General features: G+C 33.0%; 112 protein-coding genes and 1 tRNA gene (1 of these 113 running past the window's edge). 57 read left to right on the forward strand and 56 right to left on the reverse strand.

The genetic code is table 11. The annotated features are described in order from the left end of the window. Nucleotides 1-787 precede the first annotated feature (787 nt). The gene (rpiB, locus tag PQ462_RS00005; RefSeq protein ID WP_274251896.1) at nucleotides 788-1,219 is read left to right on the forward strand and encodes a ribose 5-phosphate isomerase B; all 432 of its coding nucleotides are present in this window, start codon (nucleotides 788-790) and stop codon (nucleotides 1,217-1,219) included. A gap of 154 nt (nucleotides 1,220-1,373) precedes the next feature. Here rpiB and PQ462_RS00010 read toward each other — a convergent pair whose 3' ends face one another. Then, the gene (locus PQ462_RS00010) at nucleotides 1,374-1,643 is read right to left on the reverse strand and encodes a DUF1294 domain-containing protein (protein ID WP_274251897.1); all 270 of its coding nucleotides are present in this window, start codon (nucleotides 1,641-1,643) and stop codon (nucleotides 1,374-1,376) included. A gap of 116 nt (nucleotides 1,644-1,759) precedes the next feature. Here PQ462_RS00010 and PQ462_RS00015 point away from each other — a divergent pair, with 116 nt between their 5' ends. Then, on the forward strand, nucleotides 1,760-3,883 hold the full coding sequence (locus PQ462_RS00015) for a Tex family protein (RefSeq protein WP_274251898.1): 2,124 nt from the start codon (nucleotides 1,760-1,762) through the stop codon (nucleotides 3,881-3,883). Between the two features lie 71 nt (nucleotides 3,884-3,954). Here PQ462_RS00015 and PQ462_RS00020 read toward each other — a convergent pair whose 3' ends face one another. Both PQ462_RS00020 and PQ462_RS00025 read right to left on the reverse strand, forming a co-directional pair. Further along, nucleotides 3,955-5,352, reverse strand: coding sequence for a glycosyl hydrolase family 8 (locus PQ462_RS00020; RefSeq protein ID WP_274251899.1), 1,398 nt, complete (start codon nucleotides 5,350-5,352; stop codon nucleotides 3,955-3,957). A gap of 116 nt (nucleotides 5,353-5,468) precedes the next feature. Next, nucleotides 5,469-5,648: a Sec-independent protein translocase subunit TatA/TatB gene (locus PQ462_RS00025; protein ID WP_274251900.1), complete on the reverse strand. Its 180-nt coding sequence runs from the start codon at nucleotides 5,646-5,648 to the stop codon at nucleotides 5,469-5,471. 211 nt (nucleotides 5,649-5,859) lie between these two features. On the opposite strand from PQ462_RS00025, the gene PQ462_RS00030 reads away from it, so the two are divergent. From PQ462_RS00030 to PQ462_RS00095, 14 genes are all read left to right on the forward strand, one after another. Further along, entirely contained in the window at nucleotides 5,860-6,363 is a 504-nt protein-coding gene (locus tag PQ462_RS00030; RefSeq protein ID WP_274251901.1) for a peptidase, read from the forward strand. Between the two features lie 11 nt (nucleotides 6,364-6,374). Next, nucleotides 6,375-7,871, forward strand: a complete 1,497-nt coding sequence (locus PQ462_RS00035) for a GH3 auxin-responsive promoter family protein (RefSeq protein WP_274251902.1) — start codon at nucleotides 6,375-6,377, stop codon at nucleotides 7,869-7,871. 63 nt (nucleotides 7,872-7,934) lie between these two features. Continuing rightward, a complete protein-coding gene (locus tag PQ462_RS00040; protein ID WP_274251903.1) occupies nucleotides 7,935-8,228 on the forward strand; it encodes a hypothetical protein in 294 nt (97 codons plus the stop codon). Continuing rightward, nucleotides 8,228-8,611, forward strand: coding sequence for a hypothetical protein (locus tag PQ462_RS00045; protein WP_274251904.1), 384 nt, complete (start codon nucleotides 8,228-8,230; stop codon nucleotides 8,609-8,611). The genes PQ462_RS00040 and PQ462_RS00045 overlap by 1 nt, the downstream gene beginning before the upstream one ends. Nucleotides 8,612-8,735: 124 nt before the next feature. Continuing rightward, nucleotides 8,736-10,415, forward strand: a complete 1,680-nt coding sequence (locus PQ462_RS00050; RefSeq protein ID WP_274251905.1) for a DUF6909 family protein — start codon at nucleotides 8,736-8,738, stop codon at nucleotides 10,413-10,415. Between the two features lie 9 nt (nucleotides 10,416-10,424). Next, nucleotides 10,425-11,420, forward strand: a complete 996-nt coding sequence (locus PQ462_RS00055; protein WP_274251906.1) for a hypothetical protein — start codon at nucleotides 10,425-10,427, stop codon at nucleotides 11,418-11,420. Then, nucleotides 11,413-12,705, forward strand: coding sequence for an oligosaccharide flippase family protein (locus tag PQ462_RS00060; protein ID WP_274251907.1), 1,293 nt, complete (start codon nucleotides 11,413-11,415; stop codon nucleotides 12,703-12,705). The genes PQ462_RS00055 and PQ462_RS00060 overlap by 8 nt, the downstream gene beginning before the upstream one ends. Further along, entirely contained in the window at nucleotides 12,689-13,222 is a 534-nt protein-coding gene (locus PQ462_RS00065; RefSeq protein ID WP_274251908.1) for a class I SAM-dependent methyltransferase, read from the forward strand. Before PQ462_RS00060 ends, PQ462_RS00065 begins: the two co-directional genes overlap by 17 nt. Nucleotides 13,223-13,783: 561 nt before the next feature. Further along, on the forward strand, nucleotides 13,784-14,497 hold the full coding sequence (locus PQ462_RS00070) for an O-antigen ligase family protein (protein WP_274253739.1): 714 nt from the start codon (nucleotides 13,784-13,786) through the stop codon (nucleotides 14,495-14,497). Next, nucleotides 14,481-15,557, forward strand: a complete 1,077-nt coding sequence (locus PQ462_RS00075; protein WP_274251910.1) for a glycosyltransferase family 4 protein — start codon at nucleotides 14,481-14,483, stop codon at nucleotides 15,555-15,557. Before PQ462_RS00070 ends, PQ462_RS00075 begins: the two co-directional genes overlap by 17 nt. Before the next feature lie 2 nt (nucleotides 15,558-15,559). After that, nucleotides 15,560-16,831, forward strand: coding sequence for an O-antigen ligase family protein (locus PQ462_RS00080; RefSeq protein ID WP_274251911.1), 1,272 nt, complete (start codon nucleotides 15,560-15,562; stop codon nucleotides 16,829-16,831). Beyond that, complete coding sequence (locus PQ462_RS00085) at nucleotides 16,812-17,948, forward strand: glycosyltransferase (RefSeq protein ID WP_274251912.1); 1,137 nt, start codon at nucleotides 16,812-16,814, stop codon at nucleotides 17,946-17,948. Before PQ462_RS00080 ends, PQ462_RS00085 begins: the two co-directional genes overlap by 20 nt. Nucleotides 17,949-17,999: 51 nt before the next feature. After that, on the forward strand, nucleotides 18,000-18,983 hold the full coding sequence (locus PQ462_RS00090) for a UDP-glucuronic acid decarboxylase family protein (RefSeq protein WP_012023123.1): 984 nt from the start codon (nucleotides 18,000-18,002) through the stop codon (nucleotides 18,981-18,983). Between the two features lie 71 nt (nucleotides 18,984-19,054). Further along, on the forward strand, nucleotides 19,055-19,822 hold the full coding sequence (locus tag PQ462_RS00095) for a glycosyltransferase family 2 protein (RefSeq protein ID WP_274251913.1): 768 nt from the start codon (nucleotides 19,055-19,057) through the stop codon (nucleotides 19,820-19,822). 18 nt (nucleotides 19,823-19,840) lie between these two features. Here PQ462_RS00095 and PQ462_RS00100 read toward each other — a convergent pair whose 3' ends face one another. Further along, nucleotides 19,841-21,151 (reverse strand): phenylacetate--CoA ligase family protein, encoded by a 1,311-nt coding sequence (locus PQ462_RS00100; RefSeq protein ID WP_274251914.1) that lies wholly within the window; start codon nucleotides 21,149-21,151, stop codon nucleotides 19,841-19,843. A gap of 134 nt (nucleotides 21,152-21,285) precedes the next feature. On the opposite strand from PQ462_RS00100, the gene purD reads away from it, so the two are divergent. Beyond that, nucleotides 21,286-22,560, forward strand: coding sequence for a phosphoribosylamine--glycine ligase (purD, locus tag PQ462_RS00105; protein ID WP_274251915.1), 1,275 nt, complete (start codon nucleotides 21,286-21,288; stop codon nucleotides 22,558-22,560). A gap of 39 nt (nucleotides 22,561-22,599) precedes the next feature. Here the strand turns inward: purD and PQ462_RS00110 are convergent, their stop codons facing one another. Further along, nucleotides 22,600-22,830, reverse strand: coding sequence for a DUF6341 family protein (locus PQ462_RS00110; RefSeq protein WP_012023128.1), 231 nt, complete (start codon nucleotides 22,828-22,830; stop codon nucleotides 22,600-22,602). 136 nt (nucleotides 22,831-22,966) lie between these two features. Between PQ462_RS00110 and PQ462_RS00115 the strand changes: the two genes are divergently transcribed. After that, nucleotides 22,967-23,896, forward strand: coding sequence for a DUF6427 family protein (locus tag PQ462_RS00115; protein ID WP_274251916.1), 930 nt, complete (start codon nucleotides 22,967-22,969; stop codon nucleotides 23,894-23,896). On the opposite strand, the gene upp is transcribed toward PQ462_RS00115, so the two are convergent. Continuing rightward, nucleotides 23,891-24,544, reverse strand: a complete 654-nt coding sequence (gene upp / locus PQ462_RS00120) for a uracil phosphoribosyltransferase (protein WP_274251917.1) — start codon at nucleotides 24,542-24,544, stop codon at nucleotides 23,891-23,893. The two genes, PQ462_RS00115 and upp, sit on opposite strands and share 6 nt — an antisense overlap. Nucleotides 24,545-24,655: 111 nt before the next feature. On the opposite strand from upp, the gene PQ462_RS00125 reads away from it, so the two are divergent. Further along, on the forward strand, nucleotides 24,656-25,261 hold the full coding sequence (locus PQ462_RS00125) for a DUF4254 domain-containing protein (RefSeq protein ID WP_274251918.1): 606 nt from the start codon (nucleotides 24,656-24,658) through the stop codon (nucleotides 25,259-25,261). 42 nt (nucleotides 25,262-25,303) lie between these two features. Next, on the forward strand, nucleotides 25,304-26,311 hold the full coding sequence (locus PQ462_RS00130) for a glycosyltransferase family 9 protein (protein WP_274251919.1): 1,008 nt from the start codon (nucleotides 25,304-25,306) through the stop codon (nucleotides 26,309-26,311). Between the two features lie 193 nt (nucleotides 26,312-26,504). Here the strand turns inward: PQ462_RS00130 and PQ462_RS00135 are convergent, their stop codons facing one another. Next, entirely contained in the window at nucleotides 26,505-26,939 is a 435-nt protein-coding gene (locus tag PQ462_RS00135) for a hypothetical protein (protein WP_012023133.1), read from the reverse strand. A 276-nt stretch (nucleotides 26,940-27,215) separates the two neighbouring features. Next, nucleotides 27,216-28,268 carry a ferredoxin--NADP reductase gene (locus PQ462_RS00140; protein WP_274251920.1) on the reverse strand — a complete coding sequence of 351 codons (1,053 nt, stop codon included), beginning with the start codon at nucleotides 28,266-28,268 and terminating at the stop codon, nucleotides 27,216-27,218. A gap of 128 nt (nucleotides 28,269-28,396) precedes the next feature. Between PQ462_RS00140 and PQ462_RS00145 the strand changes: the two genes are divergently transcribed. The 19 genes from PQ462_RS00145 to PQ462_RS00235 all read left to right on the forward strand — a co-directional run bounded on the left by PQ462_RS00145 (nucleotide 28,397) and on the right by PQ462_RS00235 (nucleotide 47,230). Beyond that, entirely contained in the window at nucleotides 28,397-29,866 is a 1,470-nt protein-coding gene (locus PQ462_RS00145) for a DUF5687 family protein (protein WP_274251921.1), read from the forward strand. 33 nt (nucleotides 29,867-29,899) lie between these two features. Further along, a complete protein-coding gene (locus tag PQ462_RS00150; RefSeq protein ID WP_274251922.1) occupies nucleotides 29,900-30,595 on the forward strand; it encodes an ABC transporter ATP-binding protein in 696 nt (231 codons plus the stop codon). 87 nt (nucleotides 30,596-30,682) lie between these two features. Further along, the gene (gene porW / locus PQ462_RS00155) at nucleotides 30,683-33,295 is read left to right on the forward strand and encodes a type IX secretion system periplasmic lipoprotein PorW/SprE (protein ID WP_274251923.1); all 2,613 of its coding nucleotides are present in this window, start codon (nucleotides 30,683-30,685) and stop codon (nucleotides 33,293-33,295) included. Between the two features lie 4 nt (nucleotides 33,296-33,299). Further along, nucleotides 33,300-33,695 (forward strand): bactofilin family protein, encoded by a 396-nt coding sequence (locus PQ462_RS00160; RefSeq protein WP_274251924.1) that lies wholly within the window; start codon nucleotides 33,300-33,302, stop codon nucleotides 33,693-33,695. Then, nucleotides 33,676-33,903, forward strand: a complete 228-nt coding sequence (locus PQ462_RS00165; RefSeq protein ID WP_071635780.1) for an AtpZ/AtpI family protein — start codon at nucleotides 33,676-33,678, stop codon at nucleotides 33,901-33,903. Before PQ462_RS00160 ends, PQ462_RS00165 begins: the two co-directional genes overlap by 20 nt. Before the next feature lie 58 nt (nucleotides 33,904-33,961). Next, nucleotides 33,962-34,354, forward strand: coding sequence for a hypothetical protein (locus PQ462_RS00170; protein WP_274251926.1), 393 nt, complete (start codon nucleotides 33,962-33,964; stop codon nucleotides 34,352-34,354). 118 nt (nucleotides 34,355-34,472) lie between these two features. Beyond that, on the forward strand, nucleotides 34,473-35,648 hold the full coding sequence (atpB, locus tag PQ462_RS00175; protein ID WP_012023141.1) for a F0F1 ATP synthase subunit A: 1,176 nt from the start codon (nucleotides 34,473-34,475) through the stop codon (nucleotides 35,646-35,648). A gap of 33 nt (nucleotides 35,649-35,681) precedes the next feature. Further along, nucleotides 35,682-35,879 carry an ATP synthase F0 subunit C gene (gene atpE / locus PQ462_RS00180; protein WP_008465835.1) on the forward strand — a complete coding sequence of 66 codons (198 nt, stop codon included), beginning with the start codon at nucleotides 35,682-35,684 and terminating at the stop codon, nucleotides 35,877-35,879. Nucleotides 35,880-35,968: 89 nt separating this feature from the next. Beyond that, nucleotides 35,969-36,469, forward strand: a complete 501-nt coding sequence (locus PQ462_RS00185; RefSeq protein WP_274251927.1) for a F0F1 ATP synthase subunit B — start codon at nucleotides 35,969-35,971, stop codon at nucleotides 36,467-36,469. Nucleotides 36,470-36,473: 4 nt separating this feature from the next. After that, nucleotides 36,474-37,007 carry an ATP synthase F1 subunit delta gene (gene atpH / locus PQ462_RS00190; RefSeq protein WP_274251928.1) on the forward strand — a complete coding sequence of 178 codons (534 nt, stop codon included), beginning with the start codon at nucleotides 36,474-36,476 and terminating at the stop codon, nucleotides 37,005-37,007. Between the two features lie 37 nt (nucleotides 37,008-37,044). Continuing rightward, nucleotides 37,045-38,622, forward strand: a complete 1,578-nt coding sequence (atpA, locus tag PQ462_RS00195) for a F0F1 ATP synthase subunit alpha (RefSeq protein WP_121362704.1) — start codon at nucleotides 37,045-37,047, stop codon at nucleotides 38,620-38,622. Between the two features lie 83 nt (nucleotides 38,623-38,705). Next, a complete protein-coding gene (gene atpG / locus PQ462_RS00200; RefSeq protein WP_121362703.1) occupies nucleotides 38,706-39,566 on the forward strand; it encodes an ATP synthase F1 subunit gamma in 861 nt (286 codons plus the stop codon). 591 nt (nucleotides 39,567-40,157) lie between these two features. Further along, nucleotides 40,158-40,604, forward strand: coding sequence for a GNAT family N-acetyltransferase (locus tag PQ462_RS00205; RefSeq protein WP_274251929.1), 447 nt, complete (start codon nucleotides 40,158-40,160; stop codon nucleotides 40,602-40,604). Nucleotides 40,605-40,698: 94 nt separating this feature from the next. After that, the gene (locus PQ462_RS00210; RefSeq protein WP_044047533.1) at nucleotides 40,699-42,159 is read left to right on the forward strand and encodes a lipopolysaccharide biosynthesis protein; all 1,461 of its coding nucleotides are present in this window, start codon (nucleotides 40,699-40,701) and stop codon (nucleotides 42,157-42,159) included. A gap of 29 nt (nucleotides 42,160-42,188) precedes the next feature. Continuing rightward, on the forward strand, nucleotides 42,189-42,623 hold the full coding sequence (gene dut / locus PQ462_RS00215) for a dUTP diphosphatase (protein ID WP_073408286.1): 435 nt from the start codon (nucleotides 42,189-42,191) through the stop codon (nucleotides 42,621-42,623). 131 nt (nucleotides 42,624-42,754) lie between these two features. Continuing rightward, nucleotides 42,755-43,771: a sugar phosphate nucleotidyltransferase gene (locus PQ462_RS00220; protein ID WP_274251930.1), complete on the forward strand. Its 1,017-nt coding sequence runs from the start codon at nucleotides 42,755-42,757 to the stop codon at nucleotides 43,769-43,771. Nucleotides 43,772-43,810: 39 nt separating this feature from the next. Further along, a complete protein-coding gene (locus PQ462_RS00225) occupies nucleotides 43,811-45,160 on the forward strand; it encodes a tetratricopeptide repeat protein (protein ID WP_274251931.1) in 1,350 nt (449 codons plus the stop codon). A gap of 12 nt (nucleotides 45,161-45,172) precedes the next feature. Continuing rightward, nucleotides 45,173-45,952 carry a DUF4292 domain-containing protein gene (locus tag PQ462_RS00230; protein ID WP_274251932.1) on the forward strand — a complete coding sequence of 260 codons (780 nt, stop codon included), beginning with the start codon at nucleotides 45,173-45,175 and terminating at the stop codon, nucleotides 45,950-45,952. Nucleotides 45,953-45,976: 24 nt separating this feature from the next. Then, nucleotides 45,977-47,230 (forward strand): murein hydrolase activator EnvC family protein, encoded by a 1,254-nt coding sequence (locus PQ462_RS00235; RefSeq protein ID WP_274251933.1) that lies wholly within the window; start codon nucleotides 45,977-45,979, stop codon nucleotides 47,228-47,230. 30 nt (nucleotides 47,231-47,260) lie between these two features. Here PQ462_RS00235 and PQ462_RS00240 read toward each other — a convergent pair whose 3' ends face one another. Next, nucleotides 47,261-47,680, reverse strand: a complete 420-nt coding sequence (locus tag PQ462_RS00240) for a CBS domain-containing protein (protein WP_274251934.1) — start codon at nucleotides 47,678-47,680, stop codon at nucleotides 47,261-47,263. A 172-nt stretch (nucleotides 47,681-47,852) separates the two neighbouring features. Between PQ462_RS00240 and rbfA the strand changes: the two genes are divergently transcribed. The 4 genes from rbfA (at nucleotide 47,853) to PQ462_RS00260 (ending at nucleotide 51,706) form a co-directional block, all read left to right on the forward strand. After that, nucleotides 47,853-48,245, forward strand: a complete 393-nt coding sequence (gene rbfA / locus PQ462_RS00245; RefSeq protein ID WP_012023154.1) for a 30S ribosome-binding factor RbfA — start codon at nucleotides 47,853-47,855, stop codon at nucleotides 48,243-48,245. Nucleotide 48,246: 1 nt separating this feature from the next. Further along, nucleotides 48,247-49,446 carry an ABC transporter permease gene (locus tag PQ462_RS00250; protein WP_274251936.1) on the forward strand — a complete coding sequence of 400 codons (1,200 nt, stop codon included), beginning with the start codon at nucleotides 48,247-48,249 and terminating at the stop codon, nucleotides 49,444-49,446. 170 nt (nucleotides 49,447-49,616) lie between these two features. After that, entirely contained in the window at nucleotides 49,617-51,044 is a 1,428-nt protein-coding gene (locus PQ462_RS00255) for an MATE family efflux transporter (RefSeq protein ID WP_274251937.1), read from the forward strand. 62 nt (nucleotides 51,045-51,106) lie between these two features. Then, on the forward strand, nucleotides 51,107-51,706 hold the full coding sequence (locus PQ462_RS00260; RefSeq protein WP_274251938.1) for an N-acetylmuramoyl-L-alanine amidase family protein: 600 nt from the start codon (nucleotides 51,107-51,109) through the stop codon (nucleotides 51,704-51,706). Nucleotides 51,707-51,759: 53 nt separating this feature from the next. On the opposite strand, the gene dusB is transcribed toward PQ462_RS00260, so the two are convergent. After that, nucleotides 51,760-52,752: a tRNA dihydrouridine synthase DusB gene (dusB, locus tag PQ462_RS00265; protein WP_274251939.1), complete on the reverse strand. Its 993-nt coding sequence runs from the start codon at nucleotides 52,750-52,752 to the stop codon at nucleotides 51,760-51,762. Nucleotides 52,753-52,947: 195 nt separating this feature from the next. Here dusB and PQ462_RS00270 point away from each other — a divergent pair, with 195 nt between their 5' ends. Continuing rightward, complete coding sequence (locus PQ462_RS00270; RefSeq protein ID WP_274251940.1) at nucleotides 52,948-54,075, forward strand: hypothetical protein; 1,128 nt, start codon at nucleotides 52,948-52,950, stop codon at nucleotides 54,073-54,075. 44 nt (nucleotides 54,076-54,119) lie between these two features. On the opposite strand, the gene PQ462_RS00275 is transcribed toward PQ462_RS00270, so the two are convergent. The 34 genes from PQ462_RS00275 to PQ462_RS00440 all read right to left on the reverse strand — a co-directional run bounded on the left by PQ462_RS00275 (nucleotide 54,120) and on the right by PQ462_RS00440 (nucleotide 86,942). Next, a complete protein-coding gene (locus tag PQ462_RS00275; RefSeq protein WP_274251941.1) occupies nucleotides 54,120-55,418 on the reverse strand; it encodes a phenylacetate--CoA ligase family protein in 1,299 nt (432 codons plus the stop codon). Beyond that, the gene (locus PQ462_RS00280; protein ID WP_274251942.1) at nucleotides 55,415-57,082 is read right to left on the reverse strand and encodes a C45 family autoproteolytic acyltransferase/hydolase; all 1,668 of its coding nucleotides are present in this window, start codon (nucleotides 57,080-57,082) and stop codon (nucleotides 55,415-55,417) included. The genes PQ462_RS00275 and PQ462_RS00280 overlap by 4 nt, the downstream gene beginning before the upstream one ends. 6 nt (nucleotides 57,083-57,088) lie before the next feature. After that, a complete protein-coding gene (locus tag PQ462_RS00285) occupies nucleotides 57,089-58,606 on the reverse strand; it encodes a phytoene desaturase family protein (RefSeq protein WP_274251943.1) in 1,518 nt (505 codons plus the stop codon). Beyond that, complete coding sequence (locus PQ462_RS00290; protein ID WP_274251944.1) at nucleotides 58,607-62,287, reverse strand: 1-acyl-sn-glycerol-3-phosphate acyltransferase; 3,681 nt, start codon at nucleotides 62,285-62,287, stop codon at nucleotides 58,607-58,609. A gap of 154 nt (nucleotides 62,288-62,441) precedes the next feature. Next, nucleotides 62,442-63,629, reverse strand: a complete 1,188-nt coding sequence (locus PQ462_RS00295) for a DUF2062 domain-containing protein (protein WP_274251945.1) — start codon at nucleotides 63,627-63,629, stop codon at nucleotides 62,442-62,444. Between the two features lie 18 nt (nucleotides 63,630-63,647). After that, complete coding sequence (locus PQ462_RS00300; protein WP_012023165.1) at nucleotides 63,648-64,133, reverse strand: hypothetical protein; 486 nt, start codon at nucleotides 64,131-64,133, stop codon at nucleotides 63,648-63,650. 2 nt (nucleotides 64,134-64,135) lie between these two features. After that, entirely contained in the window at nucleotides 64,136-64,507 is a 372-nt protein-coding gene (locus PQ462_RS00305) for a 3-hydroxyacyl-ACP dehydratase (protein WP_012023166.1), read from the reverse strand. A gap of 12 nt (nucleotides 64,508-64,519) precedes the next feature. Further along, nucleotides 64,520-65,137, reverse strand: coding sequence for an outer membrane beta-barrel protein (locus PQ462_RS00310; protein WP_274251946.1), 618 nt, complete (start codon nucleotides 65,135-65,137; stop codon nucleotides 64,520-64,522). Beyond that, nucleotides 65,137-65,739, reverse strand: coding sequence for a porin family protein (locus PQ462_RS00315; protein WP_274251947.1), 603 nt, complete (start codon nucleotides 65,737-65,739; stop codon nucleotides 65,137-65,139). The genes PQ462_RS00310 and PQ462_RS00315 overlap by 1 nt, the downstream gene beginning before the upstream one ends. 37 nt (nucleotides 65,740-65,776) lie before the next feature. Further along, entirely contained in the window at nucleotides 65,777-66,412 is a 636-nt protein-coding gene (locus PQ462_RS00320) for a hypothetical protein (protein WP_274251948.1), read from the reverse strand. Then, a complete protein-coding gene (locus PQ462_RS00325) occupies nucleotides 66,378-67,004 on the reverse strand; it encodes an outer membrane lipoprotein carrier protein LolA (RefSeq protein WP_073408343.1) in 627 nt (208 codons plus the stop codon). Before PQ462_RS00325 ends, PQ462_RS00320 begins: the two co-directional genes overlap by 35 nt. Before the next feature lie 102 nt (nucleotides 67,005-67,106). Then, nucleotides 67,107-67,796 (reverse strand): polysaccharide deacetylase family protein, encoded by a 690-nt coding sequence (locus tag PQ462_RS00330; RefSeq protein ID WP_274251949.1) that lies wholly within the window; start codon nucleotides 67,794-67,796, stop codon nucleotides 67,107-67,109. 92 nt (nucleotides 67,797-67,888) lie between these two features. Continuing rightward, nucleotides 67,889-68,950 carry a beta-ketoacyl synthase N-terminal-like domain-containing protein gene (locus PQ462_RS00335; RefSeq protein WP_274251950.1) on the reverse strand — a complete coding sequence of 354 codons (1,062 nt, stop codon included), beginning with the start codon at nucleotides 68,948-68,950 and terminating at the stop codon, nucleotides 67,889-67,891. A gap of 1 nt (nucleotide 68,951) precedes the next feature. Further along, entirely contained in the window at nucleotides 68,952-70,151 is a 1,200-nt protein-coding gene (locus tag PQ462_RS00340; protein WP_274251951.1) for a beta-ketoacyl-[acyl-carrier-protein] synthase family protein, read from the reverse strand. Nucleotides 70,152-70,274: 123 nt separating this feature from the next. Beyond that, the gene (locus PQ462_RS00345) at nucleotides 70,275-70,532 is read right to left on the reverse strand and encodes a phosphopantetheine-binding protein (protein ID WP_012023174.1); all 258 of its coding nucleotides are present in this window, start codon (nucleotides 70,530-70,532) and stop codon (nucleotides 70,275-70,277) included. Nucleotides 70,533-70,534: 2 nt separating this feature from the next. Continuing rightward, complete coding sequence (locus PQ462_RS00350) at nucleotides 70,535-71,152, reverse strand: 3-oxoacyl-ACP synthase (protein ID WP_274251952.1); 618 nt, start codon at nucleotides 71,150-71,152, stop codon at nucleotides 70,535-70,537. Nucleotides 71,153-71,178: 26 nt separating this feature from the next. Continuing rightward, nucleotides 71,179-72,177: a virulence RhuM family protein gene (locus PQ462_RS00355; protein WP_274251953.1), complete on the reverse strand. Its 999-nt coding sequence runs from the start codon at nucleotides 72,175-72,177 to the stop codon at nucleotides 71,179-71,181. A 1-nt stretch (nucleotide 72,178) separates the two neighbouring features. Then, nucleotides 72,179-73,318, reverse strand: coding sequence for a beta-ketoacyl synthase N-terminal-like domain-containing protein (locus tag PQ462_RS00360; protein ID WP_274251954.1), 1,140 nt, complete (start codon nucleotides 73,316-73,318; stop codon nucleotides 72,179-72,181). Between the two features lie 109 nt (nucleotides 73,319-73,427). After that, on the reverse strand, nucleotides 73,428-73,877 hold the full coding sequence (locus tag PQ462_RS00365) for an acyl-CoA thioesterase (protein WP_274251955.1): 450 nt from the start codon (nucleotides 73,875-73,877) through the stop codon (nucleotides 73,428-73,430). Next, a complete protein-coding gene (locus PQ462_RS00370; RefSeq protein WP_274251956.1) occupies nucleotides 73,852-75,135 on the reverse strand; it encodes an ABC transporter permease in 1,284 nt (427 codons plus the stop codon). The genes PQ462_RS00365 and PQ462_RS00370 overlap by 26 nt, the downstream gene beginning before the upstream one ends. Then, the gene (locus tag PQ462_RS00375; RefSeq protein WP_121362688.1) at nucleotides 75,125-75,877 is read right to left on the reverse strand and encodes an ABC transporter ATP-binding protein; all 753 of its coding nucleotides are present in this window, start codon (nucleotides 75,875-75,877) and stop codon (nucleotides 75,125-75,127) included. Before PQ462_RS00375 ends, PQ462_RS00370 begins: the two co-directional genes overlap by 11 nt. Before the next feature lie 7 nt (nucleotides 75,878-75,884). Further along, on the reverse strand, nucleotides 75,885-76,883 hold the full coding sequence (locus PQ462_RS00380; protein ID WP_274251957.1) for a BtrH N-terminal domain-containing protein: 999 nt from the start codon (nucleotides 76,881-76,883) through the stop codon (nucleotides 75,885-75,887). After that, nucleotides 76,884-77,288 (reverse strand): hypothetical protein, encoded by a 405-nt coding sequence (locus PQ462_RS00385; RefSeq protein ID WP_121362687.1) that lies wholly within the window; start codon nucleotides 77,286-77,288, stop codon nucleotides 76,884-76,886. Between the two features lie 9 nt (nucleotides 77,289-77,297). Next, nucleotides 77,298-77,618, reverse strand: coding sequence for a hypothetical protein (locus tag PQ462_RS00390; RefSeq protein ID WP_012023184.1), 321 nt, complete (start codon nucleotides 77,616-77,618; stop codon nucleotides 77,298-77,300). After that, nucleotides 77,611-78,018 carry a hypothetical protein gene (locus PQ462_RS00395; RefSeq protein WP_012023185.1) on the reverse strand — a complete coding sequence of 136 codons (408 nt, stop codon included), beginning with the start codon at nucleotides 78,016-78,018 and terminating at the stop codon, nucleotides 77,611-77,613. The genes PQ462_RS00390 and PQ462_RS00395 overlap by 8 nt, the downstream gene beginning before the upstream one ends. Before the next feature lie 63 nt (nucleotides 78,019-78,081). Next, nucleotides 78,082-78,513 carry a hypothetical protein gene (locus PQ462_RS00400; protein ID WP_274251958.1) on the reverse strand — a complete coding sequence of 144 codons (432 nt, stop codon included), beginning with the start codon at nucleotides 78,511-78,513 and terminating at the stop codon, nucleotides 78,082-78,084. Then, on the reverse strand, nucleotides 78,513-79,646 hold the full coding sequence (locus tag PQ462_RS00405; RefSeq protein WP_274251959.1) for a beta-ketoacyl-ACP synthase III: 1,134 nt from the start codon (nucleotides 79,644-79,646) through the stop codon (nucleotides 78,513-78,515). Before PQ462_RS00405 ends, PQ462_RS00400 begins: the two co-directional genes overlap by 1 nt. Nucleotides 79,647-79,663: 17 nt before the next feature. Further along, on the reverse strand, nucleotides 79,664-80,566 hold the full coding sequence (locus PQ462_RS00410) for a dialkylrecorsinol condensing enzyme DarA (RefSeq protein ID WP_274251960.1): 903 nt from the start codon (nucleotides 80,564-80,566) through the stop codon (nucleotides 79,664-79,666). A 287-nt stretch (nucleotides 80,567-80,853) separates the two neighbouring features. After that, the gene (locus tag PQ462_RS00415) at nucleotides 80,854-81,732 is read right to left on the reverse strand and encodes an LpxL/LpxP family acyltransferase (RefSeq protein WP_274251961.1); all 879 of its coding nucleotides are present in this window, start codon (nucleotides 81,730-81,732) and stop codon (nucleotides 80,854-80,856) included. Beyond that, nucleotides 81,732-81,986: an acyl carrier protein gene (locus tag PQ462_RS00420; protein ID WP_012023190.1), complete on the reverse strand. Its 255-nt coding sequence runs from the start codon at nucleotides 81,984-81,986 to the stop codon at nucleotides 81,732-81,734. Before PQ462_RS00420 ends, PQ462_RS00415 begins: the two co-directional genes overlap by 1 nt. After that, entirely contained in the window at nucleotides 81,979-83,214 is a 1,236-nt protein-coding gene (locus PQ462_RS00425; RefSeq protein ID WP_073408262.1) for a beta-ketoacyl-[acyl-carrier-protein] synthase family protein, read from the reverse strand. The genes PQ462_RS00420 and PQ462_RS00425 overlap by 8 nt, the downstream gene beginning before the upstream one ends. Before the next feature lie 168 nt (nucleotides 83,215-83,382). After that, nucleotides 83,383-84,114 (reverse strand): 3-oxoacyl-ACP reductase FabG, encoded by a 732-nt coding sequence (gene fabG / locus PQ462_RS00430; RefSeq protein ID WP_012023192.1) that lies wholly within the window; start codon nucleotides 84,112-84,114, stop codon nucleotides 83,383-83,385. 9 nt (nucleotides 84,115-84,123) lie between these two features. Next, nucleotides 84,124-85,353: a WG repeat-containing protein gene (locus PQ462_RS00435; RefSeq protein WP_012023193.1), complete on the reverse strand. Its 1,230-nt coding sequence runs from the start codon at nucleotides 85,351-85,353 to the stop codon at nucleotides 84,124-84,126. Nucleotides 85,354-85,421: 68 nt separating this feature from the next. After that, nucleotides 85,422-86,942, reverse strand: coding sequence for an HAL/PAL/TAL family ammonia-lyase (locus tag PQ462_RS00440; protein WP_073408260.1), 1,521 nt, complete (start codon nucleotides 86,940-86,942; stop codon nucleotides 85,422-85,424). A gap of 101 nt (nucleotides 86,943-87,043) precedes the next feature. Between PQ462_RS00440 and PQ462_RS00445 the strand changes: the two genes are divergently transcribed. Continuing rightward, on the forward strand, nucleotides 87,044-88,294 hold the full coding sequence (locus tag PQ462_RS00445; protein ID WP_149205820.1) for an NAD(P)/FAD-dependent oxidoreductase: 1,251 nt from the start codon (nucleotides 87,044-87,046) through the stop codon (nucleotides 88,292-88,294). A gap of 228 nt (nucleotides 88,295-88,522) precedes the next feature. Here PQ462_RS00445 and PQ462_RS00450 read toward each other — a convergent pair whose 3' ends face one another. The 5 genes from PQ462_RS00450 to PQ462_RS00470 form a co-directional block, all read right to left on the reverse strand. Then, nucleotides 88,523-89,128, reverse strand: a complete 606-nt coding sequence (locus PQ462_RS00450; RefSeq protein WP_274251962.1) for a hypothetical protein — start codon at nucleotides 89,126-89,128, stop codon at nucleotides 88,523-88,525. 134 nt (nucleotides 89,129-89,262) lie between these two features. After that, nucleotides 89,263-90,948, reverse strand: a complete 1,686-nt coding sequence (locus tag PQ462_RS00455) for a sodium/sugar symporter (RefSeq protein WP_121362682.1) — start codon at nucleotides 90,946-90,948, stop codon at nucleotides 89,263-89,265. Nucleotides 90,949-91,195: 247 nt separating this feature from the next. Then, nucleotides 91,196-92,257, reverse strand: coding sequence for a UDP-glucose--hexose-1-phosphate uridylyltransferase (locus PQ462_RS00460; protein WP_274251963.1), 1,062 nt, complete (start codon nucleotides 92,255-92,257; stop codon nucleotides 91,196-91,198). Between the two features lie 13 nt (nucleotides 92,258-92,270). After that, nucleotides 92,271-93,431, reverse strand: a complete 1,161-nt coding sequence (gene galK, locus PQ462_RS00465) for a galactokinase (protein WP_274251964.1) — start codon at nucleotides 93,429-93,431, stop codon at nucleotides 92,271-92,273. A gap of 22 nt (nucleotides 93,432-93,453) precedes the next feature. Then, a complete protein-coding gene (locus PQ462_RS00470) occupies nucleotides 93,454-94,509 on the reverse strand; it encodes an aldose epimerase family protein (protein WP_274251965.1) in 1,056 nt (351 codons plus the stop codon). 102 nt (nucleotides 94,510-94,611) lie between these two features. Here PQ462_RS00470 and PQ462_RS00475 point away from each other — a divergent pair, with 102 nt between their 5' ends. Next, on the forward strand, nucleotides 94,612-95,610 hold the full coding sequence (locus PQ462_RS00475; protein WP_274251966.1) for a GntR family transcriptional regulator: 999 nt from the start codon (nucleotides 94,612-94,614) through the stop codon (nucleotides 95,608-95,610). Nucleotides 95,611-95,904: 294 nt separating this feature from the next. On the opposite strand, the gene PQ462_RS00480 is transcribed toward PQ462_RS00475, so the two are convergent. Beyond that, nucleotides 95,905-96,594 (reverse strand): NUDIX hydrolase, encoded by a 690-nt coding sequence (locus tag PQ462_RS00480; protein ID WP_073408252.1) that lies wholly within the window; start codon nucleotides 96,592-96,594, stop codon nucleotides 95,905-95,907. Between the two features lie 562 nt (nucleotides 96,595-97,156). On the opposite strand from PQ462_RS00480, the gene PQ462_RS00485 reads away from it, so the two are divergent. The 6 genes from PQ462_RS00485 (at nucleotide 97,157) to PQ462_RS00510 (ending at nucleotide 104,966) form a co-directional block, all read left to right on the forward strand. Continuing rightward, a complete protein-coding gene (locus tag PQ462_RS00485) occupies nucleotides 97,157-98,701 on the forward strand; it encodes an alpha-N-arabinofuranosidase (RefSeq protein ID WP_274251967.1) in 1,545 nt (514 codons plus the stop codon). A 249-nt stretch (nucleotides 98,702-98,950) separates the two neighbouring features. Beyond that, the gene (locus PQ462_RS00490) at nucleotides 98,951-100,642 is read left to right on the forward strand and encodes a ribulokinase (RefSeq protein WP_274251968.1); all 1,692 of its coding nucleotides are present in this window, start codon (nucleotides 98,951-98,953) and stop codon (nucleotides 100,640-100,642) included. Next, nucleotides 100,626-101,327, forward strand: a complete 702-nt coding sequence (locus PQ462_RS00495) for an L-ribulose-5-phosphate 4-epimerase (RefSeq protein WP_012023205.1) — start codon at nucleotides 100,626-100,628, stop codon at nucleotides 101,325-101,327. The genes PQ462_RS00490 and PQ462_RS00495 overlap by 17 nt, the downstream gene beginning before the upstream one ends. A gap of 185 nt (nucleotides 101,328-101,512) precedes the next feature. After that, the gene (gene araA, locus PQ462_RS00500) at nucleotides 101,513-103,021 is read left to right on the forward strand and encodes an L-arabinose isomerase (RefSeq protein WP_274251969.1); all 1,509 of its coding nucleotides are present in this window, start codon (nucleotides 101,513-101,515) and stop codon (nucleotides 103,019-103,021) included. A 107-nt stretch (nucleotides 103,022-103,128) separates the two neighbouring features. Then, nucleotides 103,129-104,307 carry an aldose epimerase family protein gene (locus tag PQ462_RS00505; protein ID WP_274251970.1) on the forward strand — a complete coding sequence of 393 codons (1,179 nt, stop codon included), beginning with the start codon at nucleotides 103,129-103,131 and terminating at the stop codon, nucleotides 104,305-104,307. Between the two features lie 200 nt (nucleotides 104,308-104,507). Further along, the gene (locus PQ462_RS00510) at nucleotides 104,508-104,966 is read left to right on the forward strand and encodes an OsmC family protein (protein WP_274251971.1); all 459 of its coding nucleotides are present in this window, start codon (nucleotides 104,508-104,510) and stop codon (nucleotides 104,964-104,966) included. A gap of 64 nt (nucleotides 104,967-105,030) precedes the next feature. On the opposite strand, the gene PQ462_RS00515 is transcribed toward PQ462_RS00510, so the two are convergent. Further along, entirely contained in the window at nucleotides 105,031-105,804 is a 774-nt protein-coding gene (locus tag PQ462_RS00515; RefSeq protein ID WP_274251972.1) for a hypothetical protein, read from the reverse strand. Between the two features lie 334 nt (nucleotides 105,805-106,138). Further along, nucleotides 106,139-106,218: transfer RNA gene (locus tag PQ462_RS00520), tRNA-Leu, on the reverse strand. Between the two features lie 288 nt (nucleotides 106,219-106,506). Here PQ462_RS00520 and PQ462_RS00525 point away from each other — a divergent pair. The 4 genes from PQ462_RS00525 to PQ462_RS00540 all read left to right on the forward strand — a co-directional run bounded on the left by PQ462_RS00525 (nucleotide 106,507) and on the right by PQ462_RS00540 (nucleotide 110,206). Continuing rightward, complete coding sequence (locus tag PQ462_RS00525; RefSeq protein ID WP_012023211.1) at nucleotides 106,507-107,448, forward strand: ribose-phosphate pyrophosphokinase; 942 nt, start codon at nucleotides 106,507-106,509, stop codon at nucleotides 107,446-107,448. Between the two features lie 127 nt (nucleotides 107,449-107,575). Then, nucleotides 107,576-108,187, forward strand: a complete 612-nt coding sequence (locus PQ462_RS00530) for a 50S ribosomal protein L25/general stress protein Ctc (protein WP_274251973.1) — start codon at nucleotides 107,576-107,578, stop codon at nucleotides 108,185-108,187. Nucleotides 108,188-108,824: 637 nt separating this feature from the next. After that, nucleotides 108,825-109,454: an aminoacyl-tRNA hydrolase gene (gene pth / locus PQ462_RS00535; RefSeq protein WP_274251975.1), complete on the forward strand. Its 630-nt coding sequence runs from the start codon at nucleotides 108,825-108,827 to the stop codon at nucleotides 109,452-109,454. Nucleotides 109,455-109,594: 140 nt separating this feature from the next. Further along, nucleotides 109,595-110,206, forward strand: coding sequence for a superoxide dismutase (locus PQ462_RS00540; protein ID WP_012023214.1), 612 nt, complete (start codon nucleotides 109,595-109,597; stop codon nucleotides 110,204-110,206). Nucleotides 110,207-110,870: 664 nt separating this feature from the next. On the opposite strand, the gene PQ462_RS00545 is transcribed toward PQ462_RS00540, so the two are convergent. From PQ462_RS00545 to PQ462_RS00560, 4 genes are all read right to left on the reverse strand, one after another. Continuing rightward, the gene (locus PQ462_RS00545) at nucleotides 110,871-112,769 is read right to left on the reverse strand and encodes an amidophosphoribosyltransferase (protein WP_274251977.1); all 1,899 of its coding nucleotides are present in this window, start codon (nucleotides 112,767-112,769) and stop codon (nucleotides 110,871-110,873) included. Nucleotides 112,770-112,851: 82 nt separating this feature from the next. Continuing rightward, nucleotides 112,852-113,775 carry a PfkB family carbohydrate kinase gene (locus PQ462_RS00550; RefSeq protein WP_149205804.1) on the reverse strand — a complete coding sequence of 308 codons (924 nt, stop codon included), beginning with the start codon at nucleotides 113,773-113,775 and terminating at the stop codon, nucleotides 112,852-112,854. Between the two features lie 220 nt (nucleotides 113,776-113,995). Beyond that, nucleotides 113,996-114,400 carry a hypothetical protein gene (locus PQ462_RS00555; RefSeq protein WP_274251978.1) on the reverse strand — a complete coding sequence of 135 codons (405 nt, stop codon included), beginning with the start codon at nucleotides 114,398-114,400 and terminating at the stop codon, nucleotides 113,996-113,998. Then, nucleotides 114,384-114,971 (reverse strand): RNA polymerase sigma factor, encoded by a 588-nt coding sequence (locus tag PQ462_RS00560; protein WP_274251979.1) that lies wholly within the window; start codon nucleotides 114,969-114,971, stop codon nucleotides 114,384-114,386. The genes PQ462_RS00555 and PQ462_RS00560 overlap by 17 nt, the downstream gene beginning before the upstream one ends. Before the next feature lie 305 nt (nucleotides 114,972-115,276). Here PQ462_RS00560 and PQ462_RS00565 point away from each other — a divergent pair, with 305 nt between their 5' ends. Next, nucleotides 115,277-115,343: the 5' end (the start) of a DUF6249 domain-containing protein gene (locus PQ462_RS00565; protein WP_121362668.1), read on the forward strand. 281 nt of this gene lie beyond the right edge of the window; 67 of the gene's 348 nt are visible here — the first part of the coding sequence; its start codon is at nucleotides 115,277-115,279; the stop codon falls past the right edge of the window.

Below are 115,343 nucleotides of genomic sequence, written 5' to 3' on the forward strand. Positions count from 1 at the left end.
GAAGTAAAATTCAAACTCAAAAAAATTTTTTTCCTTTTTAACTTTTTTAGTTTTCAACATATATTAAATACAACAAAAAAGATTTTTAAAAATTTTAAAAAAATTTATGGTTATTATAGCTTGTTAATATGTCGAATAATTTTTTTTTTGAAGTCATTGAAATCTCGTTTTACTTATTTATTCTGAGTTATCAACATAGTTATTTTTAGTTAAATTACTTATTTAGAAGACTTTTTGTATTTTAATTAACAACGGTTGACAACCAAAATTGAATTCATTTTGTAGATAAGTTGATATGTTGATTTCTGTTGAAAATGGTATTTTTGATATTGATAACTTTTCCAAAAATTCACGAAACTTTTCTTGCATATTTAATTCCAGTTTTGGATTAGGTATTTTTTTGAAACAACCAAAAAAAACTTCTAATTTTCTTTTCGAACTTATTAACATTTTCTGTTAACTTAAAGTTAATTGAATATCAAGCAATTACAAACTCCTATTAACACCTCAAAATTTTAACAAATTTCATGCTTATTATTTATTGATTATGAGATACTTATGAAGTTATTAAAATTGTTGATAACTGATAAGGTTTTGACAGTAAGATAGTTGTAAAATAAAGTGTTTTGCTATTCCAGATAAGTATCTGGATCACGAATGTAAACGAATTTATAATGTGTGTTTATATCCTATTTAAAAGAAAATAATTTGTGAAAATTGGTGCAATTCGTAGCAACCATTTATTAATTAAGTAAATTTGCATAACACAACTTAATAGTATAGAAAAATGAAAATTTCGATAGGAAACGACCACGCAGGACCAGAATATAAAAAAGCAATTGTAGCTATGCTTGAAGCAAGAGGATATGAAGTGACTAATTATGGAACAGATACAGATGCTTCTGTTGATTATCCTGATTTTGGACATCCGGTTGCAAATGATGTATCTGAAGGAAAAGCTGATTTTGGAATCGTAATCTGCGGAAGCGGAAACGGTATTGCCATGACGGTTAATAAACACCCAAAAGTTAGAGCTGGTTTATGCTGGACTAAAGAAATTGCTTATTTAACACGTTTACATAACGATGCTAATATTGTGAGTATTCCAGCGAGATTTACATCAATTCATCAGGCTGTTGAAATCGTTGAAACTTTCCTTGATACGACTTTTGAAGGCGGAAGACATCAAAACCGAGTTAATAAGATTGCTTGTTCGTAAAAAGTCAAAAAAAATCGGTGCTTCGCACCAATATAGATAAAACACACCGGGCGGATTTTTTAAATTCATCCGGTTTTTTATTTAAAATATTTAAAATCAGATAATTAATTTGTTTTAAAATGACACTTTTTGAGGTTATTAACAATGTTAATATCTATATTCTGCCCGTTAGTTTTAAATAAACAAATGCAGCCTGGACCAAGAGAATTAATATGAATTTGACAATAAATGAAGTTTTCCTCGTTTTATGTCTAAACAAAAACATAGCTGTTAATAAACCAGGTGTTCCGCCAATTAGTTGTAGAAAGAACAGCGTATTTTCGGGAATTCTTCGTTTATTTTTCCGAGCCAGATTTTTATCATAACCGGCAAGAATAAAAACGAGTATGTTAACAACTAAAAAATAAAGTAAAAAAATTTTCATTGGCGTAAAATTAAAAACAAAGATATTATTTTAGCCAAATGTTTGATTAATTTACCAATTCATTTTAACAAGTAAATTATATCAACTTATAATTAAGAATTTATTTCATTAAAAGTATGACTAATATTCAATTCATTGCCAAGTCTGTTCAGGCACCGGCAGTCAGTATTCAAAACACAGTAAAATTACTAGAGGAAGATTGTACGATTCCGTTTATTTCCCGATACCGAAAAGACGCTACCGGAAATCTTGATGAAACTGTAATTGAGCAGATTGCGAAACTTCAAAAAGATTATGATACCCTTATAAAACGTAAAGAAGCCGTTTTAAAATCAATTGAAGAGCAAAAAGCACTTACTCCAGAATTGAAGAAAAAAATTGAAGAAAGTTTTGATTTACAAGAAATCGAAGATTTTTACCTTCCTTACAAAAAGAAGAAAAAAACAAAAGCCGATGTTGCCCGCGAATTTGGTTTAGAACCTTTGGCAAAATTGATTATATCTGAAAGTGATGCTGATATTGACTTTATTTCAACACAGTACATTAATGAAAATGTTATTAACGAAGAGGCAGCTATTCAGGGTGCAAGAGATATTGTAGCCGAATGGATCAATGAGAATATCTATGTTCGTAAACAGCTTCGTAGATTATTTCAACGAAAAGCTACGATTACTACAAAAGTTGTTAAAAAGAAAGCGGAAGAAGAAGGAGCACAGAAATTCAACCAATATTTTGATTGGGAAGAACCTTTAACAAAAGCGCCGGCACACCGTTTATTAGCAATGTTACGCGCAGAAAATGAAGGTTTTATTAAAATGAAAATCGATGTTGATATTGACGATGCCTACGATGTTATTGACGAAATCATCATTAAAAAACAAAATAATTCAACAGCTCATTTGCAATTAGCAATTGAAGATAGTTATAAACGTTTATTGAATCCGGCAATTGGAAACGAAACGCTGCAGGAAGCAAAAGCAAAAGCTGATGCGAACTCAATTCAGGTTTTTGCTAACAATTTAGGACAGTTATTATTGGCGCCGCCTTTGGGAGAAAAACGTATTTTGGCAATCGATCCAGGATTTAGAAGCGGTTGTAAAGTGGTTTGTCTGGATGAAAAAGGTGATTTGTTATACAACGAAACGATTTATCCGCACGCGCCTCAAAACGAGGAATCAATGGCGATCAAGAAAATCCGTTCGATGGTAAATGCGTATCAAATCGATGCCATTTCTATCGGGAACGGAACGGCTTCGAGAGAAACTGAATTTTTTATTAAAAAAATCGCGTTTGATAAACCAGTTCAGGTATTTATAGTTTCTGAGGCTGGAGCTTCAGTATATTCGGCTTCAAAAATTGCGAGAGAAGAATTTCCAAATTACGATGTAACGGTGCGTGGATCGGTTTCTATTGGACGACGACTTTCAGATCCGTTGGCCGAATTGGTAAAAATCGACCCGAAAGCAATTGGAGTAGGACAGTATCAGCACGATGTTGACCAGACAAAACTAAAAGAAGAATTAGACAGTACGGTAATTCGCTGCGTAAACTCGGTTGGAATTAACATTAACACAGCAAGTAAACATTTGTTGAGTTATGTGAGCGGAATAGGTGAGAAGCTGGCAGAAAACATTGTACAATACCGTTCTGAAAACGGACCTTTTGAAGACAGAAAGCAACTGAAAAAAGTACCTCGTTTAGGAGATAAAGCTTATCAGCAGGGAGCAGCGTTTATTAGAATTACAAATGCTAAAAATCCGCTGGATAATTCGGCGGTGCACCCAGAAGCATATCCGGTTGTTGAAAAGATGGCAAAGGATTTGAATATTTCTTTAAACGACTTAATTGCTAATAAAGAAAAAACAGCGCTTATTAAGCCCGAAAAGTATGTAACACCTGAAATTGGTTTACTTACGCTGAAAGATATCATAAAAGAGCTTGAAAAGCCCGGATTAGACCCAAGAAAGTCTGCTAAGGTTTTTGAATTTGATGCAAACGTAAAATCGATTAAAGATGTAAAAACAGGAATGATTCTTCCGGGAATTGTTAATAACATAACCAACTTCGGCTGTTTTGTTGACATCGGAATCAAAGAAAGCGGATTAGTGCATATTTCGCAGTTAAAAGCCGGCTTTGTAAGCGACGTAAACGAAGTGGTTAAATTACATCAGCATGTTGATGTTAAGGTTACTGAAGTTGATGAAGATAGAAAGAGAATTCAATTGACAATGATTTTATAAAAATTCCAAAACTGGAACAATAAAAAAACTCCCAAATTATGAATGTAATTTGGGAGTTTCTATTTTTAGGATTATTTCAAAATCACTTTTTTGGTTATGCTTTTAAAATCATCATTGGATATTTTTACAAAATAAATTCCAGACGATTGAGAACCCAGGTTTATTTCGGTATTTTCAGATGTTGTTTTCTTTTGATAAATCACACTGCCTGAAGGCGAAATTACTGAAATAGTTGATTGCTGAGGTGCGTTAACTGTGATTCGATCAGGACTCGGATTTGGGTAAAGCGTAACTGTAGATTTTTCAATATCAAAAGTATCATTAGACAAATTGGCGTTTAGCGGTAAATAAAAATTACCTGTTAGTAAAAAGGAGTATAGTGTTTTTAGTGTATGATTAAAATAGCTGTTAGGCTCGTTAAGGTTTTTTAAATCGGTATAAGAAGCATCTAAATGGTTTTGATTTTCACCCGCCATCGCTGCACAGGCAAATGCCCCTACAAAAGTAGCATTGTGCCATTGTCCGCTTACGCTTCCGTTTTGATTGTAACCGTCTTTAATGTTAGAAGATCCGCCAAGATTGACACGAACAAAATCTGATGATTTTTTTGCATAAGCTTTCGCATCAGCATTTCCGTGCCATAAATAATCGACAGCGATTCTCCAGGGAGTTCTTGCCGCATCATAAGTATACATTTTACCGCCATTAGCATAACCTCCGGCTTGAGAAGAATAAGCGCCGGAAGCTTCGCACCAGTCAGAAACCAAACCGCCTACAGCATTATTTTGCGTTAAATTATTGTTGATAATAGTATACGATTTCGCAGCAACCTGATTCCAGAAAGCGGTATCATTTGTAAAAGTTCCAAAAACTCTATAATAGGCAGGCGAGAAGTAAGACGGATTTGTAATCTGGCTTCCGCCGAATTGATCTCCGGGTTTTAAAACATAAGTATTTGCTTCAACTTCATGATTTTTTATGGCAGAAATTAGAGCTGTGGCGTCATTTTTATAATTAATAGTTCCGGCACTTGCCCATTGATAATCGGCAACGATAAGAGCAAAAGCAGCATCAAGTTCAGCATCAGTTGCTCCGTTTTGACCAATAGTTCCAGAACAGCCGTTAATTTTCCAATTCATTACTTTGTTACTGTTTACATTGTCTTTGTAATAAAGCCAAAGCCCATCAAAAAGAGTTTTATCGGCCATGTAAACGCTAAGCAGCATTCCATATCCAATTCCCTCAGAAACGGTTTCCCAGGAAGAATCAAATTTTACCCGATAGCGTCCATTAGAACAGCCTTCTACAAAATTCTTTTTCCAGGTATCATAATTGTTTTGAGCATCCTGACTGTTTTTGGCAGAAGGCATTAGGCCATTGTTAAAAACAACATTGGCCGGAAACGGCTGCTTTTGTGCATTACTTTCGAGAAACAAAAAAGCAACAGTAATCAGAAGTAGGTTTTTCATAATTATTGTTTAATTAAGTTTGGGACTCTAAAAGTAAGATTTTTTAGATATAAAAAAAATCCCAGACTACAATTCTATAAATTGCAGTCTGGGACTTAATAATAAGTTGAAGGTTACTATTTTTGTTCTTCCTCTTGTTTTTTAGAAGGAGCAGGTTGATCGTCTTTAGCAGCGTTTTTAAATTCCTTAATTCCACTTCCTAAACCTTTCATTAATTCTGGAATTTTTTTACCTCCAAAAAGTAATATCACAATACCTACGATAACAAGGATTTCTGTAAGACCTAATCTTCCCATGACTATTATATTTAATGCCGAAGCAAATTGATTTAAAATTTCACCGCAAAGGTATATAGAATATACGAACCATAAGTGTTTTTGGATTAAAATATTTGTTTTTTACTGCGTTAAATATTTTATAAAATCATTAAATTAATAATTTTAGACCTTTTTTTCAGTTATTAGCAAGACTATTAATTGCTATATTTGCTCGTATAAACTACCATAAATGGCTAAGAAAAAGAAAAGAAACCTTAGAAAGAAATTATTCATCAAAAACCGACTGGTAATTTTGAATGAAGATACTTTTGAAGAGATTTTTTCATTCAGACTTACTTTAATGAACGTGTTTGTAACGTTTACTTTAGGCGGTATATTTTTAATTTTAGTTACTACTTTTATTATTGCATTTACACCGCTCCGAGAATTTATTCCGGGTTACTCTTCTTCTGAATTGAAAAAAAATGCAACTAAGCTGGCGATAAAATCAGACTCACTAGAAACAGCGCTCAAAAAAAACGAAGCCTATATAAAAGGAGTTCAAAAAGTTTTGAAAGGGGAACTAGAATATGCAAAATTCAATAAAGATTCTATTTTGGCTGAGGCCGATGTACCAACAGACCTTAATATGAAAGCCTCTGAAGAAGAAATAAAATTGAGAGAAGATGTTGCCAAAACAGAGAAGGAGTCGGGTGAAAGTAAGACAAAGAAAAACAAGGGTGACAAAAAATAATACCACAAAAAATGTCAATTAAATCGATAGCAGCAAAGATATTTGCCCGCAAAATATACAATCAAACTCAAGCCTGGTCTGCTAAACCGGTAGAAACACAATTTGAAGTTTTTAAAAGTTTGATTCAAAATGCCAAAGAAACCCAATTTGGAAAAGACCATCATTTTGAAACTATAAAGACATTTGAAGATTTTCAGAAAAACGTTCCTGTTAGAGATTACGAAGACTTAAAAGATTATATCGAAAAAGTAAAACTTGGCGAAGAAAATATTCTATGGAAAGGAAAACCGCTTTATTTTGCTAAAACATCGGGAACAACTTCGGGAGCTAAGTATATTCCGCTTACCAAAGAATCAATGCCTACCCACGTAAATGCTGCACGAAACGCAATTCTTCATTATATAAACGAAACTGGAAATGCTGATTTTGTTGATGGAAAAATGATTTTTTTGCAGGGAAGTCCAATTTTGACTGAAAAACACGGAATTAAATTTGGAAGACTTTCGGGTATTGTAGCACATTTTGTTCCGAAATATTTACAAAAAAACCGAATGCCTTCATGGGAAACCAATTGTATTGAAGACTGGGATACAAAAGTAAATGCGATTGTTGGCGAAACAATAAAAGAAAACATGTCTGTTATTTCTGGAATACCGTCTTGGGTACAAATGTATTTTGAGCGTTTACAGGAAAAAAGCGGCGGAAAAAAGATAGGAGAGATTTTTAAAAATTTCAATTTGTTTATTTACGGTGGTGTTAATTACGAACCCTACCGCGCTAAGTTTGAACAAATGATTGGTAAAAAAGTTGACAGCATTGAGTTGTTTCCTGCTTCTGAAGGTTTCTTTGCCTATCAGGATTCACAAAAAGAAAAAGGAATGCTGCTGCTTTTAAATTCGGGGATTTTCTATGAATTTATTAAAGCCGATGAGTTTTTTACCGATCCCGATGGTTCGGGACCAAAACGATACACGATTGGCGAAGTTGAGATTGGCGTAAATTATGCATTAATTGTTTCTACAAATGCAGGACTTTGGGGATATAATATTGGAGATACAATTCAGTTTACTTCTTTAAAACCATATCGCGTCATAGTTTCAGGACGTATAAAACATTATATTTCGGCTTTTGGTGAACACGTTATCGCTAACGAAGTCGAAAATGCAATGAAAGAAGCAACAGGGGGTACCAACATTGTAATAAATGAATTTACTGTTGCTCCGCAAATTACACCGACAAATGGACTGCCATACCACGAATGGTTTATTGAGTTTGAAAAAGAGCCCGACAATATACAGGCTTTCGCCGAAGCTATAGACGATTCGATGCGAAAACAAAACATTTATTACGACGATTTAATTACCGGAAATGTGCTGCAAAAAGTTGTAATAACCAAAGTTTCAAAAAACGGATTTCAGGAATATATGAAATCGCAGGGAAAATTAGGCGGACAGAACAAAATTCCGAGATTGTCGAATGACAGAAAGATTGCTGATAATTTGAAGTAGAAATGATGCTTTTTGCTCATGAAATATAAATATCATTTAAGGCCCGGATATAAATCTCAGAATTTGTTAATTGAAATATTTAGTGGAGCAGAAGACGAATATTTTCTAACGGATTTATTAGGTGCAATGGCATCAATAAACCCAAAAATTGATGAAATTAATGATCTTTGGATGAACGATGAAATTTTAATGGAAGTCAGTTCAGACATTGGTTTATTTTCCATTTCAAAAGACATTTGGGATTTTGCTTTTATAATGGCAGATAATAATCAGGAATGTATCATTAAAATAGATTTACTTTTAGATACAAATGAACACTTTCAAAAAGTTGAGGTTGATTTTGAAAAATATAAATAATGGATGTTCATATACCTTACGAACAAATTAAAAATCGAGAATGTGATTTTATAGTTACCTATAGATTTTTTACACCAGATGAAGGAGGTCGAAAAACAGGAAATCCAATACAAGGATATCGTTCTGATTTTATGTATTCTGAAGATGAAGAAGCAAAAAAAATATGGATGATCTGGCCTGAATTTTTAGATAATGACGATAATATTATTTTAGATAAATCATTACGAGTTTCGACTTCTGGAAAAGCGAAAATGTGGATTATAAACGAAGCAAATCAAGTTTTTCATAAAGAACGAATTAAAATTGGTTTAAAAGGGTTTTTTATGGAAGGACCTCACAAGTCAGCAGAATGTGAAGTTATTGAAGTTGTAAATCCTAATTAAAATAAATGTTATAATTAAAACACATTTCTAGTTTTCAACAAAAATAATATTAATATTTCCTACTTTCGTTTATCGAAAAGATAGAATGGTCTTCACTATTATGAAGATTTTAAATACATATAGAATGAAAGAAACTAAACATATATCAAGATCAAGAGCTCAGGAATCATCTGCAGCGATTGAAAAAATGTACATTACAATGCGCCATTTATTCAACCGTGGTTTTTATAAACCAATGGGAGTGTCTGGCGACAGCTTACGCGAATCATTATTAGCATTACGTCCTGAAATTTACGGAAATATTGCCGAAGAAAAAGTAGAACTAAACGGGCTTTTATACGTTATAGAGCGTCTTCCAATAGGAATTGAACAATGCCGATTTATCAATTTAACTTCTGATGAAGGATATTCTAAATCACATTTTCAGCCAATTGTTCCTCCAAAAAGAAGAAGAAACTGTTACAGAATCGACGAAGAACAAATGAATGTCGAAATCACGCGCGGACGTTCAGATATTTATGATATCCTAACGCATTTGACTTTTATTTTCATCGAATCACACAAAATAAAAAACAGAGTTTTAATTGACGATGGTGGAGAAGTTTCGCGTGATTGGTTAAAATTAGAACAAGCTGTAACGCAAACCAAAAAGCTGACACAGATTGAAAAAGAAAAAGCAATTTCGCACGCAGCAAATATTTTAGCCAGAACTTTTGAAGAGGTTTTGGATATCTACGATGCTTTTGGTTCAGAAAGTGCACCAGATCGTTTTCTGCATGTAATTTATTGGTTAGGAAAATTAGCGATCGAAGAAATTGTTGAAAACAACAAACGTACAATCACTTTTAGTCCCGTTCTACGTGAACGTTTAGGACACCATATCCACGGAGAAATCTGGGCTACTAACATCAAGGAAGTTTTAAAGGCAAACAGCCTTTTAAAACGTCCAATTCATGTAATAAGTGCAAACATGCACAGTGTAATGAACTCAATTTTTGCGACACCTTTATTAACATCAAAATTTAAAGGTAAAACAGATTTCTTTATTTATGAGGAATTGAGCAATTCAGGTTCCAAAGAAATAAGATCTCAGGTCGAAGAACTAGCCTTGAAAAACGGAATGATTTCTCTTCCTGACACATCAGGAACTAATATCGATGTTCAGATTTTTGATACAGCCAAAATTGACTGGGCAAAAACAGCATTTTCTCATGCCAATGTAGGCGAAGAAAAACCGGTTATTATTGTAATGGATTATGCTTTTGGTGAGCAGGCTTATGAAACCATAGATGAGCTTTTAAAACCTTATAAAAAAGAAACCTTACTAAATGTAAAATCGGTTTCTATAATGGGTAAAGCCGGAATTCTGGAAGGCGGAAAAGGAGATATCATGATTCCATCGGCACATATAAACGAAGGAACTGCAGATAATTATTTCTTTGAAAACGAACTTACAGGCGCTATGTTCGAAGGAAATGATATTGACATTTATGAAGGTGCAATGGTAACGGTTTTAGGAACATCATTACAAAACAGAGATTTGTTGAAATTTTTCCACGAGTCAACTTGGGGTGTAATTGGTCTTGAAATGGAAGGATCTTATTACCAAAAAGCAATTCAATCAGCATCAAAAATTAGAAAAAGCGTACCGCACGATATTAAAGTTCGTTATGCTTATTATGCTTCAGATAATCCATTAGAAACCGGAAGTACATTGGCTTCAGGCGGATTAGGAACAACTGGTGTAAAACCAACGTATTTAATTACGATTAAGATTTTAGAACAGATTTTCAACATCAAATAAAAATTGTAAATGAGTACAAAAGTACCGCAGGATAATTCAAATGATGAAATTAATGTTTTTGATATTTCTAAAAGTATCAATACATTTTTTGATAAAATGAATATTTATATTTTTCGTTTTATTCATTTTTTTGTTCGAAACTGGATTTTGGTTTTAGTTTTAATTGCAGTTGGTTTTAGTTTTGGATGGTATTTAGATACCAGCAAAAAATCATATAATAATGAAATTATAGTAACTCCAAATTTTGGAAGTGTAGATTATTTATACTCGAAAATTGATCTGATTGAATCTAAAATTATTTCGGGAGATACTGTATTTTTGAAAGAAACCGTTGGGATTTCGAAACCCAAAATATTAAAGAAAATAGAGATTAAGCCTATTTCTGACGCTTTTAAATTTGTTGAAGATAAAGAGCAGAATTTTGAACTTATAAAATTAATGGCCGAAGACGGAGATATTAACAAAGTTCTTGTCGATAATGTAACGAGTAAAAACTATACTTTTCATACTATAACTTTAGTATCAAAAGAATTAGTTGATGAGAAAAAGTTTGTTGAACCGCTGTTAAAATATCTGAATGATTCTAAATATTACAATTCAGTACAAAAAGTAGGATTTCAAAATCTTGAACAACAAATCAGGCAAAATGACAGCATAATTGCTCAGATTAATAATGTAGTGAATCATTTTTCAAACAAATCAAAGTCTTCTAACAATGATAAACTGGTGTATTACAATGAAAACACCCAGTTAAATGAGATGATTAAAACAAAGCAGTACTTAGTTAACGAACAAGGTAAAAATAGATTAAAGATGCTAAGTTTTGATCAGACAATTAAAGAGGTTAGTTCTACATTAAATATTAAGAATACACAGTCTTTAAATGGCAAATTGAAATATATCTTACCAATCTTATTTATTTTTGGATTTGCTTTCATTTATCTTTTTAAAGGATTTTATAGAAAACAACTTCAAAAAAATTTAATTATCAAAAAAAATGTTTAAAAACAATTTGATTAAAATTGTTACAGCAAATAAAAGGCATATCAATTCTTCCTTTTTTTTGTTTTGCATTAATTTTATCAATTTTGTCTATCCGCTTTTAATTTCACCTTTTATTATAAAGAAATGTGGTTTAGAAGGTTTTGGCTTAGTTATTTTGTTTCAATCAATTTCTATTTTTATTGCTTCGATAACAGATTATGGATTTAATATTAATGGAACCCGTGAAATTACTTTTAATCAAGACAATAATACATTTGTAAACCGTCATTTTTTTGTTGTAAGTTATACCAAATGTATTTTACTGATTGGAGCGATTTTACTTTCATTGCTTATTTATATTTTTTTTTCTAAAGCAAGCGAATACTCTTTTTTATATTTTTCATCATTATTAATTTTAATTGGAAGAGCATTCAATCCTTTATGGATTTTGAGATCATTACATAAAATAAAATACTTTTTTTACTTTTTTATTCTATTTAAAGTTATTGCTTTTGTAACTATTTATATTTTTTTAAAAGATCAGAGTAGTTTGTTTTTAGTGAATATGACAATTGGATTATCAGATTTTTTAACCTGTTTATTTTCAATTATTGTATTGTTTTTTAGTTTAAAATGGGAATTTTTTAGACCAGATTTTGTTGCCGTAAAAAATGAAATACTAACAGGGTTTAGCATTTTTATTCAGGTCGTGTCAATTAATGCAAATGCTTATTTGAATCCTATGATTTTAGGTTTTTTTGTAAACGAATATTCATTAGGAATCTATTGTGTAGTAGAAAAGATTATTTTGATGGTTAAGTTTTGCGGTTCTTTTATTATCCAAAGTATTTTTCCAAAAGCATGTGAACTTGCCGCGAAAAACCTTTCCAGTTATAAAATATTTGCTAGAAATCTATTTTTATTTTTAGTTTTTTCAATGCTTGCTGCTGGTTTTGTTTTAACTGGTTTTTCAGATTTAATAGTTTCATTTTTTTTAAAAAACAATCGATCAGCCTGTCAGGAATTATTAATCTACAGTGCTTGGATTCCACTAGTGGTAGGATTAAATATGGTTCCTTACATGACATTTATGGTTTTTAATAAGCAGAATAAAACAACATCAGTTTTAATTATATCAGTTTTACTGAATATTATTATTGCCGGAATACTTTCAAAAAACTTTGGTATTTACGGCATGACAGCAGGAATTTACAGTATAGAATTATTTATTTCAATATCTTTATGGGCAATTTTAACCGTTAAATTCCCATTTCTCAATTTTATAAACAATGATAAAAAAGCTTAATATAGGTTGTGGAAATGATATTAAGGCAGGATTTATAAATTTAGACATTATTCAGCTGCCTGGAGTAGATGTTGTTTGTGACATTGATAATGAAGCGCTGCCGTTTGAAGATAATTTCTTTGAATACATTTTATGCTGTGATGTTTTAGAACATGTTGAATATATCAAAGTATTAAAGGAAATTCACCGAATTTTAAAGCCGGGAGGAGTTGTAGAAATTAGAGTTCCTCATTTTACATCCAGCAATAATTTTATAGATCCAACTCACAAAAAGATGTTCTCATTTAGAACTTTTAGTTTTTTTGCTGATAATACTAAATACAACCGTAATTATTATTTTGATTTTCAGTTTAGTAACGTTCTATACTCTAAAATTACCTTTATAAGCAAAAACCCAATAAACTGGCCTTTTATGATATGGGTAAATATAAATGATACCACTCGGAAAATTTACGAAGAAACATTCTTTAGAAATTTTGCACCAGCACATAATGTTGAGGTGCAGCTTAAAAAATAATTAAGCCATTTTACAATCGATTTTTAACTACTAGTGAAGATAAAAACAAATAATCTTAGATTGATATTTACAGTTTGTCTGATTACATTTTGTATTCAAACACCTGATGTTAAACTGGGTTTTGTAAAAATTTCGGAACTTATATTATTACTTATTACACCATTTCTGCTAAAAAAATCAGTCAATAAGTTTATATTTTATTTTTTCGTTTTTTTTTCAATTGAAGCTGTTTTAGGGCTTATTATTACTTCTACACACCATTTTCAAATACTTGGGCCTTCAAAATTTAAAGCGCCATATATTATAACCATTGCACGATATTTTGAACTAATTACGTGTATTAGTTTGTGTATCATTACCTTTCGATTGTTTGAAAAACATAAAGATCAATCAAAAAAAATAATAAATTATCTAGTCAATTGGAATATAGCTATTACAGTTTTTTTCTTTGTAATTTTTCTAATTGTAAAAACAGGTTTATTATCTGTGCAGCAGAGTATTGTTGTATATGATTTTAATAGATTAAGAGGTTTATACAATGAAGGCGGCCCATTTGGTCTTATGCTTTCTTTTATTTTTATACTCACTTTTTTTCAGGAAAATAATAGATTTACATTTTTAAAAAGACTGTTTTTATTTATCATAATCGCTTTTTTTGCAAGATCTAAAGCGGGAATATTATTTACAGTTGTTTGGACAGGATTATACAATTTCGAAATTTTAAAAAATAAGCTTAGAGCATTTATCTTTCCATTGATATTGCTTTTTGCGGCTGGGTTTTATTTTTTATTTGTAAATGTAAGCAGTATGTACATTACAGAATTAAATAGAGTAAAACTATCCGTTAAGCAGCGTCCAGAAGATATTAATTTAATTTTAGGAAGAGTATCCGGGATTTATATTGTACCCAATATGATAAAAGAAAATCCTGTTTTAGGAATTGGTCTTGGAAATTATCCCCTATTGCGTAATAATGCAGAGTATAGATCTTTTTTCCCTAAACCACCAAAAGAATCAATAGATTTAGATGCTCACGGTTTTGGAGGAATTGTTGATATTTTAGTAGAAATGGGAATTGCTGGTCTATTCTTTTTTATGTTCATTTTATCAGGAATAAACAAAGAAATAAAAAGACTTAACAAAGGAACTGTTTTAACCTTGAGTTTTTTATTAATTTACTGTTTTGGCGTACAGATTTACTTTTTATATCCTTGGGTATTATTAGCAGTTATTCTAGCCTATAAAAACAATTATATAAATGAAATTAGTAATTGATGCTAGATTGATAAATGCTTCTGGAGTTGGAACTTATCTTAAAAATATAATTCCAGGAATTATACATGCTTTTGATGAGGTTTTGCTGCTTGGAAACAATAAGGAATTGAAACTATTTGATTGGGCTGAAAACATAAAAATAATAGAATTTAACGCCAAAATTTATTCACTAGAGGAGCAAATAAAATATCCATTTATAATACCGTCTTGTGATGTTTTATGGTGTCCGTTTTTTAATACTCCCATTTTTCCAGTAAAGGCAGGAAAAATTATTACAACAATACACGATGTATATCATTTAACAGAAATTGCTTCTTTGTCTTTTGCAAAGAAAAAAGCAGCCAAATTGCTTTTTACAAATGCTGTTCGTAAATCTAATTTAGTTCTTACCGTTTCAGAATTTTCAAAATCTGAAATTTTAAAATATTTAAAAACAGATTCTCAAAAAATTGAAGTTGTGTATTGCGGTGTAGACAGAACGTTATTTTTAAGTCCAAAAAAAGGAAATATTGAACTTCCAGAGAATTATATTTTATATGTTGGAAACATAAAACCGCATAAAAATCTAATTACTTTATTAAAAGCTTTTAATACTTTTTCTAATGAATTTAAGTCAAAATATCCTTTGGTTCTTACCGGAAAAAAAGAGGGATTTATTACAAAAGATAATGAAATTGATATCTTTATAAAAAGCAATGATTTAGAAAAGTACATTACATTTACTGGATATGTAAGCGATTCTGAGATCCCGAATATTTATCTGGGAGCAAATTTGTTTGTTTTTCCGTCATTATATGAAGGTTTTGGATTACCAGTTTTAGAGGCGCTTGCAGCAAGTACAAAAGTTATTTCTTCAAATGCAGCCAGTTTGTGTGAAGTAGGAGGAAATGCTGTTATTTATTTTGATCCAAAGAAATATGAAGAACTTGCCGAATTAATTAAAAAGCATATTGAAAAAAATCAAGATGACAGCCACTTAATTATTGAAAGAGAAAAACAATTAGAAAAATTTACCTGGCAGAAAGTAATAGAAAAACACTTAGAAGCATTCAAAAAATAATAATGAAACAAATTATACTGAAATACAATACACAGTTTTTTTTCTTTTTTCTGATTGGTATTTCTTTTTTACCAGTTTTGCCAACAGGTGTTGAAAGTACTTTGATGTTTTCAGGATTACTGCTCTCTTTCTTTTATTTTATTTTCGAGGGAAAGAAATTTTGGAATAGGAAGAAAACAATTCAAATGGTATTTTTTTCATCTCTTTTTTTAATATTTTCATTTTCATTACTTTATACTCAAGATTTTAAAAACGGAATAAAATTTATAATTCGGCTTTTGCCAACCTTATTATTTCCTTTGATCTTTCTATTTAATAAAGAAGATACCATTACAAAAGATCATTCTAGAAAAATAATAAATGCATTTTGTTTTGCAGTATTGCTTGCATTAGTATATCTGAATATCGTTTTATGGAATAAATTATATAAATCTGAAACAAGTTTTTGGGAATTCAGACAATTGATTGAAAGCAGAATAAAAGTTCACGGTACGTATCTTACCATGTGGGTAGGTTTGGCTGTAATTATTTTAATTTATAAAATCAAGAATGAAATTGTTGTTTACAAAAATTATAAAAAAGCTTTCTTAATCTCTCTTGTTGTTTTTTATTTCTTTTATTGGCAGTTTATTATTGGAGCACGAATGCCTTTTTTTTCAACCATAATTGTTTGTTTATTTATCTTGTTTAATACAGTAAATAAAACAAAAACTGCAATTTTTAGTTTTTTAATCATAGCAATAAGTGTGTTTTTAGTTTTAAAAAATGACCGAATTGGTGAGAGATTTAAAAATTTAAAAAATTACAATTTTTCATTTCCAGAAGGTAAATATGAAGATAATTATCCTAATATAAGTAATGAACAAATACGAAATGGGATTTATTTCTGCAGTTTTGAAAACATAAAACTAGAACCATTTTTTGGTTATGGTGCAGGAGATGTCGATGCAAAATTACAGTCATGTTATGATGAGACTTTTACCAATACAGATACCTATAAAGTAATTCACTATAATTCGCATAATGAGTATTTAAATATACTTTTGTCTTCTGGAATTATTGGCTTGGTTTTGTTTCTATTTTCTAAGATTTATTTCTTGAGAAAAGCAGCTGCTCAAAAAAACTACGTGTATATTTCATTTATATGCTATATTTTTCTGAATTTTTGTTTTGAAAATATTTTGAGCAGACACGATGGAGTCATTTTTTATAGCTTTTTTAATTCATTATTTTTTTTCCAATACAATAATTTAAATGAGAAAAGCACTAATTAGCGATTGGTATTATGTGAATGGAGGTGCTGAAAAAGTAATCCATTCTATAAACTCAATCTGGGATGATTTTGACCATTTTGCATTAATCGACTTTTTGAATGATGAAGACCGAAAGTTTATTTTAAATGGAAAAAAAGCAAAAACTAGTTTCATCCAGAAATTACCAACAGTAAAAAAAAATCACCGTAAATTTTTACAATTATTTCCAATTGCTATAGAACAATTTGATTTAAGAGATTATGACTTAATAATTAGTTCTTCTTCAGCTGTAGCAAAAGGAATTAAGACAAACAAAAATCAATTACATATTTGTTATTGTCATTCTCCAATGCGTTACGCCTGGGATTTAAGAGAACAATATTTAAAAGATGCGGGATTAAACAAAGGTTTAAAAGGGTTATATGCAAAATCAGTATTAGATAAAATCCAGAAATGGGATCTTTCAAACTCAGATAATGTTGATTTTTTTATTGCTAATTCAAAGCATATTGCGGAGCGAATTAAAAAGATTTATAATAGAGAATCCACCGTAATTTATCCACCAGTTGATGTTGATTTTTTTAGTTTAGAAGAAATAAAAGAAGACTATTATTTTACAGCTTCACGACTTGTTCAGTACAAAAAAACACAATTGATAATAGAAGCGTTTAATCAATTTCCACATTTAAAATTGATTGTTGCAGGTGATGGACCAGAATTAGAAAAACTTCAAAAAACAGCCAAAAACAACATAGAGTTTGTGGGTTATATTGAAAATAAAAAGCTTAGAAGCTTAATGCAGAAAGCAAAAGCATTTGTTTTTGCTGCTGAGGAAGATTTTGGAATTATTCCTGTTGAAGCACAAGCATGCGGAACGCCCGTTATTGCTTTAGCAAAAGGAGGAACACTTGAAACAGTTATAGAAAACAAAACCGGAATTTTCTTTGTAGAGCAATCTGCAGAAAAAATTAAACAAGCAGTGCTTAATTTTGAAACAAAAAACTTCGACCCTCAAATTATACGCGAACATGCAGTTACATTTTCAAAACAACGGTTTGAAAAAGAGATAAAAGAATTTATTGAAACAAAATATAAAGAACATCAACAATTGTTGAATAAAGATAATTTGAAATTATAACCGAAAAATAATTTTCAAATCAGTTACATTTGCGATGTATAAACAATTATCATGAAAAGAATACTTATTACTGGAGCTGCAGGATTTTTAGGATCGCATTTATGTGACAGATTTATCAAAGAAGGATATTTTGTTATCGGGATGGATAATCTGATTACAGGTGACCTTAAAAATATTGAGCACTTATTCAAATTAGAAAATTTTGAATTTTATCATCATGATATTACTAAGTTTGTTCACATTCCTGGTGATCTTGATTATATATTACATTTTGCTTCACCGGCAAGTCCTATTGATTATTTAAAAATCCCAATTCAGACGCTTAAGGTTGGATCTCTGGGAACACATAATTTATTGGGATTGGCAAGGGTAAAAAAAGCAAGAATCTTGATTGCTTCAACTTCAGAAGTTTATGGAGATCCATTAGTGCATCCACAAACAGAAGAATATTATGGAAACGTAAATACAATTGGCCCTCGTGGAGTTTATGACGAAGCAAAACGTTTTCAGGAATCAATAACAATGGCGTACCATACTTTTCATGGAGTAGAGACCAGAATCGTACGTATTTTTAATACTTACGGCCCAAGAATGCGATTAAACGACGGACGTGTAATTCCAGCTTTTATTGGACAGGCTTTACGAGGTGAAGATTTAACGATTTTTGGCGACGGAATGCAAACACGTTCTTTCTGCTATGTAGACGATCAGGTTGAAGGTATTTACAGATTACTGCATTCAGATTATGTTTATCCAGTAAACATTGGAAATCCGGACGAAATCACAATCAAAGATTTTGCAGAAGAAATTATTAAATTGACCGGAACAAATCAAAAGGTAGTATATCATCCGCTGCCAATAAACGATCCATTACAGCGTCAGCCAGATACCACAAAAGCAAAAGAACTATTAGGCTGGGAAGCAAAAGTAAGCCGTGCTGAAGGAATGAAAATTACGTATGAGTATTTTAAATCACTTTCTCCGGAAGAACTGGCAAAAGAAGAACATAAAGATTTTTCGAGTTATATAAAATAGTAAACTCACACAGCCAGAATTTGTTTAAAAATTCTGGCTGTTGTTGAAATCCCAAATACACCCGATTTAAAATGAATGATTTAGTATCAATTTTAACACCAACTTATAATACTGAAAAGTTCATTAGAGAGACAATAGAATCAGTTAAAAATCAAACCTATCAAAATTGGGAAATGATTTTAGTTGATGATGGTTCTAAAGATAAAACCGCTTTTGTCATCGAAGAATTTTCAAAAAATGATGCTAGAATAAAACTCTTCAAATTACCTGAGAATCGAGGAAATGGTTTTGCTAGAAACGCTGCTCTGGAAAGAGCCAAGGGAAAATATATTGCTTATTTAGATGCTGATGATTTATGGTTTCCTGAGAAATTAGAAAAACAAATTCAGTTTTTAAAAACAAACAATTTACACTTTACATTTAGCTTTTACGATTCTATAGATGATGAAGGAAATGATTTAAACAGAAAAGTTGAATCGCCCAATCCGCTTACTTATAAACAATTGTTTTATTGTAATTACGTGGGGAATTTAACGGCTATTTACGATGCAGATTATTTTGGGAAAATTATTATGGAAACTTCGCAAAAAAGACAAGATTGGAGAATTTGGCTTACGATTTTAAAACAAATTAAAACAGCCAGACCAATCCCAGAATCTTTAGCTTTTTACAGAATCAGAAAAGACTCTGTTTCCTCTTCAAAATTTAAATTAATTAAACACAATTTCGGAGTTTACAGAGAATTTCACGGATACAGTTTTTTATTTTCTGTTTTGCTTATGATTCGATTTTTGTATACGCAGTTAATTATAAAACAAAGATATATACAGAGAATTTAAAAACGGGAAGATTTATTTTTACAAATAAGATTTAAACTGTTTTAATTTTCCACGGTTGGTTCTTTCTAAAACCGATTTCTGAGTGAAAGTGAAATTTAAATTAGGTTCCAGATATAAATCAATTGCTTCTTTTATTTTTTCAATCTGCGCCGAAATCAACTCTTTTTCAGCAATATATTCTATTTCAAAAGTATCTAATTTGGTTTGTTTGATGATAAATTCTTTTACATTTCCATCATCTTCAATTATGCTTTTGGTTACATAATAAAAGGTTAGGCCAGGCGATTTTTTACCGCTTGGTAAAATTGCAACATCGTTTGTTCTTCCAATAAGTTTTTTTAGAATTGGTTTTTGCGGAGTGCTTTTTTCGTCGAGAATTCCAATATCGCCAATTTCATATCGAATAAAGGGATTTGCTTTATTAAAAAGAGAAGTAATTACAATTTTTCCTTCCGTACCGTTTGGAACAGGATTATTGTTTTCATCTAAAATTTCAACAAACAAAGTTTCTGCATTTACCTGCCATTCGCCTTGAGGATTTTCAAAAGCAATCAAATCTAGTTCAGATGCGCCGTATTCGCTGATAATTGGAATACCGAATTGTTTTTCCAGCAATTTTTTATCCGTTTCAAAAAGCATTTCCGAAGTAACAAAACAAGCTTTTATGGTTGGGCAAATTTCATTTAAAATAATGTTTTTTTGTTCTAAAAATTTAGCAAACAAAACAATAGAACTGGTATATCCGTTGAGGTAATCGAATTTTTTTGTTTTGAACTTTTGCAGAAATTTCTCCAAAACTTCATTAGATAAATCAAAAACCGGAAAACGATAACGATGCGTTAAGAAATCCTTGAAACGTTCTTTTTGATATCCCATAAAATCCATTGGAATTCCATAAAAACGTGCCTGGTACGAATGATTAAAATCAATTCCAAACCAGCCAAAACGCATAATGTTTGATGCCCAGGTTAAAGCATGCGAATATTTGTCTTTAGCAAAAACAAAAGGAGTTCCGCTTGATCCGGATGTTTTGTTGAGGTAAACATTTTTTTTAGAATAACCTTTTGAAAGTCTTTCTTCCAGTGGTTTTTGTAAATTTTGTTTATTTAAAACAGGAAGATTTTCCCAATTTTGAGCCGTTGCATTTCCTGCTAATCCTTTGTAAAAAGGATTGTTTTTGATATGAAAATCAACAATTTCTGTTTTTTTGCTTTCAAGAAATGAAGCAAATTCTTTTTCAGAAAAACGAACAATTTTATCCAATTCGGTTTTAGCCTTCTTTATAGGAAAACCATTTAATTGAAGAGAAATATCAAAAAGGCGGATCATTTTCAGAAAAATTTTTGTCAAAAATAATGTTTACGAATTACTAACAGTGCAGAACCAACAACTTTTTAAAGATTTAATTATTTTTTACGTACAAAAGCAAGTATTTTTGCACCACAACTAAATACAACAACACCATGACAATTTTACTATTGGGATCAGGCGGAAGAGAGCATGCATTTGCATGGAAAATGACTCAAAGTCCGCTTTGCGAAAAACTTTTTGTAGTACCGGGAAATGCAGGAACTGCTGCAATTGCTGAAAACGTTGCAATATCTCCAACTGATTTTGAAGCAGTAAAAGCATTAGTGCTTAAAGAAAATATAAGTTTAGTAGTCGTAGGCCCAGAAGATCCGTTGGTAAAAGGAGTTTACGATTATTTTAAAAACGACGATAGTTTAAAACATATTCCGGTTATTGGGCCATCAAAACTTGGGGCTCAATTAGAAGGAAGTAAAGAATTTGCAAAAGAATTCTTGATGAAACATAATATTCCAACTGCGGCTTATGACAGTTTTACTGCCGAAACTGTTGAAGAAGGATGCAAATTTCTTGAAACTTTACAGCCTCCTTACGTTTTAAAAGCCGATGGTTTAGCTGCTGGAAAAGGAGTTTTGATTATTCAGGATCTTGAAGAAGCCAAAACAGAATTACGCAACATGCTGGTTCACGCTAAATTTGGAAGAGCGAGTTCAAAAGTAGTTATCGAAGAATTCTTAGATGGAATCGAATTAAGCTGTTTCGTTTTAACAGATGGAAAAAGCTATAAAATTCTTCCAACGGCAAAAGATTATAAAAGAATTGGTGAAGGAGACACAGGTTTAAATACAGGCGGAATGGGAGCAGTTTCTCCAGTTCCTTATGTGGATGCTGTTTTGATGGAAAAAATTGAAACACGTATCGTAAAACCAACAATCGAAGGTTTTCAAAAAGATGGAATCGAATACAAAGGATTTGTATTTATTGGTCTTATCAATGTAAAAGGAGAACCAATCGTTATTGAATACAATGTAAGAATGGGAGATCCTGAAACTGAAGTTGTGGTTCCAAGATTAAAATCTGACTTGGTTGAATTGTTTTTGTCTGTTGCAGATCAAAAATTAGGAGACTTTAATTTAGAAGTTGACCCAAGAAGCGCCACAACTGTAATGGTAGTTTCTGGCGGATATCCTGAAGATTTTGAAAAAGGAAAAGTAATTTCTGGATTAGAAAATATTACAGATTCGATAGTTTTTCACGCAGGAACAAAATTAGATGGCAAAAATGTCGTTACTAATGGAGGACGTGTAATTGCTGTAACCTCTTATGGAGATAATTTCCAGGAGGCCATAAAAAAATCTTACCAAAACATAGATAAACTAAGCTTTGATAAGATGTATTTTAGAAAAGATATCGGCTTCGATTTAATTTAAAAAATATTTGAACCAGCCCTTTTAATTAAGGGTTTGGTTTTATTTTAAAAATGAATGAGCTGTTGTATCTTGGTTTTCTGTTCCGGCATCATCAAAAATGCGTAATTGTTTAATCCAATAAACGATTGCACATGCACAGATGATCATGAAAATCCAGTTAATAGTATTTGCACCAAACCATGTAACTAATTCCAAACGACGTAAAAAGTCAAGCGGAGCAAACAAAATGTTAACGAATAAGTATTGAATTCCTTCAAAAAAAGCTTTCATAATTTTATTAAATTATAGATTATTATTGTTTTAACGCATTGAAGTAAAATTCAAAAAGAAGAATCTTTCTTCAACTTGTTGGTTTCCTTTTTAAACAAGTATTATATTTACAATCACAAAAGTATAAAATATCCTTATGATAACAAGTGTTTTTAAAAAATCTACGCCATTAAATTATTCCTTGGTTGTAATTTTGATACTGGTTTTCTTCTTTATGTTTCAAATTCGAGAAACAACTTGGATAAATTCTTATTTTACGATATTTCAAAAAATAAGTTTATTGTGCTTTATTTTTGCTTCTTTTTTTATGGTAAATTTTATCGTAAAGAAGAATGGGCTTAGTAAAGACAATGGTTACGCAATATTTTTCTATTTATTATTTCTATTATTTTTTCCAACAGTATTTAATAATTCAAATGTAGTTTATGCCAACTTTTTTATTTTACTGGCATTACGAAGATTGATTTCACTGCAGTCTTTAAAAGCATCAAAAGAAAAAATATTTGATGCTTCATTCTGGATTTTTGTAGCTTCTTTATTTCAATTTTGGAGTGTTCTCTTTTTAATACTGGTTTTTATATCCATTATTTTTCACGTTTCAAGAGATTATAGAAACTGGGTTTTGCCATTTATTGCACTTTTGGCGGTATCAATAATCTTTTTCATGATTTCATTAATGTTCAATATCGACGCTGCGAAATTCTTTCAGGAACGTGCAGTAATCGATTTTAGAATAGATTATTTTAAAGATAATTACGAAAACGGAGCACTTTCAATATATGCGGCAGTAGTTGTGTTTTTTGTGTTTTCAATGCTGACTACCTTGTCAAACAGACCGCAAATTGTACATACTTCTTATAAAAAAGTAGTTGCCTGTTTTTTTATTGCTGTTTTTGTTTACATCATTTCGCCAGATAAAAGCAATGACTTATTATTGTTTAGTATTGCACCATTGGCCATGATGGCAGCCAGTCATGTTGAATATATGCAGCAAAAACTCAATAACGAAATTGTATTTTATGTACTGATTTTGTGCAGCTTATTTACTTTTTTCTCGCAGTTATAATTTACTTCCGTAAGCAAGATCGCCGGCATCGCCAAGACCAGGAACAATATAGTTTTTCTCGTTAAGTTTTTCGTCTAAAGATGCCACCCACAAATGACAATTTTCAGGAAGATTTTCCTCAAGATGTGCTATTCCTTCCGGAGCAGCAATAACTACAACAATGTGAAATTCTGCAGGTGCAGCGTTTTCAATTAATTTTTTGTGAACCGCCACTATAGATTGTCCTGTTGCCAGCATTGGATCCAGAAGCAAAACGGTTTTGTTATTTAAATTTGAAATAGCCTGATATTCAACCAAAATTTCGAATTCATCACCACCATTTGGATGATATCTGCAGGCAGAAACAAAACTGTTTTCGGCATGATCGAAATAATTTAAAAATCCGTTATGAAGCGGCAATCCGGCTCTTAAAATTGGGCATAAAACCAAATCAGTATCTATTTCAGTTGTTTTTTTAATGCCAAGCGGCGTTTGAATTTCAACCTCTTTGTAAGGTAAAATTTTGCTTAATTCATAAGCCATAATTTCGCCAATACGCTCAATATTTCTTCTAAAACGCATGCTGTCGTTCTGCACATTTACATTTCTAATTTGTCCCAGAAAATGATTTAGAACACTATTGTTTTCAGATATATAATGAATTTTCATGATGATTTTTTAATTTATTAACGAACTATTGTATGAAAACAAAAAATAATTTCTTTTTTTCGCAGCATAAAAGTATAAAAAGTATCTTTGTATATATAAAAAAATAAAGACATGTTTTCAAAATTAGCATATTCAGTTTTCGAACAAAGCATCAAAGATTATCACCAGTTTGATAATGTTGATCAGCCAATAAACAATCCATATCCAAAAGATAAATTTGAACATTTATTATATCTAAAAAACTGGATTGATACTGTACAATGGCATTTTGAAGATATTATTCGTGATCCGCAGATTGATCCTGTAGCGGCTTTGACTTTAAAAAGAAGAATTGATGCTTCAAATCAGGAGCGTACAGATATGGTTGAATATATCGACAGTTACTTTTTGCAAAAATACAGTAATGTACAAGCAAAAGACGGAGCAAAAATTAACTCTGAAAGTCCTGCCTGGGCATTTGACAGATTATCAATTTTAGCATTGAAAATTTATCACATGAATGAAGAAGCTACTCGTGCAGAAGCAACTCAGGAACACAGAGATAAATGTCAGGAAAAATTAAATGTACTTTTAGAACAAAGAACAGATTTATCTACAGCAATCGAAGAATTATTGACAGATATTGAAAACGGCGATAAATTCATGAAAGTGTACAAACAAATGAAAATGTACAACGACGACGAATTGAACCCGGTTTTATATCAAAATAAAAAATAATTGGCAGACTTGTCGAACAACAAGATTAAACATATAGCCGTCATGAGACTATCCGCAATGGGAGATGTCGCCATGACGGTTCCTGTTTTACGTGCTTTTGTAAAACAATATCCAACGGTAAAACTAACCGTTATTTCGCGTCCGTTTTTCAAACCTTTTTTTGAAGGAATTCCAAATCTTGAGTTTTTTGCTTTTGATGAAAAAGAAAAACATAAAGGTTTTCCTGGTCTTGTACGCTTATATAAAGACATAAAAAAACTAAAAGTTGATGCTTTTGCAGATCTTCATAATGTTTTAAGATCTAAGGTTGTGAGTTTGCTTTTCGCTTTAAGCGGAAAAAAAAGAGCCACTGTTGACAAAGGACGCGAAGGAAAAAAAGAATTGACAAGATCAGAAAACAAGATTTTCAAGCAATTGCCAACCATGTTTGAAAGACATGCAAAAGTTTTTGAAGAACTAGGTTTCCCTTTAGACTTATCGAATCCGCAATTTCCGGAAAAAGCAGTTTTAAACTCTGATATTCTAGACATTATCGGAAATGAAAATCAAAAACTTATCGGAATTGCTCCTTTTGCACAATATGATTCTAAAGTTTATCCTTTAGATTTAATGAAAGAAGTAATTGCAAAATTAGCTGAAAATTCATCGTACAAAATTCTACTTTTCGGCGGCGGAAAGAAAGAAATCGAAATACTGGATTCACTTTCAGAACCATATAAAAATGTAATTAACATGGCTGGAAAAATTAAGTTTCAGCAGGAATTACAATTAATAAGCAATCTTGATGTGATGCTTTCTATGGATTCTGGAAATGCTCACATCGCAGCAATGCTGGGTGTAAAAGTCGTTACGCTTTGGGGCGCTACGCATCCATACGCAGGATTCTTACCTTTTAACCAAAGTTTAGAAAACGCTTTAACTTCAGACCGAAATCAATTTCCAAAACTGCCAACATCAGTTTATGGTAATAAAATTATTGAAGGTTATGAGGATGTGATGAAGACAATTTTACCACAGCAGGTTGTTGATAAGGTTGTAGAGCAGCTTTAATGAAAGACTAAAAAAGAGCTTTTTTGTAAGCTTCGCAGAAGCAAAATATTTATAGCAAAGAATGGTATTCACAAAGTAAAAGCTCCGGCGGAGCGACATGTTTTTTTATAATATGTCGCTCCGCCGGAGCTTTTTTCTTTTATTGTGATTCTGTAAATAATTTACCCCGCTGGGCAATTGCTAAAATAATATTTTAAGCAATATTCTTGTTCAAATCGTATTTTTCATTAGAATCGAGGAAAGAATATCCTATTGTTTTTCTTCTTTTTTTGTTTACTATGATAGAGACAAAGTTATTTTTGTCTTCGGTTGACAATAGAATATGTTCGAATTTTTGAGATGAATCTCTGTAAACTTTATAAATTAAGTCTTGATCTTTAATTTTTTTAGATAAAATTTTAGCCGATTTAAGTCTGCTTACATAAGGCCAGATATTAAAAACATTCGAATCAGTTTTTTTTACTTCTACCATTTTTTCGGTCATAGTTGAATTGTATTTATCTCTTTTGAGCAACTTGGGACCTTTTTTGTTTTTCATTTTTATGATAACTGCCAGAACGCATAGCGAAGCAGTTACAACCAGCATAATAAAGAGATATAAATGAAAGTGGTGTACGTGAGCTGTCATGATATTTAATGTTTAAATGTTTGACAAATTTGATTTAGCCCAACAAAATCGGCATAAAAGATATGGAGATTATGATTGCGTTAATTTCCCTCTAATATAATAAAAATTCCGCAATATTTTGGCTTAAATTTGGTTTTATTACAATTTTAAGCTATATGAAGGAAAATTTTCACATCGTTACAAGTTTGTGAATATAGAATAAAAAAAATCCAAATTCCAATTTAGTCTGGAATTTGGATTTTCATCTCGAAATTTCGGGATTGGAATTTTCAAATATTATACGTCGTCGTAATCAACATAAATAGTTTCTGATGTTGGATGTGCCTGACATGTTAAGATTAATCCTTCGGCAATTTCGCTGTCTGTTAAAATAGAATTCTTTGTCATTTCAGCAGAACCTGCAGTTACACGTCCTAAACAACTGCTGCAAATTCCGCCTTGGCAGGAATAAGGAGCATCAACACCTTGTTTTAGTGCGGCATCAAGAATGGTTTGTTTTTTAGACATTTCAAAAGTAGTTTCTTCATCGTCAACCAAAACTGTGATTTTTGTATGCCCTTCCTGAGAACCTTGAATTACGTTTTCTTCAGAAGAAGAGGTAAAGAGTTCAAACTTAATAGCAGAATCTTTTACATTTTTCTCTTTCAAAACATTAGAAACGGTATTAATCATTTCTTCTGGTCCGCAAAGGAAAAATTTATCAAATTGAAGCTCTTTGTGTTTGTTATTTAAAACAAAATTTACTGCTGATTTTTCAATTCTTCCAAATAAAGCATTTTCAGCTTTTGCCTGACTGTAAACATAATGTACAAAAAAACGTCCAACATATTGTAACTGTAAATCATGAAGTTCCTGATGAAAGATTGTATCTTCAGGAGTTTTATTTCCATAAACCAATACAAATGAACTTTTTGGCTCATTTTTTAAAACCGATTTCAAAATAGATAGAACAGGTGTGATTCCGCTTCCTGCTGCAAATGCTGCATAATTTTTTTGTCTTTCAGCATCTGGTTCAAAAGTAAATTTTCCTTCTGGCTGGCCTACTTCAAGAACATCTCCTGCTTTTAATCTCGTGTTGGCAAACTGAGAAAAAAGTCCGTTTTTTACACCTTTAACTGCAATTCTCAATTCTCCGCTTTCGGGAGCAGAACAAATAGAATAAGCACGACGAATTTCTTGATTATCAAGAGTTAATTTTAAGTTTATGTATTGTCCGGCTATAAATTTATAGTCTTGTTTAAGTTCTTCAGGAACATTAAAAAGAACCGAAACAGCATCGGCAGTTTCGCGTTTTACCTCTTTAATTATAAGTTTTAAGAATGAAGGCATGATTTAAATTTTTTGCAAAAGTAGCAAACCATAAGTAATTGACACTTACTAAAATATTTTTTTTAACTTTTTTTGTAACGTTTTCCTACATTTGATCTCTTACTACAAAAATCTAAACTAAATTAACCATGATTAAAAAGTTTATTTATCTCGAATGGAAAGCCTTTATTAGGTCGGCGTCATTTGGTAAAAACCTGGCAATGAAAATCATAATAGGTTTTTTAATGATTTATTTCTCATTAATTTTTGTTGCAATGGGCGTTGGAGCATTTTATGTTCTAAAAGAGATGAATCTGGAACCATTAGTAACAGTAAACAAATTTTTAATTTATTATTTCCTCTTTGATTTAGTAATAAGGTTATTACTTCAATCGATTCCTGTTCTCAATATCAAACCATTATTGGTTTTACCATTTAAAAAACCAGTAATTGTTCATTTTTCATTGGGAAAAACGGTTTTATCTTTTTTTAACTGGGTTCACACTTTATTTTTTGTGCCTTTTTCAGTTGTATTAATTTTAGAAGGATACGACGTTATTAGAATCGTTTTTTGGTATATAGGAGCAATGACTTTTATTTATATCAATAATTTTTTGAATATTATTTTAAGCAATATTGACAGATTGTTTGTTGTATTTGTGGTTTTAATTTTGGCTTTGGCAGGGGCACAGTTTTACCAATTGTTTGATATTACAACATTTACAACTCCGTTTTTTCAGAATTTTTATAATATAGAAGGCCTATTTTTAATTCCTGTTTTAGTTTTAGCAGGCTTGTATGTTTATACTTTTAAATATTTCAAAAATAACTTATTTCTGGACGCAGGTCTTTCTGTAAAACAAGATGTTGCAACGACAGAAAATCTTTCATGGCTGAATCAGTTTGGAACTTTGGGAACTTTTCTAAAAAATGATATTAAACTTATCAAAAGAAATAAAAGATCTAAAACAACCATTTTTATGAGTGTTCTCTTTTTGTTCTACGGATTTTTATTTTTCTCCGGAGGAATTGAAACATATGACAAACCAGTGATGCATCTTTTAGCCGGAATTTTTGTTTCTGGCGGATTTTTATTTGTCTTTGGACAATTTGTACCAAGCTGGGATAGTTCATATTATCAATTAATGATGACACAAAATATTCCATATCGGGGTTATATTATGGCAAAATGGTGGCTGATTGTTATTGCCACAATTATTTCTACAATTCTGGCTTCATTTTATGTTTATTTTGGCTGGTATATTTATCTAACAATCGTTGTTGCAGCAATTTATAATATTGGAGTCAATTCTCATTTGGTTCTTTTGGGTGGTGCATTTACCAAAACGCCTATAGATTTAAGTAATGCCAGCGGTGCTTTTGGAGATAAAAAAGCGTTCAATGTCAGCGCAATGCTGTTAACACTTCCAAAAATTTTACTGCCTTTAGGATTGTATGCAATCGGACTTTATTTTGACAACAAAAATCTTGGATTAGCATTAGTTGCAGGAGCAGGAGTTTTAGGTTTTATATTTAAAGAAAAAGTTTTTTTATTAATCGAAAAAAGATATAAAATTGAAAAATACAGTACAATAAGTGCTTATAAACAAAAGAGTTAATTAAATAATTAATCTAAAATCAACAATTACACCATGATACAAGTAAATCAACTATCAAAAAAATATAACGAAACTACAGTTTTGAACATTAACAATCTTGAAATCCCAAAAGGACAAAGTTTTGGATTAGTGGGAAATAATGGAGCAGGAAAAACCACTTTTTTTAGTTTGCTGTTAGACCTTATTCAACCAACAACAGGATATGTAAAAAGCAATGATATTCAGGTAAATACAAGTGAAAACTGGAAATCTTTTACAGGTTCATTTTTAGATGAAAGTTTCTTGATAGGATACTTAACACCAGAGGAATATTTTTATTTTATTGGAGATCTTCGCCATCAAAACAAAGCAGATATTGATGCATTACTGGCAAAGCACGAAGAATTTTTTAACGGAGAAATTTTAAACAACAAAAAATACCTTCGCGATTTATCTAAAGGAAATCAGAAAAAAGTGGGCATAATTGCGACTTTGATTGGTAATCCTGAAGTTGTAATTTTAGACGAACCTTTTGCCAATTTAGACCCAACAACAGTAAGCCGTTTAAAGAAAATTATTAATGAATTAGCTGATGATCCAAACGTTACTGTTTTGGTTTCAAGCCACGATTTACAACACACGGTCGAAGTTTGTGATCGAATTGTTGCGCTCAACAAAGGTGAAATTGTAAAAGATATTCAAACATCAAAAGAAACCTTACAAGAACTCGAATCGTTTTTTGCGGTTTAAGTTTCTATATTACAAAAAGAAGCGTATTTTTACCCGTCTTTATACTAAAAATACTTTTTAGAAGTTAATGCTTTAAAATCAGTTCTATTGAAAAAGAATACTCTTAAATATAGTTTTTTTCTCATCTTTTTTCTCTTTTTGATAGCATGTTCTACCAAGAATAACACTTTTGTGAACAGAAACTCCCATGCGTTGAGTACAAAATACAACATTTTGTATAATGGAGGTCTAGGGCTCGAGAAAGGACTGCAGGCTATTAAGGCTAATGATCAGGACAATTTCTGGAAAATGCTTCCGATAGAAAAAATGCAGTTTGATGAAAATTTTTCTGAAGGAGAAAAAACAAAAAATCCTGATTTTGAAAAAGCAGAAACAAAGGCCACAAAAGCAATTCAAAAACACTCCATGAATATTGGAGGAAGAGAAAGAAACTACCAGATCGACGAAGCATATTTGATGCTTGGAAAAGCCAGATATTATGATCAGCGTTTTATTCCTGCTTTAGAAGCTTTCAATTATATTTTGTACAAATATCCAAACAGCAGTAACATTTACACAGCAAAAATCTGGCGTGAAAAAACCAATATGCGTTTAGGCAACGATGCCATTGTTGTAAAAAATATTAATCAGTTATTAAAAAAGACCGATTTAAATAAACAGACTTTTTCTGATGCTAATGCTTTATTGGCAGAAGCTTTTTTAAATTTAGAAGAAAGAGACAGCGCTGTTGCCAAACTTAGAATTGCCGAACAATTTTCGAGAATAAATGAAGACCGTGCCAGATATAAATTTATTCTGGGACAAATGTATCAGGAAGTTGGAAATAAGGATAGTGCGACATATTATTATGATGGCGTAATTCACATGAACCGCAAAGCCGATAGAAAGTACATGATGCATGCTTATGCAAAAAAAGCACAGATGTATGATTATGAAAAAGGCAATGATACTATTTTTTTAAAAACGTATAATAAGCTAGTTGCAGATCGTGAAAACCGACCTTATTATGATGTCCTTTTTTATGAAATGGGAGTCTTTTATGATAAAAAGAAAGACAAAGAAAATGCACTGAAATTTTACAACAAATCTTTGGGCAGAAAATCTAAAGATCCTTATTTAATGGCATCGGCATATCGAAACATTGGAAACATGTATTTTAAGAATACAGATTATACAATGGCTGCCAAATATTATGACAGTACGTTAACAAAACTCAATCCAAAGACCAGAGAATTTGCTTTTATAGAAAAAAACAGAAAAAATCTTGATAACGTAATTAAATACGAAGGAATTGCAAAACGCAACGACAGTATTATCAAAGTTTACGGAATGCCGGATTCTGAAAGAAAAATTTATTTTGAAAGCTACATCGCAGAACTTAAAAAGAAAGATGAAGCCAAACGAATTCTGGAAGAAAAAGAAAAAGAAAAACTGGCGAATGTAGAGCGAAACAACAGTGCTTCAAGTGCACCAACTGCGGTTAATCCAAATTCTTTAGGAAAACCAACAAACATGGATACAGACGGAATTAGACCGCCTTCAGGAAATGACGCTGTAAGTACTTTTTATTTCTATAACCCAACAACAGTGGCTTACGGAAAATTACAGTTTAAGAAAATGTGGGGTAATCGTACTATTGGCGGTAACTGGAGATTATCTGCAATAAAAGCGGCAAACGATGCTGCAATGCTCAATGACAGTATAAATGAAGCAGAAGCAAATAAACTAAAAGATACAGTTGTAATCGAAAAATACACAACTGCTTTTTACGAAAAACAACTTCCAAAAACACCAGTTGCTATTGACAGTATTGGTAAAGAACGCAATTTCGCCTATTATCAGTTGGGACTTATATATAAGGAGAAATTTAAAGAATATACTTTAGCAAGTGATAAACTGGAACAATTGTTACGAAACAATCCAGAAGAAAAGCTGATCCTGCCATCAATGTATAATTTGTATAAAATTTACCAAATTACAGATCCTGCAAAAGCAGAAAAAATAAAATCAGATATTACAAACAATTATCCTGGTTCAAGATATGCTCAGATTTTAAACAATACCAATACAGATGATATTCCTTCACCGGAAAAAGAATACCAAAAATGGTACAAGCTTTTTCAGGAAGAGAAGTTTGATGTTGTCTTAGATAATATTGACAATCTCATTAATCAATATTCTGGAGATGAAATTGTTTCTAAGTTTGAATTACTGAAAGCAAACACATTAGGAAAAGTAAACGGGTTAGAAGCTTATAAAAAAGGATTGGAGAATGTAGCGGATAATTACCCAAATAGCGATGAAGGTAAAAATGCCAGAGAAATTCTTGAAAAGCAAGTTCCAACTTTAGAGAGATTAAATTTTACAACAGAGGATAATAAAAACTGGAAAATTTTATATTTAATTTCTAATAACGATACCAAAACGCTTAAACAAATTGAAGAAGCTATAAGAGTGTTTTTGTTAGTCGAAAATTTCGAAAGATTAACAACTTCATTTGATAAATACAACAGAACCCAAAGTTTTGTAGCTATTCATGGTTTAAAGTCTGAGGCTTACGCCCAAGATGTTGCGGGAGTTTTTAGAGATGATAAAAAATATAAAATTGCACAGCCGGCAATTATTATATCAACTGAAAACTACAAAGTGGTTCAAATTAAGAAAAACCTTGAAGCCTATCTGACCCCAAAAAACCCATAATATAATGTTTGACAAAGTGAAAAAAAACGGAACAGAACTTTTAGGTAAAACAAACCGAATCGTTGAAGGAACCTCTATTGTAGGAGACATAGTCTCAAAAGCAGATTTTAGATTAGACGGCGAATTAATTGGAAATTTTACATCGCAAGGAAAATTAGTTATTGGCGCAACAGGCGTTATAAAAGGAGAAATTATTTGTAATAATGCCGATATTGAAGGAGAATTTCATGGAAAAATTAAAGTTCTGGAAGTTCTTAATATTAAAGCTACAGCAAAAATTCACGGAGAAGTTGCCGTTGGAAAACTTTCTATAGAACCAGGAGCAGAGTTTACAGCAACTTGTACAATGCTTACACATAATAAAGAGGTAATCGTAAAAGATGGAAAAGGAACCGAATAATAATAGAAGAAACAAATGGCTGGCCCTCATAAATATTCCTTTTCAAATGGGGGTCATTATTTTTATTTTCTCTTATTTCGGAACCTGGCTAGACGAAAATCATCCAAGTCCGAAAGTATATTACAACACTATTTTTGTAATGCTTGGAGTGGGACTTGCTTTATATAATGTCATTCGGCAGGTTAATGACATCAACAAAACAAAGTAATTTTATCCCTTATATAAGCTTTGGATAAAAGTTGCATCTTTGCATAAAATTATTTCAAATGCTTTTAAAAAACTACAAACCTGTTTTTCATTTATTTTTATTTACTGCTGCAGTATGCATATTGCATAAAGCAGCTTTCTATTTTTTAGAAATTAAAACAGAAAATTTCCATTATGGTATAGAACTTCTGTATTTAATTTTTTTCGGAACAGCCTTTTTATTATACCTTATATTATTAGTAGTAAAAAAGAAGAATTTTCAAATTGTTGGAATGGTTTTCTTATTTGGAACTTTTACACAAATGCTGTTAGCATATTTAATTCTCCAGCCAATTTTAAAAACCAATTCTGAAATCGCTGCTGTTGAAAAAGTCAGTTTTTTTATAACATTTATTTTGTTTTTGTTATTTGAGACGCTTTTAACTGTCCGATTATTAAATGAAAAGCGTTAAAATGCGGATTCTTTAAAAGAAGGTTCAAAAATAATTTTTCATATCCTTTTGAATATTAATAAAAAATGTACCTTTGCACCAAATTTTAGAAACGTAAAAAAATAAGATTTTCCACGATATGGTGATTTCAAACAAACCACTCAGATTAATTCTTGCAGCTTTTGTAGCTTCTCTGCCTATTATGAGTTTCGCAAACTCAGAGATTGACTCAACGCATGTACAAAATGAAAGTGCTCATGAAGAGAAAGTAATTTCACATGAAACACATGGTGAAGACGAACACGCAGCTAAAGATCCAAAAGCTAAAGTGGATGCTTTTATTGATCACCACTTACAGGATTCTCATGACTTTGTTTTCTTTTCAGATGAAAAAGAAAATAAACACTACGGGTTTTCGTTACCAGTTATACTTATAGATGGAGGATTGAAAATTTTCTCATCTTCAAAATTACACCACGGAGAAGAAGTGGCAGAAGTTGATGGAAACTATTATAAATTAGTTCACGGTAAAATTTACAAAACAGATGCAGCCGGAACAATCAACTTTGACGAACATGGTCATCCGTCAAACGTAAAACCATTAGATTTTTCGATTACAAAAAATGTTGTATCAATGCTTTTTGTTTCAGTATTATTATTCTTAATGTTTACTGGTTTAGCAAGATCATATAAAAAAGGACCAATCCCAACTGGATTTGGAAGAGTTTTAGAACCGCTTATTATTTTTATCAGAGACGAAATTGCAGTTCCTAATATTGGAGAGAAAAAATACCGTAAATATATGGGTTACCTGTTAACTGTATTTTTCTTTGTTTGGTTGTTAAACTTATTAGGAATGACTCCTCTTGGAATTAACGTTACAGGAAATATTGCTATCACAGTTTGTTTAGCAGCATTTACATTTATCATTACTCAATTTAGTGCAAACAAAGATTATTGGGGACACATCTTCTGGATGCCAGGAGTGCCGGTTCCAATGAAAATCATTTTAGCTCCAATTGAGGTTTTAGGAACACTAACAAAACCATTTGCATTATTAATTCGTTTGTATGCAAACATTACTGCAGGTCACGTAGTAATTATGAGTTTGATCGCTATGATTTTCGTAGGTAAAAATTTAGCAGCAGATTTGCCAATCTCATTAGGATTAACATTGTTTATCTCTGTTATTGAAGTTTTAGTTGCATTTTTACAGGCTTTCATCTTCACGATGTTATCATCATTATTTATTGGTATGGCTGTTCAGGATCATGATCACGCTCACCACCACGAAGACGAAACAGCAATTATTTAATTTAGAAGTTTAATTTTATATATATAAATACTTATGGGAACAATTCCAACTTTAGTAGGTGCAGGTTTAGTAGTAATCGGTGCAGGTTTAGGTTTAGGTAAAATCGGTGGATCTGCTATGGACGCTATTGCTCGTCAACCAGAAGCTGCTGGTAAAATTCAAACTGCGATGATTATTATCGCGGCTTTATTAGAAGGTTTAGCATTCGCTGCTTTAATCTTAGGAAAATAATAAAGAGAGAAATAACAGCATCTTTAACGGTTGGTTAAAGATGTTGTTACTTTTAAAAAAGAAATTAAATATTTTAATATAGTTATAAAATGGATAAGTTAATTAACGATTTTTCATTCGGATTATTCTTCTGGCAGGCTTTAATCTTGGTAATATTAATTTTGCTTTTAGTAAAATTTGCTTGGAAACCAATTATGGAATCTATTACTGCAAGAGAAGAAGGTATTAAAAATGCATTGCTTTCTGCTGAAAACGCAAAGAGAGAAATGGAAAATTTACAAGCTGACAATCAAAGAATTTTGAATGAAGCTCGTGCAGAACGTGACGCGATGTTAAAAGAAGCTCGCGAAATGAAAGAGAAAATGATTACTGATTCTAAAAACGAAGCACAAGAAGCTGGTCAAAAAATGATTGAGCAGGCAAAAGCAGCTATCGAAAGCGAAAAAAATGCTGCAATGGCAGAATTGAAATCTCAGGTTTCAACTTTATCATTAAGCATTGCTGAAAAATTATTGAAAGAAGAATTATCTAACAAAGAATCTCAAACTAAATTAGTTGAGAAAATGTTAGGTGACGTAAAGTTAAACTAAGATTATGGCAAGTACAAGAGCAGCAATTCGTTATGCAAAAGCAATTCTAGACTTAGCAAACTCTAAAGGTGTTGCCGAAGCTGTCAATAACGATATGAAATCAATTGCATCTGCAATTGAGACTAATACAGAATTGAGTACATTTATCCAAAACCCAACTGCAAAAGTTGAAGTTAAAGAAAGTGCTCTTTTAGAAGTTTTCGCAGATGTAAATGGAGTAACTAAAGGTTTGTTCCATTTATTATTCGAAAACAAAAGATTTGAAATTCTAGATGCAATTGCAGTAGAATACAATAAATTATTTGATGAAAGCAATGGTGTTGAAGTAGCAAAAGTTACTACAGCAATTCCTATGGATGCTGCATTAGAAGCTAAAGTTTTAGCTAAAGTTGCAACATTATCAGATAAGAAAATTACAATTGAAAATATAGTAGATCCTTCAATCATTGGTGGATTTATTTTAAGAATAGGTGATAATCAATACAATGCTTCTGTTGCAAACAGATTACAAGTATTAAAAAGAGAGTTAAGTAATTAGTTTTATAACACAAAAAGTGTCTAAATTATAAATTAAGATGGCGGAAATCAAACCTGCTGAAATTTCAGCAATATTAAGAAAGCAAGTAGAAGGTTTTGAATCTGGTGCTACGCTAGAGGAAGTAGGAACAGTACTTCAAGTTGGAGATGGTATTGCTCGTGTTTACGGGCTATCTAATGTTCAATATGGTGAGTTAGTAGAATTCGATAACGGTATGGAAGGTATCGTATTGAATCTTGAAGAGGATAATGTTGGGGTTGTACTTTTAGGACCGTCAACAGGAATTAAAGAAGGATCTACTGCAAAAAGAACTCAGCGTATTGCTTCTCTTAAAGTAGGTGAGCAAATGGTAGGACGTGTAGTTAACACTCTTGGTTTTCCAATTGATGGAAAAGGACCAATTGGCGGAGACTTATACGAAATGCCATTAGAAAGAAAAGCACCTGGTGTTATCTTCCGTCAGCCGGTAACTGAGCCATTACAAACTGGAGTAAAAGCAGTTGATGCTATGATCCCGGTAGGTCGTGGACAACGTGAGCTTGTAATTGGTGACCGTCAAACAGGTAAATCAACTGTTTGTATCGATACAATCTTAAATCAAAAAGAATTTTACGATGCAGGAAAACCTGTATTCTGTATATATGTTGCAATTGGACAAAAAGCTTCAACTGTAGCAGGAATCGCTAAAATGTTAGAAGAAAAAGGAGCAATGGCTTATACAGTTATCGTTGCTGCAAATGCTTCTGACCCAGCTCCAATGCAAGTTTATGCTCCATTCGCTGGTGCTGCAATTGGAGAGTACTTTAGAGATTCAGGTCGTCCAGCACTTATCGTGTATGATGATTTATCTAAACAAGCTGTTGCTTACCGTGAGGTTTCTCTTTTATTAAGAAGACCACCGGGACGTGAGGCTTACCCTGGAGACGTTTTCTACTTACACTCTCGTTTATTAGAGCGTGCTTGTAAAGTAATTGCTGATGATGGTATCGCTAAAAACATGAACGATTTACCAGATTCTATCAAATCTATCGTAAAAGGTGGTGGTTCTTTAACTGCTTTACCAATTATCGAAACTCAGGCTGGTGACGTTTCTGCATATATCCCAACAAACGTAATCTCGATTACAGATGGTCAGATTTTCCTTGATGGAGATTTGTTCAACTCAGGGGTTCGTCCTGCTATTAACGTAGGTATCTCTGTATCTCGTGTTGGAGGTAATGCTCAAATTAAATCAATGAAAAAAGTTTCAGGAACTTTAAAATTAGACCAGGCTCAATTCCGTGAATTAGAAGCTTTCGCTAAATTTGGTTCTGACTTAGATTCTGTTACTTTAAACGTAATTGAAAAAGGAAAAAGAAACGTTGAGATCTTGAAACAAGGTTTAAATGATCCTTATACAGTTGAAAACCAAGTAGCTATTATCTACGCAGGTTCTAAAAACTTATTAAGAAACGTTCCTGTAGAAAAAGTAAAAGAATTTGAAGCTGATTTCTTAGCATACTTAAACAGTAAACATAAAGATACGCTTAACGCGTTAAAAGCGGGTAAATTAGATGACAGTATTACAGATGTTATCGAAAAAGCAGCAAAAGAAATCTCAGCAAAATATAACTAATTTTAGTTGACGGTTGTTGGTTGATTGTTTTTGGAATTTTCCATTACTATTAACCAACAACTAACAACCAACAACGATAGTACATGGCAAATTTAAAGGAAATCCGTAATAGAATTACTTCCGTTTCATCGACGATGCAGATTACATCTGCGATGAAAATGGTTTCTGCTGCAAAGCTTAAGAAAGCACAAGATGCAATCACTGCGATGCGCCCTTATGCCGAGAAATTAACGGAGTTGCTGCAAAATCTTTCTGCTACACTTGAAGGTGAAGTAGGAGGTGCTTACACAACACAACGTGAAGTAAAAAAAGTATTGCTTGTAGCTATAACTTCAAACAGAGGTTTATGTGGTGCATTCAATTCAAATGTTATTAAAGAGATTAAAAATCGTACAGATTTTTATGCAGGAAAACAAGTTGACGTTTTTGCTATTGGTAAAAAAGGAAATGATGTTTTAAGCAAAACGCATAAAGTTCATGGTCACCATAATGCAATTTTCGATCATTTAACTTTCGAAAATGTTGCTGGAATTGCTGATAATTTGACAGAGAAATTCTTGTCTGGTGAATATGACAAAATCGAATTAATCTACAATCAGTTTAAAAATGCTGCAACGCAGATTGTTCAAACAGAGCAGTTTTTGCCATTAGCACCGCTTAAATCTGATGTATCAGCTTCTGCAGGAGATTATATTTTTGAACCTTCAAAAGAAGAAATTGTTTTGACTTTAATTCCTAAGTCTTTAAAAACACAATTATACAAAGGTATTCGCGATTCATTTGCTTCAGAACACGGAGCACGTATGACAGCTATGCACAAAGCAACTGACAACGCAACAGAATTAAGAAACCAATTGAAATTAACGTACAACAAAGCACGTCAGGCTGCAATTACAAACGAAATCTTAGAGATCGTAGGTGGAGCAGAAGCTTTGAATGGATAATTAATTCATTGATATATAAAAAAATAGCCGGTAAATATTTACCGGCTATTTTTTTTGGAAGTTTTTTCTTTTTTAAGAATATCTATAAACAAGAAAATTTATAAAATGGTGATTCTCAATTTACCCAAAATTGAGAATCAATACCATTTTATAAAATTATTGACACAGATTTTATCACTCTGTTGCTTTGTCTTTCATGGGAACAAACTAGCTTTATCAATCCCAATGCTCTGTTTTTTTTAAGGGTTACATTTCAGCAGAATCAATCCCTGTGCTTTGTCTTTTATGGGAACAAACTAGCTTTATTAGTCCCAATGCTCTGTTTTTATTAGGGTTACAATACAGCAGAATCAATCCCTTATGCTTTGTCTTTTATGGGAACAAACAAGCTTTATTAGTCCCAGTGCTTCCTTTTTTATAAGGGTTGTATCTAGCTTTCTCAATCCCTGTGAAACAAATTTAAGAAAACACTGTTAAAAAAAAGTTACATAATTTTCTGCGGTATTTTATATATTTCACATGTTAGTGTCTTGTTAATTATATAAATAGCATAAAAAAAGTTATGTATTTTTGGTATATATTTCTATTACAATGACTTTACAAACTCGCGAACTCACTACGATTGACGAAATGCTCAATCAAATTGATACCATCAAATTTCTATATCCAAAAATAACCTTAGAAAAATACAAATCCTTTCTTTCTGATATGCTGCCGCATAATTATACACAAATAGCAGTTTTTGAAAATGATGTCTGTTTGGGAATTACAGGATGTTGGTCTGCAACTAAATTATGGACCGGAAAATATCTCGAAATAGATAATTTTGTAGTTCATCCTGAACATCGCTCAAAAGGAATTGGAAAAATATTAACTGATTTTATCGAACAAAAAGCCGTTAACTTGGGCTGCAGCAGTATTGTTCTTGATGCTTTTACAGGAAATTTTGGCGCTCATCGTTTTTATTACAATCAGGGCTATGCTCCAAAAGGTTTTCATTTTGTGAAAGTTTTAGATGAAAATAAATTAACTCAATAAAATTCTTAGTAAGTTTTTTTATTGAACCTTTAAAAGCACTAATAAAACCAAAGAATTGGTTATTTTTGTTTTCCGAACTTTATTACTAATTATTTTGGGATTATATAAAAATCTATTCAAACAAACTGCGATTTATGGGCTGGCAACCGTTTTACCACGAATGCTTAGTTTTTTATTGGTCAGATTATATACAGGTATTTTGCCTACAGCCGAATATGGCGAAGTTTCGATCGTATTGTCTTGGATGGTTTTCTTTAACGTAGTGCTTTCTTACGGAATGGAAACGGCATTTTTTAGATTTTACAGTGCCGAAGAAGACAAGAAAAATGTTATTGCAACATCTACAATATCCATATTTTGGTCATCAATAGGATTCTTGTTTGCGGCCTTAATTTTTAGAAATACCCTTGCAAACTGGGCCGAAGTCGATGCACAGTATATTACCTATTCAGTTTGGATTTTGGTTTTAGATGCATTGGTTTTAGTACCGTTTTCTAAACTAAGAGCCAACCAGCGCCCAATGGTTTATGCAGCAATTAAAATTGGAAACGTAGTAATTAATTTATTACTGAATATTTTCTTTTTAATGTATCTGCCAAAATTAGCAGCTGCAAATCCTAATTCAGTTTGGGATAATTTATATGTAGAAAATTTCCAGATCGCTTATATTTTCATTGCAAACCTTTTAGCGAGTTTAGCCACTTTCATTGTTCTTTCTCCAAATTATCTTTCACTTGGGCGAAAATTTGATCCTGTACTTTGGAAAAAAATGATGAAATACGGACTGCCAATTTTAGTAGCCGGACTTGCATTTGCAGTTAACGAACATTTCGATAAAATCTTATTAGGATATTTACTGCCGGAAAATCTGGCAAAATCTGAAGTTGGAGCCTATTCTGCCTGTTATAAACTAGGTTTGTTTATGGTTTTATTTGCAACCGCATTTAGATTAGGAATTGAACCTTTCTTTTTCAGCCATGCCAAAAACGAAAAAGCACCACAGACTTATGCCGTAATTACAAAATACTTTGTAATTTTTGGATCATTGATTTTATTGGGAGTCATCGTTTTTGCCGATGTTTTAAAATTCCTTCTTCTGGATAATAAATCATATTGGGAAGCAATGAAAGTAGTGCCATTAATTATTTTGGCAAACTTCTTTTTAGGAATTTACAACAACCTTTCTGTTTGGTATAAACTAACAGATAAAACAAAAATTGGAGCCTACATTTCTATTGTTGGTGCTATTATAACATTAGTTTTAAATTACTTTTTAATTCCAAAATACAGCTATTACGGTTCTGCGATTGCAACAATTTCTGCTTACGGAAGTATGATGTTGATATCCTATATTTTAGGAAATAAGTATTATCCAATACCTTATGATATGAATAAAATTGGAGCTTATTTAGGAATTTCAATTTTATTTTCGGCCATTTCCTTTTACGGATTTAGAGAAAATTATTTCGTTGGAATTCCGTTATTATTAGCCTTTATGTACTTTGTGTACCACAACGAAAAAGACACGATTAAAGGAATTATGAATAGAAAGTAAAGATGCTTTTTTAATCTTTTATAATAAAAATGAAAATACAAATTATCAATAAATCACAACACGATTTACCAAATTACGAAACAATAGCTTCTGCAGGAATGGATCTGCGTGCCAATATTATAGAACCAATTACGTTAAAACCTTTAGAAAGAACAATTGTAAAAACAGGTCTTTTTATTGAATTGCCAATTGGTTACGAAGCTCAGGTAAGACCAAGAAGCGGACTGGCAGCAAAAAAAGGAGTTACCGTTTTAAATTCTCCAGGAACTGTAGATGCTGATTACAGAGGTGAAATAGGCGTGATTTTGGTGAATTTATCAAATGAAGAATTTGTAATCGAAAACGGAGAAAGAATTGCACAGTTAATTATTGCCAAACACGAAAGAGCAGAGTGGATAGAGGTTGAAGAACTTTCTGAAACTTCAAGAGGAGAAGGCGGATTTGGAAGTACCGGCGTAAAATAGTTTTCAGTCGCAGTTTTCAGTTTTTTACAGGAATTACTAAATGTTGTAGAATTCTCTGCGAATTTTAAAATTAAAACTTGAACTAACCAAACAGGAGATTTTTAAATCTTCACACATAAAAATAGAATTACATGAAAATAATCGTCCCAATGGCAGGTCGCGGCTCAAGACTTCGCCCACATACATTAACAGTTCCAAAACCATTAATTCCAGTTGCTGGAAAATCAATCGTTCACCGTTTGGTTGAAGATATTGCCAAAATATTAAAAGAGCCAATCGAAGAAGTGGCTTTTATTCTGGGCGATGAAGCTTTTTTTGGAGCAGATGTAGTAGAAAGTCTTGAAGATTTAGCAAAAGGACTTAGAGCAAAAGCTTCTATATATCGTCAGGATCAGCCTTTAGGAACAGGACACGCTATTATGTGTGCAAAAGATTCTTTATCAGGACCTGCAGTTATCGCTTACGCGGATACTTTAATCAGAGCCGATTTTGAACTTGATCCTTCTGCAGATGCTGTAATCTGGGTAAAACAAGTAGAACAGCCTGAAGCTTTTGGAGTAGTAAAATTAAATCAGAATACTGAAATTATAGAATTGGTTGAAAAACCAAAAGAGTTTGTAAGTGATTTAGCCGTTATTGGAATTTACTATTTTAAAGAAGTCGGCGATTTGAAAAAAGAACTTCAAGGCGTTTTAGACAACAACATTCAAAATGGAGGAGAATACCAAATTAACGACGGAATCAAAGCCATGATGGCAAACGGTAAAGTTTTTAAAACCGGAAGCGTTGACGAATGGATGGACTGCGGAAACAAAGATGTTACAGTTGAAACCAACACAAGAATGTTAGGTTTTTTACATAATGACGGAGAACATTTAGTAGATCAAAATGTGGTATTAGATAATTCTACTATTATTCCTCCATGTTTTATTGGAGAAAATGTAGTACTTAAAAACACCACAATTGGGCCTAATGTTTCGATAGGAAATGGATGTCATGTAACAGACAGCACTATTAAAAATAGCTTAATACAAACGTATTCTCAAATAAAAAATGCTAACTTAGATAATGCAATGATTGGAAATCATGTTAGTTATGATGGAAAATTTACCAGTATAAGCATTGGAGATTATTCAGTTTTAGAATAAAAAATAAATTCGTTTTCGTATAAATGAAATCGTAAAAAGATGAAAAAAAGGGTTTTGATAATTTTATTTTTTGCTTTGTTAAGCAATGCAGCTTCGGTTTTTGCACAGACAGAACCCGAAGATATTGCTTTGGCACCAGATGAATATCAAGATGCATTTTATGAATCTTTGAAACAAAAAGGAATCGAAAATTACGATAAAGCTATAGCATCTTTAGAAAAATGTATTAAACTAAAACCTTCAGATGCTGTTGCTTATTTTGAAGTTGGAAAAAATTATCTGGCTTTAAAAGAATATCAAAATGCCCAAACCGCATTTGAAAAAGCAACACAGCTAAATCCAAAAAATAAATGGTACTGGCTGGGGATTTATGATGTAAGTTACGAAACCAAAAATTATCCTCTGGCAATAGAAACCATTCAGAAAATTATTGTTTTTGATGAAGAATATAAAGACGATTTAATATCGCTATATATGATTACAAATCAATACGATAAAGCACTTGTTGCGATTAATGAAATGAACGACAAATTCGGAAAATCATCAGATCGCGAAGTATACAAAAGCCAGATTTTATCGCAGGGTAAATATCAAAATGCCGAGATTTCAAATTTAATTGAACAAATTAAAAAAAATCCAAAAGAAGAATCCAATTATGTAAACCTGATTTTTTTGTATTCAAAATCGGATGAAACAGACAAAGCTGTCGATGTTGCAAAACAATTGGCAAAAGAACTTCCAAATTCAGAATGGGGTCAGGTAAGTTTGTTTAAAACGTATTTAGATTCGAATCAGGCAGACAAAGCAATTAAGTCGATGAATACAATTTTGTCAAGTTCAAAAATTGATTCAAAAATAAAACATCGAACTTTAAACGAGTTTTTGATTTATGTAAATAAAAATCCGCAGTATGCTCCGGATTTAGAAAAAGCCATTTCCTATTTTGATAACGATAAGGATGTTGACGTTGCCAAAGAAATTGGAAAATTTTATCATAGTAAAAACCAATTTGAAAACGCCATTAAATATTATGAAAAAGATTTAATGACCAATTCAGATACAGATCGTGAAACCAATTTGCTTTTGCTTGAAGCATATAGTAAAGCAAAACAATTTGCGCCAATGACAAAAAGAGCCATGACCATGATTGAAGTTTATCCGAGCCAGCCTCAGTTTTATTACTATGCAGGTTTAGGAAGCAATCAGTTACAGCAGTTTAAAAATGCAAAAACCGTTTTAGAAATGGGACTTGATTATGTGGTTGATGATAAAAAATTAGAAGCAGATTTTAATATTCAATTGGGAGAAGCATATAATGGATTAGGAGATGCTAAGAAAAAAGAGGAATACTTTTTGAAGGCAAATGAATTATTAAAACAAAAGAAGTAAGGAGAAATTAAGATGAAAAAGTATATTATAATAGTATTAATATCGGTTTTTGTGGTTTCATGTAAATCAAAAGCCGTTGCTGTTCAGAACACTAATACTACCGAAGTTGTTACAAAAAAAGACAATAAAGCGATAGAGAAACATTACGAAAACAAACTGGATTTTTCAACCTTATACATAAAAGCCAGCGCTAAATATGTTGACGAAAAACAAAGTCAAAACGTTACTGCCGAAATAAGAATCGAGAAAGACAAACAGATTTTAATAAGCGTTAGATTCTTGGGAATTACAATGGCAAAAGCTTTAATAACACCATCAGCAGTAAGTTATTACGAAAAAATAAACAGCACATATTACGAAGGAGATTTTAGCAGTTTAAGCAAATGGCTGGGAACTGAATTGGATTATACAAAAGTTCAAAACTTATTAATTGGTGAAGCTTTTGACGATTTAAGAGAAGGAAAATATACTCAGACTATTGTCGAAAATCTTTTCCGTTTAGAAGATCAAAAAGATGAAAAAATTAAAAAAGCATTTTACTTAGATCCTGAAAAATATTTAGTTCAGAAAGAAGAGATCTCGCAGCCATCTGAAAACAGAAAATTAGAAATCAATTATTCTGATATTAAAACATACAATCAAGGAACAATTCCAACGGCGATTGCAATTAATGCTGTACAGCCAAAAGGAACTACCAATATTAATTTGAATTACAATAACATTTCATTTAACGAAGAACTTTCTTTTCCTTATAGCGTACCAAGCGGTTATAAAAAAGTTTTAATTAAGTAAATTTGCAAAAATATAAATAGAAAGATGCCGAAATTTCTCCTAAGCCTAATTTTTGTTTGTGCCACGACTTTTGTCTGGGCGCAGGATTCGCAGCAAGAAAAACTTGAACAGCGCAAGGCGCAGATTCTTCAGGAAATAAAAGACAATGAAAAAATGCTGCAGTCTGTAAGGAAAAAAGAAAAATCAGCGGTAAATGAATATTTAATTCAGGCCAATAAAATCAAGCTTAAAGAAAAGCTGATTAATACAACGGCAAAACAAGAAAAAGTCCTTAGCAATGATATGTATATTAACCAGGTTCAGGTTAATAAACTAAAAAAAGAACTGGCGGTTTTAAAAGAAGATTATGCAAAAATGATTTTGAAATCTTATAAAAGCCGTTCAGAGCAAAGCCGTGCTATGTTTATCTTGTCATCTGAAAGCTTTTTGCAAGCCTACAAAAGAGCACAATATTTAAAACAATATACGAATTTCAGAAAAAACCAAGGTTTGGAAATTCAGGACAAAACAGCACAATTAGTTGATTTTAATGCCAAGTTAGACGGGCAAAGAAAGGTTAAGAAAAAGATTATTGCTGAAAATGAAAAAGAAAAACAAAGCTTAGAAGTTGAGAAAAAAGAACAGCAAAAGCTGGTTAACTCAATTAAAAAAGATAAAAACAGAATTGCTGCCGATATTAAAGCAAAACAAAGTGAATCTAAAAGAATCGACAGACAAATTGATCGCTTGATTCGTGAAGCCATTGCAGAAGCAAACAGAAAAGCTGCGGCTGAAAAAGCAAAAGAAAATCCTGGATCGACAGCAGCAAAAGCACCAGTTTCTTCTTCTAAAATTGCAATGACACCAGAAGATAAAGTATTGGCTGCCGACTTTAAAGCGAATAGAGGAAGACTGCCCTGGCCGGTAGAAAAAGGATTTATTTCTCTTGGTTATGGAGACCAGCCTCACCCGCTGCATCCTTCAATTACGGTACATAACTCCGGAGTTGAGATCACAACCGAAGATGGTGCCAGTGCAAGAGCAGTATTTGCAGGTGAAGTTTCTAAAGTAATAGTTTTATCTCCGGTTAATAAAGCAGTTGTAATTCAGCATGGAGATTTCTTTACAGTATATCAAAACTTAAGTTCAGTTTCTGTTAGTCAGGGCGATAAAGTTTCGATTAAGCAAAACATTGGAAAAGTAAGAACCAGCGGTGATACAGGAAAAACGATTATCAAGTTTTTGATTCTTCAAAATACAACAAATTCCGATCCTGAAAATTGGTTACAAAACAGATAAAAAAGGGAGCTGAAAAGCTCCCTTTTTTATTTAATCATATTGTTCTAAAAAATATTTAATAACGTCAGTAGTTGTTACAATTCCTTTTAGTTCATCATTATCTACAACTGGTAAGGCATGAAATTCTTCTTTTGAAAAAATTTCGGCTAAATCTCGAATAATAGTATCAGAAGAAACAGTTTTTGGTTTTGCCGTCATAACCTGCGGAATCGTCAGCATTTGTAAAATAGCTTCATCGCTCCCTTCCTGACCATCGAATAAAGCGCCAAAAGTAAGACGGTTAATATCAGTCCGGCTTATAATGCCCACCACTTTTTTTCCGTTTACTACAGGAAGGTGCCTGATAGAGTTCGATTTTAGTTTTTCTACTACTTTTGTTAAATCGTCATTTTGATTTACAGTCACCACGGTTTTAGTCATGATGTGACTAATTGGTTCTCTTTTTTTCATAATAGATCAGTTTTATATTTACATCAAATATGTAAAACAATACCTATAAATCATATGATCTTTATCATCGTTTAAATGAAATAAAAAGGAGATATAAAAGATAAATTTTGAGAATAATCCTTTAGTTAATTGAAATTGCAGCGAATGAATTTAAAAATAGTATTTTTGCACTATGGAAACAAATAGACAGAAAAAAATAGGCAGCGTAATTCAGAAAGATCTGGTTGATATTCTGCAAGGTGAAGTGAGAAAAAACGGAGTTAGCAATTTGGTAATTTCAGTATCCAAAGTTAGTGTAACCTCAGATTTATCTGTGGCAACAGTATATTTAAGCATTTTTCCACAAGAAAAAGCAAAAGAAACTTTAGAAGGAATAAAATCAAATACCACTTTAATTAAACATGATTTATCACAGCGAGTTCGTTTGCAATTACGCCGTGTGCCAAATTTAGTTTTCTTTATCGATGACTCTCTGGATTATATCGAGAAAATTGACAACGCATTAGCAGGAAAAGAAAACCCAATAGAAAACCGTGATCTTTTAGACAAAAGAAGAAAATCATAAATTGAATTTCCCATTTTACATAGCCAAACGTTATATTTTTAGCCGAAGTAAAAACAACGCTATTAATATCATTAATTACATTGCCAGCATGGGAATCATTGTTGGAACAATGGCTTTGTTTGTGGTTTTATCTGTTTTCAGCGGATTAAAAGTTTTTAGTCTTTCGTTCACAAACGAGATCGATCCAGATTTAAAAATGACCAGTACGTTAGGAAAATCATTTTTTATTTCGGCTCAGCAGGAACAAGACCTAAAAAAAATAAATGGTGTAGCCTCTTATACCAAAATTATTGAAGAACGTGTTTTGTTTATATTCAAGGATAAACAGCACGTTACCTATTTAAAAGGTGTTGACAGCCTTTATCCTGTTGTAAACGATATTAAAAGAAAACTCTTTAACGGCCAGTGGCTAAAACCAGATTCCTATCAGGTAGTTATTGGTTACGGAATTGCACAGGATTTTTCGATGGGAATTCTCGATTTTGAAAATCCGCTGCAAATCTTTGCTCCAAAACCCGGAAAAGGTGCAATCGAAAATCCCGAAGAAGCTTTTAATAAAACAGATGTTCTGCCGGTTGGGATTTATTCAATAAGCGAAGATTTAGATTCTAAGTATGTTTTTGCAGATTTAGGTCTAACGCAGGAATTATTGATGTACAAACCCAATCAGATTTCAGGAATCGAATTTCATCTCAAAGAAAATGCAGATGAAAATGCTGTAAAAGCACAGCTTGAAAAGATTTTCAATAATAAAATTACTTTAAAAAACAGAGCACAGTTAAATGAGTCTTTGTACAAAATGCTCAATACCGAAAATATTGCCGTTTATTTAATTTTCACTCTTGTAATTATTGTGGCACTTTTTAACCTGATTGGAGCTTTGATTATGATGATTTTAGATAAAAAAGGAAATCTTAAAACCCTTTTTAATCTTGGAACAGAAATCAACAATCTGCGAAAAATATTCCTGCTTCAGGGAACGCTTCTGAGCATTTTTGGAGGTATTATCGGGTTGGCTTTAGGAATTATTCTAGTGATTCTGCAGCAGCAATATGAGTTAATTATGATCACGCCGACTTTAGCTTATCCTGTAGTTTTTACTCTGGAAAATGTTTTGATTGTAATGGGAACCATTGTTTCTCTTGGATTTATAGCTTCGTTAATTGCGAGCAGCCGTGTAAGTAAAAAATTGCTGGATTAATATCTTCTTTAAAAATATTACTTATATTTACCGCCTTGAAAATCTAGAGTATATGATTGTTTCTGCCTAATCCTAATTTTATTTTTTAGAATAATTAGGATACTTACGTTTTACTTTTTTAGTTCAGATTTATACATCTGGACAAATTTTATCATTTATCCTAACATATCATGACAGAAACAACTATAAAGAAAAGCTTCATTTCCAAAATTTTTACCACTTTAAAACAAGCTTTAAAAGGCGACGAATCATTTGATTATACTTCTGGAAGTATCAAAAAAGCCGTAATTCTATTAGCCATTCCAATGGTATTAGAAATGATGATGGAATCGGTTTTTGCTTTAGTCGATTTATATTTCGTTGGTCATTTAAAACACAGTAGTTTTGCCATTCAAACAGTAGGTCTTACAGAATCTGTCTTGACCATTATATATTCTCTTGCAATAGGGATGAGTATGGCAGCAACGGCAGTTGTAGCACGCCGAATTGGAGAAAAAGATCCAATTGCCGCCGCAAAAGCCGGAATGCAGGCCATAATTATAGCCTTTGCAGTTAACAGTTTATTGAGCATTTTTGGGATTATTTATGCTAAAGATATCCTGATTGTAATGGGTTCTTCAATAGAATCAGCCGAACATGGTTACCGATTTACTCAAATTATGATTGGCTCTAGTTTATGTATTATGCTTTTATTCCTGATTAACGGAATTTTTCGTGGTGCCGGAAACGCAGCAATAGCAATGAAAAGTCTTTGGATTGCCAACATTTGTAATATTATTTTATGCCCGATTTTAATTAACGGTTTAGGACCAGTTCCGGCTTTTGGTTTAATAGGAGCAGCTATTGCGACAACTTTAGGAAGAAGTATTGGAGTTTTATATCAGGTATATCATTTGTTTTTTGGTAACGGAGTTTTAAAAATTAAAATCGGTTATTTCGCACCAGATTTCAAACAAATAAAAGCTTTAGTTAAAATCGCAGCGCCTGGAATTTTACAATTTGTAATCGCATCCTGCAGCTGGATTTTCCTGGCACAATTAGTTGCTACAACAGGAGGAGATCATGGTTCTGCCGGATATCAGACAGCGTTGAGAATTATGATGTTTTTCATACTTCCTGCTTGGGGATTAAGTAATTCCGCTGCCACTTTAGTGGGGCAGAATTTAGGAGCAAAACAAATTGAACGCGCCGAAAAATCCGTTTACACTACAGCAAGATACAACGTAATTTTCATGGCTTCGATTATGGTTATTACTTTAGTTTTTGGCCAATATATTATTTCGTTTTTTACGAATGATGAAATGGTAAAAACAGTTGCGATTGAAGCTTTACAAATTATGAGTATCGGATTTATCTTTTACGGAATAGGAATGGTTTTAATCAATACATTTAATGGAGCCGGAGATACCTGGACACCAACCGGAATTAACTTTTTTGGGTTTTGGCTGTTTCAAATTCCGCTTGCTTTTGTGTTAGCTAAACATTTTAATATGGGACCAACGGGAGTTTTTATTGCTATTCCTGTTGCAGAAACTGCAATAACTCTCGCCGGAATCTTTTTCTATAAAAGAGGAAAATGGAAACGAGTTCAGGTTTGATTTCATACAACATTTCTTAATTTTTTCCGTTAAATCTGTTTAACCAAAAAAGAAATAGATTTATGAGAACCAAAATTAAAGTTTTAGCAGTTTTTTGTTTGGCCATATTCGGATTTATGGCTTTTAAACCATTAGATAAAAAAATGGTTATAATTGATGCAGGTCACGGAGGTTATGATGTTGGCGCTGATATAAAAGGCTTTGAAGAAAAAGCAATTACAGAATCAGTCGCGAGTAAAATAAAAGAGTTAAATAAAAATGAGAATGTTGTAATTGTTTTACTTCGTGACGGAGATACAAGTATGGATTTAAAAGAAAGAGTTTTTAGAATAAACAACTTAAAACCTGATTTAGTAATTTCGTTGCATGTAAGTTCTACAGCAAATGAAAAGCCAAATGGAGTAGGAGCTTATATTTCTTCAAAGAAAAAATTTTACGATCACTCAAAAGAAATTGCCGAAAATATAATTAATAAGATAGCAGCAACAGGAAATCTTTCAAAAAGATATGTAAGCGAAGCACCATTTTACATTTTAAAAAATGCAGACTTCCCAATGGTACATTTAGAAATGGGATTTTTATCCAATGAAAAAGATAGAAGTTATATTACGACCGAAAAGGGGCAAACTGAAATTGCAGAGAAAATTTTAGAATCGCTATAAAAGAAAGGCCTTCAAATTTTGAAGGCCTTTTATATTAACAACTAATAAAATTTCTAAACAAATTCATATCCCGCATAAACCTGTTCAATTTCTTTCATGATAGCGAATAAATTTTCAGGTTCATCAGTTGTAACTAATTTTTGTTTGAATTCTTTAAACGAATGGATTCCTTTAAAATAGTTGGTATAATGACGGCGCATTTCTACAATTCCTAAACGCTCGCCTTTCCATTCCATAGACCATTTTAAATGATTTCTGGCAGCTTCAACACGATCAATAACCGTTGGAGCAGGTAAGTGCTCACCTGTTTTAAAATAGTGTTTGATTTCGTTAAAAATCCACGGATAACCAATCGCAGCACGACCAATCATGATACCGTCAATTCCGTATTCGTTTTTATATTGTAATGCTTTTTCAGGACTGTCGATATCACCGTTTCCGAAAATTGGCATTGTAATTCTTGGGTTGTTTTTCACACGTGCAATATGCGACCAGTCTGAGTGGCCTTTGTACATTTGCGCACGTGTTCTGGCGTGAATTGTTAAAGCCTGAACACCAATATCCTGAAGTCTTTCTGCAACTTCATCAATATTAATAGAGCTTTCATCCCAGCCCAAACGAGTTTTTACTGTAACCGGTAAATCAGTTCCTTTAATAACCGCTTTGGTCAAACGAACCATTAAATCTACATCTTTCAAAACTCCGGCTCCGGCACCACGACAGACTACTTTTTTTACCGGACATCCAAAATTGATATCCACTAAATCCGGTTTTACAGTCGAAACGATTTTAGATGACATCTCCATTGCTTCTTCATCGCCGCCAAAAATCTGAATTCCGACAGGACGTTCGTAATCAAAAATATCCAGCTTCATACGGCTTTTTATAGCGTCACGAATCAATCCTTCCGATGAAATAAATTCAGAGTACATCATGTCAGCGCCATGCGTTTTGCATAATCTGCGAAACGGCGGATCGCTCACATCTTCCATCGGTGCGAGTAGTAAAGGAAATTCGGGTAATTCTATGTTGCCAATATTGACCATCTTCATTATTTTTTGCAAAATTACAACATTTCTTCGAATTGACGTGACTTGAGGTGCAAAGGTGCAGAGTGACAATGGTTCATAGGTTTTGTTGTAAAAAATATTTTACAATAATTAAATTTAAAACATAAGATTTATCTGGTAATTATATATATTTGAGTTAATACTAATAAACCCAAAATACCAATAAATCCTATGAAAAAATTAAAATTATTGATGATGTCATGTTTTATTTTGACATTTATCTCTTGTTCTGATGAAAACAATTTAAAAAATGAAAATCTTACAGAAGCAGCTGCAACTTCAAATAATGCAAGCACAAGAAAAACACCAACACAAGAAAATTGTTCTTTTGCTAAAGTACAAGTTGGGCCAGCAGATAATTTATATAACTGCCATGGACTTTCGTTTGTTTTAAGTGAAAAATATATAGAAACAAAAGAAAAAATAGATTTGCCGGGGGACGTTTATACTAGATTTATTCAAAATGAAATTTTTGTAGAAGATAGTAGTAGCAACGCTACAAAAGTAATATATTGGAATAATCTAACGAATTATAAAAATCGTGATTTTATTGGAGTTGACCATTCTGCTATTATTGTAGAAGGCGATAATATTGTATATTCTAAACAAGGAGCTAATCAAGTATTTAAAAACTGTATCAATGATGTTTATTTAGCAGGCACACATTATTATAGAACCTATGCTTTAAATCTTGCTTTAAATCCTTACGAAACGAACCCAACGAGAAAAGTGCCATTTATAATTTCAGCAGCACATGATGCATCTAGTATTTTGGATGTTCAATATTCATGGGATGCAGATCCTGCTGATTATAAATATTTAAGAATGATAGGAAACGGATCTAGCTGCAGTTTTGAATTTAAGGGAGAAGCTCCAAGCAAGGCTTATACTTTTACTTTAAAAGCAAAGCATCAAAGAGGTAAAATAAATGGTACTGCTTTTGAAAAAATCGCTACTAAATCTGTAACGATTAATTTAACTGGTACTCCTGAGCCAATCCCAACAGCCAGTTTTACAGGTTCAACCTATGTAACAAAAACATCAATGGGATCTTGGTCTGCAACGGCTTCCGGAGGAACTGCGCCATATCAATTTACATGGTGGATTAAACGTCAAGAAGAACCAGATTCATTTTACTTACAAATTGCAACAGGCCCGGGGTTATATTTATTGACAAAAACATCAATTAAATCAACTTATTATACCTTATATGTAAGGGTTGTTGATGCTAATGGCCAGTCGTTTTCAACACAGCCAATGGTAGTTCAATCTACAGGTGTATTAGAAGAAGCTTATTAAATAAAAAAAGCCTGGTTTTAAAATCCAGGCTTTTTTTATATCTCTTAAATAGTCGTTTTTCTATAATCAAAAAAACGAATTGGTTTTCGGCTCATTGGGTTAAAAACTAACGGATTTAAGGTTTCTTTTGAAGCGAATTCTATTTTTGGAGTAACTCTTAACTTGGCTCTAAAGTGATCTTTAATTTCCTGTAAAAATTCTGGAGACTGATTTTTTACAGCAATTTTTATTACGATTTCATCAGTGCCTAAATCATTGGTTGAAATTTCGATAATATGATTTTCGATATTGTCGAAGCCGCTCAAAACATCATTCATTGCAGGCGGATACAGCGTTGTTCCTTTATATTTTATCATTTGCTTTTTACGGCCAACAACCGGCCCGACACGTAATGTGTTTCTTCCGCAGGCACAAGGTTCGTTATGAAGCTGTACCATATCGCCGGTTTTAAAACGCAGTAAAGGCATTGCTTCGATTCCTAAAGTTGTAAAAGTAAGCTCGCCCGTTTCGCCGTTTTTTACAGGTAAATTATTTTCGTCCAGAACTTCAACAATAATCAGTTCTGGATGATGATGCCCGCCGTTTCCGTGTTCACATTCCGTAAAAGCTGTACTCATTTCAGTCGAAGCATAAGTTGAAAACAACTTAATATTCCATTTATCCGTGATTTTTTTAGATAAAGTATTCATTGCAAAATCCTGCTCTCGCAATGATTCGCCAATGCAGACCGCACCTTTTATACTTGAATTATTATAATCAATTCCGTGAATTTCGGCATATTCAATTAATTTCAATAAGAAAGAAGGAACCGTAATTAAATACGTTGGATTGTATTTTAAAATCGAATCCCACTGCATTTCCGGAATTCCGGCACCAACACGAATAACGCCCACTTTCAATTTTCTCAACCCCAGAAAATAAGCCAGTCCGGCCATAAACTTTCTGTCAATTGTTGTCATTAACTGTACTACATCGCCTTCAGCAATTCCGGCGCAGGCAAATGAAATCGCTTCGTTGTAAGCCAATCGGTCTAAATCAGAATCCGTTAAACCAAAAGTAACAGGATCACCCAAAGTTCCGGAAGTAGAGGCGTAGTCGATAATTTTATTTTGCGGAACACACAAAAAATCGTCGTTGTATTGTTGTAAATCTTCTTTTGTTGTAACAGGCAGAAACTGTAAATCTTCAAGCGTTTTAATTTTTGAAACATCAATATTCTGTCCCGCAAAAAGTCTTTTATAAAAAGGAGAATTCTTGCTGATATAAGCTAAAAGGTCGGCTAATTTTTTTTCCTGAAAAATTTTAATGTCTTCTAAAGAATCTTTTTCTATTGCTGGAATCATTGTAACTTTCTTTTGATTTTTTTTAAATATTTTTCAATTTGTTCTTTTTCAGGCAGAGTGGTAATTTCTTTGGTCAAAGCTTTTTCAAAATTAAGCTTCGCCTGGCCGAATTCTTTTATTTGGTAAAAGTACAATCCTGCTTTATAATACACAACCCAATAATCAGGGTTTAATGATTGATAATTATGAAGAAACTCTGGCGAAATTGTTTCTTTCTTTTCAAGGAGAGAATCTATTTTATGATTTTCAATTCTAAATTTTTGATAATCACGATAAGCCGTTGTTTCTAAAAAAGGATCTTTTGCAATATTTAAATTTTCTTTTTGAAAAGAAACCACAGAATCATTTTTTCTGTTGCCAAAAACTGCATTTAAATCATAACACACAAATTCGCCTAATTGATACGGATTTGCCGAAACCCAGACTAATTTTTCTTTTGGTTTAAAGATAATTCCGTGATGTGCCATTAACTGATTCAAAGCTTTTTCTGAACCATAACCCAATTCGATATCTTTTAAACCGTTTTTATTTCGAAGAATTTTTGATGCAATTTCAGGATTTACTTTTGGGTTTTGCGACAAAAGTTCCTGCATTCTTTCAAAGCGGTATTCAGAATGGCTGTTTAAAATCTGTTCCTTATTTCGTTTATCGGCTGCAAAAGTTTCACCCTGAAAATGGTTCGAACAAATTAATTGATCGCTGTTTGGAACATCGTAAACGTCCATTTTTGTTGGAGAAACCTCAATCAAAATAGCTTTGTTATCATTGGCACTTCCCACCATAATAGATTCAGAAACAAATACTTTTCTTTTTTTTGCAATGGCGACAGCTTCGTCAATATTCTTGGCGTGTTGTAAAATTTCGCGGGTCAAAATTGAAATTGGTGTTTTCGCAATCAGCGGAATTTTAGATTTCGAAGCGTTAATAGTTACCGTTAAACCTTCCTGATTCATTCCCGAAACCGCGCCCACCATTCCCGGCCAGGTAACCATCATAAACGGATAACCCTCTTTTGGATTTATAAAAGCAGCAATTTTATTTTCCGCGAAAGCGTCATTTACATAAAAATCAAAATTGCGTCCCAGAATTAAACTGCCGTCTTCTGATTTTTCATTCCACGCCGCAAAAGAAGAACAGCCAACTAAAGCCAGATCTTGCAAAGCGTGTCCAATATCGTGCGCGCCATGCAGATATAAACCTCTTTGATATTTTGGTGCTATAGTATTAAATTCATCTGATGTATATTCGGAAACGCCGTAAATTTCGGTTTGATATTCTTCGGGAACATTCAAATACAATTTTCGGTTGTACCATCTTAGAAACTGGCGAAGCAGTTTTTGCTGAAAACTTGACGGAATGAAATCGTTTATTTTAGAGAAGAAAATCTGCTGTTGTTTTTTTAAAAGAGAATCTGTTAAAGCTCCGGTGTTTAAACCAATTTCCAGCGGATCGCCTTCGGCGTATAATTCCCAAAGACCTTGTTTGTTTTTTAAAAGAGAATTTTTTCCGGAAATAAAAACCGAATCTGATTTTTTTACGACAATTGGTTTTTGTGAATTGAAACCTGAAAGATCAGGTTTATGACGCATTGATTTTGATGTGCCGCAAGAAACAAACAGTTGCAAAAAACCGATAAATAAGAAAAATAAAATTCGGTTTTTCATGACCCTCTATTCAGATTCCGTATTAATTTTAGTTAAGAGATATTCTTTCCCAACAATTTCAGAGCAGGTATTTACGGCTCCAATGGTAACACCCAGAACCCCGTGCATGTTAGTACTTTGGCCCGTAAGATACAGATTTTCCAGCTTAGTTTTTACCGGAATCATCGTTTTCATAGGATTATTAGAATCTTTAACATATCCGTACATATTTCCGTTATGTCCGCCAATATAATCACGATACGATAATGGAGTAGAAGTATGAATTGATTTTATGCAATCTCTAATTCCCGGAAATTTAATTTCGATTTCTTCCAAAAATTTAGCTGCTTTTCGGTTTTTGAAATCCTCATAGCTTTCCCCGCGGTCACTTTCTTCGGCAGTTGTGTTAAAAGTATCGGCCCAGGGTTCGACATCTTTGTATTTCATGTAGGTTAAAAAAGTCATTCCTTCTGCCCAGATTTCTTCTTTTTTAGAAGCATTCATGGATGCCATATAACTTTTTGGCCACGAACTTTCATCATATTCCTGAGCTGTCCAGACATCATCACTTTTTTTGAAATGATAAAAATTATGATTGATGTATTTAAAACTTTCCGGTTTAAAAACGATATACAAACTAAAAGCCGAAATGACATCTTCGAGATCCTGAATTCGGTTAAAAAAAGCTTTTCTAAAGTTTTCTGCACCCGCCATTTTTAAAGTTGTTTTAGGTTCAATATTTGAAATAAAAATTGAACCCGAAACTTGTGTTCCGTCTTTTAAATCTACAGAAACTACTTTGTTTTCTTCAACATTAAAACGGGTAACTTCTTTGTACTTATAGAATTCACCACCGTATTTTTTGAGTTGTTTTAAAAGCTGTTTGGTAATCTGGCTGCCGCCGTTTATGCAGCGCCACGAACTTTGAATATAGGAATTAACAGAAAGTGCATGAACATAAAAAGGTGATTTATCCGGAATTCCTGCATACAGAAAATTAGATCCGGCAAGCACCGCTTTTAGTTTTTCATTTTCTGTAAATGCATCAATAGTTTCTTTTGCATTAAGCTCCAGAATTTCAGGATCATATTTTCCTTCCCAGTTTAAATTGTACAGCGGAAAAGCATCGCAGACTGTTTTTAATTTTTCGCAGTAGTTGTAGAGATTTTCTTTTTCTTCCGGAAAGAAAACAGCAAGCTGATTTACGAAATTTTCATACCCCTGTGCATGCGGATATTCGTTTGGATCGTTTTCAAAAGAAATCATATCAAAGCGGTCTTCATCTAATTTTTTTAAATTAAGATGATCGATAATGCTAAGATATTTGAAATATTGATAGAGATTTTGTCCTTTTTCTAAACCTCCGATATAGTGAATCCCAGTATCAAAAATAGTTTTATCGCGAACAAAAGTCTGGAGATTTCCTCCGTATTGATTGTTTTTTTCGAGTACACAAACGCTGTAGCCTTCCTTAGCCAAAATGATAGACGAAACCAAGCCGCCTAAACCACTGCCAACAATTACTACATCGTATTGCTTTTTCATTTACTTTTTGTTTAAAACAATTATTCCGTTTTCTTCTGAAATAATCTCAAAACCAGCATTAAGCAGCTGTGTTTTTAAACTGGAACAATTTACTAAAATAACAGACGAAATAGCTGCAACGGCTTTTTCAATTACATCGACATAACTTTCATCGGAAATTAAAAGTACTTCGTGATGATTTTCAAATGCAGATTCTAATTGATCTACATAAAATATTTTTCTCTTTTTGAGGAAATAATTTGTTTTGGCAACCGATAATTTTTCTTCGTCATTGATAAAAGAAACTATTTTTCGCTGCGGTTCCTGAAGTGTCAATAAAACATCCAATTGCCCGTAATCACTGCCAAGATGTAAAATTTTAGCTTTTGAATTTAGGTGTTTATTTAAGTTGTAATAGATTTCTAAATTCTGTTTCAGATCTTTTTTTACACTGTCGCCAATTTCAATTTCTTTGTAATCGTAACTATTGACCACCATTTTTTTGAAATAATCCGGACTTTCAAGTTCTTGTCTTATTCTGCGAAATTCCGCTTTAAAGAAAGTGCTTATTTGTTTCGTTCTTTCGGCATAATTATTTCCAAAAGAAAGATTATCAGGTGCAATTCTTTCTAAGATCGAAACGGTAAGAGCGCTTTTGTGAATTACAAAATCGCCTTTTGGAATGGCCTCTGAGGCACCGTGAATAACGACAGGAATAATATCCAGATTGAATTCTTCGGCTAAAAAGAAAGCACCTTTATGGAATCTTTTAATAACATTGTTTTCTGAACGAGTGCCTTCCGGAAAAACCATTAAAGAATAGCCTTCGTCTACTTTTTTGCGTAAATGTTCTACACCGCCTTCTAAACCTTCAGAAACGGGATAAAATCCTGCTTTTCTAACAATACCGCCAAAAATAGGAGAGTTATAAACCCAGTCGCTTACCAAAAAGATAATTTTTGGACTCAGCATTCCCATTGCTAAAATATCAACAAAAGAAGAATGATTGGCAATGATAACTGCTGGTTTTTCGAAAGTTTCGTTATAATTATTAATGACTTTTTTGCGAATAAACGGATTCGAATACAATACTGATTTCATTAATTTTGAAACCACATATCTAAATCCTTTCATTTTTGTTTTGGCGCTCAGCGGTATAATCGGCATAAGCGTAAAACTGAAAACCGACATCACAAAACCGCCTAAACCATAATAGGTAAACGAAATTACACCATGAATAAACGTGCGGAGTTTAAATGGCGGATTTCCTTTTTTAGGACGATTCGATAAAAAGACTTTAAAGAGAATCGGGTAAAAAATAAAGGTGATAATTAACGCGGCAAAAACTCCAATTAAGGAAACAGACGAAATAGATCGCAATGCCGGATGTTTGGCAAAAATCATGGCGCCAATTCCTAAAATGGTCGTAATTACTGCCAGAATAATTGAAGTTCTGTAAATCGCGATTTCATTTTTCCCGTTGGTATATTCCTTTTGCAATGCGCTTGTCATGAAGATGCTGAAATCAACTCCGTGACCAAAAATTAAAGTACAGACAATCATGCTGAAAATATTCATTTGAATGCCAAAAATGCCCATAATTCCTGCCGTTACAATTCCAGTTAAAGCAATAGGAATACAGCTGATGATAACTAATTCGATCCTTCTGAAAAAGAAAAACAGAATTAAAATTACGGCAACAAAAGAATAATTTACAAGCGAATTAAAATCGGTTTTCAGAGTACTGAAAAAAGTTTCATTCATCTGCTGGCGGTCGATTGCAATAATATTTTCTTTGGCGGAAGCCGATTTTACAAAATGATCACGCTGTTCCGGCGTAACTTTTACTAAAGTAGAAATCGTATAAAAACCATTTTTTTCGGTTACAAATTCTTTCAGCTGCAATGCCTGAACTTTTAAATAATCTTCAGTCGAAATAGGTTTAAAATCAAAATCTAAATGCTCAAAAAATAAAGAATACGTGCTGGGCTTAAATCCTAGTTTTGAACCTTCGGCAATTAATCCGGCTTTTAAAATTTGTTTTTTATCTGAACTCCAGAATGAATTCCATTTCTGTATTTTTTGCTCTTGTTCTTTCTGCGAAAGCACAATACCGCCAACTGAACTGAAATTCAAGATTTTGTTTTGTTGTTTTTCTTTTGATAAATCCTTAAAAAGCCTGCTGTTGTTTTGAAGCACTTCTTCCATGCTTTTTCCATACGACGCGACATAAATGGTTTTAGAAGTTAGGCTGGTGCTTTCTTCCAATTGCTTTTCGGCCGCTTTAATATCTTTTGGAACAAAATTTAACTGCGACAAATCGTTGTTGAAACCTACATCATTATAAGTAAAACAGCAGATAATCGTAATGATAACACAAAACCCAATTAAGAATTTATTATTGTGAAATGAAAAATGAGCCAGTTTATCGATTGCATTTTTTTTGTGTTCGAAATTGTTTTCTTTTGGTTTGTATAAATGCGGAACAATCAAAAGCGAAAAAATTCCGGTTGCCATAACAATAACAGCAGCGAAAATTCCGAGATCGTTCAATGCATCCGATTTTACAAAAAGCAGACATAAAAATGCAACGGCAGTAGTAGAACTGCTCATAATTACCGGCATTGTAATGTCTTTGTACAACGTTTTAATGTCGCTGTTGTGTTTGTAATGCGTAAGAATGTGAAGCGAATAATCGATAGTGATTCCTAATAAGATAGAACCAATTCCGAGTGAAATGGCAGAGATTTGTTCTTTAACGAAATATAAAAATGCTACGGCAAATAAAGCTCCGAAAACCGTTGGAAGAAAAATAATTAACGGAATAAATATTTTTCGGTAAAACAAAATCAAAATCAACATTAAGGTAAACATCGCGATTGAAGTTGTCAATACAATATCACTTTTAATTTGTTTTGCATTGGCAGCAGCAATTAAGGCAGACCCAAAATAACTTACCGAAGTTTTGCCTTTAAACTGGGTATTTAAATTTTCCTGAATCGATTTTAGCTTTTCGGCAAAAATGCTGTTTTTTTCGGTTTCGCTCGATGAAATATCTGAAGTTATAAAAAGCAGTAATTTCTTTTTATCCTTTGTCATTACAAAACCATTGTCGAGCGTAAAATCGTCGCCAATATTTAATTGCTGTAATTTTTTTAACGCAATAAAAGAAATCCCAAGCGGATCCTGTAGAATAAAATCTTTTGTAATAAATCCGGATGGAGAAATAATCGATTTATAATTTCCCTGAACCGTTGCGGCGATACTGTCTTTTTGAAGTTTTTCCTGAATTAAGGCATAATCTTTATCATCCAGAAAAAGTGGCAGATTGTTGTAGACAAAATCAATAGTTTCCTGAATATTTTCTTCGTCGATTTTTCCCTGAATTCCTGAAATGTATGGTTTGCAGGATTTAGAAACGCTGTCTGAAAAAACAGAAGCCATTTCTTTTAAATCTTCTGCAGAACCGTTTTTTTCGAGTTTGAAAATTACAGTGGTTTTATCGGCAAAATTTAATTGTTTTAAAACTTTTGCAGTTGCGTCGGCTTTATCATTTGTTGGAATAAGTTTGGTAATGTCTTCTTCAAACTTAATCTGCGAAGCGAAAAAGCCAAATACCAAAAGCATCAAAACAGCCAGAAAAACCGAAAGTGATTTTCTTCGATTTACAAATAAATGAATGGCGTAGAAATATTGATGCATGGTTATTTATTATTGTTTTTTTGCCACAGATTAAAAGATTAGCTTTAGTTTGTCACCCTGAGCGAAGTCGAAGGGCGTTCCAATTGGATGTGGGCTTCGACTTCGCTCAGCCTGACAAACTGGATGTAAAAATCCTTTAATCAGTGGCAAAACCTTATTTACTATTCGTTTTATTTTTAGAACTAAAAGTGGTTAAAAGCAAATAACTTATTACTCCGGCTGATAGTGCTAAAACGGTTGCTAAAATAAGACTTCCAACGATATATTGGGCAGCATTTTTTTGAATATCGTCGAGTGTGGCCGAACTGTCTAAAATTAACGGCGCATCACTGGATACAAAAAGGCTCCCGGTTTTTAAAGAACCGTAAATTATAAGCGGTATAAAGGGAGGGAAACTAACATTTGACGACAAAAAAGCAATGATTTTATTGAGCCTGAATAAAGCAGCGAAAGTAAAAAGCAGGATAGTTTGAAATCCCCAAAAAGGCGAAATCCCGATAAAAATTCCCAAAGCAATCGCAGCCGATTTTTTGAAATTAGAATCATTGCTTTCTAAAATATCTTCAAGGAAGAATTTTTTAAAACCTTTTTTTTTTGCCCGCCTAAAAAAATCGCGAGGTTTGATGTACAATAAAGCATTGGTTACCAAAACGGTATTTAAAATACTGATTCGGGTAAAATCCCTAAAAGGACGGAAATGTGAAACACGTTCAGCCGGATCGTACAAAATTTGAATCGGAATATTTTTTACAACAATTCCTTTCCAGGCAGAACGAACTATGACTTCGATTTCAAACTCAAATTTATTGGTGTGAAATCGTTTTGGGATTAATTTTAAGGGATATAATCTAAAACCTGATTGTGTATCTTCGAGAACAATTCCGGTTTCAAACTTGAACCAGAAATTCGAAAATTTGTTTCCAAAACTGCTTTTCTTAGGAACATTTTCCTGAGTCATGTTTCGGCTTCCAATTAAAAGCGAATTTGGTTCTTTTTGAATTTCTTCAATAAAAATGGGAATATCAGAAGCAAAATGCTGACCGTCAGAATCTATCGTAATGGCGTATTCGAAATTTAATTCAATTGCTTTTCTAAAACCATTTCGCAGCGCTCTTCCTTTTCCTAAGTTTTTAGGATGGTGAATTTGAGTCAGCTGCGAATATTGTTTTAAAATCTCGCTGGTTTCGTCTGTAGAACCATCGTTTACGATAATGACATTTGAAGTGAAATCTAAAATAGAATCCAGTACTCTTTTTAATGTTTTCTGGTTATTGTAAGTTGGAACAATAACACAAAAAGAAGTTGAATCGAGCAATTCCTGCTTTGATATAATAGGTTTCATTGAGAATTTTTCATGAGCTTATTTTACAAACTGCTTCTCTTTTTCAGAGAAACTTTTAGATTGTAAAACAAAATCTTTTAGATATTCTTTTAAAGCACCACTTTGCGATGGATAATAAGTAGTGATGAATTTTTTATCTTCTTTAATATTTTTTTTGTAACCCGTAATAGCCGGAACATCTTCCTGAATACTCAGTCTGATCATTCGCATTTCAATATTACTCGGATCACTTTTAATGGTTGCTTCGAGAAGTTTCGCGCCTTCTTTAAAGCGTGAAATTTTACTTCCCATTATGCTTTCAAATTTAGAATCTACTAAGATTGAAGCGGCTTTGTAAGCCACTAAAATTTTCTCATCGTTGTTAGAAACGCTGGAAAGTTTTTCTGTAAATTCTTTAGCGTTAGCTTCTGATTTTGCAACATCAGGGTAGATTTTTCGGATAGAAGCCAAATCTGGTGTATTGGCAAAATTTATCCATAGAAGTAGTGATACTAGTAATTTCATAATTATAATTTTTTATACGTATTGCTTAATTTAAGCGCTACGGTGTCGTTAAAATATGTGGTGTTTTTCACCTTTACCAAATCATCTTCTGTGGTTGTAATGTCAAGTTCTAAACGAAGTTCTGGATTCGTTTCCGGATTAATTAATGCCATGAATTTTACATTCGAAAGCGTTTGTATCATCAATGAACTTTGAGTAATAGACTCTGTAAGTTCTTTAATAATCTGAATCATGCAAACACCCGGCATAATTGGGTTTCCAGGAAAATGACCTTTAAAAACCTCATGATTGGCATTAACTAATATACGAATATTAAATTTAGTATCGCCAGTTTTTTCTTGTGAAAGTACTTTGTAAAAGTCTTTTAAAACCATAATTTTATTTTTTTATTTCGTATCAAAAGAGTACGAAACACCTATTTGAAAATTGATATTTGTATTATAATCACCAAATAAATAGTGATTATTAGAATCGTTTGTATAGTAATCGCTGTCCAGAATATCCAGAAAACCTTTTTTAAATCGAACATCAAAAGCAAGACCCGACGGCATTCGATAACCAAGACCTAAGTTAAAAGCAAAGTCATTATAATTTTTTCTTCGAACTAAATTGTCAGTTAAGCGAACATCTAAAGAAGGACCAAATAGAACCTGAAAACCCTGCCCGAATGTAAATTTATTTATCATCGAAAGCGATAAATAATCCAGTCTTAAATCCTGATACGCTGCTTTATTTGTTTCTGAAACAGGGTCATAATAATTTCGTGCAACATTATTAGATCCTTGTTTAACGTAAGTTATTTCGGGTTGTAACGCATATTTTTTAGTTAGGTTTATTTCACCAAAACCGCCAAAATAAAAATCAGGCCTGTAATCGGCGTGCATTTCTGAAATTGTAGAAAGGCTTAAACCACCTCTTAAACCAGGCTTAAAAGTTACTTGAGCTTGTATGTTTACGATTGCAAAAAAAAGGAATACGGCAATCGCTGCTTTCTTTTTATACATTATTTTACTTTAAAAGTGTAGCTGATACCAATTTGAAAAACCTGATTTAATATAACATCATTATAGTAATAATTATCATCATTATTAATTCCGTCATAACCATAAATGTCTATCAATCCTTGTTTGATTCTGGCCTCAAATGTTAATCCGTTTGGAAGCGTATAACCAACACCTCCAACAATAGCAAGATCAAAATTTTCAGGACTGCTGTTTATATAATTGTCATCAATTTTGAAATCTAATGACGGACCGCCTAAAATGTGAAAACCTTTTCCGCCAATATTAAATTTTGCAACCGCACCAACCGTTAAGTAGTTTAATTCATAATTTACATAACGATAATTATAGCCGTTTCCAAAATATTCTCTTCCTTCATCACCTTGTCTTGAATACGTTAACTCAGGCTGTAACGAAAAATATTTGTTAAATTTAATGTTTACCAATCCACCAACATAGAAATCTGTTTTAGATCTATTATCATCAATATTGGTTAATGTTGATACATTTAATCCTCCTCTTAAACCCGGACTAACTTTTACCTGGGCTTGTGATTTTACAAGACCGATAAATAAAACGAATGCAATTAAGGTTATTTTTTTCATTTTTTGATTAGTTTAATTTTATGGTTAGTTTAATATTCTACTCAGACTTGAAATAATTCAATTCAATTTTAAGCTTAATATTTTGATGGATAATCTGAATCTTCTCAGCAAAAATATTGTTTTCTGAATTGAAATACAGCGTAAATTTTTCTTTTGTTTTAGATGAATGAACGATCTTCTCTAATTTCTGATCTTTTTTGGAGATAAAAATATAATTGTTTCGTTTACCGTCTGCCGATTTATAAATGTCTGCCGATTCGTTTTCAAACTGTTCCTGAATCAAATATTCTTTTTTTAGAAGAAGACGAAAATCTTCTTTTAAAGTATTAATCAATATTTTTCGGTCTAATTCTGAAACAATAGAATTGACTTTAAAATCGGTGTCAGAGATTTCAAAATCCATTAATTTGTTTCCGAATTCAGTTGTAAAAACGATTCGGTGCGTGGTGTCGTTTATTTTTTTGGCAATAAAAATTCCTGATAATTCATTTCCGTAAACGCTTATGTTGGTTTTATAAACATAATCGGTTTTTGAATCTGAAAAATACGGAACGGCATAAGACGTTTTGTCTAATTTTTTTGGCGTATAGTTTTTTGTGACCGAGCCGCAAGAAACCAAAACGATTGCCAGAAAGCAATTAATTAGTAAAAACTGAATCGTCGATTTTTGCATTGATTACTTTATTTTTAAGTACAATTCTGGTATAATCTTCAGATGATTCTAATAATTTTACCTGAACCACAGTTGCTTCTTCCTTGTCAAAAGTCAGTTCAATTTGTTTAATGTATTTTTTAAGCGTCGCATCTTTCGGAATAAATTTCGCCAGATTCTGACCTTTCAATTTAAAATACGAAATGGTAAATTCTTTGTCGTCAAACATATTACCGCTCACGCTTCCTACGATTAATTTATTGATTCGGGCAAAAATTTTACTGTCGCCCATATCAACTGCACTTTTCTTTCCTTCGTCGTTAATCAGGATTTTTCCGTTTTTAAAAGTAATACTGTAATTGTATGGTTTTTTATACTGCCATTGCAAAAGCGAAGGTTCTTTAAAAACCATTTTTCCCGAAGTTTCAATATCTTTTGATAAAAAATCCAAATGTTTGTACTGAACAAAATCAGTACTTAAGGTTTTGATTTTTTTAGATACAACATTTACGTCTTCTTTAAATTGTGCTATTTCGGCAGCAGTCATTTTTTGTTCCTGAGCGAACAAATTGCCTGAAATAAATAGAATTAGTAGTGCTATTTTAGTTTTCATGTTTTGTTTAAAATTGTGCTTTATTTTTTTGCCGGAGATTAAATGATTTACACAGATTAAATAAAATCCGTTTTTATCCGCGTCTTCGCTAGCGAATCCGTTTCATCCGCGTTCAATTTGATAAGCATTAAGATTCAAAAGTTCTTCGATCGAAACTACCTGATAATTATTTTGCTGTAAAAATTGCAAAAACTGTTCCAAGACCAAAACAGAGTGCTCGCCTGTATCATGCAAAAGTACAATTCCGCCGGGAGAAACTCGTTTTGTAATTCGTTTTAAAATTAATTCCTGGTTTTTGGTCCCGCCATCAAGAGAACGAATATTCCAGCCAATTGTTTTATGTCCGGTTAATTTTAAAGCTCTTCGAATAGAAGGCGTCGTAACTCCGTAAGGCGGACGAAAAAAGTTTATTTTTTTTGAAGTGAGTTTTTCCAGAAGGGCATCGGTTTTTTCGATTTCTTCTTGTATTTGTCCGGTATTGTAAAAATCAAAAAACTTGGAATGACTGTATGAATGATTTCCAACCAAATGACCTTGAGCAATAATTTGTTCTACGATTTCAGGATGCTTTTCAATATTTTTTCCAATGCAGAAAAAAGCCGCTTTGGCATTGTATTTTTTTAGAAGTTCTAAAACCTCTAAAGTAAATTCACTTGGGCCGTCATCAAAAGTCAGCGCAATTTTTTTCTCTTTTTCTAGTGGATTATTACAAAACGCTTTTACATGATAATTAGACGAAATTCTCGAAGAACCAAAAGCGTTTATTCCAATCCAAAGAAAAATTACAGCCAAAAAACACCATACATGTATTGCGATATAAAGATTCAGGAGAAACAGTAAAAGCAATAAAAGGATAAAAAATATCGAGATGTTTTTATGCGTTATCATTTTGACAGTAACGTAAAACTATGATTTTTGCCGCTTAATTGATTGTACAATAAAATGGTTTTGTAAGCTGGTTTTACAGCCTGATTTACTTTTATGATTTCAGGAACTTCCTGGGTTTTTAAAATTTTTGCAGCCATCCAAAAAGCAAAAGCCGAAGCTGTATCATATTCGCCGCTCAAATGTTTGTAATACAAAACAGGAGTTTGTGAGAAAGCATTTTCGGCCAGATTTCTATAATAATTTTCAAAATCTGCATTTCCGTCAAAACCTAAAACCAAAGCATCAATATCTGAAATTTCTAAGTTATTAGATTTTAGAAAAGATTTGATTTCAGTTTCAACTTCATTTGCTTCCAGCGTATTTACAATAGCAACATCTAGAAGTTCAGCATAGGTATTGTCTTTTCTTTCATTTTCTAAAACAAAAAAACTGGCACCTTCACCATAAACGGCACCGCTTGTTTTAGAAGTTAAAACGTCATAAGGAGCCGAATTATCAGCTTTAATTCGTCCGTTTAATTTGAAAAGTGCAGTAGTATAATCACCGTTTTCATCAACACCGCCAACTAAAATTGAATTGGCTTCGTCTTCTTCGATCTGCATTTTAGCATCTAAAAGTGCCGATTCAAAAGAAACTGCACCGTTTACATACGTAAAATTATAACCTTTACATTGCTGTAAAAGTGCAATCTGCGCACCAACTGTATTATGAGTCGATTGGATGAAAGAAGTAGGAGTAAGGAACTCTTCTTTATTATCTAAAATACTTTTCAGGAATTTTTCAGAATCTTCGATGCAGCCTAAACCGGTTCCGGTAATAATGGCATCGACTTTTTCGACATTAGCATCTTTCATGGCTAAGGCCGAAGCTACAATTCCGTTTTTTACACCTTTTGCCATTCTTCGGCTTGCAGCCGGAGAAATATATTCTTTGTATGCCGGCGAAACAATTGCCAGTACATTTTCATCGTGATTAACATTGGCCTCTTCTAAAAAAACAGTATCAAATGTTTTTTGAGTCGAAATACAGCCTACTCCATTTATATATGTTTTTTTCATTTTAGCTTTTTGAAAATATAAGTGTTGAACAGTTTCCTCCGAATCCGAAAGAATTAGATAAAACGTGTTCGATATTTTTATTTATTAAAGAAGTCTGTGGTGTCAAGTCGAATTCTTCCATCTGCGTTTCGAAATTCAAATTCGGATAAACAACATTATTCTGAATTGCCAAAACGCTGTAAACCGCTTCAATTGCCGCTGCAGCTGCTAAAGTATGACCTGTAAACGGTTTGGTAGAACTAAAATCCGGAACTTTTTCTTCTTCGTAGATGCGGCGTAAAGCTCTTCCTTCGGATAAATCGTTATTTGGCGTTGCAGTCCCGTGAACGTTGATGTAGTCAATTTCAGAAGGTTTTAAACCCGAAACTTCAAAAGCTTTTTTCATCGCCAGAAAAGCACCGTCTCCATTTTCAGAAGAAGCTGTCTGGTGAAAAGCGTCATTGGCATTTCCATAACCTGAAACTCTTGCCAATACTTTTTTATTTTGCTTCTCGACAATTTCATCCGATTCTAAAACTAAAAAAGCGGCAGCTTCTCCAAGATTTAATCCCTTTCTGTTATTGTCAAAAGGTTTGTTGTAATCGTCAGATAAAATCATCAAAGTCTTAAATCCGTTTATGGTAAATTTTGACAAAGCATCGGCTCCGCCTACAATTACGCGATCCAGTTTTCCGGTTTTGATTAATCTCGCACCCAGCATAATCGAATTGGCTGCAGACGAACAAGCGGTACTGATTGTCGAGACCATTCCTTTTAAACCCAGTTCTTCGGCAATCTTTTCAGCAACATCGCCGCCGTCGTGACAGGTAATATATTTAACCAATTCTGGTTTTTCGAAATAATCGTAATAATGTTTCTCTGTCATGTCCATTCCGCCTACACTAGTAGCCGAAATAAGTCCGGTTCTAAATTCGTTGATAGAGGTAATGCCGGCATTTTCAACAGCTTGTTTTGCTGCCAAAGTACCAATCATAGCGGTTCTCGAAAAATTATTATCGCTGTTTAATTCCAGTTCGCTGATCAGTTCATCGTTGTTTTTTTTAATTTCCCCCACTTTAATAACATCTGCATGAACTGTAGAAATATTGGAGATACGGGAAATCCCGATTTTATTTTCGATTAATGAATGGTAATTTTCCTCAACCGAATTCCCGATTGCGGAGATAATTCCCATTCCCGTTATTGCAACACCTTTACTCATTAATTTTAGAGTTTTGATTTTTGATTTTAGATTGCACGACTTTGTCAAAATCTCAAACTTTGACAAAGCTTTTTACATCATCTGAGAAAACCTGTTTAATTAGTATAATCCGCGGGCAAAAAACTACTTCGTTCTGTTAGCGCTGATGTAAGCCGCCATAGTTTCGATAGACTGGAAAATTGTTTTTCCTTCTTTCGGATCTACTAATTTAATTCCGTAATCTTTATCTAAAATCACGATCAATTCAAGTGCATCAATCGAGTCTAAACCTAAACCATCTCCAAACAAAGGATCATTATCAGCAATGTCTTCAATTGTTATATCTTCAAGGTTTAGAGTTGTGATAATTTTGTTTTTCAATTCTTCTTTTAATGCTTCCATGATTATTTATTATATAATGTATTGATAGTTTCGTTTGTATATTTTGTGTTTTCTTCTTTGCTTATAGTGCAGAGAAAAGCTTTATAATTGTCATTAAAAAATTCTACCCAGCCGCACAAAACGATATCTGCTTTATTCGTATTCAAAAGAATATTAGAATAATTTGACATAAATTCGGTATTAAAGGTGTCAAATATAAAGAAAGAATTTTCACTTTTCAGCTGATGACGGATACTTATTTCGCCCAGACAGATATTTGGCAGCGTATAAACAAAAACAGCCGGACTTGGAAAATAGTTTTCTTTGTCTGAAATTGATTCCTGATATTTGACATCAGTATCTAAACTCGACGATTTATTAGCCAAAACCAAAGCAATATTATTCTCTTCTTCTGCAGAAGTTATCGGGCTCAAAAGCAATTCTGATCCTAAAAAAGCCAGTTTGCTCAAAGCATCCATTTTGAAAAACTTTGGATACTGCATTTCAAAACTACGATACGCTTGTTTAGAGAAATCAGCAAAATCTGTTGGTTCAGTTTTGAATACAGAAGTTCCGTTCCAAACAATTTCGTTGTTTTGGATGGTGATGTAGGATTGTATGTTGGTTTTATTTTGAGTCATTTAATTAAGTAATGAAAACACCTTGTTTATTTTCTGATTTTCTTTATTTCTTTATCAAAATCCGAAATTATTTTTTGAGTTTTATTGAACTCATCATATTCTTTAATTGCTTTTTTATCTGCTTGGATTTTGGATATTTTTCCTTTTCCTTCTAATATTTTGTACTCGTTGAAAGAAAGAAATTTATTAACACTTTCAGCCAATTGTTCCATAGTGAAAGTGTTTTCTCTTTCAATTAAACCTTCTATGTAATCAAAATAGCCTGTAACAGTTCTTTCCAATTGATTAATTTCTTTTTCTTGTAAATAATTTTTAGCAACAATTACATCAGATTTTATAATTCTTCCCTCTGGAGCATTTTTCCAAGTGGTAAGGCCCATATTATTTTGGGTTTTATCTGCATTTTTATGAACAATTTCCGCAGCCGTGTTTCCTGTTATGGCAAAGTGAAATTTGTTTTGAACCATTGCATAAAAACTTTTAGTGACTTCTGAATTTTTATCATAATCAATACTACACTCAGCAAAAATATCACTTACTTGTTGGTAAATGCGACGTTCGCTTGCACGAATAGAACGTACTCTGCGTAATAATTCTTTGAAGTAATCTTTACCAAAAACTGTTTGTCCTTGTTTTAAACGTTCATCATCTAAAACAAAACCTTTGATTATATATTCTTTTAGGGTTTGAGTTGCCCAAATTCTAAATTGTGTGGCTTTTGTTGAATTTACTCTATAGCCGACAGATATAATTGCATCAAGATTATAGAATTTTTGATTTCTGGAAACTTGACGTTTACCTTCAAGTTGAACTTGCAAGATTTCCTTGAAGGTTGAATTTTCTTCTAATTCTCCAGACTCAAAAATGTTCTTTAAATGTAAAGAAATATTCTGATGTGTAGTGTCAAACAACTCACTCATGGCTTTTTGTGTGAGCCAAAGAGTTTCATCTTGTACAACAACATCAACTCTAACATTTCCGCTTGGGTGGTTATAAATTATAAATTTAGTTTCGTTATTCTCCATTTCATTTCATCTTTTCAAAAACCACAGCCGTATTACAACCTCCAAAACCAGAAGCCGTTTTTAGAAAATATTCAATATTTTTTTCTCCATTTTTCTCAATCACATTGATAGCTTCACTAACTCCAATTTCATCAAAACCTTTTGATTCAAAAAGTTTGTTTTGATTAGCAGATTCTATCGCAATTACAGTTTCCAGTAATCCCGAAGCGCCTAAGGTATGACCGTAAAATCCTTTTAAACTATTTACAGGAACGTTTTGTAAACCCAAACGATTTAAAGCAATAGCTTCCATTTCGTCATTATAAGGTGTTGCGGTTCCGTGGGCAGAAATATAATCTAATTTTTGAGCTTCAATCTGTGCTTCTTTTAAAGCATTCTGAATACTTCTGAACAAACCTTCACCAGTTCTTGACGGACCCGAAATATGATTCGCATCGTTGATCGAGCTATCACCGATAACTTTTATTGTAGCGGTTGCCGGATTCGCCGAAATTAAAACTGCTGCTGCTGCTTCGCCTAAACTTACTCCGGTTCTGTTTTTAGAATACGGTTTGCAAGGCAGTTCGCTCATAGCTTGGAAAGCATTAAATCCAGACAAAACAAATTCTGAAACTTCATCGCCGGCCACCACAAAAACATTGTTGTATAATTCAGACTGAATCATTCTTTTAGCAATGGAAACTGCTAAAATTCCGGAAACGCAGGCATTTGAAACTACAATTGGCTGTGTTTTGAATCCGAAGAAATCTGAAATGTTTTTAGCTAGAACATCTAAATGTGCGTTGTTGAAACTTTCTTCAGAATCATTTGCTAAAGCCGTAACATTTCCTTTTGTGGTAGAAAGTATAAAAGCGGTTTTTGAATTTAGTTCAACACCTGATTTTTTGATAATTGGCTCTAAAGCCAAAATCATCATTTTCTCTAAACGAGAATATTTTGTCTCAGTACTAATTTTTGAAAAAGCACTGTTTATTTTTTCATCAGAAATAATTGAAGCATAAAATGAATTGGGCATTAAAGAAATATCATTATGAAGCTGAATGCCAGAATCACCGCGAAGAATCGCTTCAACATTTGATTCGACATCAAAACCTAATGGCGTGATACAATTGGTTTCTGTAATGTATATTTCTCTTAACATTTTATGATTTTATTCCAGCGTGTTTTTTATGGCACGCAGATTTAACAGATCAAACGGATTTACACAAATTATTTATTTTTAATTCGTACTAATTTGTGCAATTCGTGTTTTATTTCAACAAGCCGACTTTTCGTTTCCATTCTTCATAAAATGGCGGATTGGTCAGCATTAAATTTCCTTCTTTATCTAAAAAAACCTGAGTCGTTTCGCCAGTGCAGGCTACTTCTCCTTTGTCGTCAATAATTTTAAAACGGTAAATCATTTTGGCTGCGGGCGTGTCAACAACTGTTGTTTCAATTGTTACCACATCGCCGTAACGCAGAGATAATTTATGTTCGCAGGTCGATTTTACAATTGGCGTTGTATATCCGGTTTTGGCAATATCCAGATACGTCAATCCGTGTTCACGTCCAAAAGCTTCACGTCCATCTTCAAAATAGGTAATGTAGTTGCCGTGCCAAACAATTCCAAGCGGATCAGTTTCGTTAAAACGAATTCTGATTTCGTGTGAAACGGTTAAATCTTCAGCTTCTTTAAACTGCTCTTTTCTTTTTATCATAAAATAATGCGATGGCTGTTGTGAGAATGAAAAACAAAAATAACAAACTTATTTTTGGAATAATTTCAAGGAAAGAAACGTTGCGTAAAAGAACGTCGTAAAAAGCATCCAATCCCCAGTTCATAGGAGACGATTTGGCAATAATCTGCATAATCTTTGGCATGGCAAAAACCGGAACCCAGATACCGCCAATTGCAGCTAGAATGATCACACTTGTTGCACCAAACGGAGCCGATTGCTCTTGTGTGCTTGCAATTGTTCCTAATAAAATTCCGAATCCAATAGCAGCGAAACCTGAAAACAAGGCTACAACGCTCATTAATGCTAAATGGCCTTCAATATTTAAAGACGGCAGTCCGATGGATGGAAATAGAAAAACTGCAACGGCAACCATCATATAAAACTGAATCATACAGATTACAGAATATGTGATAGTTTTACCAATAATCACCACTAAATTAGAAACTGGATTGGTTCTTAATCGAACGAAAGTTCCCTGTGATTTTTCTTTTACAATATTAATCGATAACGGAATTACAATGAAAAATATCGCAAAAAGTGTCCACGCCGGAACGTTATGTTGCACCGAATTTGGACGAATTTCTTTGTTGTTTATCTTTGGAATTATCTCTTTGAATGAAATGAAACTTTTCTGCTCAAAATTGGTGCTTCCTTCTCCTAATTGTTTTTCGAAAGTGGTATAAATTGATTTGGTTTCGATCTGTGAAATCATTTTGTCAATCGAACTCATGACTGCATTTTTGAAACTCATCTGTACCGCGGGATCAAAATACAGTTTTACCTCTTTTTCTTTGATAATGCGCTGAGGTTCGTTTGCCGCTGTACTATCTGCAAAACCTAAATTGCTGACAATTTTTTCGACATTTTGATCTACTTTAGCTTGTAAATCAGAACTTAATTTTTCGGGAATTATAATTGCCAATTGAAATTTTCCTTTGAAAACATTTTCTCTGGCAACATCTTCACTAATTGTTTTATTATCGATTTGTGTTACAACACTAAACAGATTGCTTTTTTCTAAATTTTCAAAAACAGTTTTCGAAACCGAACCTTTGTCGTTATCCACCAATAAAATTGGAATTTTAGAATCGCTTACGGTTTTAAAAGTGCTGTCCTGAATCAACGTTACAGTAATCACCAAAACCAACGGCATTATAAACAAAATAATCAATCCGCCTAAATCACGTTTAAGCAGTAAAAATTCTTTTACGATCGACATCCAAATTTTATATAGCATCTCTCAAGTCTTTACCGGTTAATGAAATAAAAACGTCTTCGAGATTGCGGGCATCTTTAACAGAATTAATTAAGGTTGAAGGTGTTCCTTTTGTATAAATCTGACCTCTGTCGATAATTGCAATCGTGCTGCAGAAATCTTCTGCTTCAGCCAAATGATGTGAAGTATAAATAATAGAGGTTCCGTTTTGGTTTAATACTTTTAAATAATCCATAATGGCATTTTTAGACTGTACATCGACTCCAACAGTTGGTTCGTCTAAAAATAAAACTTTTGGATTATGCAGAATTCCGGCAATCAAATTCACACGGCGTTTCATTCCGCCGGAAAAAGTTCCAACAGGTTTGTCGGCAAATTTTAATAAACCCAGAAGATCTAAAGTTTCGATTACTTTATCTTTTAAATCTGAACCTTTTAAACCGTACATACTTCCAAAATAATGCAGGTTTTCTCTCGCTGTAAGAGTAGGGTATAAGGCATATTCCTGAGGAACAACGCCTATGATTTTTTTAATTTTTGAAGAATGATGCTGATAGTCTAGACCATTTATGGTAAAATGTCCTGATGTTGGTTTTACCAATCCGCAGAGCATTGAAATCAGGGTTGTTTTTCCGGCACCGTTTGGGCCTAATAAACCAAAAACTTCTCCTTCGTTTATATCCAGCGAAACATCGTTCAAAGAATACTGATCTGCTTCTTTGTACTTTTTCGAAAGGGATTCTATTTTAATTATAGGCTGCAAAATATGTTTAGCTGATCGCTTTTTTTAATTTTTTAAAAAAGATTTCTTCTCTATTGGCAATGTCCAAAAGTTCATCGGCAATAGTATTGTAAGCGTCTTCTTTGGCACTTCTGTTTTTATAAATTCGCGAAGCTTCAACAGCAAAATCTCGCCATGAATCGCCAATTTTTGTCATTTCTTTAGAAAGTTCTTTCAATTCTTCATTACCTAAAACAACCGAAGCTTCCTGTAAAAATGCGGCATAAATAAAACGGAAACCTCCGCCTCCGGTTCCTATTTCTTCCTGCATACGAACCATTTGCGCCAGATAATGATTGGCTTTTTTAGTACCGTGTTTTATAGGCCATTTTCTAATTTGCTTAGAAACAAATTTGATACCGCGAACACCTACAATTGGCATTGGCGCCAGCATATCGCGGCAGGTATTTTTTATTCCTTTAATGATGGCGCTTTTTAAATCGACATCTTTTGGAACTTGAATTGGATAATACATTTGGCCGCGCGGTGCAAAAGCACCTTTAGCAAAACGCACTTTGTCTAATTCTTCGTGTGTTAAAGTTGTAACGGTTTCCATTACAGGATCACTCACTAAATAATCTTTATCGGTTTTTCCGTAAACTACTAAATTGTGTGCGTTGAAATGAAAACGGTATTCGTCTGGGAAATAACTTAAATTGTAAACACCGACTTGTAATCCGGTTGGAATATTATTTTTTAAATTTTCGTCCAATGCTTTATTTGCATTTGATACCGATGAAAATTTTTGTCTTTTTATTTTTAGGTTTAAACGGGTTGCTACTTTATTAAAGATTTGTCCAGGCAGAGTTCTGTAGCTGATTGCCGGAGCATAATTCACTTTTATAAAAGGCAGGTATACAAAAAACAGCCCAGAGCCAATACCAAAAACCATCGGTTCGCTGATGTTTAGTCCGCTGTTTTTTAGCAGATTCGACGCTACTCCATTCTCACAATGAGCAGACTGATGATGTGTGAAAGTTAATTCCATTTATTTGGTAATGCTGTTTTTTAATTCGTCAATTGAAATTTCAAAAGTGTCGGCATATTTCTGCAGCACTTTATCGCTTAATGAGGCAAAAACACTTGGTTTAAAATGTCTTTTTACACGCCATTTCCAGAATCCTACATAGCTTGATAAAATAGTAAGATCCATTTTGTTGATTTCCATAAAATAAACAATCGGACTTACTTCGCCATCTAAAACCTGTTGCCTGGCCTCGGCAATACGTTCGTTTATTTCATCGATAGAATTCGATAATGCAATTGTTTTGGGTTCCCAGCCTGTACTTAAGGTTGTGGTATAGTTGCCATTTTCGTCGGTTGCGTATAAAAGCTCTTTGACGTTATTTTTGGTTAAATTGCTGGTGTCTTGTGGTACTTTATCTTTTTCCATATTGCTAATTTAATTTATTAGAAACATACAGACTGAAACTATACATAAACTAATTATTAAAAATCCCAGATTGGCGAAAGCCAGAGTTCGTTGTTTTTTTACAAATAAATAAATCATTTCGATCAGCATTCCTGCATAAAACATCTGGGTTATTATAAACCCCATGATGAATAATCCCAATCCGCCGTCGACATGTTTGTGTCCGGTTTCATCGCAAAACTTATGAGGATCATAGGTAAAATACCAAAATGCGAAAAGTAATGCAAGTAAAAGAATCAAAATTCCGATTCGGATTACGAGATGTAAAATGATTTTTTTTGAATTACCCAACCGAAACTGTTTTTTGAATGAACAAGTTAATTTCGCATTCTAAGAGTATCTGGTCTTCGACAGAGCTGCTGCAGCTCATCGTGCATAAAGTGTAATCGTCGCCAGCGAATTTTGAAACTAAATCTGCTTTGGTAATTATCGTGTCGCCGACTTTTGGCAGCGAATGAATTTTTACATTTTTTAAGGCACTGATAAATCCAATTACATTTACGTTTTCATTTTCTGTTCCGTCTTCATCAAAAAAATATTTTTTTCCAACAATAGACGAACAAGTCTGCGCCGTATTTTCGATTAAACCCGCTTCAATAAAAACATTATCCTGAACAAAAATATTGTCTTCTTTTATCAAAAAAATGGTCTCTACAAAGTTGGCATCAATTTCCAGAATTAAATCTACCATAAGCAATGGTGCCCGGTGCGGTAAATAATTTTGTATGTCAACTACGGGATTCAAAATTCTATATTATTTAGCTAAAACGGTTTTCATCTGTCCGTTTGCAATTTCTTCATTATTTAATGTCGTAACAATATTCACCAAAGTTATTCCTGCAAATTCCTGCAGAATAGTAACTTCAGATTGAATGGTATTGTTTAATTGTGGCAGTTTTTTAATTTCAATTTCTTTAATAGAACCAATATAACCTGTTGGCGCTGTTTCGTTTCTTAAAAAATATTGATATCCGGTATGCAATGCCACAGATTGTGCCATATGCTCAATTAAACCTGCTTCTAGAAAAATATTATTTTTTACAAAAATATTATCCTGCTCAATTTTTAAACCAGAAACTAAAGAAGTTTCGGTATAAGAATGCATGGTATCGACCATCACAAAAGGGAACTTTTGCGGCAGTAAATTTTCTACCATTTCTTTTTCTAAAGAAGCCATTGTTTCCATTAACAAACTGTTAAATACGCATAGGCGAAAGAAAATCTTCCGCTTTCCGGAACTGATAAAAGAATGTGATCTCCTTTTTTCAGGTTTCCTGAATTCATTAATTCTTCTAAAGCCAGGTAAATTGAGGCAGAACCTACGTTACCTACTTTTGAAAGATTCATGAACCATTTTTCATCACTCATTCCAATTCCTTTTTCGCTTAATCCTTTCTTTAATCCTTCAACAAAGAAGTTAGATGAAACGTGGGGAATGAAATAATTAATATCTTCAGATTTGATGTTGTTTTTATCCATTGCCTCTTTCATGCTTTCTGCACCTTTGGTAAGGATAAATTCATCTAATAATTTTACATCTTGTTTAATTGAGAAAACAGATTCGTTTAACCATTGTTCTGGTGCATAATCGCTCCATCCTTTGATTTCTCCATTTTCTTGTTTATCTCCTCCGGCGTACATACAGGTTTCTAATTCGTAAGCATACGAAAAAGCTTCCATCCATTCTATTTTAAGAGAAATTGGACCTCGTGGTTTATTTTCTAATAAAAATGCACCGGCACCGTCAGATAACATCCATCTTAAAAAATCTTTTTTGAAAGCAATGATTGGCTGTTCTTCAAGACTTTTTAAGTTTTCGGTTTCGTGATTGTATTTTTGAGCATTCAGCCAGGTTGAAACTTTTTCAGATCCTGTACAGATTGCATTTTTTGAATTTCCAGATCGTACCGAAAGAAAACCAAATTTAAGTGAGTTCATTCCGGCACAGCAGACTCCCGTTGAAGAGTTTAATTCTACTGATTTATTTTTTAGCAGACCATGAACCATCGCAGCATGCGAAGGCAGAAAAATATCAGGAGTTGAGGTCCCGCATGAAAGTACTTCTAAATCCTGAGGCGTAAAATTTTCGTCGAATAACGGTAAAATAGCATTTCGCGTTAATTCGGCATTACTGTGTGTGCTTTTTCCTGTTTTGTCAACAGCGTAATAACGGCTTGTAATTTTGTTATTGCGCAAAATAATACGTCTTGCTTTTGAGGCTGTATCATTGATCAGACCTAAATAGGCTTCCATTTCATCATTCGAAACAGCTTCGTTTGGCAAATATTTTGCAGCTTTTGTGATATATACTTCAAACATAATCTAAAAATAGTCTTCTAAACTCCTTGATAATATTGAGTTTCTCTTTTTATGGTTTTTAACTTAAAAGGGTAGGAAATAAAGTGCAATATATACACTATTGGTGAGATTAACCAAATTGCCAAGAATAAATAAACATTAAATACTTTTAGAAGCTTTTTTCGGTTTTTTTGATTTTTATAAATAAGGTTTGACCATTTATTGAAAATTTTATTGGCCGTTTTGTCCACAGTCACTAAATACGGACTGATCTTTACTGCACCAATTCCTACTAATTTTGGCTGTAAATGCTCTAAGTTATTCTCGTTAAAAGCAGAAAGCATTACTTCTCCAAATTTTGGAGATTCTTGTATGTCTTTTTCTGAAACTCCCGGTAGCGGAAAAATACCTAAATATTTTTTCTTAACTCCAGAGAACATCCATTCTACAATTGTAATTACGCTGATTAAATTTCCAACACGATCTACTAAGGCAACATTTCCCACTAATTGTGCGTTTGCTTCTTTTAGTAGTGTTTTTATTTTTTCCTGTGCCATAATCCACATGTTTCTTGAACCGCTTATTGTAATTACAGGCGTATTGTTCAGGATTTTTTTGGCATCGTCACTTTTCAAAAACGAATTAATTGGAATTGACGGCGATAAATACCAAACTTGATAGTGGAAAAGAATTAAATCAAATTTTGTATCTAAAATTGCTTCAGGAACTGGTTTTAATGTTGTTGGAATTTGTAAAAACGATTCTGGAAAGGCATCAAAAAACGCATCCTTATTCCACGGAAAGGGGAAAGGCTTCTCGAGCTGGATTTCGTGAAAAGTTACATTTATATTCTCTGAGTTTAAAAACGGTTTTGCGATGTTTTGCGCAATCGTTTCTAACTGTCCTGATTGAGAATAGTAAATAACGAGAACATTTTTCATTTAGGTTTTACTGCTTTGGTTGCGGACAAAAGTAAGTAAATTTATTTAAACGAATTTTCTTGTTTAACGCATTAATGTTTAGGAGTTTTAATTGCCCTCGATCTAAAGGATTAAAAGGGTTTTCGCAGGTTAAAAAAAATAATAACGTTAAACAGAAATACAATGAAGCTCTCAGATTCTTACAGATTAAACGGGGTTTTGATGAATGTTTTAAGTAGTTTCTTAAAAAAGGAAATAAGACGTGTTATTTATACTGCGTAAATCTATTCTATCTGTTAAATCTGTGATTAACGTAAATCATTCCAAAAGTCGAAATAATTAAACCATTGCAGCGGATATTTTTTTATAATGCTTTCTACACTTGTCACGTATTCTTTTAAAAGTGCTTTTTCGTCGCGGTGTTTTACCGTAGCTTCTCTTGCATAAAGATGATAATGCAGATTTGGTTCTTTCATTACATACACAAATACAACGGGCACTTTTAATCTTGATGCTATTAAAAATGGACCTGCCGGGAAATTGGCTTCTTTGCCAAGAATATTTTCAGAAAGAGATTTTGTACCTTCAAAATAACGATCGCCGGTAAAACAAACCAGTTCATTATTGGCCAAAGCCGCATTGATCTCAAAAATATGAGACAAGTCTTCTTTAATAATAATAAATTTTACGGTTGGTTTTTGGGTAACGCTTTCTAAATAATTTTTAATTGCCGAATGCTCTAAATCTGTAGTAACAAGATTGATTTGAAAATCAAGATCGATATCGCCTAAAAAGTGTTCGGCGATTTCAAAATTCCCAACATGCGCGCTTATTAAAACGCCTCCTTTTTTTTCGGCTAAAAGATTTTTTAGAATTTCGATTCCGTCAAATTCATAGGTGAATTTATTTCGCATTCCGGCCGAAATGGAAATTTTATCAATAATGGTCTGCCCAAAAGTATAGTAACTTTTGAAAACCATTTTTTTAGATTTAAAAGTGGAATATTGAAGCCTTTCTTTAAAGTAATAAAAAATAGCGCGGTTGCTTTTTTTTAGAAACAGGAAATAATAAGAAGCAACAAAGTAAAGTAAACCATAAGCAGATTTAACACCCGCTTTCTTTATCAAAAAAACGAATATTCTATAACCTAAAACAGTTCCTTTTGATTTACCATCCCATTGACTCATTAAGCTGTTTTGGCTTTTAATTTGGTTTCAATAAGATCGTAGAAACTTTGGAAATCAGAAATTCCAACAAAATCTGCCTCAACTAGTTTTACGCCAAAGTTAGATTCAATTGAAACTACTAAATCAACATAATCTAAACTGTCTAATCCAAGCGTATCTTTTAAATTAGCATTTGGTTCAATGTCGTCATTATCAACTTCAAATTCATCAACTAAAAAACCATTAATTTTTGCTATAATCTCTTCTTTATTCATCGTTCAATTTAAACTTTTTAACCACCAACGCAGAGTTGGTTCCTCCGAAACCGAAAGAATTGGACAAAAATATGTCAAATTTTTTGTTTAACGTAGTTTTAACTAAATTTAATTTTGAAGCATCTTCGTCTGGATTTTCTAAATTGATGTTCGGGGCAATGAAATCGTTCTGCATCATGATGATAGAGTAAATAATTTCACTTGCTCCTGCCATCCAGCATTCGTGTCCAGTCATTGATTTTGTAGAACTTACGTAAGGATTTTTCTCACCAAAAACTTCAAATATCGCCTTGGCTTCGTTTGCATCACCAACCGGAGTTGAAGTTGCGTGTGCATTTATATACTCAATATCTGATGCTTTTAGTTTAGCATCATCTAATGCTCTCTGCATTGCTGTAGAAGGACCTTCGACATTTGGTGTCGAAATATGCCCGCCGTTTGATGAAAATCCGTAACCTGAAACTTCGGCGATAATATTGGCACCGCGCGCAATTGCAGATTCGTAACTTTCGAGAATTAAAGTTGCACCGCCGCCACTCGGAATCAATCCGTCGCGTCCGGCATCAAAAGGTCTTGACGCTTTTTCGGGATCGCCTTCACGGTTAGAGAAAACGCCCAGTCCGTCAAAACTGCTCATGGCATATTTGTTTATTTCCTGCGCTCCTCCGGTTATAATAATATCCTGAAAACCACTTTTAATTAAAAAATAAGCCAATCCAATAGAATGTGAACCACTTGCACAAGCGGCACTAACGGTTAAATTAATACCACGAAGTTTAAAAATCGTTGAAAGATTCATGGTAACGGTAGAATTCATCGATTTAAAAATCGCACCAGAACCAATAAGAGCAGTGTCTTTTTTCTCGCGGACAATATCTGTAGCATCAATGATAGCTTTAGAAACACTGTCGTTTCCGTACATGATTCCCACTTCGCGAGTTTCAAAAAAAGCATCGTCGATATTAGCATTTTTCAATGCTTCGATAGTTGCCATATAAGCATACTCGGTTTCTTCACCAATACTCATACGCTGTCTGCGGGTCAGTAAATTTTTTAAATCAGCTTTAGGAACCATTCCCGTTAAGGCTGATTGAAAACCAAATTCTTTTCGGTCAGAATCAAATTTTATCCCTGATTTTCCATTATACAGTGATTCTTTTACTTCATCTAAAGAAGTTCCGATACAAGAATAAATTCCCATTCCAGTAATTACAACTCTCTTATTCATCGTCTTTCAAAGTAATTTTTTAATCCTTAAAGTGTAATTTTTTAAACAAAGGCACAAAGGTTTTATCTATCTTTTATTTTTAATCCTGCAATCCCAACAATTGTCAGGATTGCAGGTAATTTTCAATGTTAAAAAAAACTTAAAAATAATATCGCAAACATAATATTCTTAAGAATATATTCCGCCATTTATATTAATAATTTCTCCGGTAATGTAACTTGATTTTTTTGAAATCAAAAAGCTTACCAAATCTGCTACTTCTTCGGCTTCGCCAAAACGATTTACTGGAATCAGTTTTAATAATTCTTTTTCATCCAGTTCACTTGTCATATCGGTTTTAATAAAACCCGGTGCAACAGCATTTACTGTAATGTTACGTTTTGCTACTTCTTGCGCCAATGCTTTTGTTGCTGCAACAATAGCACCTTTTGCTGCTGAATAATTGGTTTGTCCTGCAGTTCCTTTTACACCAGAGACTGATACAACATTTACAATTCGGCCATATTTATTGCGAAGCATTTTTTGAATAAAAAACTGCGTTACATTAAAAAATCCGTTTGCACTTGTATTCATAACACTGTTCCAGTCCTGCGGTGTCATCCACATAAAAAGACCATCTTTTGTAATTCCTGCATTATTTACAATCGCTTCTACTAATTTTTCAGGATTTGCTTCCTGCCACTGTGTAAGAACGTCTTGCACCTGCTCAAAATTGGCAACATCAAAACCTAAAATTTCTCCGGTTGCGCCTAATTTTTGTATTTCTTGTAATGTTTCTTCGGCGGCAGTTTTGTTTGAATGATAATTAATCAGAATATGATAATTAGATTCAACGGCTAATTTTTTACAAATAGCACTTCCAATTCCTCTGGAACCGCCTGTTACTAATACACACTTCATAAGTGAAATTTATTTCTTTTTCTTAGCTGCTGGTTTTGCTGTCGCTTTAGCTGCTGGTTTGGTTGTTTTTGTTTCTTGTTTTGGAGCTTCAACAGGAGTTGCTGCAGGCTGTGGTTTTTCGGCTGATTTTGAGAATAATTCAGCATTTTCAAACCATTGGTTGCTTAATACAGTTCCGTCTGGTTTAAGAAAACCCCATTTTCCTTCATTTTTTACCCTTGCTACTCCATCAATAAAGCCTTTGTCCTGTTGTACAAACATGGCAATAATAGCATTTGTAGTAATGCCGTATTGTGTTGGAATTATTAGTTTTCCTGACTCATTAATGAATCCCCAATTGCTTTCTTTTACCGGTGCTAAACCATTTGTACTGAAAACTTCGGCATCATTGTAAGTTGGTTCAATTACAAATTTTCCTTCAGGATTGATGAATCCCCATTTTTTTCCAACTAAAACCGGAGCTAAATTTTTTGAGAAAGCTTTTCCTTTATCATATATAGGTAAAATAGCCCAGTTTCCTTTTAAATCGATATAACCAATTTTTCCATTTTTTTTGGCAAAAGTCAAATCCTGAGTTTCAAAATCCCAGATTTTTTCGGCTCCGTCAACCGGAGTAAATTTCCCGCCGCTTACCAATCCGAAGGTTTTGTCTTTTCTTGCCCAGGTTGTTCCTTTAAAGTAGTTTCCAATTTCAGCATAAGCCGGCTCCACTACTTCTTTTCCTTCTGTATTTATGATTCCCCAGTTTTTGTTCAGTTCTACTCTTGCATAACCATTTTCAAAAGATTTAATCTGATCGTATTTTGGTTCTAAAACAACGGCCATTTTATTGTTTATCAAACCTACTTTATTGTTTTGTCTGATAAAAGCAACACCGTTATTAAAATCGAATAGTTTTTCTGAAGCAGGAGCTTTTTGAATTTCACCTTTTTTATCAATATAAACCCATTCCTTATCTTTTTGTACTACGGCAATTCCGTTGTTAAAATCTTTGGCATCTTTAAAATCTGCCGGAATTACCCAGCTTCCTTTACTGTCAATAAATCCCCATTTCCCGCCGTTTTCTACAGCAGCCAAACCGTCTGAGAAACTTCTGGCCGATTTGTATTGAGGTTCGATTTTAAATGATCCGTCTTTGGAAATATATCCAATTTTAGAATTCTTTTTAACTAATGCCAGTTCTTGACTGTTAACAAATTGAATACTTGCCAGCAGCAAAAAAATAAGTGTCTTTTTCATGATTTTAAAATTCAATGTTTAATGATTAAAAAAACTAAAACTCTTTGGGGCTATTGGTATATCAATTTTTAATTGTTGATCAAATGATCTTTTACTTTTTGAACAAAAGGATACATTACCTGATCTTCCTTAAATGTTGGAATTATATTTCTAATTTCATCGTACCATTTTTTAGAAACAGATGAAATTTTGTCTTTCTGTCCTAAATAATCAATTGCCTGAACGATAGTGATCATTTCGATAGCCAGAACTTCAAAAGCATTTTCGATTACTTTTGAGGTAATCACTGCCGAGTTAGTTCCCATACTTACAATATCCTGATTGTCGTTGTTGTTTGGAATACTGTGAACATACATTGGGTTCGACAACATTTGGCTTTCTGCCGTTGTAGATGTTGCTGTAAACTGAACACCCTGCATTCCGAAATTAAATCCTAATGTTCCTAAGTTTACAAACGGAGGAAGTAATTCGTTGATTTTTGAATTTAATAAATAGTTCAATTGACGTTCTGCCAGCATTGTTAATTTAGTGATAACAATTTTTAGTTTATCCATTTCAAGCGAAATATAATCTCCGTGGAAATTTCCGCCGTGGTAAACATGCTGGTTTTTTACATCGATAATTGGGTTATCGTTTGCCGAGTTAAATTCGTCTTCCAGAATAGAAGCTACATTATTAATAGTTTCTAAAACCGGTCCTAAAATTTGAGGAACACATCTTAATGAATAATATTCCTGAACTTTTTCTTTGAAGATTTCTTCGGTATTTTCACCAGAATATAAATGGTCTTCTCTTTTACGGATTAAAGTACTGTCTGAAAGATTTTGACGCATTTTCAGCGCAATTTCCTGCTGCCCTTTATGACGTTTAGTCTGGTTTAGTTCTTCTGAGAAATGATCGTCATAAGCCTGAACCAATTCGTTAATTGCACATGAAGATTTTAATGACCAGTCTAATAATTTTTTAGCATGATAAACATTTACAACTCCAATTCCAGTCATTACTGAAGTTCCGTTGATTAATGCCAGACCTTCTCTAATTTCTACCTGAATTGGTTTTAAACCTTCAATTTCAAAAACTTCAGGAGTTGGTCTTCTTTCACCTTTATAAAAAACTTCACCTTCGCCAATTAACACTAAAGCCAAATGTGACAGTTGTACTAAATCACCGCTGGCACCAACGCCTCCGTGTTCGAAGATTAAAGGGGTAATATCTTTATTGATAAGTTCAGACATTAGGTTGATTACTGACGGGTGAACGCCTGAATTTCCTAATGAAAGAGTGTTTAAACGAGCTAAAATTGCTGCTTTTGCACAAACCGGGCTTAATGGTTTTCCGGTTCCCGAAGAGTGGCTTCTAATTAAATTATATTGAAGCTGAATTTGATCAGACTCTTTAATTCTATACTGCGCCATTGGTCCAAAACCAGTGTTTACGCCGTAAATTACTTTATTCCCAGAGAATTCCTTTAAGAAATTGAAACTTTCATTAACTCGGTTTACGACAACGTCGCTAATTGTAACTTTTTGATTTCCAAAGATTATGGCCTCAAATTCTTCTAAACTTAAATATTCGTTAATTGTATTCATTAAATCGGTTTTGATTGTGCTAATTTAATTTTATTTATCAAAATAAATGTAGTTATTTTGATGATGGCAAATGTAGGTTAATAATTGATAATATTCTTATTATGACAAAGGAGTTTGTAGATGTTTTAGTAATAGGCGCCGGACCGTCCGGATGCGTATCTGCATCGTATCTTCATAAAAATAATGTTAAGGTAAAAGTTGTAGAAAAACAAAAGTTCCCGAGACTTGTTGTTGGCGAAAGCTTAATTCCGAGAGTAATGGATCATTTTGCTGAGGCAGAATTGTTTGAGGCTCTTGATGCAATGAATTTTGAAAAAAAATTGGGAGCCCGCTTCATTAGAGGCGAAGAAATTTGTGTTTTTGATTTCAGCAAAAAATTTGGCGAAGGCTGGGACTGGACCTGGCAGGTTCCTCGTGCAGATTTTGACAATACAATGGCTCAGGAAGTCGTTAGAAAAGGTGTTGATCTGGAATTTGAAACCGAAGTTCTTGAAGTTTCTTTTGAAGGAAAAAAATCGAAAACAATCGTAAAAGATAAAGATGGAAATTTAAAAGAAATCCACGCCAATTTTATTATCGACTCAAGCGGTTACGGACGTGTATTGCCAAGACTTTTAGATTTAGATACGCCTTCAAAATTAGATCCGCATTCTTCTATTTTTACACATGTAAAAGATATCAACAGACCAGAAGGTGAAGAAGGAACTCAAATTTCATTTGATATTCTGGAAACTGAAGTCTGGTTATGGGTAATTCCGTTTTCTAACGGAAATACGAGTTTAGGTGTGGTTGGACCAACAGATTTTATCAACTCTCTTTCTGAAAATAAGGACAATGCTGAGGCTTTGAAAAATGCAATTCAAAAATCGGAATATTATATAAAAAGATTTGCCGGAACAGAATTTCTGTTTGAACCGGTTAAATTAGAAAACTACTCAAGAGCCGTAAAAAGAATGTATGGTGACGGTTTTGCTTTAACTGGAAACAGTTCTGAGTTTTTAGATCCGGTTTTCTCATCTGGTGTAGCTTTTGCAACCGAATCTGGAATGCTTGCAGCAAAATTATATTTAAAAGAATCACAGGGAATTGCTGTTGACTGGGAAGTTGAGTTTACACAATATATGAAACGCGGCATTGCAGTTTTTACTACTTATGTGCAAGAATGGTACACAGGAAATTTACAGACTTTATTTTTCCATCAGCCGGAAAATCCAGATGTAAAAGAAAAAATTTGTGCTGTTTTAGCAGGGTATGTCTGGAATGAAGAAAATTCGTTTGTAAAGAAACACGATCACGTAATAGCCAATATGGCGTATTTACTAAATATGCAAAAAGAGCAAAGCCCTGAATAATCAGGGCTTTTTCAATTAAAAGAATAATTTTTATTTCGAGATTCATTCCGTAGGAATGTTTCGTCAGTAGTAGAATGAAATTTGAATTACGGTTATACGTTCCGTAGGAACGTTTGATTTATGGATATGTATATTATTTCCGTAAATTAGATGTCCCTACAGGACATAATGCAAAACGATAATATTTTTTTCTACCGACGAGATATTCCTAACGGAATATATATGTTTTTATTTATACGCTTTTTTTGCAATCAATTTAGACATTGTTTTTGCGGTTTTTGCAAATCCTTCACCAATTCTGGTTTCGTTGCTAAAGTTGCTTCCCCATTGATCTCCTGGAGCTTCTTTACTTGTAATTTCTAATAAAACATTTGATTTATTAGCAGTTTCAACAAATTTTAAATTGGTAGTTACTTTTGCCGGCTGTTTCATAATTCCTGCATCCCAGCCCGGATAAATCCATACTGCTTTTACAATTAAGGTGTAAGGAGTATTTAAACCTTCCTGAAAGTTTAAATCTTTTTTCTCTTTAGTTAATACGATATTGGCAATTTCTAAAAATTTAGGAGTCCAGATCTGATCTTTTGCAGCGATCCATTTTTTCTCCCAAATGTTTCCATTTCCTTTTGCTTTTTGATCTAAATCGGATTTGTGCTCCTGAACATACTGCGCTTCCGATTTTTTTTCTTTCATCATAGTAAAGCCGCTGTAATCAAATTCGGTATTGATTTCTTTCTGATCTTTTAAAAAGTCAAAATTTCCCTGAACAACATTTATGTCCTGAGCAAATGCAGCGCCGGAAATAAGAAATACGGCAAGAATTAGTTTTTTCATTTTTTTGGTTTGATTAAAGGTTAGTTTTTTTTCGGGTTAAAAGTAGTTAAAACAATTAATTAAAAAATTTATTGTGCAAACAAAAAGAGGATCCAAATCTGGATCCTCTTTTTGAAATTTATATTGAAATTCTGTTACCAGAACTTAACGTATAATGCAATAATAATCAACATTGTAATAACGATTAAAACCGTTGTTTGCGGTTTAACTTTAAACATTCCCGGTTCTGTTTCGAATGCTTTAGGGTTTACTTTTGGACCAGCAAAACTCATTAAGATCATTACTAACATTGTAAAGAAGAATGACAATCCCATACAGATATGGAATGGAATTTCAAAAGCTCCTTTTCCGTTAGGGTAAGCTGTGTATAAAAGCGTATCGTTTCCAAATAAAGCAGGTGCATATTCGTTGAATAAAACAGATAAAACGAAACCTAAAATTACACCCACGATAGCTGCTGCTCCTGTTGTTCTTTTCCAGAACATACCAAGGAAGAACATAGCAAAAACTCCCGGGCTGATAAATCCTGTATATTTTTGAATGTAAGTGAAACCACCAACACCGCCAATTCCTAAAATATCATTCCATGTAAATAAAACAGCTAAAAGCATTGCTGCAAAAACAGCAAGTCTTCCAATGTTTACCTGTTGTTTTTCACCAGCTTCTTTTTGGATGTATTTTTTATGAATATCTAAAGTATAAATAGTCGAAATACTATTTACTTTTCCAGCCAGCGAAGCTACAATTGCAGCAGTTAAAGCTGCAACCGAAAGTCCTTTTAATCCAGTAGGAAGGAAAGTCAATACAGCAGAATAAGCACCATCTTTTCCACCCACTAATTGAGGTAAATGTCCGTTTGTATATAAAACATAAGCAGCAATACCAGGAAGCATTACGATAAGCGGCATTAATAATTTTAGCATACCAGCAAATAAAATTCCGGTACGAGCTGTTTGTAAATCTGCTCCAAGTGCTCTTTGAGTAATGTATTGGTTACATCCCCAGTAGTTTAAATTGATAATCCAGATACCTGCCGCGTACGATAATAATCCAGGGAAAGTTAAATATTTGTCTATTTCCAGCTGAGAAGAAGATGCAGTTGGTTTAGGGATAATCATTTTAAAATGCTCAGGAGCTTCTTTCATTAAAACTTTGAAACCAGCGATCGCATTTTCACCCACTCCAAAATATTGGCCAACTGTTGTTAAAGCAATGTATGATGTTACTAAACCTCCAATAATAAGTACAGCTACCTGAATAACATCAGTGTAAGCTACAACCTTCATTCCTCCAAGAGAGATAAACAAAGCAAAAACGGCAAGACCAATCATAATGATATGGAGATATTCACCGCCGGCAAGACCGTTAATTGCAACCGCACCTAAATATAGAATAGAAGTTAAGTTAACAAAAACATATAAAAACAGCCAGAAAACAGCCATAATCAAAGCAGTCGATTCATTATAACGTGTTTTTAAGAACTGAGGCATAGTGTAAATCTTATTTTTAAGATATACAGGAATAAACCAAACAGCTACAATAATTAAAGCAACAGCCGCAAGCCACTCATAAGCTGCAACCGCTATTCCTAAAAAGAAACCTTCGCCGCTCATCCCAATAAATTGTTCTGCAGAAATGTTTGAGGCAATTAATGATGCTCCAATCGCCCACCAGGTTAAATTTCCTTCTGCAAGAAAATAAGCTTTAGCATCTTGTTCGTCTTGTTTACGTTTTCGGTAGACCGTATAACCGTAGACAGAAACTACTATGAAATAAATAATAAAAACCGCATAATCTGCGAGAGCGAGGTTTGACTTCATTGGTAATAGTATTTTAGATAATTAGTATAGGTGATTGTTGTTTTAAAAGTTATAAAATGTTTATTGTGTTGTGTAATCTTGTTAAAAATGAAATATGTGTTTTTATTTTGTTATTTTTTTATCAAAACAAGAACAAAAGTCAAATTTAAAATAAAAACTTAAAAAACAATCATTGTAAATGTGTTATTTACATTTATAGAAGGATTATTATGTTAAATTTTAAATTTGACGATTTCATTTTAATTATTTAGCGGATATTAACTTCGTTTTTATAGTGAATATCGGACTGCTGTCTTATAATTTCGGCACTTTTTTCCGGTGTAATATCTCTTTGAGATTCTCCCATCATTTCATATCCAACCATGAATTTTTTTACAGTTGCCGAGCGAAGCAGAGGCGGGTAAAAATGCATGTGAAAATGCCATTCAGGATGATCCAGACCATCTGTTGGAGCCTGATGAATTCCTGATGAATACGGAAATGAAGTACTGAATAAATTATCGTATTTGATAGTTAACTGCTTTAAAATTTTCGCGTAAGCGGTAACTTCTTCAGCATTAAAATCAGTGATTTTGCTGATAGCTTTTTTGCTTACAATCATTGTTTCGTAAGGCCAGATTGCCCAAAACGGAACTAATGCCACAAAATGATCATTTTCGATTACAATTCGGCTTCCTACTCTCAATTCGGCCTGAACATAATCTTCTAATAATGTTCTTTTGTTTTTTTCGTAATATGATTTTAAGCTGTTATGTGTTTTTTCAACCTGAGTTGGCAGCGATGACTGTGCCCAGATCTGCCCATGCGGATGCGGGTTGCTGCACCCCATAACACTTCCTTTATTTTCAAAAATCTGAACGTGATTAATATATTTAATGCTTCCTAATTCTGCGTATTCTTTCTGCCATGTTTTAACAATGTTTTCGATATCAGAAACTTCCATTTCCGGAAGAGTTAAATCATGTCTTGGTGAAAAACATACCACTCTTGAAATTCCCTGTTCAGGTTCTGCCTTAAAAAAAGTATGTTTAATATCTTCCTCAAAAATGATTTCCTCTTGTTTTAAAGCGGCAAAATCATTGTCGAACACAAAACTGTTTTTGTAAGCCGGATTATTTACTCCGTTTGCACGAACATTTCCGGGGCATAAATAACAGTTTGGATCATGTTTTGGAAGTGTTTCGGCAGAAATCACCTCGTTTTGTCCCTGCCAAGGGCGTTTTGCACGATGAGGTGAAACCAAAACCCATTCATTAATTAAAGGATTAAAACGTCTGTGTGGATCTTCGTTAATGTCAAAATTTTTCATTGGTTGGTTGGTATTAAAGTAATGTTGTTCCGTTTGAGACTTTTACGTCATAAAATTTTAATTCAATCCCAAATGTATCTAAATAAAGATTCGAAAACTTACGTTTTACCTCATTTTCATGACCTTTTTTAATTAAATTTATGGTGCAGCCGCCAAAACCGCCTCCCATAACACGAGAACCAATGATATTTTCATCTGCTTTTGCAGTGTCTACAAGCATGTCTAATTCAGCACAGCTAACCTCATATTCCTGAGATAAACCATAATGAGTTTCAAAAAGCAATTGTCCTAAAAGTTCTATATCGCCATTGTCAAGAGCTTCGCACGCTCTTATAACACGGTTAATTTCTTTTACAACAAAATGAACTCTTTTAAAAACCGTTGGATTCATTTTATCCTGTATGCTTAAAAGCTGTTCTTCAGAGCAGTCTCTAAAACTTTTAACTTCAGGAAAATTCTCTTTAATAACGGCTAATCCCTGTTCGCACTCTATTCTGCGCGTGTTGTATTCAGATGTAAAAAGAGAATGTTTAACATTGCTGTCAAATAAAATAAGTGCATAATCTTTAAAATCAGCATTATGATATTCAAAATCCAAAGTATTGCAGTCTAATTTTATTACTTTGTTTTCGATGCCGTGAACACTCGAAAACTGATCCATTATACCGCAGTTAATCCCTACCCAGTGTTCTGCTTTTTGTCCTAATAATGCTATGTCAACTTTTTCAATTTTTAAATCAAAAAGCTGTTTAATTCCGAAGATCATGCCGCATTCTAAAGCTGCCGAAGATGATAAACCGGAACCAACCGGAATGTTGCTGCTAAAAACACAATTAAATCCTTCAAAAATAAATTCCTTGTCTTGTAACTGTTTAATAACGCCGCGAATATAATTTGTCCAGACAGTATCGCTTAGTTTTACTTCCTCGGTTAAATCAATTTCAAAATCTTCATTTAAATCAATTGCAAATATTTTTGATTTTTTTGAATTGTTTTTTTCAAATGCAAAACAAATTACTTTGTCGATTGCAGCCGGCAGAACAAATCCGTCGTTGTAGTCAATATGTTCTCCAATAATGTTGATTCTTCCTGGAGAAAGCACCACTTTTTCTGGTTTAGAACCAAAAGACTTTTCAAAAAAAGCAGTAGTATTTTGTATTAAAATATCATTCATTATAAATTGTAATTGGTTGGTTTTAGTTGATATTTTCGAATTTATAAACGGTTTCCTGAATATATTCTCTGCCTTTCTTTAAAACTGAATCAGGAAAATGTGCCTGATTTGGGGCATCTGGAAAATTTTGAGTTTCAAAACAAATACCGCTTGTTTTATGGTAAACAGCATCGTTTTTTCCTTTCAAAATATCAAAACAGTTTCCGCCTACATATATATGTACACTTGGCTGATTTGTAAAAACACTCATTTTTAAATTATTTTTTGAGCTCAATAACGTTGCTGCAACTGTATCTGTCTGGTTTATAACAAACGAATTATCTATAGAAGCCGGACATTTTTTTTCTGCTCTAAAATCAAAATCATGATTTGTAAGTGCTGTAAAATTTCCGGTTGGAATATTTTCATGATGCGTTTCCAGCATTTTATCGGCATTAATAAAAACCTTTTGATCTAAAACACTTGTATTGTGTCCGTCAAGGTTAAAATAACTGTGATGCGTTAAATTTATAATAGTGTCTTCTGTAGAAACAGCTTTATAATTTAATTTCAACTCATTTTCTTCTGTAAGTGTATAGGTCAAATCAACGTATAATTCTCCCGGATAATTTTCATCCAGATTTTCACTTAACAGACTAAAAGTTATCGACGGATTTTCACCTAAGTTTTGATTTGTTACATTCCATACTTTTCTTCCAAAACCTATATTACCGCCATGAAGCGAGTTTCCGTTATTGTTTTTGTTTAATTCGTACGTTTTTCCATTTAAAGTAAAAATCCCATTATGGATTCGTCCAGCATAACGTCCTACAGTTGTTCCGAAATAAGGCGCACTTGGCAGATAATACGATTCTAAATACGAAGAAAGAGAGTCGAACCCTAACACTACATCAACAATTTTTCCTTCAGAAGTTGGAATTTCTAATGAAGTTACGGTTGCTCCATAATTTATAATCGTAACCTTCATTCCCTTTTTATTCGATAATTCGAAAGAGTGAATTTCTCGGTTATCTGGCATGAAACCAAAAGATTTAGAATTAGAAGTTTCCTTTAAATGCGATTTATGTTTTATTTCCATACAAATTTTACCAAAAGTGAAAATTCAAAAATAGAAACATTCTTTGTTTTTACATACCAGTACCTACCAGTTTTTGTATATTGCACAAAATTCTATTTACAGATGAATATTATTTCGATCCAAAATAACATTGGCCTGCCAAAATATAAGCAGATTATTCTTTCAATAGAAAAAGCAATCGAAGAAGAAAAATTGGTTAAAGGCGACCGCCTTCCGTCAGTAAACAAAGTCTGCCTTGCTTTTTCATTGTCGCGCGATACCGTTTTGCTGGCATATGATGAACTAAAAAAAAGAGGCATCATTTATGCCATTCCAGGAAAGGGATATTACGTTAAAAGCGTTGAAATCACTATAAAGCAGAAGATTTTTTTACTTTTTGATGAGTTGAATATTTTTAAAGAAGACATTTATAATTCGTTTTTAAATAATATTGGCAAAAATGTTCAGGTAGATATTTTCTTTCATCATTTTAACAGTCAGGTTTTTCAAAAGCTGTTAAACGACAGCAATGGAAATTATACTAAGTATATCCTGATGCCTACAAATCTGCAGGATATTGTTTCTTCAATAAAAACCCTACCAGTAGGTGATGTTATTATTCTTGATCAGACCAATCCAGATCTTAAAGCTTATCCTGCCATTTATCAAAACCATCAAAAAGATATTTTTGAAGGATTGCAAAAAGGAAATAAAAGATTAAGCAAATACAAAAAACTGATTTTAATTTTCCCCGGATTTCGTGAACCGCTTGGAATGAAATTGGGCTTTGAAGATTTTTGTACTCAATATAATTTTGAATCTGAAATTATAACTGAATTTACGAACAGAGAAATTACTGCCGGAGATTTATACATAATACCCAATGATCGTGATTTGGTTAGGGTAATTGAAAACGCCCGCGATCAGAATTTGAAACTCGGATCTGATTTTGGAATTATATCCTATAATGAAACACCGCTCAAAAAAATCGCTGCAAGCGGAATTACAACTATTTCAACTCATTTTGAAGCAATGGGAAAAATTCTGGCAGAGATGGTTTTAAAAAATAAAAAAGAGCAGATAGAAAATAAGTCTTCATTGATAATGCGAAACTCTTTGTAAAGAATTGACAAAGAATTTTGCTTACAAACGAACTATATCACAAGCAAAGCGGTTTTTGTTTAAAAAATCTTTTATTTATTAATTAAAAAAATAAAGATGTTATTTCTTGTTTTTGAATGTTTATTTTGCTTACATTTGCAAATGTAAATTTTACACTTATTAATGTTTCAGCGATTAGTGTTCATAATGATCGCTTCAACAAGGTTAAAAGATAATAATTTTGTTTATTTTTTTTAATAGTAGTTTTATTGAAGAAAAAACCCTGAAAGTTGTGGATTTCAGGGTTTTGTTTTTTTATAAGTTAAGAGAAAAATTATTTAAAAGTTTCTCTTCATATTTTTCTTTATTAAAAGTATACAGGTAAGATCCTTTTCTGGACGACTGCATATCTTTTTCTTCAAGCTTATTTAGAATTTCAAGAGAATTTATTTTACTGATGAAATTTCTTTTATCTAATTCTTTGCTTAAAATAGCTTCGTATAATTCTAAAAGCTGGCGCATAGTGAATTTTTCGGGAAGCAGTTCGAACCCAATTGGTTTTATTGAAGTTTTGTATCGAAGTCTCTTAATTGCATTATCGACCATTTCGTTGTGGTCAAAAATTAGGTTTGGTGCATCGTTAATAGGGAACCATTCTGCATGATAATTTCTAATTAATTCTGCATTGTGATTTTCGATATTAATTAAAGCAAAATACGAAACCGAAATAGTTCTTTCTACCGGGTCACGGTCAATTTCACTGTAAGCATACAACTGCTCCATATAAATATCGTTAAGACCGGTATATGTATTTAAAATTCTAATAGCTGCATCATCTAAAACTTCGTCACGCTTTAAAAAACCTCCAATCAAAGACCATTTCCCCTTTTCAGGTTCAAAATCCCTTTTAATTAAAAGTATCTTTAGGCCTTCACTGTCGAATCCGAAAATAATACAATCTACCGCTAGTAAAACCTTATCGGCAGAGCTATAACTGTTTAGCATACTCAATATTTTATTGGTAAAGATATAAACTTCCTAAATTGTTTCATAATTCAATAATGTAAATTTTACACTTATGTAAATATACTTATAAAAACACGAAAGCTTTAACAATCGAATCCGGCAATTTTAAAAACACCTTGGTTTTCTTTTTTTCTTACAAAATCAAATGCCGAAATCCGAATCAAAGGTAAAAACATTTTAAAGAGAATTGATATGCGTCTTATAATTTTTATTTTAGTAAAATTCTGCCTCTTTAAAATGTTATAAAAGGATTGTTCTTTAAGGTTTTTTGTAGAATTTGTAATTTTTAAACTTTTTATTATTGTTAATTGAAAGTTTAAAAACCGTTATAAACAAACGGTTTTTAAAATCATAATTGCGAAATCTGTTTTTTGCAACCAGTTGTTTTGTGATTTTTATTTGTTTAAGAGACTTTTTTTTACTTAAATTTACAAATGTCAAATAAACACTTATTTGAAAAATTTAAGAAATAAAAAATCATAAACTAAAAAAACTAACACCAACCTGCTGATTTTCTAAACGTCACTAACCACGATAGACTATGAAAAAAACACTACTACTATTGTTTGTTACAATTTGTATACAGACAATTTCTGCGCAGACAGAACCAATAGTTATTACTATAAAAAATGATCCTGCCGCACCAACCATCAATAAAAATATTTACGGTCATTTTGCTGAACATTTAGGACGCTGTATATATGGCGGATTTTTTGTTGGCGATACTTCTAAAATTCCAAATACAAACGGAGTGAGAAATGATGTTATTAAAGCCTTAAAAGATTTAAAAATTCCAAATTTAAGATGGCCTGGAGGCTGTTTTGCCGATACCTATCACTGGAAAGATGGAATTGGTCCAAAAGAGCAGAGACCTACCATTGTAAATCAATGGTGGGGAGGTGTAACAGAAGATAATAGTTTTGGAACTCACGACTTTTTAAATCTATGCGAAGTTCTGGGAGCTGAACCTTATTTATCCGGCAATGTAGGAAGTGGAACAGTTCAGGAATTTGCCGATTGGATTCAGTATGCCAATTTTGGAGGCAAAAGTCCAATGAGCGATCTGCGTAAAAAAAATGGAAGAACAGAACCATGGAAAGTTAAATTCTGGGGAATTGGAAATGAAGCCTGGGGCTGCGGCGGTAACATGACCGCAGAATATTATGCAAACGAATACCGCAAGTTTGCCACTTTTATGGCAGACTGGAATAATACAGGCGGTATAAATCGTATTGCTTCGGGAGCCAACAGCAGTGACTATAACTGGACCGAAGTTTTAATGAAAAATATTCCGCTTAATATGCTTGGCGGTGTTGGTGTTCATCATTATTCTGTAATTGACTGGAATAAAAAAGGAGATGCGGTTAATTTTTCTGAAGAGCAATATTTTAAAACCATGAAAGAGGCTTTAAAAATGGAAGAACTCGTAACCAAGCATGCTGCAGTAATGGATAAATACGATCCTGAGAAAAAAGTAGCCATGGTAGTTGATGAATGGGGCGGATGGTATGATGTAGAAAAAGGAACAAATCCGGGATTTTTATATCAGCAAAATACCATTCGCGATGCAGTTTTGGCCGGAGCAACACTTAATATTTTTAATAATCATGCAGACAGGGTTCGAATGGCAAATTTGGCTCAGTGCGTAAACGTGCTTCAAGCTGTAATCCTGACCGATAAAACTAAAATGATTTTAACGCCAACCTATCACGTTATGCAAATGTACAATGTACATCAGGAAGCGAAACTGCTGCCAATAAATTTCAGTTCGCCATTATATACATTTAAAGATCAAACGCTTCCGGCAGTTTCGGCTTCGGCTTCAAAAGATAAAAACGGTGTTGTACATATTTCATTGGTAAATGTGGATGCAAAAAGTAAACACAAAATCGAAATTGATACGAAAGATTTGGGTGTGAAAAATTTTACTGCCCATATTATTACTTCATCGAAATTGCAGGATTTTAATTCTTTTGAGAATCCAAATAAAATCAGTCCTGCAGCATTTAAAGATTTTGATATGAAAAAAGGAAAATTAGAAATCAATTTACCTCCTTTTTCAGTTTTGGTTTTAGAAGGAAAATAAGTTAAAAAAAGAGAAAAAATCATATAAAATATAGTTAGAAAAGCAGGCTGCATTTTACCGTTTTAAGCATAAAGATGAAATAATCGCATTAAAATAAATGTTATTTAAACGTTTATTTTTTCTTTGAACCATAAAACGCTGTTTTAGTGCAATATCTGCAAAAAAATCTCATAGCTTTTTTGTTAAGTGTTTTTTGTACACTTATAATATTTTATAAGTATATTTGTCACCATTAAAAATAAATTTCGAATGAAAAATTATGTCATAGGATTAGACTACGGAACAGATTCTGTTCGTGCGGTTCTTATAGATACTGAAAATGGGCAGGAATTGGCATCCAATGTTTCTCATTACAAAAGATGGAAAAATAAGCAGTATTGCGACGCATCCATAAATCAATTTCGTCAGCATCCTTTAGATCATATCGAGGGCTTAGAAATTACGATTCAAACCGTTATTAAAGAAAGCAAAGTTGATCCAAAACTAGTACGAGGAATTTGTATTGATACAACAGGATCTTCTCCGGTTCCGGTTACTAAAGATGGAACACCGCTTGCTTTAACAAAAGGTTTTGAAGAAAATCCAAATGCCATGATGGTGTTATGGAAAGATCATACAGCAATAAATGAAGCAAACGAAATCAATGAACTGGCGGTAAGCTGGGGCGGAGAAGACGTAACAAAATATGTTGGAGGAATTTATTCTTCTGAATGGTTTTGGGCAAAAATTCTTCATATCACAAGACAAGATGAAGCAGTTAGAAATGCAGCACACACCTGGATGGAGCACTGCGATTTAATGACGTATTTGTTAATTGAAGATAAAGATTTAAAAACATTCAAAAGAAGCCGTTGTGCAGCAGGACATAAAGCAATGTGGCACACAGACTGGAACGGATTACCGCCAGTTGATTTTTTAGAAAAATTACATCCGTATTTAGCGCAGCTTCGCGGTAACTTATATGATGAAACGTATACATCAGATTTATCAGCAGGAAAACTAAGTCAGGAATGGGCAGATCGTTTAGGACTTTCTACAGAAACAGTTGTGGCTGTTGGAACTTTTGACGCGCACTCAGGAGCAGTTGGAGCTAAAATCGAAGAAAATACTTTAGTCCGCGTTATGGGAACTTCAACTTGTGATATTCTGGTTGGTTCTTATGATGAAGTGGGAACAAAAACCGTTCGCGGAATTTGCGGACAAGTTGACGGTTCTGTTATTCCGGGCTTTATTGGTCTTGAAGCAGGACAATCTGCTTTTGGAGATTTATTGGCTTGGTACAAAGAACTTTTAATGTGGCCAACAGAACATTTATTAGAAACTTCTTCTGTTTTAAATGATGCTCAAAAAGAACAGTTAAGAGAAGAATTTAGTGATAAATTAATTGTTGAATTGACAAAAGAAGCAGAGAAAATTCCAGTTTCGGAAAGTCTTCCAATTGCTTTAGATTGGATTAATGGGCGACGAACTCCAGATGCTAATCAGGAATTAAAAAGTGCCATTTCGAACCTTTCTTTAGGAACAAAAGCGCCTCATATTTTTAAAGCATTGGTAAACGCAATCTGTTTTGGAGCGAAGAAAATTGTAGACCGTTTTGAAGAAGAAGGTGTAAAAATCGACAGCGTGATCGGAATTGGCGGTGTGGCGAGAAAATCTCCTTTCATCATGCAGACTTTGGCAAATGTTTTAAACAAGCCGATAAAAATTGCCGCTTCAGACCAGACTCCGGCTTTAGGTGCTGCAATTTACGCAGCGGTTGCAGCAGGAATTTATCCAAACGTAATCGAAGCAAGCCAGAAAATAGGAAGCGATTTCGACGGAGAATATTTTCCTCAGACAGATAAAGTAGAAGCGTATCATAAACTGCTTTTAGCTTACGAACAATTAAGTGCTTTTGCAGATCCAAACCTTAAAATATCGCAGCATGAGTTCTCTTTATAAAGATTTAAAACAAGAGTGTTATGAAGCCAATATGCAGTTAAATGCATTGAATTTGGTAGTGTACACTTTTGGAAATGTAAGTGCCGTAGACAGAAAAAATGGTGTTTTTGCTATTAAACCAAGTGGTGTTCCTTACGAAGATTTAAAACCGGAAGATATTGTAATTGTCGATTTTGACAACAATGTAATCGAAGGTACAATGCGTCCGTCATCAGACACTAAAACGCATGCTTATTTATACAAACACTGGCCAAATATTGGAGGAGTTGCACATACACACGCAACCTATTCTGTAGCTTGGGCACAATCTCAATTGGATATTCCAATTTTTGGGACAACGCATGCCGATCATTTAACAGCTGATATTCCGTGCGCACCGCCAATGGCAGATTCTCTGATCGAAGGAAACTACGAACATAATACCGGAATTCAGATTCTGGATTGTTTCAAAGAAAAAAATCTTTCTTATGAAGAAGTAGAAATGATTTTGATTGGAAATCACGGTCCATTTGCATGGGGCAAAAATGCGGCAAAAGCGGTTTACAACAGTAAAGTTTTAGAAGTTGTGGCAGAAATGGCATACCTGACTTTACAAATAAATCCAAACGCACCAAGATTAAAAGATTCATTAATAAAGAAACATTACAACCGTAAACACGGAAAAGATTCGTATTACGGACAGTAAGGATTTTGTTTCAGGTTTTCTTTGTTTCAAGTTTCAAGTTGTTGGAACGTGAAACTTGACTCGAAGCTGAAAGCTGAATTGGCGAAGCAAACGTGAAACAAACAAAACAAAAACAATAATATAACAAATCTAGTTTTCAGATTCCAACAACTTGAAACCTGAAACTTGAAACAAAAAATAACAAAATGATTGACATTTCTCAAAAAGAAGTATGGTTTGTAGTAGGAAGCCAGGAATTATACGGTGAAGAAACACTAAGAAAAGTAGCAGAACATTCACAAATTATTGCAAAAGGATTAGACGCTTCGTCTTCAATTCCAGTAAAAGTGGTTTATAAAGATGTGGTGAAATCGCCTTCGCAAATTTTAGACGTATGTTTGGCAGCGAATTCTGCTAAAAACTGTATCGGAATTATTGCCTGGATGCATACTTTTTCGCCAGCAAAAATGTGGATTGGCGGCTTAAATATCCTTAAAAAACCATTATGTCATTTACATACACAATATAATGCTGAAATTCCGTGGGGAAGTATCGACATGGATTTTATGAACTTAAACCAATCTGCTCACGGAGATCGTGAATTTGGTTTCATCATGTCTAGATTACGTAAAAAACGTAAAGTTGTTGTGGGACATTGGGAAGATCAAAGAGTTCAAAAACAATTAGGAATCTGGTCAAGAGTTGTTCTTGGATGGGACGAACTTCAAAACCTAAAAGTAGCTCGTATTGGAGACAATATGCGTGAAGTTGCCGTAACAGAAGGTGATAAAGTGGAAGCTCAAATTCGTTTTGGCGTTTCAGTAAACGGATACGATTCTTCAGATGTTACCAAACATATCGAGAAAGTAACAGAAAAAGAATTAAACGATTTATTAGCTGTTTACCAACAATCATATACTTTAACCGATTCTTTAAAAGAAGGAGGAGCACAAAGAAGTTCTTTAGTAGAAGCAGCAAAAATCGAATTAGGATTAAGAGCTTTCCTTGAAGAAGGAGGATTTGGCGCTTTTACAGATACTTTTGAAAACCTTGGAGTGTGGAAACAATTGCCGGGAATTGCAACACAAAGATTAATGGCCGATGGTTATGGTTTTGGCGGCGAAGGGGACTGGAAAACAGCTGCAATGGTTAGAGCTTTAAAAGTAATGTGTATTGGTCTTGAAGGAGGAACTTCTTTCATGGAAGACTATACGTACCATTTCACACCTCAAAAATCTTATGTTTTAGGATCGCACATGTTGGAAATATGTCCATCTATTGCCGACGGAAAACCTTCTTGTGAAGTGCATCCGTTAGGAATTGGCGGAAAAGAAGATCCAGCTCGTTTGGTATTTAATTCGCCTGCAGGTGATGCAATCAACGTTTCTTTGGTTGATATGGGAACTCGTTTCCGTTTAATTGTAAACGAAGTGGAAGCAGTTAAACCAATGGCAGAATTACCAAAACTTCCTGTAGCACGCGTTCTTTGGGATTGTAAACCAAATTTAGAAGTTGCAGCAACAGCCTGGATTCTTGCGGGTGGAGCACACCACACCGTTTACAGCCAGTCATTAACAACAGAATACATGGAAGATTTCGCAGATATTGCCGGAATTGAGTTATTAGTTATAGACGAAAAAACAACCGTAAGAGAGTTTAAAGATAAGATTAATGCTAACGAAGCGTATTTCCATTTGTTTCAGCATGGACTTTAAATTAGTCAAAAGCCGAAAGTCATAAAGTCCGAAAGTTTTAGTTACTTTGGAGAAAAGACTTTAAGACTTTTGACTTTAAGACTTTACTAACTTAAAAATTATCATTTATGAATGTATTAAAACGTTGTATTTTTGGAATCGGCCTGTTAAGTCTGGCTTTGGTTTCAGTTCAATGCAAAAACGATAAAAAAATGGATTCGACAGTTTCAGATCAAAAAGCAGCAGTAACAATTGAAAAATCTTCTTATGGAACAACTTCAAAAGGAGAAAAAGTAGATAGTTATAAATTGAAAAACCAAAATGGGATGGAAGTTGATATCATCACTTTTGGCGGAAGAATTACAGATTTAAAAGTACCAAATAAAGAGGGTGTTTCAGAAAATGTTGTAATCGGATTTAGTTCTTTGGCACAATACGAAAAAGAAAACCCGTTTTTTGGAGCTTTAATTGGAAGATACGGAAACAGAATTGCTAAAGGTAAATTTACTTTAGAAGGAAAAGAATATCAATTAGCCATCAACAATGCACCAAATGCTTTACATGGTGGACCGCAGGGATATTTTAATGTGGTTTGGAAAGCAGATGAGGTTAAATCTGGCGAAACGGCAACTTTAAAACTTTCGTATTTAAGTAAAGATATGGAAGAAGGATATCCGGGAAACCTTAAAGTTTTTGTGACTTATACATTAACAAATGATAATCAGTTAGAGGTTTTATATGAAGCGACGACTGATAAAACAACGGTTGTGAATTTAACACAGCATTCATATTTCAATTTATCAGGAGATTTTACAAAAACAATCTTAGATCACGAATTGACTTTAAATGCAGATAAAATTGTTCCGGTTGATGCTACTTTAATTCCAACAGGAAAATTAGAAGATGTTGCTAATACACCTTTCGATTTTAGAAAACCAAAGTTAATTGGAAAAGATATCGAAGCTAAAAACGAACAATTAGAAAAAGGAAAAGGTTACGATCATTGCTGGGTATTAAATAATCCGGAAAAAGGAAAAACAATTATTGCAAAAGTGTACCACGCACCAAGCGGAAGAGTTTTGGAAGTAACAACTGATGAGCCTGGAATTCAGTTTTACTCAGGAAATTTCCTTGACGGAACTTTGCCAACGCCAAACGGAGGAACTTTTGCTCACAGAACAGGATTGTGTCTGGAAACAGAACACTATCCGGATTCTCCAAACCAGAAAAATTTCCCAACAACGGTTTTAAACCCGGGAGAAAATTATAAAACTAAAACTACTTTTAAATTCTCGGTAAAAAAATAGTTTTAGAATTTGTTTATTAGTTCAATTCTCTATGAAACCTCGAAAAGTAAGACTTTCGAGGTTTTTTGTTTTTAAGTGTTTAGGTAAGCCAGCTTATTTAAATCTCGCAAAGTCGCAGAATCGCCAAGTTTTATTTTCTTTGCGTCTTCGCGGCTTTGCAAAATTAATTCATTTACAGCTTAAAATCTTAACTTAGCAAAATGAAACATTTATTCAAAGCTCAATTAAACTGGACTTCAAAAAAAACAGAAGATTCTTCTAAAAGATTCTACAGCAAAACCCATCAAATCAAAATTGAAGGAAAACCAATTTTAGAAGTTTCAGCAGCAAAAGCATTCAAAGGAGATCCGGAGTTATATAATCCGGAAGATTTATTGTTAAGCAGTTTAGTTTCCTGCCACATGATGTCATATTTATATGTATGTTCTCAAAATGGAATAGAAGTTCTTGAATATTCAGACAACGCAGAAGCAACTTTAGAAGTAAATCCATACGGAAGCGGGCATTTTGTTGAGGTTAGATTATATCCAAAAGTTACAATTGTAAACTCAGACAAAGTGAATCTAGCTTTAGAACTGCATTTTAAAGCGAATCAATTGTGTTTTATTGCTAATTCATGCAATTTTCCTATTTTGCATGAGGCGAGTTGTGGGATTTGAATTAAATTCCAAAATAAGAATCCCAAGACATAACTAGTTAAGTTTGTTGCTCTAGCTTTTTTTATTAAGTGTATTCAAAGCAAATTACAGCCTTTTTAATGTTTTCATCGTAAAATAAATAAATCTGATCTGCTGCATCTTTTTGAAAATCATATCCTTCAATACAGCCTATGTAATTTATAATATTTCCATCTGGCTTAATAGGCGTATCGATAAGATTTTCTCCTGAATATTCACAATCAGTTAAAGGACGATTGTCGACATTAATTTCAGTTATTATTCCATTTATTTTTTCATTTATTCGATCTGATAAATAGTCAGAATGTTCGTCTTTTTGTAAATCCTCAGGAGTAAGTTTCAGTAGCCTTTCTAATTTTCTAATTCCTTGAACGGTCAAACCAGGTCTTTCAAAAACACGATCATACAATTTCCCATATTTTTTATAATATGATTTCTTTAATAAATACATAGCATTATTAAAATTAAACTGGATTTCTTTGTCGGTATATTCCAGATGATAATTTTCAGGTAGAATTTTAGTGGAGACAGTAAAATATTCCCAGTTTGCGTCAAACTTATATTTACCATCAATAACATCAAATCCAAGCATATCACTTTTGGTATAATCAGTATGATAAGACGTTGTATTCTCACCAACTCTACCATCGTAAATTTCTTTTACAGATATAAAATGTAGCCATTGATCTTTATCTTCTGAAAGAAATCCCAGATTAATAGAACATAATGGTAGAAAGTATTTTTTATGATTTTCTAAATCATCATAAAAAACATCTTCATATTCAGGGAAAATTTTAATAAAGTTTTCAGGTATTTCCATTTTATGCAATTTTGAATTGCAAAGATATTTGTTTGGGTATAAATCTTACAAATAAATCATGTCTAATTTTCAAAAAAGATTGTTTGGATGATAATTTAAGCTATAAACCAAAAGAACTCTATACATTAAGAAGGGTTTTTTGTATTCAGAATTGAATAGGTACAGCTTTCATTCATGTAATCTTGCTGCTTCGCAAAATGGGAGTTATGAGGTTTAAATTATATAAATAAATCTAAATATTAAGTTGAAAACCAGACTTATTCAATAAACTTACATAGCTTATTTTTAAAAAATACCATAAAAAAACCTCTTCCGTTAAGAAGAGGTTTTTATGTACCCGGAGCCGGAGTCGAACCGGCACGGTTTCCCACAGGTGTTTGAGACCAGCGCGTCTACCAATTCCGCCATCCGGGCTTAGCAGACGAAAAAATAATGATAAAACCATTATTTTAACACAATAGAATGAACTAATAATATGCCCATTCCTTTAACACGGTGCAAATGTAAAAAATAAAATTAGAAATTCTAATAAAAAATCTCAAATATTTACTTCCAGTGTTCGATTAATTTTATAAATTTGCAGCTCGTTAAAACGAAGCACACACAACTAACTACATCCGAGACATTTATGAGTACTCTGCTTTATCTTAAAAGATATTGCTGGATTTTTATAAGCGTAACGGAATAAAACAACAAATTATAATGTCGCACCTAGAACCAGAAGCTAAAATTTTTGCTTGTTCACAAAGTGTTTATCTTGCAGAAAAAATTGCAGAACAGTACGGAATTCCGTTAGGAAAAGTAACGATGTCAACGTATAGTGATGGAGAATTTCAGCCGTCTTACGAAGAATCAATTAGAGGGTTACGCGTTTTTATCGTGTGTTCAACTTTTCCATCGGCAGATAATTTGATGGAATTGTTATTAATGATTGATGCAGCAAAACGTGCATCAGCAAGACATATTACAGCTGTTATGCCTTATTTTGGCTGGGCAAGACAGGATAGAAAAGATAAGCCAAGAGTGCCGATTGGAGCGAAGTTAGTAGCAAACCTATTAACAGCTGCAGGAGCAACAAGAATCATGACGATGGATTTGCATGCAGATCAAATTCAGGGATTCTTTGAAAAACCGGTAGATCATTTATTTGCATCTACAATCTTTTTGCCTTACGTGCAGAGTTTAAATTTAGAAAATTTAACGATTGCATCTCCAGACATGGGAGGATCAAAAAGAGCTTATGCTTACTCTAAGTTTTTAGAATCAGATGTAGTAATCTGTTACAAACAAAGAAAAGCTGCCAACGTTATCGACACTATGGAATTGATTGGAGAAGTAAAAGGTCGTAACGTAATCTTAGTAGATGACATGATCGATACAGGAGGAACTTTAGCGAAAGCTGCAGATCTTATGATCGAAAAAGGAGCGCTAAGTGTAAGAGCAATTTGTACACATGCTATTTTATCTGGCGGTGCGTATGAAAAAATTGAAAATTCAAAATTAACAGAATTGATCGTAACCGATTCTATTCCGTTAAAGAAACATTCAGACAAGATTAGAGTAGTGAGTTGTGCACCTCTTTTCGCAGAAGTTATGCACATGGTGCACCACAACAATTCCATTAGTGGAAAATTCATAATGTAAGAAGCAATAGGCTGTAGGCTTTAAGCCGTAAGCTTTGTTTCTCATTTAAAAAGCCTAAAGCCTAAAGCCTATGGCCTAAAGCTTACAACAATTAAGAATATTTATTTAATAACTATATTTTTTTACAATGAAATCGATTACAATTAAAGGATCAGAAAGAGAAAGCGTGGGCAAAGTGTCAACTAAAGCCTTACGTAATGCTGGAGCGGTTCCTTGCGTGTTATACGGAGGAAATCAGGCAGTACACTTCTCAGCAGACGCTGCAGCGTTCAAAAACTTGATTTACACTCCAAATGCACACACAGTTGTGATTGAGCTTGGAAAAGGAAAATCATTCAATGCAATTTTGCAAGATATTCAAGTTCACCCTGTAACTGACAAAATTTTACACATCGACTTCTTCCAATTATTTGATGATAAAGAAATCACAATGGAAGTTCCTGTGAAAATCGTTGGTACATCTAAAGGTGTTCTTGCGGGAGGTGTTTTACGTTTAAACCAACGTAAATTAAAAGTTAAAGCTTTACCAGCAAATCTTCCTGATTTTGTTGAAGCTGACATTACTCCACTTGAAATGGGTAACAAATTATATGTTACTAAAGTTGGAAAACCAGAGTACAAAATTATGCACCCAGACAACACAGTTGTTGCTCAGGTAAGAATCTCTCGTGCTGCTATGAAAGCTGCTCAAGAGGCTGCAAAAGCTGCAAAAGCTCCTGCAAAAGGAAAGAAAAAATAATTTTTTTTCACTCAATACAAAAAGCCTCAATCTTACGATTGGGGCTTTTTTTTAGATGCTAAGTTTCTAAGATACTGAGATGCTAAGGTTTTTTATTGTGAAAAGGCCACGACTCCGCTCAGTCTGACACATATAATATTTGTCTGGCAGAGCGGAGTCGAAACCCTTTTTTTTATGATTTGTTTTTAGAAGCAGAATCTTTGCGGGTTTTTCAAGACGTAAAATTCCTGCCATCCGCTGTATCTTTTCCTGGTTAAAGAAACCAGAAAAAGGATGCCGCTTCTGTCAGGGCTAGTAAGGAAGTATCTTTTTCATAAGATTCGAAGTTGCTAAGATTCTGAGGTGTTAAGTTTATCATTATTGTCAGGCTGAGCGAAGTCGAAGCCCGCTCAAAGGATGGAATTTAGATTGTCGAGCTTCTTGCGTTCCTTCGACTCCGCTCCGGATGACAAGAAAATCTGCGAGAGAGATTTTGCTTGTGTCCTTTGCCTTTGCACATCTCGATAGAAACTATTTCTTAGCGACCTTTGCGTAAATCCTTTGCGCCCTTTGCGGTTAAAATTCACCCAGTAAACAATTCTCTAATTTTCAAATTAACCAATTGCCACATTCTCTAATTAATCTTACTTTTGCAATCATGATAAAATGGATAACAAAACTGTTTTCATCAAAATCAAAAGAAGAGAACATAGGAGACAATATGAAGAAATATTTAATCGTTGGATTAGGAAATATCGGGGCCGAATACGTAAACACCAGGCATAATATCGGATTTAAAGTCCTAGACTTTTTAGCAAAAAAAGAAGGACTTTTATTCGAAACCGTAAAATTAGGTTCTTTGGCTGAATACAAATTCAAAGGCAGAACTTTCTTTCTGCTTAAACCAAACACTTACATGAATTTAAGCGGAAAGGCTGTGAAATATTGGATGGATAAGGAAAACATTCCATTAGAGAATATTTTGGTTATTACAGACGATTTAAATCTTTCTTTTGGAACAATTCGTATCAAGCCAAAAGGAAGTGATGGCGGTCACAACGGACTTAAAAACATCAATTTAGTTTTAAATACGCAAAATTATACCCGATATAGATTTGGCATCAGCGATCAATTCAAAAAAGGACAGCAGATAGATTATGTTTTAGGAGAATGGAATGCTGAAGAGGAAGCAAAACTGTCTGAACGTTTAGAAGTATCGGCAGAAATTATAAAAACCTTCGGAACGGCAGGTTTAGAAAATACCATGACGACATTTAATGGAAAATAAAGATTTTCAAGTGTTTATATTGTAAAAATGTAAATTATCAGTGAATTTAATTCAATTATAACGAAATAGTATTTTCAATTCCAAAGTTAAATGTCTAAATTTGGGATAAATTATTTATAAACCATAAAAATCATATTACCATGGCTTTTGAATTACCACAATTACCTTATGCATACGATGCATTAGAACCACATATTGATGCACGTACAATGGAAATCCATCATACAAAGCACCACAATGCATACACTACAAATCTTAACGCAGCTATTGCCGGAACAGATTTAGAAGGAAAAACAATCGAAAACATCTTAATTAACTTAGATAAATCTAACGCAGCAGTTCGTAACAATGGTGGAGGTTTCTACAACCACAATTTATTCTGGACTGTAATGTCTCCAAACGGAGGAGGATTGCCAACAGGAGATTTATTAGCTGCTATTGAATCTTCTTTTGGAAGTTTCGAAGAGTTTAAAGCAAAATTTGCTAAAGCCGGAGCAACTCAGTTTGGTTCTGGATGGGCTTGGTTAACAGTTCAAAAAGGAGGAAAATTAGAAGTTGTAGGTACTCCAAATCAAGATAATCCATTAATGCCGGAAGTTGCTGGTCACGGTGGAACTCCAATCTTAGGAATGGATGTTTGGGAGCATGCTTACTACTTAAACTACCAAAACAGAAGACCAGATTATATTGAAGCTTTCTTCAGTGTAATTAACTGGACAGAAGTTGCAAGAAGATTTGCTTTAGACAAATAAGAAAAAAATAGAATAAAGATTATAGAAAAAAGACGAGTGCCTAAAGGTGCTCGTTTTTTTTGGTTCATATTTTTTTAGAGAGTTTCTTCTATAATCTTTACTCCTCTCTCTTAAAAGAAGAAAATAAAAAAGGTGGAATTTCTTCCACCTTTTTTGCCCCAAATCTACCATAAACTTAACCTACTAATGTTATGGTTTAGTAAATGTATGGTGACTATTTTTATGAAAAAAACTTTTTAGATAAAAAGCAAATATATTCGATAAAGTCAATGTAAGCTCTGTAGAGCAATATCTAATAAGAATTAAATAAAAAAGGCGGAATTTCTTCCACCTTTTTTGCCCCAAATCTACCATAAACTTAACCTACTAATGTTATGGTTTAGTAAATGTATGGCAGCTATTTTTGTGAAAAAAAAAATTCTGATGAAAGGTAAATATATCCGACAAAATGAAGATAATTGTCTAAGATTGAAATGTTTCAGTTTATTCCAATAAAAAAGGTGGAATTGCTTCCACCCTTTTTGCCCCAAATCTACCATAAACTTAACCTACTAATGTTATGGTATCTCAAAAGTATCGCAGCTTTTCAATTTCACCAAACAAACAGGATGAACGGCAAAAAAAACCGATGAAATGCACTATTTAACCTTTTGTTAATACTTTTTTAATAAGCTCTCGCGTCTTTTCCTTCGTAGAAATTTATAAAAGCACGGTTTACAACACGATTTCCACCCGGAGTAGGATAGTCTCCAGTGAAGTACCAATCGCCTAAATTTTTAGGACATGCTATGTGTAAATCGGCTACAGTTTGGAATATGATTTTTACTTCGGCATTAATTTCCGGAGAGCTTAGCATTTCTGCAATTTTATCTGAGATTTCTTCATCAGTAAATTGATCATATATTGCTGTAACATAATTCACAACATCTTTATCTGCGAAATTTTCTTGTGCTTTACATTTAGCATAAACTTCGTCTACAATATGGTAAAGGTTTCTTTCTTTTAATAAAGCAAGAGCTGCTCTAAAAGCAACTAAACCTTCTAGTTTTGCCATATCAATTCCGTAACAATCAGGATAACGAATTTGTGGAGCAGATGAAACGATTACAATACGTTTTGGTTTCAAACGATCCATCATTTTAATGATACTCATTTTCAATGTGGTACCACGAACAATACTATCGTCGATAATTACTAAATTATCTTCTGGTTTAATTACACCGTACGTAACATCGTAAACGTGAGCCACTAAATCGTCACGGCTGCTGTCTTCTGTAATAAAGGTTCTAAGTTTAGCATCTTTAATGGCAACTTTCTCGGTGCGTATTTTTACAGCTAAAAGTTCCTGAAGTGTTTCAGCAGTTAATGTGTTTCGGTTTTCTAAAATATAATTGTTTTTTCTCTGGTTTAAGAAATCCTGTGCAGCTTCGACTAAACCATAAAATGAAGTCTCAGCTGTATTAGGAATATAAGAGAAAACAGTATTATCTGTATCGCTGTCAATTGCTTTAAGAACAGCAGGTAAAATTAATTTTCCTAAATCTTTACGTTCTTGGTAAATTTCGGCGTCACTTCCTCTTGAGAAATAAATTCTTTCAAACGAACAAGCTTTTTTGATTGTTGGTTCCAGGATTTGTTTCATAGAAACATTTCCGTTCTTTTTGATAATCAAAGCATTTCCCGGATCAATTTCCTGAACGCTTTCAAAAGGAACATTGAAAACAGTTTGAATAACTGGTCTTTCAGAAGCTACCACAACAACTTCGTCATCTTGATAAAAATAAGCTGGACGAATTCCGGCTGGATCTCTAAAAACAAAAGCATCACCATGACCTAATAAACCGGCCATAGCATAACCACCATCTAAGTTTTTAGCTGAACGAGCTAATATTTTAGCAATATCCAAACGCTCTGCAATAACTGGAGAAGCTTCTCTTTTAGAATACCCTTCAGCTTTACAGTCTTGGTACAACTGCATTACTTCCTTGTCTAAGAAATGACCAATTTTTTCCATTACAGTAACAGTATCAGCCATTTCTTTCGGATGCTGACCCAATTCAACCAGATTTTCGAAAAGCTCTTTAACATTTGTCATGTTGAAGTTTCCTGCCAAAATTAAGTTACGGTGCATCCAGTTACTTTGACGTAAAAACGGGTGAACACTTTCGATGCTGTTTTTTCCAAAAGTTCCGTAACGAACGTGACCTAAAAACAATTCGCCTACATAAGGAATGTTTGCTTTTAAATCTTTCATGTTGTCTCCCAATTCAGGATGAGCTTTTAGTTCTTCACTAACACGTTCATTGATTTGTTTGAAAACATCTTGGATAGGTTGTGAATGATTTGAACGAACTCTGCTGATATAGCGCTGTCCAGGTTCAACATCAAGTTTAATACTAGCAAAACCAGCTCCGTCTTGTCCGCGGTTGTGCTGTTTTTCCATCATTAAATACATTTTCTGAATTCCGTAAAATGCAGTTCCGTATTTTTCTTTATAATATTCAAGCGGTTTAAGAAGTCTGACTAAGGCTATACCACATTCGTGTTTTAAAGCGTCGCTCATTGTTTTTTTATTTTTTTGTTGTGTTGTAAGTTGTGTGTATTAACGTAATAAAAAAGCCCCGTTTTATCGAGGCTCTTAGGCATTATATTTCTATGTCAAACTGAGTTAACGACTTAAATTGCTGTAATCGAATCGCTACTTCGGCCTTGCTTAATGTTTCCATCCTTTCGGTTCCAAATTTCTCTACGCAGAACGAAGCTAAATTTGATCCGTAAATAATTGCATTTTTCATGTTGTTAAACGAGATGTTTTCGCTTTGCGCAATAAATCCAGAGAAACCACCTGCAAAAGTGTCTCCAGCTCCAGTTGGATCAAAAACATCTTCTAATGGTAAAGCTGGTGCAAAGAATACTTCTCTATTGTGGAATAAAAGTGCTCCATGCTCTCCTTTTTTGATTACCACATATTTTGGTCCCATATCCTGGATTTTAGAAGCTGCTTTTACTAATGAATATTCACCTGAAAGCTGTCTTGCTTCTTCGTCATTGATTGTAATAACATCTACACGTTTAATAACGTCTAATAATTCCGGAAGAGCGCAGTCCATCCAAAAGTTCATAGTGTCTAAAACTACTAATTTTGGTTTTTTCTCCATTTGGTCTAAAACACTGCTTTGTACTAATGGGTGTAAGTTTCCTAACATCACAACATCAGCATCTTTGTAGTTTTGAGGAACTTTTGGCTGAAAATCAGCTAAAACGTTCAGCTCAGTTGCAAGAGTATCTCTAGAATTTAAATCGTTGTGGTACAAACCGCTCCAGAAAAAAGTCTTTCCTCCTTTTACAATTTCGATACCAGAGATATCAATATTTTTTGAAGTTAAAAGATCTAAATGTTCTTGAGGGAAATCGTCGCCAACTACAGAAACAATGGCCGATTGCAAGTTAAAAAATGAAGCTGATAAACCAATATACGTTGCAGCACCACCTAAAATTTTATCTGTTTTTCCGAAAGGAGTTTCAATCGCGTCGAAAGCAACTGTTCCAACAATCAATAATTTATTCATTTTATGAATTTCGAATTAGGGTGCAAAGATACTCTATAAGTTACAATCTTGCAACGGTTTAGGTTCTCAAAATTTTCATAAAAAAATAATATCGATTTCGGGTCTAATTATGGTGTAAATGAATGAATTATATTTGGTTTTAATCAGTGCTTAAAATATATATTTTGGATTTAAATCGCAAGTTTTATTTTTGGAAAATTCCGATGTTTTTTAAAGATGCCTACAAATCATACTTCTTATCAAAATAATTTTTCAAAATCCCAACTTGAACTAAAATCATAAAAGGAACAATCAATATTGCGTACATAATGTTTTTAGAGAAATGAATTCCTGAAAATGAACTTGCAATTTTATCAGAATATAATTTCCCGATTTGTTCAATTTCAATATTGTTTTCTGAAACTGAAAAAAACGAAATATAAATCACCAATAAAGCCACAGCTATTCCAATCGAAATCCAGATTGGTTTAGAAATTAAAGGTTTGTATACACTTAATTTTTTCTCTTCTAAAACTTGAACATTTGCCATAATTTTAGAAGTAAAATCTATTGATGGCGACTGCAGTTTGTCTTCGGCCATCATTTTTTCAATAAGTTGTTCTATATTTTTATCGCTCTCTTTCATAACATTCTATTATTTCGGGTTCTAACTGCTGTCTCAAAATTACGGCTAATTTTTGTCGGCTTCTAAATAATTTTACTTTAGCATTATTTGCCGATATATTCATGATTTTTCCAATTTCTTCTAAATTCTGATCGTCAAAATAAAATAAAGTCAAAAGGAAGTTTTCGTCATTGGGTAACAAATTTAAACATTTCTGAATGGTCTGCTTTCGTTCTTTTTCTTCAAAAAGGCTCAAAGCATTATCCATTGTTTTGATTAAGTGCGAAGAAAAATCATCTATCGAAATATTTAAATCCTCTTTTTTACTTTTCTTTAATCTGTCCAGACACGTATTATAAGCGATTTTATAAATCCAAGTCGAAAATTTAGAATCGCCTTTAAATTTATTCAGTGAACTATAAATCTTTATAAACGTGTCTTGAGCAACTTCTTCAGCTTCTTCCCGGTTTTTTACCATTTTGAGTGCCAATGTAAAGATCATATCTTTATAACGATCCACAAGAACGGCAAACGCATTTGTCTCGCCCTGCAGAATTTTATCGATATAATGCTGATCATTTATTGTACACATATTATATAGGACGACAATTTGTTTGTTTGGGTTACAAGAAATTTGAAAATAAATTCTAAATTTTTTAAAACTCAAATTCCAAATTCCACACTTTAATATATAATAAAGTATAGGAGTTGAACTTTTACAAGATTTTAAAGTTTGACAAAGCTGTGTCAATGAATAAAATAAAATCAAAATTAATTGATTATCAGTTGGTTTTGGGATTTTGAATTTAAAATTTAAAATTTTTTCCCAAAAGCTGTAACCTCAATTTAAAAAGTCTCGTCATATGGAGTATCAATCAATTTAAAAACGTAAATATTATGGACGACAAAATTTTAATTCCAGTTAGTTTTTTCTTAATGATCTTCGGGATCGTTTATTTAATTT

The sequence above is a fragment of the Flavobacterium sp. KACC 22758 genome (genome assembly GCF_028736135.1).
Classification (GTDB): Bacteria; Bacteroidota; Bacteroidia; order Flavobacteriales; family Flavobacteriaceae; genus Flavobacterium; species Flavobacterium johnsoniae.

Excerpts from the sequence above, each read along its gene's own strand:
- PQ462_RS00335 (WP_274251950.1), bottom strand. The coding sequence starts at position 68,950 with ATGAAAAAAACATATATAAATGGAGTAGGCTGTATTTCGACTCAAAAA.
- PQ462_RS00010 (WP_274251897.1), bottom strand. The coding sequence starts at position 1,643 with ATGAAAATTTTTTTACTTTATTTTTTAGTTGTTAACATACTCGTTTTT.
- PQ462_RS00380 (WP_274251957.1), bottom strand. The coding sequence starts at position 76,883 with ATGGAATTAACTTTCACACATCATCAGTCTGCTCATTGTGAGAATGGA.
- PQ462_RS00115 (WP_274251916.1), top strand. The coding sequence starts at position 22,967 with ATGATAACAAGTGTTTTTAAAAAATCTACGCCATTAAATTATTCCTTG.
- PQ462_RS00270 (WP_274251940.1), top strand. The coding sequence starts at position 52,948 with ATGAAAAAATTAAAATTATTGATGATGTCATGTTTTATTTTGACATTT.
- araA (WP_274251969.1), top strand. The coding sequence starts at position 101,513 with ATGATTGACATTTCTCAAAAAGAAGTATGGTTTGTAGTAGGAAGCCAG.
- PQ462_RS00035 (WP_274251902.1), top strand. The coding sequence starts at position 6,375 with ATGTCAATTAAATCGATAGCAGCAAAGATATTTGCCCGCAAAATATAC.
- PQ462_RS00440 (WP_073408260.1), bottom strand. The coding sequence starts at position 86,942 with ATGAATACAATTAACGAATATTTAAGTTTAGAAGAATTTGAGGCCATA.
- PQ462_RS00025 (WP_274251900.1), bottom strand. The coding sequence starts at position 5,648 with ATGGGAAGATTAGGTCTTACAGAAATCCTTGTTATCGTAGGTATTGTG.
- atpB (WP_012023141.1), top strand. The coding sequence starts at position 34,473 with ATGGTGATTTCAAACAAACCACTCAGATTAATTCTTGCAGCTTTTGTA.
- pth (WP_274251975.1), top strand. The coding sequence starts at position 108,825 with ATGATAAAATGGATAACAAAACTGTTTTCATCAAAATCAAAAGAAGAG.
- PQ462_RS00070 (WP_274253739.1), top strand. The coding sequence starts at position 13,784 with ATGCTTTCTTTTATTTTTATACTCACTTTTTTTCAGGAAAATAATAGA.
- PQ462_RS00315 (WP_274251947.1), bottom strand. The coding sequence starts at position 65,739 with ATGAAAAAAATAACCTTAATTGCATTCGTTTTATTTATCGGTCTTGTA.
- PQ462_RS00420 (WP_012023190.1), bottom strand. The coding sequence starts at position 81,986 with ATGAATAAAGAAGAGATTATAGCAAAAATTAATGGTTTTTTAGTTGAT.
- PQ462_RS00310 (WP_274251946.1), bottom strand. The coding sequence starts at position 65,137 with ATGTATAAAAAGAAAGCAGCGATTGCCGTATTCCTTTTTTTTGCAATC.
- PQ462_RS00240 (WP_274251934.1), bottom strand. The coding sequence starts at position 47,680 with ATGAAAAAAAGAGAACCAATTAGTCACATCATGACTAAAACCGTGGTG.
- PQ462_RS00080 (WP_274251911.1), top strand. The coding sequence starts at position 15,560 with ATGAAACAAATTATACTGAAATACAATACACAGTTTTTTTTCTTTTTT.
- PQ462_RS00100 (WP_274251914.1), bottom strand. The coding sequence starts at position 21,151 with ATGATCCGCCTTTTTGATATTTCTCTTCAATTAAATGGTTTTCCTATA.
- PQ462_RS00145 (WP_274251921.1), top strand. The coding sequence starts at position 28,397 with ATGATTAAAAAGTTTATTTATCTCGAATGGAAAGCCTTTATTAGGTCG.
- PQ462_RS00090 (WP_012023123.1), top strand. The coding sequence starts at position 18,000 with ATGAAAAGAATACTTATTACTGGAGCTGCAGGATTTTTAGGATCGCAT.
- PQ462_RS00305 (WP_012023166.1), bottom strand. The coding sequence starts at position 64,507 with ATGGTTTTAAAAGACTTTTACAAAGTACTTTCACAAGAAAAAACTGGC.
- PQ462_RS00505 (WP_274251970.1), top strand. The coding sequence starts at position 103,129 with ATGAATGTATTAAAACGTTGTATTTTTGGAATCGGCCTGTTAAGTCTG.
- PQ462_RS00235 (WP_274251933.1), top strand. The coding sequence starts at position 45,977 with ATGCCGAAATTTCTCCTAAGCCTAATTTTTGTTTGTGCCACGACTTTT.
- PQ462_RS00395 (WP_012023185.1), bottom strand. The coding sequence starts at position 78,018 with ATGGTAGATTTAATTCTGGAAATTGATGCCAACTTTGTAGAGACCATT.
- atpA (WP_121362704.1), top strand. The coding sequence starts at position 37,045 with ATGGCGGAAATCAAACCTGCTGAAATTTCAGCAATATTAAGAAAGCAA.
- PQ462_RS00140 (WP_274251920.1), bottom strand. The coding sequence starts at position 28,268 with ATGCCTTCATTCTTAAAACTTATAATTAAAGAGGTAAAACGCGAAACT.
- PQ462_RS00160 (WP_274251924.1), top strand. The coding sequence starts at position 33,300 with ATGTTTGACAAAGTGAAAAAAAACGGAACAGAACTTTTAGGTAAAACA.
- PQ462_RS00360 (WP_274251954.1), bottom strand. The coding sequence starts at position 73,318 with ATGTTAAGAGAAATATACATTACAGAAACCAATTGTATCACGCCATTA.
- PQ462_RS00170 (WP_274251926.1), top strand. The coding sequence starts at position 33,962 with ATGCTTTTAAAAAACTACAAACCTGTTTTTCATTTATTTTTATTTACT.
- PQ462_RS00300 (WP_012023165.1), bottom strand. The coding sequence starts at position 64,133 with ATGAAATTACTAGTATCACTACTTCTATGGATAAATTTTGCCAATACA.
- PQ462_RS00475 (WP_274251966.1), top strand. The coding sequence starts at position 94,612 with ATGAATATTATTTCGATCCAAAATAACATTGGCCTGCCAAAATATAAG.
- upp (WP_274251917.1), bottom strand. The coding sequence starts at position 24,544 with ATGAAAATTCATTATATATCTGAAAACAATAGTGTTCTAAATCATTTT.
- PQ462_RS00485 (WP_274251967.1), top strand. The coding sequence starts at position 97,157 with ATGAAAAAAACACTACTACTATTGTTTGTTACAATTTGTATACAGACA.
- PQ462_RS00550 (WP_149205804.1), bottom strand. The coding sequence starts at position 113,775 with ATGAATAAATTATTGATTGTTGGAACAGTTGCTTTCGACGCGATTGAA.
- fabG (WP_012023192.1), bottom strand. The coding sequence starts at position 84,114 with ATGAAGTGTGTATTAGTAACAGGCGGTTCCAGAGGAATTGGAAGTGCT.
- PQ462_RS00540 (WP_012023214.1), top strand. The coding sequence starts at position 109,595 with ATGGCTTTTGAATTACCACAATTACCTTATGCATACGATGCATTAGAA.
- PQ462_RS00365 (WP_274251955.1), bottom strand. The coding sequence starts at position 73,877 with ATGATAAAAAGAAAAGAGCAGTTTAAAGAAGCTGAAGATTTAACCGTT.
- PQ462_RS00185 (WP_274251927.1), top strand. The coding sequence starts at position 35,969 with ATGGATAAGTTAATTAACGATTTTTCATTCGGATTATTCTTCTGGCAG.
- PQ462_RS00435 (WP_012023193.1), bottom strand. The coding sequence starts at position 85,353 with ATGAAAAAGACACTTATTTTTTTGCTGCTGGCAAGTATTCAATTTGTT.
- PQ462_RS00495 (WP_012023205.1), top strand. The coding sequence starts at position 100,626 with ATGAGTTCTCTTTATAAAGATTTAAAACAAGAGTGTTATGAAGCCAAT.
- atpH (WP_274251928.1), top strand. The coding sequence starts at position 36,474 with ATGGCAAGTACAAGAGCAGCAATTCGTTATGCAAAAGCAATTCTAGAC.
- PQ462_RS00085 (WP_274251912.1), top strand. The coding sequence starts at position 16,812 with ATGAGAAAAGCACTAATTAGCGATTGGTATTATGTGAATGGAGGTGCT.
- PQ462_RS00460 (WP_274251963.1), bottom strand. The coding sequence starts at position 92,257 with ATGAAAAATTTTGACATTAACGAAGATCCACACAGACGTTTTAATCCT.
- PQ462_RS00355 (WP_274251953.1), bottom strand. The coding sequence starts at position 72,177 with ATGGAGAATAACGAAACTAAATTTATAATTTATAACCACCCAAGCGGA.
- PQ462_RS00455 (WP_121362682.1), bottom strand. The coding sequence starts at position 90,948 with ATGAAGTCAAACCTCGCTCTCGCAGATTATGCGGTTTTTATTATTTAT.
- PQ462_RS00510 (WP_274251971.1), top strand. The coding sequence starts at position 104,508 with ATGAAACATTTATTCAAAGCTCAATTAAACTGGACTTCAAAAAAAACA.
- PQ462_RS00225 (WP_274251931.1), top strand. The coding sequence starts at position 43,811 with ATGAAAAAAAGGGTTTTGATAATTTTATTTTTTGCTTTGTTAAGCAAT.
- PQ462_RS00345 (WP_012023174.1), bottom strand. The coding sequence starts at position 70,532 with ATGGAAGCATTAAAAGAAGAATTGAAAAACAAAATTATCACAACTCTA.
- PQ462_RS00515 (WP_274251972.1), bottom strand. The coding sequence starts at position 105,804 with ATGGAAATACCTGAAAACTTTATTAAAATTTTCCCTGAATATGAAGAT.
- PQ462_RS00405 (WP_274251959.1), bottom strand. The coding sequence starts at position 79,646 with ATGTTTGAAGTATATATCACAAAAGCTGCAAAATATTTGCCAAACGAA.
- PQ462_RS00275 (WP_274251941.1), bottom strand. The coding sequence starts at position 55,418 with ATGATTCCAGCAATAGAAAAAGATTCTTTAGAAGACATTAAAATTTTT.
- PQ462_RS00050 (WP_274251905.1), top strand. The coding sequence starts at position 8,736 with ATGAAAGAAACTAAACATATATCAAGATCAAGAGCTCAGGAATCATCT.
- galK (WP_274251964.1), bottom strand. The coding sequence starts at position 93,431 with ATGAATGATATTTTAATACAAAATACTACTGCTTTTTTTGAAAAGTCT.
- PQ462_RS00280 (WP_274251942.1), bottom strand. The coding sequence starts at position 57,082 with ATGAAAAACCGAATTTTATTTTTCTTATTTATCGGTTTTTTGCAACTG.
- PQ462_RS00255 (WP_274251937.1), top strand. The coding sequence starts at position 49,617 with ATGACAGAAACAACTATAAAGAAAAGCTTCATTTCCAAAATTTTTACC.
- PQ462_RS00525 (WP_012023211.1), top strand. The coding sequence starts at position 106,507 with ATGTCGCACCTAGAACCAGAAGCTAAAATTTTTGCTTGTTCACAAAGT.
- PQ462_RS00045 (WP_274251904.1), top strand. The coding sequence starts at position 8,228 with ATGGATGTTCATATACCTTACGAACAAATTAAAAATCGAGAATGTGAT.
- rbfA (WP_012023154.1), top strand. The coding sequence starts at position 47,853 with ATGGAAACAAATAGACAGAAAAAAATAGGCAGCGTAATTCAGAAAGAT.
- PQ462_RS00205 (WP_274251929.1), top strand. The coding sequence starts at position 40,158 with ATGACTTTACAAACTCGCGAACTCACTACGATTGACGAAATGCTCAAT.
- PQ462_RS00545 (WP_274251977.1), bottom strand. The coding sequence starts at position 112,769 with ATGAGCGACGCTTTAAAACACGAATGTGGTATAGCCTTAGTCAGACTT.
- PQ462_RS00135 (WP_012023133.1), bottom strand. The coding sequence starts at position 26,939 with ATGACAGCTCACGTACACCACTTTCATTTATATCTCTTTATTATGCTG.
- PQ462_RS00410 (WP_274251960.1), bottom strand. The coding sequence starts at position 80,566 with ATGAAAAATGTTCTCGTTATTTACTATTCTCAATCAGGACAGTTAGAA.
- PQ462_RS00290 (WP_274251944.1), bottom strand. The coding sequence starts at position 62,287 with ATGCATCAATATTTCTACGCCATTCATTTATTTGTAAATCGAAGAAAA.
- PQ462_RS00095 (WP_274251913.1), top strand. The coding sequence starts at position 19,055 with ATGAATGATTTAGTATCAATTTTAACACCAACTTATAATACTGAAAAG.
- PQ462_RS00165 (WP_071635780.1), top strand. The coding sequence starts at position 33,676 with ATGGAAAAGGAACCGAATAATAATAGAAGAAACAAATGGCTGGCCCTC.
- PQ462_RS00350 (WP_274251952.1), bottom strand. The coding sequence starts at position 71,152 with ATGACTCAAAATAAAACCAACATACAATCCTACATCACCATCCAAAAC.
- PQ462_RS00415 (WP_274251961.1), bottom strand. The coding sequence starts at position 81,732 with ATGAGTCAATGGGATGGTAAATCAAAAGGAACTGTTTTAGGTTATAGA.
- PQ462_RS00470 (WP_274251965.1), bottom strand. The coding sequence starts at position 94,509 with ATGGAAATAAAACATAAATCGCATTTAAAGGAAACTTCTAATTCTAAA.
- PQ462_RS00150 (WP_274251922.1), top strand. The coding sequence starts at position 29,900 with ATGATACAAGTAAATCAACTATCAAAAAAATATAACGAAACTACAGTT.
- dut (WP_073408286.1), top strand. The coding sequence starts at position 42,189 with ATGAAAATACAAATTATCAATAAATCACAACACGATTTACCAAATTAC.
- PQ462_RS00370 (WP_274251956.1), bottom strand. The coding sequence starts at position 75,135 with ATGCTATATAAAATTTGGATGTCGATCGTAAAAGAATTTTTACTGCTT.
- purD (WP_274251915.1), top strand. The coding sequence starts at position 21,286 with ATGACAATTTTACTATTGGGATCAGGCGGAAGAGAGCATGCATTTGCA.
- PQ462_RS00560 (WP_274251979.1), bottom strand. The coding sequence starts at position 114,971 with ATGTGTACAATAAATGATCAGCATTATATCGATAAAATTCTGCAGGGC.
- PQ462_RS00555 (WP_274251978.1), bottom strand. The coding sequence starts at position 114,400 with ATGAAAGAGAGCGATAAAAATATAGAACAACTTATTGAAAAAATGATG.
- PQ462_RS00065 (WP_274251908.1), top strand. The coding sequence starts at position 12,689 with ATGATAAAAAAGCTTAATATAGGTTGTGGAAATGATATTAAGGCAGGA.
- dusB (WP_274251939.1), bottom strand. The coding sequence starts at position 52,752 with ATGGTCAATATTGGCAACATAGAATTACCCGAATTTCCTTTACTACTC.
- PQ462_RS00425 (WP_073408262.1), bottom strand. The coding sequence starts at position 83,214 with ATGAATAAGAGAGTTGTAATTACTGGAATGGGAATTTATTCTTGTATC.
- PQ462_RS00295 (WP_274251945.1), bottom strand. The coding sequence starts at position 63,629 with ATGAAACCTATTATATCAAAGCAGGAATTGCTCGATTCAACTTCTTTT.
- PQ462_RS00020 (WP_274251899.1), bottom strand. The coding sequence starts at position 5,352 with ATGAAAAACCTACTTCTGATTACTGTTGCTTTTTTGTTTCTCGAAAGT.
- atpG (WP_121362703.1), top strand. The coding sequence starts at position 38,706 with ATGGCAAATTTAAAGGAAATCCGTAATAGAATTACTTCCGTTTCATCG.
- PQ462_RS00260 (WP_274251938.1), top strand. The coding sequence starts at position 51,107 with ATGAGAACCAAAATTAAAGTTTTAGCAGTTTTTTGTTTGGCCATATTC.
- PQ462_RS00450 (WP_274251962.1), bottom strand. The coding sequence starts at position 89,128 with ATGAAAAAACTAATTCTTGCCGTATTTCTTATTTCCGGCGCTGCATTT.
- rpiB (WP_274251896.1), top strand. The coding sequence starts at position 788 with ATGAAAATTTCGATAGGAAACGACCACGCAGGACCAGAATATAAAAAA.
- PQ462_RS00400 (WP_274251958.1), bottom strand. The coding sequence starts at position 78,513 with ATGGAAACAATGGCTTCTTTAGAAAAAGAAATGGTAGAAAATTTACTG.
- PQ462_RS00480 (WP_073408252.1), bottom strand. The coding sequence starts at position 96,594 with ATGCTAAACAGTTATAGCTCTGCCGATAAGGTTTTACTAGCGGTAGAT.
- PQ462_RS00130 (WP_274251919.1), top strand. The coding sequence starts at position 25,304 with ATGAGACTATCCGCAATGGGAGATGTCGCCATGACGGTTCCTGTTTTA.
- PQ462_RS00110 (WP_012023128.1), bottom strand. The coding sequence starts at position 22,830 with ATGAAAGCTTTTTTTGAAGGAATTCAATACTTATTCGTTAACATTTTG.
- PQ462_RS00055 (WP_274251906.1), top strand. The coding sequence starts at position 10,425 with ATGAGTACAAAAGTACCGCAGGATAATTCAAATGATGAAATTAATGTT.
- PQ462_RS00320 (WP_274251948.1), bottom strand. The coding sequence starts at position 66,412 with ATGCAAAAATCGACGATTCAGTTTTTACTAATTAATTGCTTTCTGGCA.
- PQ462_RS00030 (WP_274251901.1), top strand. The coding sequence starts at position 5,860 with ATGGCTAAGAAAAAGAAAAGAAACCTTAGAAAGAAATTATTCATCAAA.
- PQ462_RS00125 (WP_274251918.1), top strand. The coding sequence starts at position 24,656 with ATGTTTTCAAAATTAGCATATTCAGTTTTCGAACAAAGCATCAAAGAT.
- PQ462_RS00530 (WP_274251973.1), top strand. The coding sequence starts at position 107,576 with ATGAAATCGATTACAATTAAAGGATCAGAAAGAGAAAGCGTGGGCAAA.
- PQ462_RS00230 (WP_274251932.1), top strand. The coding sequence starts at position 45,173 with ATGAAAAAGTATATTATAATAGTATTAATATCGGTTTTTGTGGTTTCA.
- PQ462_RS00445 (WP_149205820.1), top strand. The coding sequence starts at position 87,044 with ATGACAAAGGAGTTTGTAGATGTTTTAGTAATAGGCGCCGGACCGTCC.
- PQ462_RS00015 (WP_274251898.1), top strand. The coding sequence starts at position 1,760 with ATGACTAATATTCAATTCATTGCCAAGTCTGTTCAGGCACCGGCAGTC.
- PQ462_RS00220 (WP_274251930.1), top strand. The coding sequence starts at position 42,755 with ATGAAAATAATCGTCCCAATGGCAGGTCGCGGCTCAAGACTTCGCCCA.
- PQ462_RS00340 (WP_274251951.1), bottom strand. The coding sequence starts at position 70,151 with ATGAGTAAAGGTGTTGCAATAACGGGAATGGGAATTATCTCCGCAATC.
- PQ462_RS00075 (WP_274251910.1), top strand. The coding sequence starts at position 14,481 with ATGAAATTAGTAATTGATGCTAGATTGATAAATGCTTCTGGAGTTGGA.
- PQ462_RS00490 (WP_274251968.1), top strand. The coding sequence starts at position 98,951 with ATGAAAAATTATGTCATAGGATTAGACTACGGAACAGATTCTGTTCGT.
- atpE (WP_008465835.1), top strand. The coding sequence starts at position 35,682 with ATGGGAACAATTCCAACTTTAGTAGGTGCAGGTTTAGTAGTAATCGGT.
- PQ462_RS00060 (WP_274251907.1), top strand. The coding sequence starts at position 11,413 with ATGTTTAAAAACAATTTGATTAAAATTGTTACAGCAAATAAAAGGCAT.
- PQ462_RS00325 (WP_073408343.1), bottom strand. The coding sequence starts at position 67,004 with ATGAAAACTAAAATAGCACTACTAATTCTATTTATTTCAGGCAATTTG.
- PQ462_RS00285 (WP_274251943.1), bottom strand. The coding sequence starts at position 58,606 with ATGAAAAAGCAATACGATGTAGTAATTGTTGGCAGTGGTTTAGGCGGC.
- PQ462_RS00385 (WP_121362687.1), bottom strand. The coding sequence starts at position 77,288 with ATGGAAAAAGATAAAGTACCACAAGACACCAGCAATTTAACCAAAAAT.